This is a genomic window from Allobranchiibius huperziae (genome assembly GCF_013410455.1).
In the GTDB taxonomy this organism is placed as follows: Bacteria; Actinomycetota; Actinomycetes; order Actinomycetales; family Dermatophilaceae; genus Allobranchiibius; species Allobranchiibius huperziae.
Window position 1 is genome coordinate 1,590,610 of sequence record NZ_JACCFW010000001.1, and the last position, 115,343, is coordinate 1,705,952.

Here is a 115,343-nt window from a genome sequence, read left to right on the forward strand (position 1 = left end):
GAAGGTGGCCGAGGGCCGCAGCCTGGGCGACCCCGAGACGATCCACTTCGGGCTCATCCCGCGCAGCCACCGCGGCATCGTCGCCATCAACGAGCTGCCCGACCTCGCCGAGCGCATCCAGGTCTCGATGCTCAATGTGATGGAGGAACGCGACATCCAGGTGCGTGGCTACGTGCTGCGACTGCCGCTCGACGTCCTCGTCGTCGCGAGCGCGAACCCCGAGGACTACACCAACCGCGGGCGCATCATCACCCCGCTCAAGGACCGCTTCGGTGCTCAGGTGCGCACCCACTACCCGCTCACCGTCGAGGGCGAGGTGGCGGTCATCTCCCAGGAGGCGCAGCTCGTCGCGACGGTGCCGGACTTCATCGTGGAGATCCTGGCCCGCTTCACGCGCGGCCTGCGCGAGTCCAACGCGATCGACCAGCGATCGGGCGTCTCGGCCCGGTTCGCGATCGCAGCGGCCGAGACGGTGGCCGCGGCGGCCCTGCGCCGCGCGAGCATCCGGCACGAGGACGAGGCCGTCGCCCGGGTCGTCGACCTGGACACGGCGTCCGACGTGCTCACCGGCAAGGTCGAGTTCGAGAGCGGTCACGAGGGGCGTGAGGAGCCGGTGCTGGAGCACCTGCTGCGGATGGCGGTCGCCGACACCGCACGCTCCCGGTTGCGCGGCATCGATCTCGGCCTGCTGGTACGCAGCATCGAGGAGGGCGCCGAGATCAGCACCGGCGACGATGTAACGAGCGCCGATCTGCTCGCCGCGCTGCCCGTGCTCGGCGAGTCCGACCTCTACGACCAGATCGCCGAGCGGCTCGGCGCGCACACCCCGGGTGAGCGCGCCAGCGCCGTCGAGCTGGCCCTGGAGGGTCTCTACCTGGCCCGCAAGGTCAGCAAGGACGTCGACGACGACGGACGCGCGACGTACCGCTGAGCGTGCGGGGTCCACGCTGACGGCTTTTGCGACCGTTGACGGCGTTCGAACACCGTCAACCGTCGCGAACGCCGTCACCGTGGGCATCGGCGGGGCGTCGTCGCACCACGCGGGGACCATCCGGTGCCCGCCGTATGATCGAGGTGTCCGGTCCGGGCACCGTCGCATCCCGTTTCGAGGAGGCGCATTTCTTTGGCCAGTAAGCGAACTCACCGCTCCCGCTACGGCCGGTACGTCGGCGGGCCGGACCCGCTCGCGCCGCCGGTCGACCTGGCCGAAGCGCTGGACGCGATCGGCGAGGACGTCATGTCCGGCTACTCACCCGAGCACGCGATGCGGGAGTTCCTGCGCCGCGGGACCCGTGACCAGCAGGGCCTGGACGAGTTGGCCCGTCAGGTCGCGCAGAAGCGCCGCGAGATGCTCGCCAAGCACAACCTGGACGGCACCTTCCAGGAGGTGAAGGAGCTGCTCGACAAAGCGGTGCTCACCGAACGCAAGCGGCTGGCCCGCGACCTGGACGACGACGCGCGGTTCGCCGAGATGCGCATCGAGAACCTTCCGCCCTCCACCGCCGCCGCGGTCAACGAGCTCAGCGACTACCCGTGGCGCGACCCCGAGGCGCGCGAGGACTACGAGCGGATCAAGGATCTGCTCGGCCGCGAGATGCTCGACCAACGGTTCGCCGGTATGAAGCAGGCGCTCGAGGGCGCCACCGACGAGGACCGCGCACAGATCAGCGAGATGCTGAAGGACCTCAACGACCTGCTCACCAAGCACCGCAACGGTGAGGACACCGACGCGGCGTTCGAGCAGTTCATGGACAAGCACGGCGACCTCTTCCCCGAGCAGCCCGAGACCATCGAGGAGCTGCTGGACTCGCTGGCGCAGCGCGCCGCGGCGGCGCAGCGGATGCGCAACTCGATGACCCAGGAGCAGCGCGACGAGCTGGACGCCCTGGCCACCCAGGCTTTCGGATCGCCCGAGTTGATGGATCAGCTCGGCGCCCTCGACGACAACCTGCGCGCCCTGCGTCCCGGCGAGGACTGGAGCGGCGGGGAGGAGTTCGGCGGTGAGCAGGGGATGGGCCTCGGCGACGGCACCGGGATGCTGCAGGACCTCGCCGACCTCGACGCACTGAGCGAGCAGTTGTCCCAGCAGTACGCCGGGGCACGGATGGACGACCTCGACCTGGACGCGCTGCGGCGCCAGCTGGGCGATGAGGCGGCAGTGGACGCGCAACGGCTCGCGGAGCTGGAGCGACAGCTGCGCAACCGCGACTACCTGCAGTCCGACGCCCAGGGAGACCTGCGCCTGTCGCCGCGCGCCATGCGCGAGCTCGGCAAGTCGTTGCTGCGCGACGTCAGCCAGACGCTGTCCGGTCGGCAGGGGCAGCGCGACGCGCGCAAGGCGGGTACGGCGGGCGAGCCCTCCGGTGCCTCGCGCCCCTGGGAGTTCGGCGACACCGAGTCGTGGGACGTCACGCGCACGCTGACCAACGCGACGCTGCGCCGAGTGGGCGAGGACAAGGACCACCCCGGTCCTGTCATCTCCTTCGAGGACGTGGAGGTGCAGGAGACCGAGGCACGCACCCAGGCGGCTGTCGCGCTGCTGGTCGACACGTCGTTCTCGATGGCGATGGACGGTCGCTGGCTGCCCATGAAACGTACGGCGCTCGCGCTGCACCAGCTCATCTCGACCAGGTTCCGCGGTGACCATCTGGAGCTGGTGGCCTTCGGCCGGCACGCGCAGACCATGGAGATCGCGGAGCTGACCGGGCTCGCGCCGGAGTGGGACAAGGGCACCAACCTGCACCACGCGCTGATCCTGGCCAACCAGCACTTCCGCAGGTATCCCAACGCCCAGCCGGTGCTCCTCGTGGTCACCGACGGCGAGCCGACGGCGCACCTGGAGTCCGACGGCGAGGTCTTCTTCGACTATCCGCCGCACCCGTTGACCGTGGCGTACGCCGTCCGCGAGCTGGACCAGTCGACCCGCCTCGGCGCGCAGACGACGATCTTCCGGCTCGGCGAGGACCCCGGTCTGGCGCGCTTCCTGGACCAGCTGGCCAAGCGAGCCGGCGGACGCGTGCTGGCACCGGAGCTGGAGGGCCTGGGCGCCGCGGTCGTCGACAGCTATCTGTCGGGGCGCACGTACGGCGGCAGCAGCTGGTTCGGCGCGTCCGGCTGACGTAGGCCGAACATGTGGGGTCGTCGCGCGCTCGATGGAGCGCGCAACGACTCCCAACGTCCCGCGCAACCGGCGCTCCGTACGATCGGCGCGTGACGAAACCGCGCATCGGAGTGCTCGCCGTACAAGGGGACGTGCGCGAGCACCTGCGGGCGCTCGCCAGCGCCGACGTCGAGGCGGTCCCGGTACGCCGCCCCCAGGAGGTCGCGCGCATCGACGGCCTGGTGCTGCCCGGCGGGGAGTCGACCACCATCGACAAGCTGCTGCGCATCTTCGAGCTGCAGGAGCCGATCCGCGCGCGCATCGCAGCGGGCATGCCGGTCTACGGATCCTGCGCCGGGATGATCCTGCTCGCCGACGAGGTGCTGGACGGCCAGCCGGGGCAGCAGACGCTGGGCGGGATGGACATCACGGTCCGGCGCAACGCGTTCGGGCGGCAGATGGACTCCTTCGAGACCGACCTGGTGATGCCGTCGCTCGCGGACGGTGCACACACCCCGGTGCACGCGGTCTTCATCCGCGCGCCCTGGGTCGAGCGTGCCGGCGACGGGGTGCAGGTGCTCGCCACGGTGCCGACCGGGCCGGCGCAGGGTCGCGTCGTGGCATGCCGTGAGGGGGCGCTGCTCGCGACGTCCTTCCACCCCGAGGTCACCGACGATTATCGGGTGCACCACTACTTCGCCGCCATGGTGCGCGACGCCGTTCGCGTGTCGTGAGGGGTGCGGCGTACGCCGTCGCGATCCGGGCCTCCGCGCGAATCGTTACGATGACGGGCGGATCAGCCGTCCACGACGGCCTCACAGCACCGAGCACGAAGCAGGGAGAACATGAGCGGGCACTCCAAGTGGGCCACCACCAAGCACAAGAAGGCGGTGGTCGATGCCAAGCGCGCCAAGCTGTTCGCGAAGCTGATCAAGAACATCGAGGTGGCGGCGCGTTCCGGCGGCGGCGACGTGGTGGGCAACCCCACGCTGTACGACGCGGTGCAGAAGGCCAAGAAGTCCTCGGTCCCGAACGACAACATCGACCGCGCGGTCAAGCGCGGGTCGGGTGCGGAGGCCGGTGCCGCGGAGTATCTGGCGCTGACGTACGAGGGCTACGCGCCCGGCGGCGTGGCGCTGCTCATCGAGTGCCTCACCGACAACAAGAACCGTGCGGTGGCCGAGGTGCGCACGGCCCTGCAGCGCAACGGCGGCACGATGGCCGAGAGCGGTTCGGTCGCCTTCCAGTTCCACCGCAAGGGCCTGGTGACGGTGCCCAAGGCGGACAAGACGGAGGAGGACATCCTCGAGGTCGTGATGGACGCCGGCGCCGAGGAGATCAACGACCTGGGTGAGTCCTTCGAGATCGTCTCCGAGGCCCATGACTTCGTCGCCGTGCGCGAGGCCGTGCAGGCCGCGGGCATCGACTACGACTCGGCCGAGTCGTCGTGGCTGCCCACGGTCGAGGTGCCGCTGGACGCCGACGGCGCCCGCAAGATGTTCCGCATCATCGACGCGCTCGAGGACAGCGACGACGTACAGAACGTCTACGCCAACGGCGAGGTGTCCGACGAGGTCCTGGCCGAGCTCGACGAGGAGTAGGCGACTCGCCGGGTCGCCTGCCCGCGGCCGATCGTCGCACCGGGTAGCGTCGCCGTGTGCCGAACAGGTGTTCGGCACACGGCGATTCAATCTGCAGGAGGCTTGCGTGCGTGTCCTCGGCGTCGACCCCGGACTGACCCGGTGCGGCCTGGGCGTGGTGGAGGGCGGCATCGGCGAACCGGTCCGGATGATCGCCGTCGGTGTCGTGCGTACGCCGCCCGGTGACGACCCCGCCGAGCGGCTGCTCACCCTGCAGACCGAGATCGATGAGTGGCTGCAGCGCTACGCGCCGGACGCCGTCGCCGTCGAACGCGTCTTCGCCAAGGCCAACATCAAGGGGATCATGGGCACCGCGCAGGCCTCCGCCGTCCCGATGCTCGCTGCGGCCCGTCTGGGGCTGCCGCTCGCGATGCACACCCCGTCCGAGGTCAAGGCCGCGGTCACCGGCAACGGCCGCGCCGACAAGGCGCAGGTAACGGCCATGGTGACCCGCATCCTCAAGCTGAAGGTCGCCCCCACGCCCGCCGATGCGGCCGACGCCCTGGCGCTGGCGATCTGCCACGTATGGCGCGGCGGCGCACAAGATCGGATCGCCCAGGCTCTCGCTCGACAGAAGGCGGCGTACGCAGCCCAGGCAGCAGCACAGTCACAGCGGGTGGCCCGGTGATCGCAAGTCTGCGGGGCTCGGTGCTCGCGACCGGCCTCGGCACCCTCGTGGTCGAGGTCGGCGGTGTCGGACTGTCGGTGCTCACGACCCCGTCCACCGCGGCGTCGGTGCGCGTCGGCGAGACAGCCACCCTGGCGACCACGCTCGTCGTGCGCGAGGACTCGCTCACCCTCTTCGGCTTCGCCACCACCAGCGAGCGGGACCTCTTCGAGCTGGTGCAGACCGTCAGCGGCGTCGGTCCGCGGCTCGCGCTGGCGATGCTGGCCATCCACGCCCCGGAGGTGCTGCGCGCCGCGATCGCCGGCGGCGACCTCGCGACACTCGTGAAGGTGCCGGGCATCGGCAAGAAGGGCGCCGAACGGATCGTCCTGGAGCTGAAGGACAAGGTCGGCCCGGTGTCGGCCGCCGGTCTCGAGGACGCGGCGCAGCAGGCGTCCAGCATCGTCGACGGCGAGCACGGCCAGGTGATTGAGGCGCTCGTCGGCCTGGGCTGGTCGACCAAGCAGGCCCAGGACGCCGTCGAGCGGGTCGTCGATGCGGCCCCCGGTGACGGCCACGTGAGCGACGTGTCGGGTCTGCTGCGCGCAGCGCTGCGGGAGCTCGGCCGGTGAGCGAGAGCGACGACCCGTCGTACGACGACGAGTCGTACGACGCGACGGCGCGGATCGTGGATCCGGGGGGTCACCCGGCCGACGAGGACCGCCGCTTCGAGGCGGCCCTGCGGCCGCGCAGGCTCGCCGATTTCCCCGGCCAGCCGCGGGTCCGCGATCAGTTGGGTCTGCTGCTGGAGGCGGCGCGACGCCGCGGCGCACCTCCGGACCATGTGCTGCTGTCCGGCCCGCCCGGCCTGGGCAAGACCTCGCTGGCGATGATCATCGCCGCCGAGCTGGAGCAGCCGATCCGCATCACCAGCGGGCCCGCCATCCAGCACGCGGGCGACCTGGCCGCCGTGCTCTCCTCGCTCGCCGAGGGCGAGGTGCTCTTCCTCGACGAGATCCACCGGATGGCGCGCCCGGCCGAGGAGATGCTCTACCTGGCGATGGAGGACTTCCGGGTCGACATCATCGTCGGCAAGGGCCCGGGCGCCACGGCCATCCCGCTGGAGCTGCCGGCGTTCACCGTGGTCGGCGCGACGACGAGAGCGGGCCTGCTGCCCGCGCCGCTGCGCGACCGTTTCGGCTTCACCGGCCACCTCGACTTCTACGCGACGGCCGACCTCGCGCAGATCCTCACCCGCAACGCCACGCTGCTCGGTGTCGAGAGCACCCCGCAGGGGATCGACGAGATGGCGGGACGGTCCCGTGGCACCCCACGGATCGCCAACCGGCTGCTACGACGCGTCCGTGACTACGCGCAGGTGCAGGGCAACGGCATCGTCGATCTGAGTGCCGCCCGCGCCGCCCTGCGGCTCTTCGATGTCGACGACCGCGGCCTGGACCGACTCGACCGGGCGGTGCTCGACGCCCTCTGCCGACGCTTCGGCGGCGGGCCGGTGGGATTGTCGACCCTGGCCGTCGCGGTGGGGGAGGAGGCCGACACGGTCGAGACCGTCGCCGAGCCCTATCTGGTGCGGGAGGGATACCTGGTGCGCACGCCGCGTGGCCGCGCCGCGTCGCCGATGGCGTGGGCGCACCTGGGCCTGACACCGCCGACGCCGAGCGCTGCGGGCACCCAACTCGGCTTCGGCGACATCGAGGGCCGCTTCGGTGACAGCAGGTCCGACACGGATTGACGGCGTGGCCTGCGGTTGGGGAAGCCCCCAAGCTGACCTAGACTCTGCCGCTGGCAATCCAACGACGGGCCGGCGTGGCTCCGTCGCACCGTGAGACCCGAAGGACGTTCCGTTCCATGCCCGCTCTTGCAGCAGCCAGTTCCGGTAACTCCGGGTCGAGCAATGGCACGTTCATCCTCATCGGGGTGGTCATCCTCCTCGGTGTCCTGCTCTTCGTGTCCAACCGGCGCAAGCGCCGGCAGGCACAGCAACAGCAGGAGAGCCTGAAGATCGGCACCCCCGTGAGCACCACCTCCGGCCTGCTCGGCACGCTGTCCGCGCTGGACGAGCGCACCGCGACCGTCGAGGTGAGCCCCGGCGTGCACCTGCAGTTCGTACGCCGAGCGGTCGTGCCGCGCTCCGCGCTGCTGCCCGACGCCCCCGCAACCGACGCTGCTGCAGCCGATGCAGCCGATGCAGCCGACGCCGACTCGACCTTCGAGACGGGAGTCTCGAAGGGTGCCGGGGAACCCGCCGCAGCGGACCAGGCGTTGCCTACGAAGGACGATCGCCCGACGGGTGCATCACCCGACCGATCGCCCGATGACCACAACGACACCCGCGCGGAGGCCTGAGCACCGGTGGCAACACGCACACGACGTACGACGCCGGGCGGACGACCCGTCCGTACTCTCGTCCTCCTCGCCGCCTTGGTGATCGCGCTCTTCGCGGCGATCGGCGCGAGTGCGGCATTGGGCAACCCCGCCGGGCAATGGAGCCCGAAGCTCGGACTGGACCTCGAGGGCGGGCGCCAGATCGTCCTGCAGCCCTCGGTCGGAAAGGGCCAGACCGTCACCACCGGCCAGGTCGACCAGGCCGTCGACATCATCCGCGAGCGGGTCAACGGCAACGGCGTCTCCGAGGCCCAGGTCAGCAGGCTGGGCGCGAAGAACATCCAGGTCTCGCTGCCGGGCAACCCCAGCCAGGAGACCCTGAATTCGCTGGCGCAGTCCTCGCAGCTGTTCTTCCGCGCGGTCATCAACAGCACCCAGGACACCCCGCCGACCTTCACGTTGCCCACGCCGTACACCGCCCCGACCACCAAGGGCTCCACGACGCCGAAGTCGTCGACCAGCCCCTCGGGCACGGCGACGCCGTCCGGCACGAGCTCGAGCAGCTCCAGCAGCTCTACGGCCAATGACGTTCTGCCGCAGGCGTTCCGGGCGGCAACGACCACCCCGACCCCGAGCACGTCCTCCACTCCGGCCGCATCGAGCACGTCGCCGAGCGCGACCGCCAGTAGCACCCCGCAGGCCAGTGCCTCGTCGACCACCCCCGCGCGCAACCTGCCGACGCCGTACGACTCGAGTGGCAACGTCACGACGAACGGTCTGGGCGCCAGCGACACCGGGTGGGAGAGCCGGACCGTCAGCAACGACTGGATCACCTCCGGACTGGCCACCAAGGGTGAGACCTACAGCCAGTTGCTGACCGCGTACTCCTGCTCCAACAACGACAGCCGGCTCGGCCCGACCGCCGCGCAGTGGCAGCAGGTCGCCCGGCAGATCCCGGCCTCCCAGCCGACCGTCGGGTGCGACACCGGAAGGGCCATCTCCGGTGCTCAGGCCCCGGCGACGAAGTACCTGATGGGCCCCTCGGAGGTGACCGGCAGCCAGATCACCGACGCGAGCTTCGGCCAGGCCACCACCCAGCAGGGGGTGACCACCGGCCAGTACGAGGTCAACTTGACGTTCAACAGCAAGGGCTCCTCGGAGTTCGCGAAGGTGACCGGGCGGTTGAACGGTCTGCAGGCGCCGCGCAACCAGTTCGGAATCGTGGTCGACGGCCTGGTCATCTCCGCGCCGTCGAACACCAACGGCGCCATCACCGGCGGCAAGGCGCAGATCACCGGCAACTTCACCGAGAACAGTGCCAAGACCCTGGCCAACCAGCTGAAGTTCGGTGCGTTGCCGTTCTCCTTCAACGAGCTGACCTCCAGTCAGGTCAGCCCGCAGCTCGGCTCCCAGCAGCTGCGTGACGGCATCATCGCCGGCATCATCGGCCTGATCCTGGTGGTGCTCTACTCCCTGGCGCAGTACCGGCTGCTCGGCCTGGTCACCATCGCCTCGCTGGTCACCTCCGCAGTGATCACGTACGGCGCGGTCACGCTGCTCGGTTACACCTCCAACCTGCGCCTCACCATGGCCGGGGTGACCGGTCTGATCGTCGCGATCGGTATCACGGCCGACAGCTTCATCGTCTACTTCGAACGCGTGCGTGACGAAGTCAGATCAGGAAGGCCGCTGCGCGCGGCCGTGCAGACCGGCTGGTCCCGCGCCCGTCGTACCGTCCTGGTCTCCGACGCGGTCAACTTCCTGGCCGCCGCCGTGCTCTACATCCTCTCCGAGGACAACGTGAAGGCCTTCGCCTTCACGTTGGGCCTCACCACCCTCATCGACATCCTGGTGGTCTTCCTGTTCACCCACCCCGTGCTCACGCTGCTGTCGCGTACGTCGTTCTTCGGCAACGGGCACAAGTGGTCCGGTTTCGACCCGGAGCGGCTGGGTGCGCGCGGCGTGACGTACGCCGGTCGCGGACGGGTCACGATCGCCGAGCGCAAGGCCGCAGCCGCGGCTGGAAAGCAGGCCTGATATGGCGAGCTTCTCCCAGTTCGGCAACGACCTCTACACCGGTCGCCGGCAGCTGAACATCGTCGGCCGCCGACGCACCTGGTACGCGATCAGCGCGGTCTTCCTCGTACTCGCCCTCGTCGGCCTCTTCGGCCGCGGCCTCAACCTCAGCCTGGAGTTCAAGGGCGGTTCGGAGGTGCGGGTCACCGGCATCTCCAACCTGTCCAACTACGACGCCCGCGCCCAGAAGGCGGTGGCGTCGGTCACGGGGTCCTCGGCCAACCTGGAGATCAGCAAGGTCGGCGCCAAGTCGATCACCATCGACTCCAAGAAGGTCGGCAACAACACGGCGAACTCGACCGAGAAGGTCGCCACGGCGGTCGCCAAGGAGTTCAAGGTGCCGACCACCTCGGTCGACAGCCAGTTCATCGGACCGTCCTGGGGATCGCAGGTCACCCACAAGGCCGTCCAGGCGCTGGTCGTCTTCCTGGTGCTGGTGTCACTGCTGCTCGGGGTCTACTTCCGCACCTGGAAGATGGCGGTCTCCGCACTCGTGGCGCTGGTGCACGACCTGGTGCTGACGGTCGGTATCTACGCCCTGGTCGGCATCGAGGTGTCACCGGCGACGGTCATCGGCTTCCTCACGATCCTCGGGTACTCCATCTACGACACCGTGGTGGTCTTCGACAAGGTCCGGGAGAACACCGACGAGGCGCTGGCGGCCGGGTCGCGCACCTACACCCAGGCCGCCAACTACGCGGTCAACCAGACCCTGGTGCGCTCGATCAACACCTCGGTCGTCGCCCTGCTGCCGATCGCGGCCCTGCTGGTGGTCGGTTTCACGGTGCTCGGCCCGGGCACGCTGCTCGACCTGGCGCTGGCGTTGTTCATCGGTATCGCGGTCGGCACCTACTCCTCGATCTTCATCGCCACCCCGCTGCTCGCGTCGCTGCGCTCCCGGGAGCCGCAGATGCACGACCTGGAGCGCAGGGCGCACAGCTTCCAGAGCTCCCAGCAGGCCGTCCTCGCCGAGGCCGGCGGTGCCGGGGCCGGCGAGCACCTGCAGGGCGAGGACATCTCGGGCGTGGTCGAGCCGGAGCGCGCCGAAGCGGCCGCCGCCGCACGCCGTACGCGGGTGCGCAAGCGCGAGGTCCACCCGCTCGCCGTACGCGACAGCGAAAGGGACTGATGCCGGTCGATATCGGCCAGGTGCTCCGGGAGCACACCCGGGAGATCCCCGACTTCCCGAAGCCGGGCATCGCGTTCAAGGATCTGACGCCCCTCTTCGCGGACGCCCCGGCGTTCCAGCAGGTCGTCGACGACATCGCGGAGCGGTTCAGAGGTCGGGTCGACGCGGTGGCCGGGGTCGAGGCGCGCGGTTTCATCATCGGGCCGCCGGTCGCCCTCGCGCTGGGACTGCCCTTCGTGGCGGTGCGCAAGGCGGGCAAGCTGCCCGGAGAGACCCTGAGCCAGGAGTACGACCTGGAGTACGGCAGCGCCACCATCGAGATCAGCACCGACGCCGTCGATGCGGGTGACCGGGTCCTGGTGATCGACGACGTCCTCGCCACCGGTGGGACCGCGGCCGCGGCGTGCGCGCTGCTGGAGCGAACGGGCGCCAAGGTCACCGGGATCCAGATGCTGATGGAGCTGGCGTTCCTGCACGGGCGCGACGCTCTGGGCGAGCGCGACGTCCACGTCCTGGTGTCGGTGGACGACGACTAGGATCTGTCCATGAGTGCTGAGGACGGCGGGGCCACAGCGGCGCCCTCGTCCGCAGCCGCATCCGCTGCTGCCTCGCGGGTGCGCGCCCGTCTCGTGCGGTTCAGCGGACCGCGCTCCGGGAGCAACCGTGCGTTGGAGCCGCTGCTGCGGACCGTGCGCACCACCCACCCGAAGGCCGACGTGTCGGTCATCGAGCGCGCGTACGCCGTGGCCGAGCGGTGCCACGAGGGTCAGCTGCGCAAGAGCGGCGACCCCTACATCACCCACCCGCTCGCGGTCGCGACCATCCTCGCCGAGCTCGGCATGACGCCCCCGACCCTGGCGGCGGCGCTGCTGCACGACACGGTCGAGGACACGGAGTACTCGCTGGACCAGCTGAAGACCGAGTTCGGCGCCGAGATCGCGATGCTCGTCGACGGGGTCACCAAGCTGGACAAGGTCAAGTACGGCGACGCCGCGCAGGCCGAGACCGTGCGCAAGATGGTCGTGGCGATGGCCCGCGACATCCGGGTGCTGGTCATCAAGCTCGCCGACCGGCTGCACAACGCGCGCACGTGGCGCTACGTGTCCGTGGAATCGGCACAGCGCAAGGCCACCGAGACGCTGGAGATCTTCGCGCCGCTCGCCCACCGGCTGGGCATGAACACCATCAAGTGGGAGCTGGAGGACCTGTCCTTCGCGACGCTCTATCCCAAGGTGTACGACGAGATCGCCCGCCTGGTGGCCGACCGGGCGCCCGCGCGCGAGGAGTACCTCAAGGGCGTGGGAGAGCAGGTCAGCGCCGATCTGCGCTCGGCCAAGATCAAGGCCACGGTCACCGGCCGACCGAAGCACTACTACTCCGTCTACCAGAAGATGATCGTGCGCGGCCGCGACTTCGAGGAGATCTACGACCTCGTCGCGGTCCGCGTCCTGGTGGAGTCGGTGCGCGACTGCTACGCGGTGCTGGGCACGCTGCACACGCGATGGAGCCCCGTCCCCGGGCGCTTCAAGGACTACATCGCGATGCCAAAGTTCAACATGTACCAGTCGCTGCACACGACGGTCATCGGTCCCGAGGGCAAGCCGGTCGAGATCCAGATCCGCACCTACCAGATGCACCGCCGGGCGGAGTACGGCGTCGCGGCGCACTGGAAGTACAAGGAGGACGCGCGAGCGGGGGCGGGCGGGGCGACCCTCGACACCCGCGACGGGCCGGTCAACGACATGGCGTGGCTGCGCCAGTTGCTGGAGTGGCAGCGGGAGACCAGCGACCCGGGGGAGTTCCTGGAGTCGCTGCGCTTCGAGGTCGGCAGCCGCGAGGTCTATGTCTTCACGCCCAAGGGCGAGGTGATGGGGCTGCCGGCCGGCTCCACGCCCGTGGACTTCGCGTACGCCGTGCACACCGAGGTCGGTCACCACACCATCGGCGGGCGGGTCAACGGCCGGCTCGTGCCGCTGGAGTCGCCGCTGGAGAACGGCGACGTCGTCGAGGTGCTCACCTCCAAGGCCGACGGCGCCGGCCCCAGCCGCGACTGGCTCAACTTCGTCAAGAGCCCGCGCGCCCGCAACAAGATCCGGCAGTGGTTCTCCCGCGAACGCCGCGAGGAGGCCATCGAGTCCGGCAAGGAGGCCCTCGCCAAGAACGTGCGCAAGCAGGGCGTCGGACTGCAGCGCCTGATGTCGCACGACTCGCTGACCGAGGTCGCCGCGGGGCTGCACTATCACGACATCGACACGCTCTACGCCGCCATCGGCGACGGTCATGTGTCCGCGGATCACGTGGTGAGTCAACTGCTTTCGTCGCTCGGTGGCGAGGAGGCGACGACGGAGGACCTCGCCGAGGCGACCACCCCGCACGGCACGGCACGCCGTCGGCAGACCGACCCCGGTGTCACCGTCGTCGGGACGGACGACGTGTGGGTCAAGCTCGCGCGGTGCTGCACACCGGTGCCGGGCGACGACATCATGGGTTTCGTCACCACCGGCAACGGGGTCTCCGTGCACCGCACCGACTGCAAGAACGTCGAGCAGCTGCGCAACCAGCCCGAGCGCATCCTGGCGGTCGCCTGGTCTCCCTCGGCAGCGAGCGTCTTCCTGGTGCAGCTGCAGGTCGAGGCGCTGGATCGCAACGCGTTGCTCTCCGATGTGACGCGCGTCCTGTCCGAACAGCACGTCAACATCCTGTCGGCAAGTGTCGCGACCAGTCGCAACCGGGTGGCGCTGTCGAAGTTCACCTTCGAGATGGGCGACCCCAGCCACCTCAACCACGTGATCCAGGCCGTGCGCAGGATCGACGGCGTCTTCGACGTCTACCGGATCACCGGGTCGGGGCATCGGCGTACTGACGAGACCTCGCACGCGGCGGCCGACGAGGGGCCGCAGGACACGCCCGACACTCAGGGCGCTCAGGTCACCGACGACACGGAAGCCGCACGTGCCGCCACCTGACACCGCCCTGTCGGTGCGGTCCCTGTCCGACGGCGGACTCGATGAAACCCTGATCGATCAGAGCACGCGACTGCTGGGGGATCTGATCACCCGCGGAGCCGCCCTCGGTTGGCTGACTCCGCCTCCGCGCGCCGAGGTCGCGGCGCTGCTGTCCCGGATCGCGACGGCGGACGAGGGTGACGCTGCGCTTCTCGTGGCCCGCCATGAGGGGCACCTCGCGGGTTTCGGTTACTGGGAGCGTTACGCGCGCCCGACCATCGCCCGGCACGCGGACCTGACGCTGCTGGCCGTCGGCGACACCTGGCAGGGCGCCGGCGTCGGACGCCGGCTGTGCGGGGAACTGGTCGCGACCGCCCGCCGAGCCGGTGTCGAGAAGCTCACCGTCGACTTCCGCGACGACAACGTGCGCGCCCAGTCCCTCTACGAGTCGGTCGGCTTCCGCCGGTACGGCGTGCTGGGCGACTTCATCGTCGCCGGGGGTCGGCGCTTCGACAAGATGATGTACGTGCTCGACCTGCGCTGAGCATCCCGCCGCGGTTGTCCGCACTTCCGTGCACCCGTCCGCACAAATCTGCGGACACTCGCCGTGGATCAGGCGGGGGAGAGGAACGCTGCGAGCGCGTCGGCGTACATCTGCTGGTCTTCAGCACCCACCAGTTCGCGCACCGAGTGCATCGAGATGGTCGCGGCGCCGAAGTCCACGGTGCTGACACCGGTGCCGGCCGAGGTGACCGGCCCGACCGTCGAGCCGCAGGGCAGGTCCGAGCGGGTCACGAACTCCTGGACGGGCACGCCGGCCTGCTCGCACGCGAGCCGGAACGCCGCCGCGCCCATCGAGTCGGTGGCGTAGCGCAGATTGGCGTTGATCTTGAGCACCGGGCCGCCGTTGACCGCGATCTGGTGCTGCGGTTCGTGACGATCGGCGTAGTGGGGGTGGGTGCCGTGGGCCATGTCTCCTGAGGCGACGACGCTGCCGGCGAGGGCCCGCAGGTGGTCCTGGCGGTCGCCGCCGAGCGAGGCGGTGATCCGCTCCAGCACGACGGGCAGGAAGACACTGGCTGCGCCGCGCTCGGAGACGCTGCCGACCTCTTCGTGATCGAACATCGCGAAGACGGGCACGAGAGCGTCCGTCGGCTGCTCCAGCGCCGTTACCAGCGCCGAGGTGCCTGCATGGCAGGTGGCCAGGTTGTCCATCCGGGCGCCGACGACCAGGTCGCGCTCCCGCTCGAAGACCCGGGCGGGCTGCAGGTCGTGCGTCATCGCGTCCCAACCCAGCACGTCGGCGGTATCGACTCCGACCTGGTGCGCCAGGTAGGCCTGGAAGTCGCCGGGGGTCTCCCCGAGGCCCCAGTGCGGTGCCAGATGCTGTTGGGCGTTCAGCTGTTCGCCCTCACGCACGCTGCGGTCGAGGTGGATCGCGAGGCGCGAGACCCGCAGCACCGGATCGTCGTCGCGGAAGAGCTCGGCGCGCACGCCGGACCCGTCGCGCACCGCGACCCGGCCCGAGAGCCCGAGGTCACGGTCGAGCCAGCTGGAGACCAGCGGGCCGCCGTACACCTCGACCCCGAGCAGCTGCCAGCCAGCGCGGGCGAGGTCGGGGCGCGGTTTGATGCGCAGGTTGGGGGAGTCGGTGTGGGCTCCCACGACCCGGTACGCCGTCGCAGCTCCTGCCGTGTGCTCCGTCGACCACGCGACCAGGGAGCCGCCGCGCACGACGAGGTAGCGACCGGGCTCGGTGGGCCACGTATCGGATTCGTGCAGCTGCACGAAGCCTGCCGTCGTCAGCCGGGCCGCCGTGGTGGCGCAGGCGTGGAACGGCGACGGACTCGCGTTCAGGTAATCGACCAGGCCGTCCGCGGCCGTGAGCGCGGGCACTATTCGCCGAACTCCGCCGCGCCGCCACGGGCCTGGTCGAGCCAGGCCTGACGCGCGGTGAGAGACTCCCGGACCTCGGCGGCCTTGCGCTCGTCGCCGGCGGCCGTCGCCTTGTCCAGATCGGCCTGCAGGTCGGCGACCGCGCGCTCCAGCTGGGTGACCATCGAGTTGGCGCGGGCCGCGATCTCCGGGTCGGTCTTCTTCCAGCGGGTGTTCTCGGCGTCCCGCACGGTGGTCTCGACCCGGCGCATCGCCTTTTCGACCCGTTCCATGTCCTTGCGGGGCACCTTGCCGGCGGCGTCCCAGCGGTGCTGGATGCCGCGCAGCGAGGCCTTCGCAGCGGCCAGATCCTTGACCGGCAGGATCGCCTCGGCCTCCTTCAGCAGGCCCTCCTTGACCACCAGGTTGGCCTCGAACTCCACGTTCTCGGCCGCCACCACCTCGTCCTTGGCGTGGAAGAAGGTGTCCTGGGCGGCCTTGAAGCGCTCCCAGAGCTTGTCGTCGTCGGAGCGGGCAGCGCGGCCCGCACGCTTCCACTCGCTCATCAGCCGCTTGAAAGCGCCTGCCGTCGGACCCCACTCGGTGGAGGTCGAGAGCTTCTCCGCTTCGGCGACCAGCTCACGCTTGCGCGCCTTGGCCTGCGTGTGTTCGTCGTCCAGGGCGGCGAAGTGCGCACGCCGGGCCTTGTCGAAGCCGTTGCGCGCCGCGCTGAACCGGGTCCAGAGGGCGTTCTCGGCGGCCTTCTCCAGGCGAGCCCCGGTGCGCTGCGCGACCTTCCACTCATCGAGCAGCTCGCGCATGCGCGCGGTGCTGGTCTTCCACTGGATGCTGCGCTCGGGCACCGCGGCGATCTTCTCGGCCTCGGCGACGAGCGCCTCACGTGCCGTCATCGCGACTTCGCGCGCAGCGGCGCGAAGCTCGCCCTCCACTTGACCCTTAGCCTTCAACGCCGTGGCGATCTGCTCGAGGGTGGCGTCGAGGGCGGCCAGGTCGCCGACGACCCTGGCTTCGCGCACGCTGGTGCGCAGGTGCTTCAGCTGCTCGCCACCCGCCCCCGCCGTCAGGTCGGTCTGGACCACACGCTGCAGGAGCAGTGCCGCCGAGGCGGCGAGTTCGTCGTACTTGCGGGCGAAGTAGGCCAGGGCCTCGTCGTGCGTGGCATCCGGGTAGCTGCCCACCTCGCGCTCACCGTCGGGGGTCCGCACGAAGACGGTGCCGTCCTCGGCGACCCTGCCGAACGACGCGGCGTTGCTCGCCGGGGTGGCGACCGCGACGGGCTGCACCGCGGCAGGTCCCGCCGCGGGGGCGCCCGGCCTGGGGCCGGGGCGCGGGCCGGGAGTGGGATGGGGCTTGGGGATGTCCGTTGACACGGCTCTCATGCCTTCTGTTCGGTGACGGTGATCTTCAGAATGCCGATGTGCTGGAGCGGGGGACCGTCCCCCACACCGTTGACGCCCTTCTTCGCCAGAGCCTGCAGGATCGGCAGGCCCGAGGTGATCCGCCCGAAGATGCTGTATCCACCGGTCGACGGATCGATCGTGCTCTCCCGGTAGACCATGAAGAACTGGCTGCCGTTGCTGTTCGGATCCTCCGTGCGGGCCATCGCCAGCGTGCCGGCCGGGTAGATCGCGTCCGCCGGGGCGTTCTCGATGCCGTACGCGTAACCGGGACCACCGCTGCCCGTCCCGGTCGCATCGCCGCACTGCAGCACGTAGATGCCGGACGTCGTGAGTCGGTGACACGGGGTCTTCGTGTAGTACGACTTCGCCAGCGTCACGAAGGAAGCAACGGTCTGCGGCGCCTTCGCACCGAACAACGACGCGGTGATGGTGCCGCAGTTCGTCTGGATGGTCGCGGTGAAGGTCCGGCCGGCGGCGATCCTCTTGTCCGGCAGCTTCAGAGCGGGGGAGCCGCTACGCCCGGTCGGAGCGGCTCCGCAGTGCAGCGACACGGACGTGCCCTGGCTGGTCGTCGCAAGAGACGTCGCGGAGGCGGACGACGTGGTCGTGCCGCCGGCCGAGGCGGCCTGCGAGGCGCATGCGCTCGTCGTACCGGCGGCTGCGAGGACAGCGCAGATCACCGCGCCACGTGACCGTCGCACACACCCCTCCTCGCCTCGACACGAACCGGCACCGATGGTGGTGCCTTCCGGCAGTGTAGGCAACGGATTAGAAGGGGCCGACCGCCCGTCGGTAGGCTCGCGCGGTGCTCGCTCTCGCCTTCCCCGCCGCCGTGTTCGGCACCAACTGCTACGTGCTGGCGACCGGCCCGGGGCAGGAGTGCATCGTGGTCGACCCGGGGATCGGTGTCACGGACACCCTGGCGGAGGTGCTGCGCGAGCATCGGCTGCGGCCCAGCGCCGTGCTCCTGACCCACGGGCACGTCGACCATGTCTACTCCGTGACCCCCGTGTGCGGCGGGGAACTCGGGGCCTACATCCACCGCGAGGACCGCTACCGGCTCAAGGATCCCCTCGGATCCCTCGACGGGGGCGTGCTGGCGATGTTCGAGCAGCAGTTCGGCAAGGCGGCGACCTGGAGCGAACCGTCGCGCATCGTCGAGGTCGACGGCGGCGCCCGGCTCGACCTGGCCGGGCTTATGCTCGACGTGCTCCACGCCCCGGGACACACCGAGGGCTCGGTGATGTTCGGGGTGGACGGGATCCCGGACGGCGTACCGGACGAAGCCGCCTGCACGACGACGATGCTCACCGGCGACGTGCTCTTCGCCGGGTCGATCGGGCGCACCGACCTGCCCGGCGGGTCCTCCGAGGCGATGACGACGTCGCTGCGGGAGGTCGTGCTCCCGTTGTCGGACCAGACGCTGGTGCTGCCCGGGCACGGACCCGGCAGCACGATGGCGCGGGAGCGCACCACCAACCCCTACTTGCAGAACCTCTAGACGAGAAGGACGTTCACGCACCTCATGGCGAGCAGAGTCACCCCCATCAGCGGCTTCCAGGAGTGGTTGCCGACGCAGCGGATCGTCGAGCAGCACTTCCTCGACACCATCCGCGAGGTCTTCGAGTTGCACGGGTTCGCCTCGGTCAACACCCGCGCGCTGGAACCCGTCGAGCGCCTGTCCGATCAGGGGGAGGACGCCGACAAGGAGATCTACGGCGTACGCCGGCTCGCGGGCGACGACGGCAGCACGCCCGCGCTCGGTCTGCACTTCGACCTCACGGTGCCGTTCGCGCGGTACGTGCTGGAGAACGGCGGCAAGCTGACCTTCCCGTTCCGCCGGTACCAGATCCAGCCCGCGTGGCGCGGCGAGCGGCCCCAGCGCGGCCGCTACCGCGAGTTCATCCAGGCCGACATCGACATCGTCGAGGCCGACACGCTGCCCGGGCACTACGAGGTCGAGCTGCCGCTGGTGATCGCGGACGCGTTCTCCCGGCTGCCGATCGGGCCGTACAAGATCCAGGTCAACAACCGCAAGATCTGCGAGGGGTTCTACCTCGGGCTGGGCATCGAGGACGTCGCGGGCACGCTACGGACGGTGGACAAGCTGGACAAGATCGGCGCGGACGGCGTGCGCAAGGTCCTGCTGGCAGCCGGCCTCAGCGAGGAGCAGGCGGGCAAGTGCCTGGACCTCGCGGCGATCGCGACACCGGACAGCAGCTTCGTGGGTCAGGTGCGTGCGCTCGGTGTGGAGCACCCCTTGCTCGACGAGGGCCTGGCCCAGCTCGCGGCGGTCATGGACGCCGGCAACGAGCACGCACCGGGGGTGCTGTCCGCCGAGCTGAAGATCGCCCGCGGTCTGGACTACTACACCGGCACCGTCTACGAGACGGTCATCGAGGGCCACGAGGACTTCGGCTCCATCTGCTCCGGCGGCCGGTACGACGCCCTGGCCAGCGACGGCAAGCGCACCTACCCCGGTGTCGGCATCTCGATCGGGGTGTCCCGGCTGCTCGGTCTGCTGATCTCCGAGGGCGGGCTGACCGCGTCGCGCGAGACCCCCGCCGCAGTCCTCGTCGCGGTGACCGACGAGGAGTCCCGCTCGGACTCCATGCGGGTCGCCGCGGCGCTACGGGCCCGGGGGATCGCGACGCTGGTGGCTCCGAAGGCCGCCCGGTTCGGCAAGCAGATCCAGTTCGCCGACCGGCGGGGCATCCCGTTCGTGTGGTTCCCGTCGGAGGACGGCGACGAGGTGAAGGACATCCGCAGCGGGGACCAGGTGCCCGCCGACCGCGACACCTGGTCGCCGCCGGAGGCGGACCTTCGTCCGTCGCTCGTGCTTCCCTGAGCCTTCGCTTTTGGACATGCACACCGGGTCATCTGTGACCCGCTGCGCATGTCCAAAGTGCTGCTAGGGCAGTTCTTCCAGCTGCAGGCCGAGGGCGCGCAGCCGCAGCCGCGCGAGCGCCTCGATGGTCTCCGGGTCGCGGCGGCGCCACCCGTCGACGGGTTCGTCGCCGACGGTTGCGAGCTCGCGCGGCGTGGCCGACCGCAGGGCGTCGAACGCCAGCAGGTCCATCCCGCCGGGAGTGCGTGTCAGCGACCGGGCACGGGAGGCGCGGCGTACGTAGGGCAGGCGGACGAGCGCCCAGACCAACAGCGCGATCGCGATCGGGATGCCCGCCGTGAGAGAACCCAGCACCCGGCCGAGCGTCTCGATCGTGTCGCCCAACTGGTGACCGGCGTTCGTCATCGAGCTGCCCGCGCCTTGCGCCTGCACGAACGGCTCCTTGAGCTTGCCGCCGACCAGCGGCACCCCGTCGACGGCGCGTGCGGCGTTGCCCATCTGGGTCCGTAGCCGTTCCCCGCCGGCCGACAGGTCCCGCGCGCCGCTCTTGGCGGCGACGGTGTGCCGGTAGACCGCCCACCCGGCGCGCGCCCAGGCGATCACCCAGATCGCCACCAGCGCGTCGAAGACGATCTGGCGGATCAACCGGTCCTGGCGGTCGGCGTACAGCTTCATGGGTTCCGTCGCAGTCTCGATGGTCGCGGTCGCCTCCGCCCTCGTCGATCGCGGGCTCAGCGTGCTGACGAACCTAGTGCGGGAACCGCTCAGGTTGCGGTGCCACCATCGCGGGCGTGGGGCGGTTGAAGACGGTGGCGGCATCGGTTGCCGCGGTGGTGTGCCTGGCGGCATGCTCCGCGCAGGCATCGGGTGCGGGCCACAGCCAGGCGTCCGATTCCCCGGCATCGAGCGCCATGGACCGGATCGGGACGCCGCTCGACAGCGCGCTCCCGGCGTCGATCCGCGACCTGCGGTTCACCGCAAGCGACGGTCGCACGGTGCGGTTGGCGGACTTCGCGGGCAAGACGGTCGCGATCTCCGACGTCATGACGCTGTGCCAGGAGACCTGCCCGGCCGACACCGCCACGCTGGTGCAGACCGTCCGAGCCGAGGACGACGCCGGCCGCGGATCGGGGGAGGTGTTCCTCTCCATCACCGTCGACCCGGCGCGCGACACGGCTGCGCAACTCGCGGCCTACCGCAACCTGTTCGTCACACCCCCGGGGAACTGGCTGGCCCTGACCGGCACCGCATCGACGGTGAACGCCCTGTGGAACTACCTCGGCGTATGGCGCCAGAAGGTCGGCGAGGGCTCCGGCCCGGCTCCCCGCAACTGGCGCACGAACGCACCCCTGACCTACGACGTCCAGCACTCCGACGAGGTGTTCTTCCTCGACGGTCGCGGGCACGAGCGCTTCGTCCTGGAAGGCGCGCCCTACGCCGCGAAGGGCACCGTCCCGCGGACCCTCTACGACTTCATGGACGCCGACGGGCGGCGCGGCCTGGGGGCCGCATCGACCACGGCGTGGACGCAGGCCCAGGCGCAGAAGGTGCTGGCCTGGGTGAGCGGTCGTTCCTCGGCCTGAGCGTCACCAGCCGAGACGGTGGGCGTGGTCGGGTCCGGCGGTGGGCTCGTCCGCAGCGGTCGCGAACGCCTCGAGCGCTGCGATGAGGGCCCCGCGGTCGGTGTCGGGCATGTCCCGCACGATTCGGGCGATGGCCGCGCGGCGGCGGCTCGTGACCGCGTCCACCAACCGGGATCCGTGCGACGTCAGTGCGATCGAGACCTCGCGGCGGTCCTGCGGATTCTCCCGCCGGTCCACCAGGCCGTCTCGGACCAGCCGCTCGACCTGACGCTGCGCCGTGGATGCGTTGACACCGAGACGTGCGGCCAGCCGACTCAGGGTGCCGTCGCCGTCCGCCGCGAGTACGACGAGCGCACGGAACTGGGTGGGGGTCACCGTGTCCTCGACGTCGGCGAGCGACCGTGCGGACACGCCGACCAGTGCCCTGGAGGCCGTCAGAAGCGCACTGACGAAGTCCTCGGTGTCCCGGTCGCTCTGCTCGTCCGACGAGGGCTGATTTCGTTGCACACTGCAATCATTGCAGAATGCAGGGGTGATGGCGACGATCCGGAAGGCGACGGCGGAGGGGCAGCCGACCTTCGTGGCGGCAGCGGCGGTGGTCGGGCTGCTCACCGGTCTGGTCGCGGGCAGCTTCGGGCTGCTGCTGGACGCGGCGGGACGCGGTCGGGTGGACCTGGTCCGATGGGCCCACGGCTGGCAGGTGCCCGGGTTCCTCCTGGTCGTCGCGATCTGCGCCGCGGCCACCGGGGCCGCGGCCTGGCTGGTGCACCGGGTCGAACCGCACGCCGAAGGCAGTGGCATCCCGCGTGTCGAGGCGGTGGTGGAGGGCAGGGCGGAGCCGGGGCGGTTCCGGATCCTGCCGGTGAAGTACGTGGGAGGCCTGCTCTCCATCGGCTCGGGTCTGGCGCTCGGTCGGGAGGGCCCCTCCGTGCAGATGGGCGGCAACATCGCGGTGATCGTCGCCGCCGTCCTCCGCCGAAGCCGCAGCGACGTGCGCGTGCTCGTCGCGGCCGGCGCGGCGGCGGGTCTGGCGACGGCGTTCAACGCGCCCATCGCGGGCGGCGTCTTCGTCCTGGAGGAACTGGTCAAGCGGTTCGACCCGCGGACGACCCTGGCCACGCTGGTCGCATCCGCCGCCGGTTTCGCCGGCGCCCACCTGGTGCTGCACGCCACCACGACCACCGACTTCCGGGTGCCTGCGCTCGGCGAGCCCACCCTCGCCCAGGCACCGTCGGTGGTCACACTCGGGGTGGCCGCCGGCTTGCTGGGCGTGGCCTACAACGGCGCCGTCATGGCAGGGCTGCGCATCGCGGACCGCAGCCGCGTCCCCGTCGTCGCGAGAGCCCTCGCCGTCGGTGCGGCAGTGGGGGCGATCGGCTGGTGGGCCACCCCGCTGGTGGGCGGTGGCGACAACCTGACCCAGCGAGCGCTGCTCGGCCACGGAGCCGTCCTCGCGGTGCTCGGCCTGATCACCGTGCGATTCGCGCTGGGTGTCGTCTCGTACGCCGCGGCGACTCCGGGTGGTCTGTTCGCGCCCATGCTGGTGCTCGGTTCGCAGCTCGGCCTGCTCGTGGGGCTCCTCGGCCACGCGGTCGCGCCGCACGCGACGCTCGCGCCCGCCGGGCTCGCGCTGATCGGCATGGCGGCGTTCTTCACGTCCACGGTGCGCGCGCCGGTCACCGGGATCGTGCTCGCCACGGAGATGACCGGGTCCACCTCGCAGCTCGCCCCGATGCTGGGCGCGTGCGCCATCGCGATGCTGGTGGCCATGGCGCTGCGGTGCGCACCCATCTACGACCAGCTGACCCGGCGGTCGGCGTCCGCCGCCCGGGAGAACGCGGCGGAGGCCGCGAGCAGCTCGCACGCCCGACCGGCGTCCATCGCCGGGTGACATCGGCGCCGCGATCGCGGCGCGGCCTGCCGTGAGCCGTGGTCGGGATGACCTTGAATGGTGCACCGTGACGGGTGCGGTCGAGCGGGCGGTGCGCGGGTGGCTGGACCACCTGCGGGTCGAGCGCGGGGTCTCCCAGCACACACTGAGCGCGTACGAACGGGATCTGCGCCGGTACGTCGCCTACCTCACCGCCCGAGGCATCACCGATCCCGCCGCGATCGCCGAGGCGGATGTGGCGGAATACTCCGCCACCCTGCGCGAGGGCACCGCCGAGCATCCGGCGCTGGCCGCGTCGTCCGCGGCACGCAATCTGGTGGCCGTGCGCGGATTCCACCGGTTCCTGACCCTGGAAGGGGACACCGTCGCCGACGCGGCCGCCGCGGTGGCTCCGCCGCGTCCGCCGCGGCGGCTTCCCAAGGCCATCCCGCTGGACCAGGTCGAACGCCTGCTCGCGGCGGCCTCGGTGGGCGACACCCCCGCCTCGCTGCGCGACCGCGCACTGCTGGAGCTGCTGTACGGCGTCGGCGCCAGGGTGAGCGAGGCCACCGGACTGGACGTGGACGACCTGGAGTTGGACACCGACGCGGTGCGGGTCTTCGGCAAGGGCAGCAAGGAACGGATCATCCCGCTGGGCGGCTACGCCAAGGACGCGCTCACGGCGTACCTGGTGCGCGGACGTCCCGCGCTGGTCGCGACGGGAAAGGGCACCCCCGCGCTCTTCGTGGGGCAGCGCGGCACCCGACTCTCGCGCCAGTCGGTGTGGAACATCGTGCAGGCCAGCGCCGAACGCGCCGATCTGAGCGGGCACATCAGCCCCCACACGCTGCGGCACTCCTTCGCCACGCACCTGCTCGAGGGCGGCGCCGACGTGCGGGTGGTGCAGGAGCTGCTCGGCCACGCCTCGGTGACCACGACGCAGATCTACACGATGGTCTCGGTGCAGCAGCTGCGGGAGGTGTTCGCCGCTGCCCACCCCCGCGCACGGTGACGACCGGCGACGGGCGGCACCAGTGGGTGCGGCATGCGTTAGGTTGAACCGCGATCGGCGCGAGCCGTACGACGCCCTACCCGGAAGAGCACAGATCAGCCGTGAGTTCGACAGACAAGGTGGGCCCGACCGGCCGCCCCCTTCCGACCTTCCCGGCCCCGCGCCCGTTGTCCGCGCATGGGCCGGCCCGCATCATCGCCATGTGCAACCAGAAGGGCGGGGTCGGCAAGACCACCTCGACCATCAACCTGGGCGCCGCCCTGGCCGAATACGGCCGCAAGGTGCTCCTGGTCGATTTCGACCCGCAGGGCGCCCTCAGCGTGGGCCTCGGGGTGCGTGCAAACGAGTTGGACGTCACCGTCTACAACCTGCTGGTCGAGCGTGGTCACGACGTGCACGACGTCATCCAGCAGACGACCACCCCCGGCCTGGACGTCCTGCCGGCCAACATCGACCTGTCCGCCGCCGAGGTGCAGCTGGTCGGTGAGGTGGCCCGCGAGATGGTGCTCTCCCGCGTGCTGCGGCCCGTCGCCGACGAGTACGACGTCATCCTGATCGACTGCCAGCCCTCACTCGGTCTGCTGACCGTCAACGCGCTGACCGCGTCGCACGGCGTCCTCATCCCGCTGGAGTGCGAGTTCTTCGCGATGCGCGGGGTGGCGCTGCTGATCGAGACCATCGACAAGGTCACCGACCGGCTCAACCCCAGCCTGCGCCTGGACGGCATCCTCGCCACGATGTACGACGGTCGGACCCTGCACAGCCGCGACGTGGTGCGCTCCGTGGTCGACCACTTCGGCGAGGACGTGCTGCACACGGCGATCAACCGCACCGTGAAGTTCCCCGACGCGAGCCTCGCCGCCGAGCCCATCACCAGGTACGCCTCCGGTCATGGTGCCGCGGAGGCCTACCGGCAGTTGGCCCGCGAGCTCATCTCTCGCGGCGCCGCTGCCTGACGTGACCGGCGCAGACGCGACCGGACCTGCTGGGCCCACTGGGCCCGTTGCGCCTCCCGAGCCCCCTCGGTCCGTCGCTCCCGAGCGGAACGGGCAGCCGCAGGCCCCGGGCGGGGTCCTCACCCGGCGGACCGCGAGCACACCGTTCGAGGTGCACCTCGACGTGTTCTCAGGCCCGTTCGACCTGCTGCTGGGGCTGATCTCCAAGCACCAGCTGGACGTCACCGAGATCGCGCTGGCCCAGGTCACCGACGAGTTCGTGGCCCACATCCGGGCCGTGCGCGAGGACGGCGCGGCCGAGTGGGATCTGGACCAGGCCTCGGAGTTCCTGCTCATCGCGGCGACCCTGCTGGACCTCAAGGCCTCGCGGCTGCTGCCCGGCGGCACGGCCGAGGACGAGGAGGACCTCGCGCTCATCGAGGCGCGCGACCTGCTCTTCGCGCGGTTGCTGCAGTACCGCGCGTTCAAGGATGTCGCTGCGTTCTTCGCCGACCGGATGGCCACCGCCGGGCGGATCACGGCCCGCCAGGCGGGTCTGGAGGAGCGGTTCGCCGCGCTGCTGCCGGAGCTGGTGATGGGCGTGGGCCCCGAGCAGCTGGCACGTATCGCGGCGCGCGCGATGACGCCGCGTCCGGAGCCCACCGTCGGCCTCACGCACCTGCACGCGCCCACCGTCAACGTGCGCGAGCAGGCCGTCATCGTGTCGGCGATGCTGCGCGAACGGCATACGCTCGGGTTTGCGGAACTGGTCGCCGACGCGGACTCGACCCTCGTGATCGTGGCGCGGTTCCTGGCCCTGCTGGAGCTGTTCAAGGAAGCGGCCGTCGCGTTCGACCAGCCCGAGTCGCTGGGCGAGCTGCGGGTGCGTTGGACGGGCACCGGCGAGGTGGACGTGAGTGACGAATTCGACGAACCGACCGGAGAGGGCGACGAGCACGATGAGTGAGCAGGAGCCCGAGATGGCCACACCCGACGTCCAGGAGCCCGACGTCCCGGACGCCGAGGCGCAGCTGAAACTGGACCTGGGCGAGCTGCCGGGCGGGGTCGCCGGCGCCGTCGAGGCGGTGCTGATGGTCGTGGACCAGCCTTTGACCGAGGACGAGCTGGCCGACGGACTGCATCTTCCCGTGGAGGAGATCCGCGAGGTGCTGGAGCGGTTGGAGTCCGGGTACGCCGCGCAGAGCCGGGGTTTCACCCTCCGTTGCATCAACGGGGGCTGGCGCGTCTACAGCCGCGCCGACTACGCGCCGGTGGTCGAGCGCTTCCTCATGGGCGGCCAGCAGGCCAAGCTCACGCAGGCGTCATTGGAGACCCTGGCCGTGATCGCCTATCGTCAGCCGATCTCCCGTTCGCGCGTCAGCGCCGTACGCGGGGTCAACGTCGACGGAGTCGTCCGCACCCTGCTCACCCGCGGGCTCATCGCCCAGATCGGCGAGTCGGAGGAGGGCGGTGCCGGTCTCTACGGCACCACGCCGTACTTCCTGCAGCGCCTCGGTCTCACCTCCCTGGAGGAGTTGCCCGCCCTCGCGCCCTACCTCCCCGACGCCGACGTCATCGAAGAACTGATCCAAGAAGGACATGCATGAGCACCCCACGAAGTTTCTCCCCCGCTGCGCTCCGCCGAATACTTCGCGAGGACCCCGCATGAGCACCCCACGAAGTTCCTCCTCCGACGCCGGCAAGAGCGGCGGATCGTCGCATCGCAAGGGCCGTCCCTCACCCGGCCGCACCGCCAAGCGACCCGCCCGGCAGGTCACGCCGCCGCGCGAGAAGCCGAAGACCCCCGTCGATCAACACGTTCCGAGCGGTGAACGCCTGCAGAAGGTGCTGGCCACCGCGGGCGTCGGCAGCCGCCGGGTCTGCGAGGAGTTGATCGCCGCCGGCCGGGTAGAGGTCGACGGACACCGGGTCACCGAGCTGGGCATCCGGGTCGATCCGGACCGCCAGATCATCCACGTGGACGGCGAGCGGGTGCAGCTGGACTCCAGCAAGGTCTACCTGGCGTTCAACAAGCCCACCGGCGTCATCTCCACGATGAACGACGAGCTCGGTCGACCCTCGGTCGGGGAGTACCTCGAGGGGCGCAAGGAGCGGCTCTTCCACGTCGGGCGCCTCGACGTCGACACCGAGGGGCTGCTGCTGCTGACCAACGACGGTGAGCTCGCCAACCGACTGCAGCACCCGTCGTACGGCGTGACCAAGACCTACGTCGCGGTCGTGCCCGGCCCCGTGCCGCGCGCGCTCGGCCGCCAGCTGCGCGAGGGCGTGGAGCTGGAGGACGGCATGGTCAAGGTGGACTCCTTCAGGGTCGTGGACTCCCGGCCGGGCTGGGCGATGGTCGAGGTCGTGCTGCACGAGGGCCGCAACCACATCGTGCGTCGCTTACTGGAGGAGGCCGGGCACCCGGTCGAGTCCCTGGTGCGCACCGACGTCGGTCCGGTGCAGCTCGGCGAGCTGCGCCCGGGCAAGCTGCGTCCCCTCTCGAGCCGAGAGATCGCCGGGCTCTACAAGGCAGCCGGGTTGTGAGCTCGCCCGTCCACGTCGTGGGCGCGGGGCTGATCGGGACGTCGCTCGGCCTCGCGTTGTCGCGCGAGGGGGTCGAGGTGACCCTGTACGACCCGTCCCCGACGGCGGTCGCGTTGGCCGCCGATCTCGGCGCCGGCGCGGCGCGCGAGCCCGACGACCCCGCCGTCGTCGTGGTGGCGGCGCCGCCGGACGTCGCGGCAACCGTCGTCCTCGACGCACTCATCCGATGGCCGCGCGCCATCGTGACCGACGTCGCGTCGGTGAAGTCGACGGTGCTGGCGCAGGTGCGCGCGTCGGCCGCCGCGTCCGACCTGGGCCGCTACGTCGGCTCGCACCCGATGGCGGGGCGCGAGCGCTCCGGCGCGGTCGCCGCGCAGGCCGATCTCTTCGAGGGCCGCACCTGGGTGGTGTGCCCCCACGAGGGCAGCGAGGCCGGGGCGGCGGACCGGGTGAGCGAACTCGCCCGGTCGACCGGGGCCGCGGTCGTGACGATGGGCGCGGACGCTCACGACCGGGCCGTCGCGTACGTCTCGCACCTGCCGCAGGTCGCGGCGAGCCTGGTCGCCGGCCGGCTGCGCGAGCTGCCGGACGAGGCAGTCGCCCTGGCAGGGCAGGGAATTCGCGACGTCACACGGATCGCCGCGAGCGACCCGCTGCTGTGGACCCAGATTCTCGCGGGCAACGCCGAGGTGCTCGCACCCGTCCTGCGCGATGTCGCGCAGGATCTCGACGCGGTCGCCGGCGCCTTGGCGTCGATCGCCGCGCAGGACGGCGACGGCGCGCGCGGCGTGGTCGCCCGGGCCATCGGGGACGGCCAGCTGGGGCACGCCCGGATCCCGGGCAAGCACGGTGCCGCGCCGACGGCGTACGCCACCGTCGTCGTCCTCGTGCCGGACGAGCCGGGCGCGCTCGGCCGGCTGTTCCAGGACGTGGGGGACGCGGGCGTCAACCTGGAGGACCTGCGCCTCGAACACGGTGTCGGCGCCCCGCTCGGCATCGCGGAACTGTCGGTGCTGCCGTCGGCCGTGGATCGGTTGATGACGCAGCTGGGAAACAAAGGCTGGAAGGTCCACGAATGAGCTTGGCTGAAGACGGTCTGTTGATCGTCGCGATCGACGGTCCGTCCGGGACGGGCAAGTCGAGCGTCTCCAAGGCGGTCGCCACGGCTCTGGGGATCGGTTACCTGGACACGGGGGCGATGTACCGGGCGCTGACCTGGTGGTGTGTGGATCGTGGCATCGACCTGCACGACCGCTCGGCGGTTGCGCGTGAGGCGCAGACGTTCCCGCTCGCGATGGGCACCGATCCTGCCGCGCCGACCGTGCAGGTGGGCGACCGCGATATCGCGGCCGCGATCCGTACGCCGTCCGTGTCCGCCGCCGTCTCCGACGTCGCCACCAACCTGGGCGTGCGCGAGCAGCTGATCCGGCGGCAGCGCGAGCTGATGGCGCGAGTAGCCGCTGAGACCGGCGGCGTGGTCGCCGAGGGGCGTGACATCACGACCGTCGTGGCGCCGGACGCCACGGTGCGGATCCTGATGACCGCGAGCGAGGAGGCCCGGATCGCGCGGCGCGCGGGCGAGCTGGCCTCGACCGCGGCAGCGACGAGGGCCCAGGTGGTCGATCGCGATCGGCGGGACTCGGCGGTGGCCTCGTTCATGACGGCCGCGGACGGCGTCGTGACCGTCGACACCTCGCACCTGGACTTCGACGGCTCGGTCAAGGCGGTGCTGGCCGTGGTGGATGAAGGACGGGGCCGTGACTGAGCTACGGGCAGCGCCCCTGGCGAACGCCGGCCGCCTCTTCGGCGCCGCGCTGGTGCGGGTCGTCTACAGCGCGAGCGCCGTGCATCCGGGGCGGATGCCCCGGACCGGCTCGGTGATCGTGGTCTCCAACCACACCGGCTTCCTGGACGGACCGGTCATCTTCTGCCTGTCGCCCCGGACCGTGCGGTTCCTGGTCAAGCACACCTACTTCACCTCCGCGTGGGGAGCGGTGCTGAGCCGCACCGGTCAGATCCCGATCCGGCAGAACACCGGTGACCGGGTGGCGCTGGCCGCCGCGAAGGATCTACTCGGCCAGGGCGGCGCGCTCGGGGTCTTCCCCGAGGGCACCCGCGGCTCGGGGTCCGTGCGCGACGCGCAGCAGGGCGCGGCATGGTTGGCGCTGCAGTCGGGAGCACCCGTCATACCGGTGGCGACCCTCGGCACCTGGCGTGCGGGAGGCACGAAGGACTCCTGGCCGCTGCCGCGGGCCCGGGTGCGGGTGGTCTTCGGGGAGCCGTTCCATGTCGAGACAGATCCGGACGTCACCGGCCGCGAACGACTGCGGCTCGCCACCGCGCTGATCCGCGAGCGGCTCGCGACCCATGTGCTGGAGTCGCTGGCCGAGACGGGGATGACTCTGCCGGTGGGGGAGCGGGACGCCGCCTGATCACGTGTGCGCCGGGCATCCCTTTCCGGCTGAGACAATGGTGTCCATGACCGACGACGCACGTGCCCTGCCCGACAGCGACCTCCCCGACGACGACACGTCGGTGGAGCGTGCGCTGCGTGTCGGGTTGGACGATTTCGACCTCAGCGACGAGGACCGTGCGCTGCTCAGTGGAGCAGGGGCTGGACGCGACGGTGACGAGGCCGCCGAGGCGCGTCCGGTGGTCGCCGTCGTCGGGCGTCCCAACGTCGGCAAGTCCACGCTGGTCAACCGGATCCTGGGGCGCCGTGAGGCCGTCGTCGAGGACGTCCCCGGGGTGACCCGGGACCGCGTCGCGTACGACGCCGAGTGGACCGGTCGTGATTTCACCCTCGTCGACACCGGCGGCTGGGAGGTCGACGCCACCGGTATCCACCTGCGGGTCGCCGAGCAGGCCGAGGTGGCCGTGGAGCTCGCCGACGCCGTGCTCTTCGTGGTCGACGCGACCGTGGGCGCCACCGACACCGACGAGGCCGTGGTGAAGCTGCTGCGCAAGTCCGGCAAGCCGGTCGTCCTCATCGCCAACAAGGTCGACGACAACCGCACCGAGGCGGACGCGGCGATGCTGTGGTCGCTCGGGCTGGGTCAGCCCTACCCCGTCTCGGCGATGCACGGCCGCGGCACCGGTGACGCTCTCGATGCCGTCCTCGCGGTGCTGCCGGACGAGAGCAACGTCAACGGCGCCTACCCGCGCGGCGGGCCTCGGCGCATCGCGCTCGTCGGCCGACCGAACGTGGGCAAGTCCTCGCTGCTCAACAAGCTCGCGGGGGAGGAGCGCGTCGTCGTCGACAACGTCGCGGGCACGACGCGCGACCCCGTCGACGAGATGATCGAACTCGGCGGCAAGGTATGGCGATTCGTCGACACCGCGGGTATCCGCCGGCGGGTGCACCAGACCCGCGGGGCCGACTTCTACTCGTCGCTGCGCACACAGACGGCCATCGAGAAGGCCGAGGTGGCGGTCGTCCTGATCGACGCAGAGGAGTCCATCGCCGAGCAGGACATCCGCGTCGTGCAGCAGATCGTCGACGCCGGCCGCGCGCTGGTCGTCGCGTACAACAAGTGGGACCTGCTGGACGAGGAGCGCCGCTACTACCTGGAGCGCGAGATCGAGCGCGAGCTGGTGCAGATCACCTGGGCGCCGCGGGTCAACATCTCGGCGATGACCGGCCGGCACACCGACCGGCTGGTCCCCGCCCTGGAGACCGCTCTGGCGTCCTGGGACTACCGCGTGCCGACCGGCCGCCTCAACGCCTTCCTCGGCGAGGTGGCCTCGAGCCATCCGCACCCGGTCCGCAGCGGCAAGCAGCCGCGAATCCTCTTCGCGACGCAGGCTTCCACGCGTCCGCCGCGGTTCGTGGTCTTCGCCAGCGGCTTCATCGAGGCCGGCTACCGACGCTTCCTCGAACGCCGCCTGCGCGAGGAGTTCGGCTTCGAGGGCACCCCGATCGAGCTGTCGGTGCGGGTACGGGAGAAGCGCAAGCGCTGAACCTGGCTCCCGCTGCGGTCGATTGGGCCGCAGCGAGGCCGGTGGGATATCGTTTCGCTCGCCCTCCGGGGCAACGGTTCGACAATTTCACAACGGGATGTGGCGCAGCTTGGTAGCGCACTTGACTGGGGGTCAAGGGGTCGCAGGTTCAAATCCTGTCATCCCGACAGATCGGCTCTGGCCTGCTCGCGCGGGCCAGAGCCGTTGTCATGTCGCGTCGCGTCGCGTCGGGAGCGGCGGGGCGGGTCGATGGAGAAATTCAGGCTCAGCCGGGGTCCGGCGGCCGGCTTCTGCTGGGGGACGCTGTGCCGGTAGTCCCGCTGCGTGCGTCCGCCCATCACGACCAGATCGCCACCGTGGGTGAGGATGGTCCTCGACTTCCCGCCGACCTCCGGTCGGATGAGGAACCGGCGACTCGCGCCCAGGCTGAGCACCGGGATCACGGCTTCGGCCTGCCGATCGGCGGGCCGGTCGGCGTGCCAGCCGGTGCCGTCGTTGTGGTCGCGGTACCAGTTCATCCACAAGTGCGTGAAGGATCGCCCGTAGTGGGCGGTCAGTGCCGCCGCGAGGTAGTGCAGCACCGGATGCGGTGCCTGCGCGATGACCGGGTACTCGGCCGTGAGGCGGGGCTCCGTGACCTCACGGGTGTACATCCACCGCGAGCGCTGCTCCCATTCGGCTTCGGCCATCAGCATGTCCATCAGGGCCTGATCGCCCGCGAGCCAGCCGTGCACGTGGTCGACCCAGGATGTGTCGTCGAGCGGGATGCGTTCGGCGGTGCCGAAGGTGTGGTCGACGGCCACCCGTAGGCCGCCGGTGAGGTGCAGGTCGGTGGTCACGTCCAGGTCGGCACCCGCGGGCGTCGGGAGATCGAACAGCGCGTCGTCGGCCACGTCGTGCTCCCTTCACCGGGGCGGTCCACCTGTCCTGATGATGGTCCCTACCACCGACAGGAGAGTTCGATGGATGCCCGCATGAGCTGCTAGTCGACCAGGGCCTGGGTGCCCAGCACGATCGCGAGCTGGAGCAACTCGGCGTCCTGTGTGCCGGGCTCGGCCGTGTAGACCATCACCCGTAGGTCGTCGCCCGCGACGACGAGGGTGTCGCAGGTGAGCGCGATGCGGCCGACGGCGGGGTGCTCGATGACCTTGTCGCGCGACTGTGCCGGGGCTGCCGGCGCGGGGGCGGCATCCCACAGCTCGACGAACCGGGGGCTGGCGGCACGCAGCCGACTGACGAGCCGTCGTACCCCGGCGTCGGCCGGGTATCGCGTCGCCGTCATCCGTAGATCGGCGACCAACCGCGCGACCTGTGCCTCGTGCTGCACGGCCGTCTGCACGGTGCGCGATCCGCTGCCCATGACGTTGCGCCACACCCCGTTGCGTTCGTCGCCGCGCAGGACGGAGGTCTCACCCATCAGGGCGTCGTACGCCGCGTTGGCGACCAGCAGGTTCCATGCTGCGTCGTACACGACCAGCGGCACGCCTTCGAGCCGGTCCAGGAGGCGTTGCACGCTGGCGGTGATGCGGGTCGGAACGAGGCCCGGGCCCGGCGCGGAGAGCCCCGTGAGGTGGAAGAGCAGCTCCCGCTCGGCGTCGGCCAGCCGCAGGCTGCGGGCGAGCGCCTCGACGACCTGCGGGGACGGCGAGGTGGCTCGACCCTGTTCCAGACGGGTGAGGTAGTCGACCGAGATGCCGGCGAGCCCGGCCAACTCCTCGCGACGCAGGCCCGCCGCCCGTCGGTGACCACCCCGTCGCAGGCCGACGTCCTCGGGACCGACCCGCTCGCGCCACCCTCGCACCGCACGGCCGAACTGCGACTGCTGCACGTTCCCCATGGTGACCCATCGGCATACAGGTGTCCTGGCCCTGTCAGTCCTACGAAGACCGGACGACTGCCTGGCGCACTCGTCGCAGGCAAGCATGGGCGCATGACCACCACATTGATCACCGGGGCCAACAAGGGCCTCGGCAAGGAGACCGCTCGTCTGCTCGTCGAGGCGGGGCACACCGTCTGGCTGGGCTCGCGCGACGAGACCCGGGGAGCCGCCGCGGCAGAGGAGGTGGGCGGCCGGTTCGTGCAGCTCGACGTCACCGACGACCGATCCGTCTCAGCCGCGATGGCGACCATCGCCGGTTCGGGGACCGGACTCGATGTGGTCGTCAACAATGCGGGCATCGCCAAGCGCACCGGGGGTGCGAGTCAGACCGAGGCACTCGACGGACCCAGCGTCCTGGAGGTCTTCGACACCAACGCCGTCGGCGTCGTCCGGGTCACCGAGGCCGCCCTCCCTCTGCTCGCGACGTCGAGGAACCCCGTCATCGTGAACGTCTCCAGCGCGTTGGGGTCGTTCTGGGCCACGCACGAGCCGTCCCGGCCGGCCTCCCACTTCGTCTCCGTCGTGTACGGCGCGAGCAAGGCCGCGGTCTCGATGCTCACCGTGCAGTACGCCCGCGCGCACCCCGGCATCAAGGTCAATGCCGTGGAGCCCGGCATCACCGCCACCGAGCTCGGCGGGGGTGACCCGGGCAGTCACCCCGGACGACCTGCCGCCCAGAGCGCGCGCGTGGTGGCCGAACTGGCGAGCGTGGGGTCCGACGGCCCGACCGGAGCCTTCTTCGAGGACGCGGGCGAACTCCGGTGGTGACGTGGCGGTCGTAGCGAGTCGCAGCGCCAGCACGGGTGCGCTCGGCCGTCACGCGCGGATCGGCGGCCACCGACGACGGCGCCACTCCTCCCACGTCGTGCATCCCTGCGGTGGGGGTCCGACGGGTTCAGTGCCGTCCAGCTCGCCCTGCGTCGGGGTCTCGAAGGCGTCGGCCCACCGGGTGAGCTCCTGTCTCGATATCGGCCAGGTCGTGTGGGGCGCGTCCGACTGCCGCCGGTCGAGTCGCCTGAACTGCTCGTCCTGCGGCAGTGCGAGGTAGATCAGCTCGACGGTCGCGCCCCGGTCCGCCCCGGCGCGCCGCAGCGCGGAGCGCTCGTCCCGACTCCAGAGGCCGAAGTCGATCACGACGTCGATGCCCAGTTCGAGCGCACGCAGCCCGACCTCGATGAGCCGTCCCTCGATCACGTCCTGCGCCGACGGCGGATTGTCCTGGCCGTAAAGGGCTTTGACCCATTCGTCCTTGGTGAGGCGCAGGGCCCCGCGTTCCACCTCGATGCGCCGCGCGGCGGTGGTCTTCCCGGTGCCCGGAAGCCCCACGGTCAGGAACAGGGTCGGCGGCTGTCTCATCGCCACCTCGGTCCATGCTGACGACTGCGGCCGCCCGCACCGGCAACGAGACTGCCGTCGTCCTGCACCCGCTGGGTCAATGCAGGTGTGGGCGGTAGATGAGCTCCTGGGTGCGGCCGTCGAACGTCCTGCTCTGCACCAGCTCGAGGTCGAAGTCGGCCGCGCCGCCGAAGATGGGATCGGTGCCGGTCTTCCCGGTAATCACCGGGAAGACCGAGACGTGCACGAAGTCGACCAGGCCGGCTGCCATCAACGCCTTGTTGAGCGACAGGCTGCCGTGCGACCGCAGGGGGATGTCCGACTGCTCCTTGAGCTCGGTGATGGAGGCGACCGCATCCCCGGACAGGACGGTGGCGTCCGGCCAGTCGAAGGGTCCCTTCAGCGTGGAGGACACGACGGTCGTGGGCAGATCGCGCATCCGGGCGACCCATGGATCGAGGATCCCCGACTCCTCGGTCGGTGCGCTGAGCATCTGCATGAACTGCTGGAAAGTATTGGCTCCGAACACCATTCGCTGATTCTCGCCGTACAGGGCGAGGCGACGGTCCAGAAACTCAGGGCCCTGCTTGCCCCAGTAGCCTCCCCAGTCGCCGGGCGGGCCGTAGGAGCCGTAGCCGTCCAGGCTCATGTAGATGTCGAAGGTGTAGGTCGCGGTCATGAGCTGCTCCCTCGTACTGGGTCGACGGGTGCGAGTCGGTGCCGCTTCGGAACTTATCGCCGGGGAGACCCGTCCGGTACCCAGATCGCGGCATCGTGGGCGAAGGCCACCCGGCGCGGGTCGAAAGCGAGCAGGGTGTCGACCCAGTCGGGTGCGACGGGCAGCGGCGGCGCATGACCGAGGTCGGCGCCGCTTCTGGCCAACGCGTCCTCGCTCCACAGCGACGCCGTCTCGTGCGACTGGCCGGCCAGCACGATCGAGCCGTCGTCGCACTCGACGATCACGGACTGATGGCCGGCGACGTGACCCGGCGTCGGGACGACGTGCACGCCGGGCAGGATCTCGGCGCGCCCGTCGAGCACCTCGTAACGCACGCCGGGATGGTCGATGAGTTCGCCGACCGTGTAGTCGCCGCCGCGCGCCGTGGCCAGCTCGGTGCGTTGGGTGAAGACGGGGAGACCGGCCAGCCCCGGGTTGCCGCCACAGTGGTCGAAGTGCAGGTGGCAGTTCACGACGAACTGCACATCGTCGATGTCGACCCCGGCATCACGCATCGCCTGGGGGAGCGGCACGCGCTGCGGGCGGTACCACGCCTCCGTCTCCTCGTCGGCGGCACCGATCCCCGTGTCGAGCAGGAGCAGCCCGTCGGCGTGCGGCACTGCATACCCGTAGACGGCTTCGATCTTCGGCGACCCGGTCCCGGTCTCTTCGGGCGGCCGCACGAAGCTGCCGAGGAAGACCCGTCGTACGTCGTCGATCCTCATCGCGCGATGTCTCCCACCCACCGCTGCGCGTACGACAGGTAGGTGCGACCGATCCGTGCGGAGGCCTCGGCGTCGTCGACGCTGCCGCGGGTCCAGTCGCGGATGGTGTCCTCCCAGATGCTGCGCCCGATCGCGAACCCCACGAACGCATCGACCTGCGCCGCGACGTCCAGCCAGTGCTCGAGCCGCTCGGGCGGCGCATCCCGGCCGAGCACGATGAGGTCGGCGTCGTGACCTCCGGCGCGAGCCTGCGCAGCCACCGCACGGGCCGCGTCGACGGTCTCCAGGCCCTCGACCTTCCACAGCGTCGGCGCGACACCTGCCTGCTGGTTGTCGGCGATGACCCGCGTCACGAGTTCGGGTCGCATGTCACGGTCGTAGCGGTCCGCATCACCGTCGACCGATGCCTTCTGCTCGTCCGTGGCGGGCACGAGCAGCTCGTAGAGGAACGCCACGCGCGCGTCCGCGAGCGCTCCACTGACCTCGGCCAGCGCGTCGAGCTGGCGTGAGCGGTCGGAGGCGTCGAACGACGGGTTGTCCCGCACGAGCACCTTGGCGTACGCCGGGCCGACCTCGCGGACGTGGTCCAGCCACTTGTCGCCGTACTCGAGCGTGAACCAGTCGTGCCCGCTCGCCTCGATCGGGATCGCCAGGACCACTCCGTCGGCCGGCGCGGCACCGACCACCGCCGCGCCGTACTGCTCGTCGACGAGCACCCCGACTCGCCCGGCCGTCACCTGCGAACGCACATCGCGCAGCCCGGCGTAGATGATCTGCTTCGCCCGCCGCATCCCCTGCGCCTGCTCGTCGGTCGGCGATTCGTGCTCGACGCCGAAGAGACTGGACCCGAACGAGCCGCGATGGTCCATGGCCAGGATGAGGAGCGGGTCGTCATGGGTCGGAGCCGGGGTTACGGGGACGGTCACGGTGTTCTCCCTTGTCGGTGGACGGGGTGTGACCATCCTGCTCCCCGCATCGCTCTCCTAGTCCCGAATCGGGGTGGAGGTGCGCCGGGCGTCGACCAGGTACGACGCGAGCGGCGCGATGACGAACGCGATCGCCAGCAGCGTGATCGCCAGGACGTTGGGGCTCCCGCCCGACGACGTGAGGAGACCCTTGAAATCGAAGGAGACCAGCAGGAAGAGGGAGAACACGATCGCCACGACGGGCACGACCGTGCCGAGCAGCCGGCCCGTGCGGATCGAGGCCCACCGCTCCTTCCGGCTCCGCGCGAACCGGATGACCACCACCGGGACGATGAGGAACTGCACGAAGCGGGCGATCACGGCGAGCCCGGTCAGATTGGCGGTGTCGTAGCCCAGCGACAGCGGGAAGGCGATCGCCAGGACCGCGGTGATGCCGAAGGCGAGCAGTGGCACGCCGTAGCCGCGCTTGCGGGCGACCGCCGCCGGCAGGAGGCCGTCCTCGGCCAGTGCCGTGAAGAGCCGCGGCGAGCTGAACGACGAGGCGATGTTGATCCCGAACAACGACACGAGGGCGCCGATCACGACGAGGGTGTGCACCGTGTCGTTGGAGATCGCGGCGGCGAGCTTCACGGTGTCGGAGGAGTTCGCGATTTTGTCCGGCGCCAGGAGCATCCCCGAGGTGATCGCGAGCAGATAGGCCACCGCGACGATCACCATGGCCGTCGGTACGGCGCGGGGCAGCGTCCGATCCGGCTGTTCCATCTCCTCGGCGGCGTTCGCGATCGACTCGAAACCGGTGAAGGCGTACAGCGCGGCGATGACCGCGAGCACGACGCTGGCGAACTCACCGGTGCCCACGTCGACGAAGCCGAAGATGGAGTAGGTGCTCGGTCCGCCGTACACCTTGCTGCTGCCCGCCAGGTGGTAGTGGTTGCGGCCCGTCGCGAGCACCGTGACGACGGCGGCGACGATGAAGACGACGAGGGCCAGGACCTTGCCGACGGTCGAGATGCCGTTGGCCCACGCGATGACCCGGTTGCCGAAGTAGTTGATGGCCAGCAGTAGCAGGATGAAGAGCACGAAGGTGAGCGTCTTCACACTGAGGAAGCCGGTCTCCTTCGACCATCCCTTGTCCGGGAAGACCACCTGCAGGAAGGTCGTCACCGCGAACGACGCGAGCGTCCCCCACGCGATGGCCGCGGTGAACGCGTGGGTGACGCCGACGTAGATGGCGGACCGGCGACCGATGCCGACCATCGTGTACGCGTACGCCGCGCCGTTGGTGCGGACGTAGCGCGCCGCCGTCGCGAACACGAGGGCCAGGACGAGCGCGAACACCGCTGCGATCACATACGCCAGAGGCGCCAGGGTGCCCGCGTCGGCGATCACGGCTCCGGGGGTCAGGAAGATCCCGGCGCCGATCACGGCGTTCACTCCGAGGAGTACGACGCTCCAATAGCCGAGCGGTCGGCGGAGAAGGTCGGCTCGTTGCTCGCTCAATGCCCGCACATCCCTTATCGATTCGGAAAGCAATACTTATATCCGGACCGATGGCGGGCACTGGGAGGTGCCCGCGTACCGAGATGACGGGCTCGGCTGCCGCCGAGCGTCGCTCGGGCGTCGGCCGGGACCACCCCGGCCTCGCCCGCTCAGTGCTGTGGCGCGACGGCGCGGTCAGGCGACCAGCTTGTGCAACGCGAAGCGCGCGATCGGCAGGTAGGCCGCGAGCACCGGCCAGGCACTGCGCGCCTCGAGCCAGGTGCTGCAACCGGTCGGCGCGGCGTCGACGCCGTGCGCCAGATGCATCCGGATGGGCCCGACGCGCGCGGTCCACACCCACCGCATGCCCGCTTCGTCGAAGGAATCCACGACGAACGCGACGCGCACTCCCAGCGGACCGAGGACCGTCCCCGTCGCCCCCGTGCTCAACCGTTCGACGTCCGTCTCGACGCCGCGGATCTGCGGCGACCAGGTCGACCAGAGTTCGGGTCGGGCATACCGCTCCCAGGCCTGCGCCGCCGTCGCCGGTCCGGTCGCACTCAGACGGGCCGTGCCCATCGCGGGGTTTCGCATGGCCTCACCATCGCACCCGGCTGCGACACCGGTCCCGGCGCGCGTCGTCAAGGCCCGCTCGGTGCCCTCCCGACCAGCGGATCAGGCAACTGAACACCGTAAGGGCCCGCTCGGTGCCCTCCCGGCCGGCGGATCAGGCAACTGAACACCGTAAGGGCCCGCTCGGTCCCGAACGTGCACCATGCGGAGGGTCAGGAGATGCCGGCTGCCCGTTCCAGGTTGCCCAGTTCGTCGTCCAGGTGGCGCAGCAGCCATTGCAGGTGTGGCACGGCGCGGCGGCATCCGGTCAGTCCGAACTCCATGCTGCCCGCGTAGCTGGCGCAGGTGATGTTGAGCGCCATGCCCTGCATCGGGATGGACAACGGGTAGCTGCCGACCAGCTTGGCGCCGCCCAGGTAGTGGGTCTCCCTGGCACCCGGGACGTTGCTGATGATGAGGTTGAACGGCGGGCGCACCACACCCTGCAGTCCGAACCAGGGCAGCAGCATCGCCGGCGTCATCCCGACCGCGCTCATCGCGACGATCTGATTGGCGGTCATCTGCGACAGCGCCTGCTTGCCGTCCTGCATGCCGGCGTGGATCTGCGCCAGACGCTGCGCCGGCTCGGCGACATCGGTCGCCAGTCGGGCCATCATGGTCCCGATGGCGTTGCCGCCCTCGGAGGAGGCCGACTGGGAGTCCTTGGCGTTCAGACCGACCGGCACCATCGCCACCAGCGACGTGTCCGGGAGTTCCCCCAGGTCCTCCAGGTAGCCGCGCACGGCGCCGCCGCACATGGCGAGCACCACATCGTTCACCGTCGTCCCCGATGCCTTGGAGATCGCCACCAACCGCTCCAACGGCCAGCTCTGCGCGGCGAACCGGCGCGACCCGGTGATGGTGGTGTTGAAGATCGTCTTGGGTGCACGCATCGACACCGGGGACGTCTCGTCGCGTGCGCCGCGGGTGAGGGTCCTCGCCAGCGCGCCGGGCATCCCGGCAGCGTCACCCGCCAGACCCCGTACGGTGCGCAGCAGCTGCGTGGCGACGTCGCCGCTCTCCTCCTGCTTCGCGGGGCGTTCGCGACGCGGGCGGCCGGCCCACATGGGCACGATCTCGGGGTCGTTCGGATCGGTGCTGAGGGTGTTCATGAGCAGCCGGCTCGCGGCGATGCCGTCGACGAGCGAGTGGTGCAGCTTGACATAGATCGCGAAGCGGCCGTCCCGCAACCCCTCGATGACGTGGGCCTCCCAGAGGGGACGGTCGCGCGCCAGTGGAGTCCCGTGCAGTCGCGAGCACAGTTCGAGCAGCTCGCGCACCCGCCCGGGCTTGGGCAGAGCGCTGTGTCGCACGTGGTGCTCGACGTCGAACTGCGCGTCCGGCTCCCACATCCACTGACCCGCCGTGCGCCACGAGCGGGTCGGCCGCTTCAGGAAGAGCGGGTTGATGTCCTCGACGGCGATCAACTGCTCATAGACCCGGCGGGCGTGGTCGCGCGGCGCCCCCGGCGGCTTCTCGAACAGCTGCAGGCTTCCGACGTGCATCGGCATCGCGCGGCTCTCCGACAGGAGGAACGCCAACGACGTGGGATCGATGAGACTGGGCGTCATCGGCGACCTTTCAAGGAGTGTGACGCAGATCATTGCGCACGCGATGTCGGCGGGCACCGGCAGGATGGGTCCATGACCTCTTCCATCCTGTGGTTCCGCCGCGACCTGCGACTGCACGACCACCCGGCACTCAACGCCGCCGTCGAGCAGGCCGGTGCGTCGGGGGTGGTTCCCCTGTTCGTGATCGAGCCCGCGCTGTGGGACGGAGCCGGCGATTCCCGTCGCCGATGGCTCGCCGCGACGTTGCGATCGCTGGACGCCGAGTGCAACGGCCGGCTGACCGTACGCCGCGGTGACCCGGCGAAGGTGGTGGCGCAGGTCGCCCGCGAGCAGCACGCCGACACCGTGCACGTCTCCCGTGAGACCACCCCGTACGGGCGGCGGCGCGACGAACGGGTCACTGCCGCCCTCGGCGACGACATCTCCCTCGCCGAGACCGGCACGCCGTACGCCGTCGGGCCCGGCGTCATCACCAACGGCAGCGGCTCTCCGTACAAGGTCTTCACGGCCTTCTCGCGTGCCTGGCAGGACCACGGCTGGCCGGCTCCGGCGGAGCGCCCGTCCCGGATCCACTGGGTCGACGGCGGCTCCGGCGACGACGCGCACGAACTGATCGCCGACGCCGCCGAGGGAGAGCTCGACTTCGCGGTGGGGGAGGACGCGGCGCACCAGCGGTGGGAGGACTTCCTCGACGGCCCGGTCGACCACTACGGCACCGACCGCGACCGCCCCGCCAAGGACGGCACCTCGCGCCTGTCGCCCTACCTCAAGCTGGGCGTGCTGCACCCGCGCACGCTGCTCGCCGACCTGGCCCACAAACGCTCCGACGGTGCGCAGACCTACCGCACCGAGATCGCCTGGCGCGAGTTCTACGCCGACGTGCTCTGGCACCAGCCGCGCTCCTCCTGGCACGACCTGCGCGACCAGCTGTCCGGGATGACGTACGACGAGCCCAAGGAGGCGATCGAGGCCTGGAAGGCGGGGAAGACCGGCTATCCGATCGTCGACGCGGGGATGCGCCAGCTGCTGCAGACCGGGTGGATGCACAACCGGTTGCGGATGATCACGGCCAGCTTCCTCACCAAGGATCTGCACGTGTGGTGGCCGGTGGGCGCACGGCACTTCCTGGATCACCTGGTCGACGGCGACGTCGCGTCCAACAACCACGGCTGGCAGTGGGTGGCGGGCACCGGCACCGACGCCTCGCCGTACTTCCGGGTCTTCAACCCGGTCACCCAGGGGCAGAAGTTCGACCCGGACGGCGCCTACGTGCGCCGCTGGGTGCCGGAGTTGCGCCACCTGCAGGGCAAGGCGACCCACGAGCCGTGGACCGTCGACGACGGGTACGCCGAGGGCTACCCGGAGCGCATCGTCGACCACGCCGACGAGCGCAAGGAGGCCCTGCGCCGCTACGAGTCCGCACGCTGACCGCGATCGATCGCCGCCCGGTGCCGCATGTCCGGCGGACGAGGTCGCGTCGGGCAGGATGACCCCCATGAATCGCAGAATCGTGGTCGTCGGCATGGGATATGTCGGCCTGTCCAACGCCGTGCTGCTCGCGCAGCACAACGACGTCCTGGGCGTCGACCTGGACGTGTCCAAGATCGAGCGCCTGCAGGCCGGTGTCAGCCCGATCAGCGACCCCGAGCTGGAGGACTTCCTGGCGCACGCCGACCTGCGGCTCACCTTCGCCACCGATCCGACAGCGGCGTACGCCGACGCCGATTTCGTGGTCGTGGCGACCCCCACCGACTACGACCCGCAGACCAACTACTTCAACACCTCCAGCGTGGAGGGCGTCATCCGCGACGTGCTCGACGCCGGGAGCAGCGCGACGATCGTCATCAAGTCGACGATCCCGGTGGGCTGCGTGCACGCGCTGCGTGAGCAGTTCGGCACGGAGGCGATCCTGCACTCCCCGGAGTTCCTGCGGGAGGGTCGCGCTCTCTACGACAACCTGCATCCGTCGCGGATCATCGTGGGCGCCCAGACGCAGGAGGCCAAGGAGTTCGGCGAGCTGCTTCTGGAGGGCGCGGACGCCGGCGGGTCCGGCGGCGAGATCGCGGTGCTGCTGACCTCCAGCAAGGAGGCCGAGTCGATCAAGCTCTTCTCCAACACCTTCCTGGCGATGCGGGTCGCCTACTTCAACGAGTTGGACACCTTCGCGATCACCCACGGCGTCGACAGCCGCCAGATCATCGAGGGCGTCAGCCTCGACCCGCGCATCGGCAGCCACTACAACAATCCGTCCTTCGGATACGGCGGCTACTGCCTGCCCAAGGACACCAAGCAGCTGCTCGCCAACTACCGGGACGTCCCCCAGAAGCTGGTGGAGGCCATCGTCGGGGCCAACACGACCCGCAAGGACTTCATCGCCACCGACATTCTGCGCCGTAACCCCTCCGTGGTCGGCATCCACCGGCTCATCATGAAGGCCGGTTCGGACAACTTCCGGGCCAGCAGCGTGCAGGGAATCATGAAGCGCATCAAGGCCACGGGCGTCGAGGTGATCGTCTACGAGCCGGAGCTGGAGGGCGACACCTTCTTCGGCTCCCGCATCGTGCGTGACCTGCAGGAGTTCATCGACACCGCAGACGTCGTCGTGGCCAACCGGCGCACCCCCGAACTGCAGTCGGCGGGGGCGAAGGTCTACACGCGCGACCTGTTCGGCGAGGACTGAGCAAGCTCCTCCTGCGCCGACACTTCGCGGCGTACCGTGAGGTGGTGGCACGAGAGCTGAAGGTGCAGGACAGCGACGATCACCTCGAGGTGAGCCCCCCGCTGCATTCCGCGGCCGGCGTACCCGCGGTCACCCGCGCGATGCGGATGGCGATGAAACAGATGGGTCCGGCCCGCTCCGGCCGCACGCTGCTTCGCCTCAACCAGCCGGGCGGCTTCGACTGTCCCGGGTGCGCCTGGCCCGATCCCGGGCACACGCACGCCGCGGAGTTCTGCGAGAACGGCGTCAAGGCCGTCGCCGAGGAGGCCACCACCCGCCGGGTCACGCCGGAGTTCTTCGCGAAGCACAGCATCGAGGAGCTGCGCGGCCGCACGGACTACTGGCTGGGCCAGCAGGGGCGTCTCACCACCCCGATGCACAAGGCGCCCGGCGACACCCACTATCGGCCGGTCAGTTGGGATGCCGCGCTGGACATCGTCGCGGGCCACCTGCGGGGGCTCTCGGATCCCGACGAGGCGGTCTTCTACACCTCCGGCCGCACGAGCAACGAGGCGGCGTTCTGCTATCAGCTGTTCGCGCGGGCGTACGGCACGAACAACATGCCCGACTGCTCCAACATGTGCCACGAGTCGAGCGGCACGGCCCTCACCGAGTCGATCGGGATCGGCAAGGGCACCGTGACCCTCACAGACGTGGAGAACGCCGAGCTGCTCGTCGTGGCCGGGCAGAACCCCGGCACCAATCACCCGAGGATGCTCTCGGCCCTGGAGGCGGCGAAGAAGTGCGGTGCGCGCATCGTGGCGATCAACCCGCTGCCGGAGGCGGGCCTGATCAAGTTCCGCAACCCGCAGACCCCCCGTGGCGTGATCGGACCCGGCACCCCGTTGGCCGACCTCTACCTGCAGGTCCGCCTCGGCGGTGATCAGGCGCTCTTCCAGGCGCTCGGACACCTTCTGCTGCAGCGCCCGGATGTGCTCGACAAGGACTTCATCGCGCAGCACACCAGCGGATTCGAGGAGTACGCCGCGTCGTTGGCGACACTCGACTGGGACGCCACCGAGCGCGCCACCGGCTTGCAGCACAGTGAGATCGAAGCGCTGGCAGACGAATTCGCCCGCTCCCGCGCCACGACGATCTGCTGGGCGATGGGGCTGACCCAGCACCGGCACGCCGTCGCGACGATCCAGGACGTCGTCGACGTCCTCCTCCTGCAGGGCAACATCGGCAAACCCGGCGCCGGTGTGTGCCCGGTCCGCGGGCACTCCAACGTGCAGGGCGACCGCACCATGGGCGTCTGGGAGAAGCCGGGCGAGAAGTTCCTGCAGGCCCTCGACGACGAGTTCGCGATCACCGCACCACGCGAGCACGGGTACGACGTCGTCGACGCGGTCCGTGCGTTCCGCGACGGGCACGCGAAGGTCTTCATGGCTGTCGGCGGCAACTTCGTGCGGGCCACCTCCGACACCGACGTGACCGCCGCCTCGCTGGAGAAGGCCGCGCTCACGGTGCACGTCTCCACAAAGCTCAACGGCTCGCACGCGGTCACCGGGGACGAGGCGCTGATCCTGCCGACCATCGGACGCACCGAGGAGGATTTGCAGGTCTCCGGCGCGCAGCGGGTGAGTGTCGAGGACTCGATGAGCATGGTGCACGCCTCGCAGGGTCGGTTGCGACCGGCCGACCCGACGCTGCTCAGCGAGGTCGCGATCATCTGCGAGCTGGCTCGAAAGACGCTGCCCGACAGCACGATCGACTGGCCGGCGATGCGCGGGGACTACCGGGTGATCCGCTCGCACATCGCGGCGGTCGTGCCCGGGTTCGAGCACTTCGAGACGCGGCTGGAGCACCCAGGTGGCTTTCTGCTGCCGAGTCCGCCGCGTGACGAACGCCGCTTCGAGACGCAGTCGGGGAAGGCCACCTTCACCACGCACGAGATGTGGGCGCCGGACTGCCCGCCCGGCCACCTGCTGCTGCAGACGGTGCGCAGCCACGATCAGTACAACACCACCATCTACGGCATGGACGATCACTACCGCGGCATCAAGGACGGTCGTCGGGTGGTCTTCGTCAACCCCGACGACCTGGCCGAGTTGGGGCTGCACGACGAGCAGATCGTCGACATCGTCTCGGTATGGCGCGGCACAGCCGGCGCCGACGAGGTGGAGGAACGCCGCGCCGACCGCTTCCGGATCGTCTCCTATCCGACGGCCCGCAGCTGCGCCGCCGCGTACTTCCCCGAGACCAACGTGCTGGTGCCGCTGGACTCCACGGCCAAACGCAGCAACACGCCGACGTCCAAGACCGTGGTCGTGCGTCTGGAGCCGTCGACCTGATGGGCCGGATCACTACGCGTCACAAGGCTGTTCGGTTCGACCTGGCGGGGGAGTCACGCGCGAGGATCGACACGGTCGCCGTCGAAGAGCCCCTGGAGATCCGGGTCGGCGGTGAGCAGCTGACCGTCACGATGCGCACGCCCGGCCACGACATGGAGCTCATCCACGGCTTCCTGCTGGCGGAGGGCGTCATTCGGCATCGGGACGACATCCTGCTGGCGAGGTACTGCAGCGACACGGAGACCCTGAACGTCGTCGACGTCACGCTGCGCGACGCCACCGCCTCGCTGCCCGTGAGCGCGCAACGCAACCTGGTCATGCACGGTGGGTGCGGGTTGTGCGGCAAGACCACGATCGATGCCGTGCTGGCCGCGAGGCCGACCGCGGCGGGCGGCGCGACCGAGTACGCCGGGCCGGCCTGGACCCCGCAGATCCTGGCGCGCTGCGCCACTGCGCTGCGCGACGGCCAGGCGGTCTTCGAACGCACTGGCGGAGTGCACGCTGCCGGCCTGTTCGACGGGTCCGCGCACCCGCTGGTCGTGCGGGAGGACATCGGCCGCCACAACGCGGTGGACAAGGCGATCGGCTGGTCGGTCATGCACGGGGAGCCCGCCGTGGGCAGTTCTGACCGCGCCGACCGTTCCGGACTCGCCCTGATCGTGACCTCGCGGGCGTCGTTCGAGATCGTCCAGAAAGCGGCGATGGCCGGCATCCGGCTCATGGCCTGCGTCTCGGCGCCGTCCAGCCTGGCGATCGAGGCGGCGCAGGAGCTGGGGCTGACGTTGGTCGGATTCCTGCGCGAGGACCGGATGACGGCGTTCACTCACCCGCAGCGGCTGCAGCACGAGACGTCACAGGAGCAGGCTCAGGCACGCGTCGCCGAGGGGCGGATGGTCACCAACTAGGCTGCGCGCTGTGCAGGACAAGGGTGCGGCAGGTCAAGCGGAGCAGACGCCGCAGCCCGTCAGCCACCGCATCGTGACGGTGCCCAACATGCTGTCGACCGCCCGTCTGGTCGGCGTGCCCATCTTCCTGGTGCTCATCCTGCAGCGACACGACCTCTGGGCGCTGCTGGTGCTGGTGCTCTCCGGTGTCACCGACTACCTCGACGGCAAGATCGCCCGCGCGTACGGGTTGGTCTCCCGCCTGGGTCAGCTGCTCGACCCCACGGCGGACCGGCTCTACATCCTGTCCACCCTGCTCGGCCTCGCCTGGCGGCACATCATCCCTTGGTGGCTGGTGGCGCTGCTCGTCCTGCGCGAGGTCTTCGTGCTCGCCCTAGGGCCCATCCTGCAGATCCACCACCTGCCGATCCCGCCGGTGCACTTCATCGGCAAGGCGGCGACGTTCAACCTCATCTACGCGTTCCCGCTGGTGCTGCTCGGCCAGCAGCACGGGGTGGTCGGCACCGTCGCGCTGCCCATCGGGTGGGCGTTCGTGTGGTGGGGGACCGGCCTGTACTGGGTCGCGGGCGTGATGTACGCCGAGCACGTGCGCCAGATGGTGCGCGACCGGCCGGGCCGGACCCGTGCGCCGGTGGACGCGCGATGAGCGGTGCCACCGACCGGGCGCAGGCACCGCCTCGCGACCCGGCCGCTTCGATGTCGCTCATCACCGAGCTGATGAAGAACCCCCTGGACCCGGCGTACCGCCAGGAGGCCGACCGCCGCGCGGCTGCGGGGGGCTCTCGGGAGGCTGCATCGAGCGGGCACCGTTCGCCGATCCTCATCGCCGTGGTGATCCTGCTCGGATTCGCTCTGGCCACCGCGGTGTCCGCGCTGCGGGTCCCCCGCACGCACCAGGACCGGCAACGCGCCTCGCTGATCTCGCGCATCCACCAGGAGCAGGGCGACATCGCCGCGAGTTCCCGGCAGATCACCGGTCTGCGGGGCGAGATCTCGACCCTGCAGAACAAGGCGCTCGCGAGGAACAACGGAGCGAGCACGGCTGCACAGCTGAACGCGCTCGGCGCGAGCACCGGCCTGGTCGCCGTGCACGGCTCGGGAGTCGTCCTCAGCGTCGACAACGCACCGAGCGGCAGTGCGGGCGCGGGCGTCGATCCGCGCCACCAGCAGGGCAGTGACACCACCTCGGCCGAGGGCCAGGTGGCGTCGGCGGACCTGCAGCTGGTCGTCGACGGCATGTGGCAGGGTGGCGCCGAAGCAATCGCGATCAACGGTCAGCGCCTCACCGCCCAGAGCGCCATTCGATCCGCCGGGGAGGCGATTCTCGTCAACTTCCAGCCTCTGCAGCCGCCGTACGTCGTCTCGGCGATCGGACCGCCGTCGTTGCGCACCGCCTTCGACGACTCCGAGGGTGGGGTCTACCTGCACGGTCTGGCGACCGGGTACGGCATCCGCACCAGCCTGCGCTCGGACAGCTCGCTCAAGCTGCCCGCCGCCGTCGTGGCCGACCTGCGTTACGCGAAGGCGGCGCAGTGATCCCGGCACTAGGGCTCCTGGGCGGTCTGCTCCTCGGCCTCTTCCTGCACCCGGACGTGCCGCTCTGGCTGCAGCCGTATCTCCCGGTGGCGGTCATCGCGGCGCTGGACGCCGTCTTCGGGGCGGTGCGCGCCATGCTGGACGGCATCTTCAGCGACAAGGTCTTCGTGGTGTCGTTCCTGTCGAACGTCGTGGTGGCGGGCCTGATCGTCTTCATGGGTGACCAGCTCGGCGTCGGGTCGCAGCTCTCGACCGCCGTCGTGGTCGTGCTGGGTCTGCGGATCTTCTCCAACGTCGCCGCCATCCGCCGGCACCTCTTCCACGCATGAGCGAGCCGGCGCGCGAGTCCGGCTGGCGCACCCTGGCCAGGATGGGCCGCCCGCGCGCGACGAAGGCCAACGCCCTGGCCGCCGTGCTCGCCGCCGCCCTCGGCTTCGCGATGGTGACCCAGGTGCACCAGAACCGCTCCTCGGGCCTGGACAACCTGTCCCAGGACGACCTGGTCGCTCTCCTCGACGGCGAGGCGCAGCAGGCCGTGCGCCTCGGCCACGAGAGCGACACCCTCACCTACACCCGGGACCAGCTGCGCGGCAGCACCGGGGACCAGGCCGCCCTGAAGGCGGCGCAGCAGCGGTTGACCCAGCTCGGCATCCTGGCCGGCACCCTGCCCGCCAAGGGGCCGGGCATCCGGATCACCGTCGCGGACCCCAAGGCCGGGGTGCAGTCGGCCAACCTCCTGGACGCGGTCGAGGAGCTGCGGGACGCCGGCGCCGAGGCCATCCAGGTCAACTCGGTGCGCGTCGTGGCCAGCTCCTACTTCTCCACCGGCAGCGACAACCGGCTGCAGGTCGACGGGACCTCCATCAGCGCGCCGTACGTGCTGCTCGCCATCGGCGACCCGCACACCATGTCCACCGCGATGGCCATCCCCGGCGGCGTCGTGAGCACCCTGCGACAGCTGGGCGCCACCGCCTCGGTGACCAGTTCCACCACAGTCTCGGTGAGCGCGTTGCGGGCCGGAAGCGGCGATCAGTACGCTCACCCCGACACCACCACGTCGACCGGCTGACCGGCCGCGCCGACGCACCGCACGCCTTTACCCGAGGAGCCCCATGTCCCAGCTGGAGTACCCCGCCGACCTGCGCTACACCGAGGATCACGAGTGGGTGCGAGAGCAGGACGACGTGGTGCGGATCGGCATCACGGCCTTCGCGCAGGACGCGCTCGGCGATGTGGTGTACGTCAGCCTCCCGGCGGTCGGCGACCAGCTCACCTCCGGTGATTCGTGCGGCGAGGTCGAGTCGACCAAGTCCGTCAGCGACCTCTACGCCCCGCTGGACGGCGAAGTCACCGCGGTCAACGAAAGCCTCGACAGCACACCGGAGTTGATCAACTCCGACCCGTACGGCGAGGGTTGGATGTTCGAGTTGCGCGTCGCCGACGCATCGGCGGTCGCCGCCCTGAAGGACGCCGACGCGTACACCGCGTCGCTGGGCTGAACCGAGCACTTCCACCGGGCCTGCTTCGGCACGGCCCGCCTCACCGACCCCGTTACAACGATCACATAGGGTGACGCAATGACCGAGCAGCCGGCGTCCGGTGACACCACCGCACGCATCCCCGCAGCAGGAGTCCAGCCGGCGGACGCCGTACCCCCGAGCGAGGTCGGCCTCTCCAGTGCCGACCAGGCGACCGTCGACGCGCTGCGTCCCGGGACGGCGCTGCTGATCTCCCAGCGTGGGCCGGGCTCGGGCGCCCGATTCCTGCTCGATGCCGACGAGGTCAGCTCGGGGCGTCACCCCGACAGCGACATCTTCCTGGACGACGTCACCGTCTCGCGCCGGCACGCCATCTTCCGGCGCACCGGCCAGGGCTACACCGTGCAGGACGTCGGCTCGCTCAACGGCACCTACGTCAACGGCCAGATCACCGACTCGGCACCGCTGAAGACCGGCACCGAGGTCCAGATCGGCAAGTTCCGCCTGGTCTACTACGGTGCCGCCGGCTCCTGAGGGCGGCAGCCACACGGTCGGTGCGGTCCTCGCGCTGCTGCGCGAGGACTTCCCCGACCTGACGATCTCCAAGGTCCGCTTCCTGGATGCTGAAGGTCTCGTCAGCCCGGGCCGTTCACCGTCGGGCTACCGTCGGTACAGCAACGCCGACCTGGACCGTCTGCGATTCGTCCTCACCGCGCAGCGCGATCGCTTCTGGCCGCTGAAGGTCATCCGGGAGGCGTTGGACGCCTACGACCGCGGCCTGCAGCCACCGCAGGACCTGGACGCGCGGCCCGTCCCGCCGCCACCGGCCGGCGACCCCGCGCTCAGCCCGCCGCCGTCACCGCCGGAGGAGGAGCGCGCCGAGCCGCCGTTGCGACTGACCCTCGCGGAGGTGGCGCGCGGATCGGGGTTGAACGAGGCGCAGGTGCGCGACCTGGCGGGCTTCGGTCTGATCACCCCGGACGCCGGATACTTCGACCGGCAGGCCCTGGTCGTCGCCCGCAGCGCCGCCGCACTGATGGCGCGCGGACTCGGCGCCCGGCACCTGCGTACCTTCCGGCTGGCCGCGGAACGAGAGGCCGCGATGGTCGCGCAACTGCGCGGCCGCGGCGGTCGGGGCACCGAGAGCGAGCAGGTCGTGGGCGAGTGCCTGGCACTGCATCTCGCGTTGCTGCGCGCGCAGGTAGCGTTGCACCCATGAGACGGGTCGATGTCATGGGTGTGCGAGTCGAGATGCCGACCAACAAGCCGATCGTCCTGTTGCGCGAGAGGGACGGCGAGCTCTATGTGCCGATCTGGATCGGCGCGCCAGAGGCGACCGCGATCGCGTACGCACAGCAAGGGGTGGCGCCGCCGCGTCCGTTGACGCACGATCTGCTGGTCAACGTCCTATCCGACCTCGGTCACACCCTGGAGCACGTCGTGGTGACCCGGATGGAGGACAGCATCTTCTACGCCGAGCTGGTCGTCGACGGTGACACCACCATCAGCGCCCGCTCCTCCGACGCGATCGCCATCGCCTTGCGTGCCGGGGTGTCGATCTACGTCGCGGACGAGATCTTCGACGAGGTCGGCGTGTCCGTGCCGGTCGAAGAGGACGACGAGGTCGAGAAATTCCGCGAGTTCCTCGACAACGTGTCGGCCGAGGATTTCGAGACGTCCGAGGGCGAAGGACCCGGTGAAGCCCCGGAAGACGGGCCCGAGGACAGACCCTCATCCTCGACTTGAGGGTTACTGTTGCGCGAAGTGCCGCGACACGCCGAAATTAGACCCCGCCGGTCGTTGACCCTGCCCGCAGCGCGCCTTACGTTGCGAGCACGGTTGCAGTGGTTCGCGGGCCCTCCGCAACGCCTCTCCGGCCGTAGAATGCAGGAACAGCGGCTCGTTCGACGGGTTGCTCACGCGGGTCGGTAGGACCCCGGAAACTGGAGGTCGACCGTGGCTGCGACAGGCACGACAGGCGATGCTGCGTCGGTACTGCAGGACGGGACCCGCGCCGCTCAGCCGCTGCAGGGCGCGCTGTTCGCGCACCCGGGTGACGCGTCCGACACCGAGACGGTCGGTTACCGCGGTCCGGCGGCATGCAACGCGGCCGGCGTCACCTACCGGCAGTTGGACTACTGGGCGCGCACGGGGCTGCTCGAGCCGTCGGTGCGCAATCCCTCGGGTTCGGGCCACCAGCGGCTCTACAGCTTCCGCGACATCCTCGTGCTCAAGGTCGTCAAGCGACTCCTGGACACCGGTGTCTCCCTGCAGCAGATCCGGATCGCGGTCAGCACTCTTCGGGCCCGGGGCGTGTCCGACCTCGCCGGGATCACCTTGATGTCCGATGGCGCGAGCGTCTACGAATGCACCTCCGATGAAGAGGTCATCGACCTGATGCGCGGCGGGCAGGGCGTGTTCGGTATCGCGCTCGGCTCGGTGTGGCGCGAGGTCGAGGGCACGCTCAGCGAGCTGCCGAGCGAGCGACCGGAGGAGCCGGAGCCCGCCGTACACCCCGGCGACGAGTTGCGTCAGCGTCGCCAGGCCCGCCACGCCGGTTGATCCGGCCGCGGTAGGAGTCCACCCGCCCGCGTAGTAATCTTGAGCACGCTCGCGACGCCGGCGGGAGAGAACTCGCACGATCCTGTGCGAGGACGCCGAAGGGGCAATTCTCCCCAGAACCTCTCAGGCTCCCGGACCGCCCGGTCGAGGCATCTCTGAAGGCATGTCCCCGCACGGTCGAAGTCCGGCCGGGACCAGCTGACAGAAGGGGAGGCGACCGACCGCCGCCTGCCCTCTGCGAGGAACGCCATGAGCACCCCCACCCAGCACGACGCGCCCGCCCCCGACTTCGTCCGCCGCCACGTCGCGCCCACCGAGGACGACGTCGCGGTGATGCTGAAGGCCGTCCACCAGCCCAGCCTCGAGGCCCTTCTGGACGCCGCCGTCCCGGGCCGGATCCGCGCGGACCACCCGCTCGAGCTCCAGGCCGCACCGTCCGAACCCGCGGTCATCGAGGAGCTGCGCGCGATTGCGGCGCGCAACTCGGTGCGCACCAGCATGATCGGCCTCGGCTACTACGGCACCCACACTCCTGCGGTGATCCGCCGCAACATCCTGGAGAACCCGGCCTGGTACACGGCATACACGCCCTACCAGCCGGAGATCTCCCAGGGCCGGCTCGAGGCACTGCTCAACTTCCAGACCGTCGTACGCGACCTGACCGGCCTGCAGACGGCCGGTGCGTCGCTGCTCGACGAGGCCACCGCCGTCGCAGAGGCCATGACGCTGATGCGCCGCGGCAGCAAGGCGTCCGCCGACGCGGTCCTGCTGGTCGACCAGCACGTCATGCCGCAGTCCATCGCCGTCACCCGCACGCGTGCCGTGCCTCTCGGCATCGAGCTCGTCGTGGCGGATCTGCGTGGTGTCGACGACGCGGCCTCCCTGCGCCAGGCCGCGGGAGACCGCGACGTCTTCGGTGTCGTCGTGCAGTACCCGGACGCGTCGGGTCGCATCGTGGACTGGACCGCGCTGACGCAGGCTGCCCACGAGGCCGGCGCCCTGGTCACGGCCGCTGCCGACCTGCTCGCGTTGACGCTGCTGACCGCGCCCGGCAGCTGGGGGGCCGATGTGGCCGTCGGCACGACCCAGCGCTTCGGCGTGCCGATGGGCTTCGGCGGACCGCACGCGGGCTACATGAGCGTGCGCGCCGGACTGGAGCGCACGATGCCGGGCCGCCTGGTCGGCGTGAGCGTCGACGCGGCCGGCAACCCGGCGTACCGGCTGGCTCTGCAGACCCGTGAGCAGCACATCCGCCGTGAGAAGGCGACCTCGAACATCTGCACCGCCCAGGTGCTCCTCGCGGTGATGGCCGCGATGTACGCCGTCTGGCACGGCCCGCAGGGTCTGACCCGGATCGCGCGGGAGGTGCATGCGAAGGCCACCGCCCTCGCGGCGTCGCTGCGCGATGCGGGTGCCCAGGTCGCTGAGGGCGACTTCTTCGATACTCTCACCGTCACCGTCGCCGGGCGCGCCGACGACATTCGCTCCGGAGCGCTGGAGCAGGGCGTGAACCTCTGGCGGGTCGACGCCGACACCGTGTGCTTGAGCGTCGATGAGACCACCACATCGCAGGATCTTGCAGCGGTGGCAACGGCGTTCGGCGCGCGGGCACCGCAGTACGACGCTGCAGCCCTTGGCGAGCCGGACTGGGCCGACGCCCTGCGGCGCACCGACGACATTCTGACCCACCCCGTTTTCCACAGTCACCAGAGCGAGACCGCGATGCTGCGCTACCTGCGCACGCTGGCCGACCGCGACTACGCGCTGGACCGCGGGATGATCCCGCTCGGTTCCTGCACCATGAAGCTCAACGCCACCACCGAGATGGAGGCGATCACCTGGCCGGAGTTCGCGAACCTGCACCCCTTCGCGCCGGCCGACCAGACCGAGGGCATCCGCTCGATCGTTGCCGACCTCGAAGGCTGGCTCGCCGCGATCACCGGCTACGACTCGGTGTCCCTGCAGCCGAACGCAGGGGCGCAGGGCGAGTTCGCAGGACTGCTCGCGATCGCCGCCTACCACCGGGCGAACGGTGACCACGACCGGCGGGTGTGCCTCATCCCGGCGTCCGCGCACGGCACCAACGCCGCCAGTGCGGTCATGGCGGGCCTCAAGGTCGTGGTGGTCAAGACCGCTCCGACCGGCGAGGTCGACCTGGAGGACCTGCGGGTCAAGATCGCCCAGCACGGCGACACGCTGGCCGCGGTGATGGTCACCTACCCCTCGACGCACGGTGTCTACGAGGACACCATCACGGAGCTGTGCGAGCTCGTGCACGAGGCCGGCGGCCAGGTCTACGTCGACGGTGCGAACCTCAACGCGCTCATCGGGATCGCCGAGCCGGGCAGCTTCGGAGGCGACGTGTCGCACCTGAACCTGCACAAGACCTTCTGCATCCCGCACGGCGGTGGCGGCCCCGGCGTGGGGCCGGTCGCCGTCCGCTCCCACCTGGCGCCGTACCTGCCCAACCACCCGTTCGCCGAGGAGGCCGGTCCGAAGACGGGTGTGGGCCCGATCTCGGCCGCGCCGTACGGCTCGGCGTCGATCCTGCCGATCTCGTGGGCCTACGTCCGCCTGATGGGCGGGCAGGGTCTGACCGACGCGACGCGCACCGCGATCCTGTCGGCCAACTACGTCGCGGCGCGGTTGCGCGACTCCTACCCGGTGCTCTACTCCGGCGAGGACGGCCTGGTCGCCCACGAGTGCATCCTCGATCTGCGCGGCCTCACCAAGTCGTCGGGGATCACGGTGGACGATGTCGCGAAGCGCCTGGTGGACTACGGCTTCCACTCGCCGACCATGTCCTTCCCGGTGGCGGGCACGCTGATGGTCGAGCCGACCGAGAGCGAGAGCCTGGATGAACTCGACCGGTTCTGCGAGGCGATGATCGCCATCCGTGCCGAGATCCAGCAGGTCGAGGACGGCGCCGTACCCGCCGCGGACAGCGCGCTGCGGCACGCGCCGCACACCGCACAGTCGCTGACCCAGGACTGGGAGCACCCGTACTCCCGCGCCGAGGCGGTGTACCCCGCGGGCGTGGACCCGATGCGCAAGTACTGGGCACCCGTGCGGCGCATCGACGGCGCGTACGGCGACCGGCACCTCATCTGCTCGTGCCCCTCGCCGGAGGCGTTCGAGGACTGAGCGCGAATGTCAGCGGATTCCTGGCGTATCCGCCAGGAATCCGCTGACAACCGTGTGCCGGAAGCGCGAGTTATACGCGAATCGTGCTGAGGTATCTGCTGATCCGGCCGATCGCCTCGGTGAGCGTGTCGACGTCCGGCAGCGTGACCAGGCGGAAGTGATCCGGCGCGATCCAGTTGAAGCCCGTCCCATGGGTGACCAGGATCTTCTCGGCTCGTAGCAGGTCGATGACGAACGCCTGGTCGTCCTGTATCGGGTAGATCTGCGGGTCCAGCCGCGGGAAGCAGTAGAGCGCGCCCTCGGGCTTGACGCAGCTGACGCCCGGGATCTCGTTGAGCAGCCGCCACGCGAGCATCGACTGCTCGTAGAACCGCCCGCCGGGCACGATGAGCTCGTCGATGGACTGGTATCCGCCGAGGGCGGTCTGAATGGCGTGCTGGGCAGGCACGTTGGCGCACATCCGCATGTTGGCCAGCAGCGTGAGGCCTTCGAGGAAGTCGGCCGCCAGGTGTCGTGGTCCGGTGATCGCCAGCCACCCGGATCGGTAGCCGCACACCCGGTAGGCCTTCGAGAGCCCGCTGAAGGTCAGGCAGAGCACGTCGTCGCCGGCGAACGTCGCGGCGTGGTGGTGGACCGCGCCGTCGAAGAGGATCTTTTCGTAGATCTCGTCGCACATCAGGACCAGTTCGTGGCGCCGGGCGATGTCCACGAACCCTCGGACGATCTCCTCGCTGTAGACCGCACCGGTGGGGTTGTTGGGGTTGATGAGCACGAGGGCGTGCGTGTTCGGGGTGATCCGCGACTCGATGTCGTCCAGGTCGGGATTCCAGCCGTTGGCCTCGTCGCAGCGATAGTGCACCGGGGTGCCCCCCGCCAGCGTGACCGCCCCGGTCCACAGGGGATAGTCCGGCGCCGGGATGAGGATCTCGTTGCCGTCGTCGACGAACGCTTGAAGCACCAGGGAGATCAGCTCACTGACGCCGTTTCCGATGAAGACGTCGTCGACCTCGACACCCGTCAGGCCCTTGCCCTGGTAGTAGTTCGCCACCGCCGTACGCGCGGAGAAGATGCCTCGGGAGTCGCTGTAGCCCTGGCTCTTGTGCAGGTGGTGCACGACGTCCCGCTGGATCGCGTCGGGCGCCTCGAAGCCGAACGGGGCGGGGTTGCCGATGTTCAGCTTGAGGATCGAGTGCCCCTCGGCCTCGAGGCGTTCGGCCTCGACGAGGATCGGTCCGCGCACGTCGTACCGGACATGTTGGAGCTTCGCCGACTGCTTGATCTCACGCACGGCGGACAGCCTCGCACAGCGTGAACGCCCGGCAGGGGCACCGCCGCGCGTGGCGCGTGTGTCGTTACGCGACCGCGTCCTGCGCGGCGGGGATGACCTCGATGTGGGACCCGCTCTCGGTCTTGCGGACCTGTACGCGGCTGTGGATCCTCGCTCGCAGCTCGCCGACGTGACTGACGATGCCGACACTGCGTCCGCCGGCGCGCAGCCCGTCGAGCACTTCCATGACCTGGTCGAGGGTCTCCTCGTCGAGGGATCCGAAGCCCTCGTCGACGAACAGCGTGCCGAGCGGGCGGCCGCCGGAGTCGTGGAGCACGGCGTCGCCGAGCCCGAGGGCCAGGGCGAGGGAAGCGGTGAACGCCTCACCGCCGGACAGGCTCGCGGTGTCGCGGGCGCGACCGGTCCAGGCGTCGAGCACCCGCAGGCCGAGGCCGCTGCGGGCACCGCCTCGCGCCAGCTCGTCGCTGTGTTCCAGGGTGAAGCGGCCGTCGGACATCACCTTCAGGTGATCGTTGGCGAGGGCTGTCACCAGCTCCAGGCGGGCGGCCAGCACGTAGGACGTCAGGCGCATCCGCAGCAGGTTGTCGCCGTGGCCGGCGGCCGTGTCGGCCAACGGGCCGAGGACCGCGAGCTCCTCGAGCGCGGGCCGGGATCGTTGCGCCAGCTCGCGGACCGCCGCCACGATGCTGTCCAGGTCGCGCACGGCACGGTCGGCGGTGGACACGGCCTGCGCGGTCGTCGTACGCCGATGCTCGGCCGACTGTGCCGCATCCTCCAGGGCGGGCAGATCCGGAGCGGGCGCCGTCTCGGCGTCGGCGACGTTCGGCTGGTCCAGCACCCCGACCGCCCGGTCGTAGGCCGCGCGCTCCGTCGCCACCGTCTGCTCGAGGTGCTCCATCCGATCGGCGGTCAGGAGCGCATCCACGGCGTGCGGCAGATCGGGGAAGTCCTGCGCCGTGAGGATCTCGGACAGGTCACCGGCCGCCTTGCGGTCGTCGTCCTGCGCGACTCGCCAGGTCTGGTCGGCGGCCTGCAACGTCTCGCCCGCCCGCTCCAGCCCCTGATGGCGCTCCAGCGGGTCGCCCTGGTCGACGAGGTCGCACCAGCACTCCTGCGCATGCCGGCCGCGGCGGTCGGCCATGCGCCGCTCGATGTCGGAGAGTCGCTCGCGGGTCTCGGCCAGGCGCGACACCGCTGCCGCGTGACCGGCCTGTGCCCGGGCGTGTGCCTCCTGCGCCTCGGACGTCGCGGCGGCGGACTCCGCGAGCAGCTTCGTGAGCGTCTGCCGGTGATCCCGTGCCGAGATCGCAGCGGCGACCGCGCGCCGGGCGACGGACAGGAGCTCACGGAGGGCGTCGGCGTCGGGGGCCGCCTCCTCTGCAGCCCGCCCGGGGATGGCCGCCAGGGCGAGGCGGTGGGCCGTGACGCAGTCCTCGTGGCGGCCCTGGGCGATGGCCAGCGCGGTCTGTGCGTCCGCGTAGATCGTCCGTGCTGCTTCGGCGTCAGCCTCCGCGCGCTCGACGTCGGCTGCGGTCACCGCGTCGTCGACGGGCATCGCCGGTGCCGGGTGCTGCTCGGATCCACAGACAGGACAGGGGCATCCGGGTCGCAGCTCGCCGCCGATCTCGCCGACCATGCCCGCCAGCCGTCGGCGTCGCAGCTCGAGCACCTGCTCCTCCGCGGCGACATAGACCGGCGTGACCTTCGCGGTGTGCTCGCGGGCCGCCCCGACGACATGGAGTGAACGCTCCAAGGACTCGTGGGCGGACTGCGCCGTCCTGATCGATTCGACGACCCGCTCGGCGGCGCTGACGGCGTCCGGACCTGGATCCGCGGCGCCGGCCAGTTCGGCCTCGATCCGCTCGACCCGATCACGCAACTGATCGAGGTGGGCCACCACCGCCGCCAACTGCTCGGCGGTCGCGGACGCCTCATCGCCCTGACGACCCACGCTCTTCGCCTCGGCGGCCGCTCGAGACTCCAGATCGCGTAGACCCGTGAGTGCTCGACCGCCGTCGGCGATCGCACAGGCCAGCGCGGACCGGTCCCGCGCCGAGTCGAGCGAGTGAGCGGGGCCCACGAGCGCACGCGCCTGCGCGACGGAGGCTTCGAGGCGCGATGACGCCGCATCGAGGGTCGCGGCTGCTTCCCGGCGCCGCGCGGCGACCGGCCGGACGACAGATGCGCGGCGGGACGCCCGCACCGCCTCCCGCTGTGCGCAGCGCTCGTCCTCCCGCGCGGCGTACGCCTGCAACACCGCGCGGGCCGCGCGGGCCTGCTGCTGCAGTCCCACGAGCCGACCGGCCTGCTGCAGTGCATCTCGGGCGATGTCGCGCTGCCGGTCCGCGTCGTCGGCGTCGACGAGGGCGCGGGTCGCGTGGTCGGCGGCCAGCCGGCGGCAGTCCACGACCGTTGCGAGGAGTGCGGTGACATCGGGCGCATCAGCGGTCTGCGGCGGGTCCTGCGGTGCCGGCAGGTCCAGCTCCGCGAGCAGGTCGACGAGTCGGTCGGCCTGATGGGCGATGGCCGTGCTGGTCTCGCGGACCTGCGTGCTCAGCTCCCGCCGGCGCTCGGCGAGCCAGTCCTGCGCCGCGGTGAAGCGCTCGATGTCGAAGAGCCGGCCGAGCAGCGCCGCACGGTCCTCGGGCTTCGCGCGCAGGAAGGTCGCGAACTCGCCTTGGGGGAGCAGCACCACCTGGGCGAACTGCTCCAGCCCCAGGCCGAGGTGGTCGGTGACGATCTCGGCCGCCTCGTCCATCCGGGTGCTCTGCGCGACCCACTCACTGCCGTGCAGCACTTCGAGCAGGACGGTGGCGGGGCGTTTGGTGGTGCCGGTGCCGCGCTTCTTGGGAGCGTCCCATTCCGGACTGCGTCGGATCCTCAGTCGCTCACCGGCGGCGGTGAATTCGATCCGTACGTGCGACGGGACGCTCGGGTCGGCGTGGTCGCTGCGGATGGTCTCGCGATGACCGGTGCGGCTGCCGGGAAGGGCGCCGTAGACGGCGTAGCAGACCGCGTCGAGGATCGAGGTCTTGCCGGCTCCGGTGGCGCCGTGGATGAGGTAGAGCCCTGCCGCGTCCAGCGCGTCGAAGTCGACCCGCTCGAGGCCGGCGAAGGGTCCGAACGCCTGCAGCTCCAACAGGTGAAGCCTCACGCGACGCCCCGGTCGCCCGAGGTGGCCCGGGCAGCGCCCTCGTCGGCCCCGGCGTCGCGGGCGGTGCGGCCGCGCTCGAACGCCGCGGCCCAGACGGCGCGCTCGGCGTCGGTGGCGGCTACCCCGCCGCGTACGTGCTCGGTGAAGTCGCAGCAGAGGTCCAGGTCGTCGCGGCCGTCGACCCGCTCCGCGTAGCTGCGGCGGTCGATGGGGGTCGCGGCCTGGGCGAACCCGAGCGTGAGGGTGTGCGGGAACCGGCGGCGTACCTGCTCCATCGCCGCGGGCGGTCGCGTCGGGTCCGTGAGGATGACCTCGCACCAGGCGTCTTCGTGCTGGGTGAGGGCCGGGTCGGCGAGCAGATCGGCCAGCACGCCGCGCAACCGGGCGATCGGTCGGTGTACCGGAGCCTCGATCAGCTCGGTGCGCACCTGCCCGTCCTGCAGGTCGAGCAGCACCGAGGACTTCACCTGACCCGCCTCGGAGAAGGACATCGCCACCGGCGACCCGCTGTAACGCACGCCGTCGGCCAGCTCCATCGGCCGGTGGATGTGGCCCAGCGCGGCATACGTCATGCCCGCGAAGACAGCGCGCGGCACCGCGGCGACCCCGCCGACGGCGATGTCGCGCTCGGAGTCACTGGTGGTGGCTCCGGTGACGAAGGCGTGCGCCATGACGATCGTCGGGGTCGGTCGGCTTGCCGCGTCCGCGCGCACTCGGGCCATCGCGGCGCGCAGCACGTCGGCGTGCGTGGGCGCGGCGTCCAACGCGGGTGCCACCACGGACGGCTCCAGGTAGGGGAGCGGGTAGACCGCCGCGCCGCCGAAGTCGACCGGCCTGCCGATCCCGTCCAGGGAGGTGCGGATGTGCAGGCCCGCGCGCTCCAGCACCCGCGACCCGAAACCGAGTCGCGTCGCGGAGTCGTGGTTTCCGCTGGAGAGCACGACCTGCGCACCGGCGTCGAGCAGCCGCACCACGGCCTCGTCCAGCGCGGCCACGGTCGCTGGGGCGGGCAGGGCGCGGTCGTAGATGTCACCGGACACCAGCACCGCGCCGACCTTCTCCTGGCGCACCACGTCGACCAGGTGGTCGAGGTAGGCCACCTGCGCGTCGAGCAGCCCGGCACCGTGGAAGGAGCGGCCCAGGTGCCAGTCGGAGGTGTGGATGATGCGCACGTTCCGAAGGCTAGGAGCCACCTCCGACAGGCCTGCGCATTTGCCCCGGCGTGTGGCGGCGTTGCCATGGGCGACGGTCTGCCAGGGTGAGTCCGTGATGCATTGGTCAACCGAGCGCGACATGCGTCTGCGGCATGAAGCAATGGCCTGGCTCAGTGCTCGAACGCACGACGGATCCATGCCCTTGTCGGGTGAAGACCTCGCAGATTTCCGGTTCGATGGAGAGCGGCTCGCCCTGATCGACCGTCAACGGGGCATCCGAAAGCCTGCTGTGCTCGACGCGGCCCTCTCGATCCGAACCGTTTACACCCCGCCCGGTCGACCGAAACCGTACGACGACCTGACTGGACTGGATGAGCGGCTGCGTTACAAGTGGCGCGGGACCGAGTCGCAGCACCCAGAGAACGTCGCGCTACGGCGTGCAATGGACCAACGACTCCCTCTGATCTGGTTTTTCGGGGTAGGCCGAGGTCAACACCAACCGATGTACCCGGTGTACCTCGTGGCGGAAGAAGCCGCGCAACATCAATTCGTCGTGGGATACGAGCCGGAACTAGCATCCGCCGATCCAGACTCTCCCGTCGAGGCTGCGCTGCGCCGGTACGTCCTGCAGGAGACGAAAGTGCGGCTGCACCAGCCTGTCTTCCGGGCAACGGTGATGCGCGCCTATGGAACGCGATGTGCCGTGTGCTCGCTACGACACGGCGAGTTGCTGGACGCCGCCCACATTGTTCCGGACTCGACGGAGGGCGGGATCGCATCGGTGACTAACGGGCTTGCTTTGTGTCGGATCCATCATGCCGCGTACGACCGTCGCATCCTCGGCATCCGGCCGGACTACGTCGTGCAGATCCGCCACGACCTCTTGGATGAGATCGACGGGCCGATGCTCGAGCACGGCTTGAAGGGCCGGCACGATCAGCCTCTGATGGTGCTTCCCGAGATTGGTCGCGAACGTCCCGATCGTGACCTGCTCGCGCAGACATGGGAGCACTTCACCTCGGGCGGCACCGGCTAGCGGCAGGAACCGACCAGGCGCGGCGCAGGAAAGTGACCGCAGGGCCGACAACCCACCGTCCGAGAGCCGGCCGGCGCAGGAAAATGGTCGCCGGGCCGACAACCCGCGACCCGGGGAAGGGTGTCCGGCGGATCGGGTGCGACCGCGATTCGTGGTCGGTGCTACGAACAGGTCGCCGACACCCCGTAGGTTGGGCCCGATCCTCGAGGAGGCCTGATGGGCGCGGAAGTTTCTGGCACGACGTACACCCGCGAGCAGCGGCAGCGCTACCGCGAGAAGGTGCGCCAGGACCTGGACGTCTTCGAGCGGATGCTGGCGACGCACCGCTTCGAGTACGAGCAGCAGCTGACCGGCATGGAGATCGAACTCAACCTGGTCGGCAAGGACGCCATGCCGTTGATGTCGAACGCCGCCGTACTGGAGAGCATCGCCGACACCGACTATCAAACAGAACTCGGCCGCTACAACATCGAGCTCAACGTCAGCCCGCGTCCCATGCCCGGCGACTCGGCGATCCAGCTGGAGCGCGAGCTGCGCGAGAGCCTCAACCGCGCCGAGGCAAAGGCCAACGAGGCCGGCGCGCGCATCGTGCAGGTGGGCATCCTGCCCACCCTGATGCCCGAGCACTTCTCGCCGGACTGGATGAGCGCCAACGCCCGGTACGCCGCACTGAACGAGTCGATCTTCGCCGCGCGTGGTGAGGACCTCTTCATCGACATCGAGGGCACCAGCGGCGAACGCCTTGCCATGTATGCCGATTCGATCTACCCCGAGTCCGCGTGCACGTCCGTGCAGTTGCATCTGCAGGTGCAGCCCCACCAGTTCGCGGCCTACTGGAACGCCGCCCAGGCGCTGTCCGGCGTACAGCTCGCGGTCGGTGCCAACTCGCCGTACCTCTTCGGCAAGCAGTTGTGGCAGGAGACCCGCGTCGAGCTCTTCCTACAGGCGACCGACACCCGGTCGGTGGAGCTGAAGTACCAGGGTGTGCGGCCGCGGGTGTGGTTCGGGGAGCGGTGGATCACCTCGATCTTCGACCTCTTCGAGGAGAACGTGCGCTACTTCCCGGCGCTGCTGCCCGAGACCAGCGAGGAGGACCCGATCGCTGTGCTCGACGAGGGGCGCGCGCCCGAGCTGGCCGAGCTGAAGCTGCACAACGGCACCGTCTACCGCTGGAACAGGCCGATCTACGACACCGTCGACGGCGCACCGCACCTGCGGGTGGAGAACAGGGTGCTGCCGGCCGGTCCCACGATCGCCGACACCCTGGCCAATTCGGCGTTCTACTACGGCGTCGTGCGGATGCTGGCCGAGCACGACCGGCCGGTGTGGTCCCGGATGAGCTTCGCCGCTGCCGAGCACAACTTCACCGAAGGCGCCCGACGGGGGATGGACGCGACGATCTACTGGCCGGGGTTCGGCGAGGTCGCGTCCGAGGAGCTGGTGCTGCGCCACCTGCTCCCGCTCGCGCACGAGGGACTGCGCAAGTGGGGCGTCGCGACGGCGGTCCGCGAGCGCTACCTCGGCATCATCGAGCAGCGCTGCCGGGTGGGGCGCAACGGCGCGAGCTGGCAGGTCGAGTGCGTCCAGGCGTTGGAAGCCAAGGGCCTCAGCCGGCTGGACGCCCTCGCGCAGATGGTGGAGCGCTACCTCGACGGCATGCACAGCAACGAGCCCGTGCACACCTGGGAGCTGCCCGGCTGACGCCTACACGCCCTCGCGGGTCGACCGGTTCCACACCTGGATGCACGGATTGCCGTGGTAGTAGCCGAGCATCGAGATCGCGCCGGCGTCCAGCATGAGGCGGGCGCCGAGACGCGGCACGTTCTGCAGGAACACCGTGGCGAGGATGCGCAGGGAGTGGCCGTGCGCGACCACGACGACGTTGCCGTCGTCGAGCATCGGGATCGAGCGTTCGATGATGTGGCTGACCCGGGCGGCGACGTCCTCGACCGTCTCGCCGGGCGTCTTGCCGGGCACCACACCGTCCTTGAAGATCTCCCAGCGCGGGTCGCCGGACCGCTCACGGATCTGGGGAGTGGTGAGACCCTCGTAACCGCCGTAGTCCCACTCGCGCAGGTCGGCGTCGATCGTGTAGTCGGTGATGCCCGCGAGCTCCGCCGTACGTCGTGCGCGCTGCATGGGCGACACGAACGCCGCCACCCGCGGCATGTCCCGGATGACCTCGCCCGCCCGGCGCGCGCAGTCCTCACCCTCGGGCAGAAGCGGCAGATCCGTCGTCCCGGTGTGCTGGCCGGTGCGCGACCACTCCGTCTCGCCGTGCCGGATGAGGATCAGGCTGTATGTCGGACTGTCGGCGCTCATCTGGGCAATCTAGTGGCAGCCTGTGAGGCGTGCCGACGTACATCGTGTTCCTGCGCGCGGTCAATGTGCGGCCGCGGTGGGTGAAGATGGCCCTCCTGCGCGAGCTGCTGTCGGACAACGCGTTCAGCGACGTCGAGACCTACATCCAGAGCGGCAACCTGCGCCTGCAGACACCGATGCGGTCGGCGGTGAAGGTACGCGCCGAGCTGGAGCGGCTGATCGAGGCCGAGTTCGGGTTCCAGGTGCCCTGTGTCGTGCGCACTCCCGCGGCGCTGGCCGAGGTCGCGGCGTGCGCCGAGGGCCTGGCGTCGCCGTTCCCGGACGACGAGGCGCGTCGTTACGTCACGTTCTGCGCCGAGCCGGTGAAGGCGGACGCCTCCGACCTGCTGCACGACTGGGAGGAGCCGGGCGAACGGCTGCGGGTCCACGGGTCGGAGGTCTACTGGTGGCTGACCAAACCGGCGCACGAGGCGAAGATGACCAACGCCCGACTGGAGAAGACCGTCGGTGATGCGACCACCCGGGACATCAAGGTCGTGCGCACGCTGGCCGAGCGCTGGGGGAGCTGAGCCGATCCGCTGCGAGGGCGCCGCATGGTCCCTCGTGGCGTGCCCTTACGTGAGCAGGGTTCTGGGGCGGCGCCGCGCGGTCCCAAATGCACGCCGTACGACGCTTCCTGGCCGCGTTTCGGCACCGAGCGGGCCTAAACGCACGTCGTACGACGCTTCGTGACCGCGTTTCGGCACCGAGCGGGCCCACACACACGCCGTACGACGCACGTCAGTCGGGTCAGCCGTCGTAGAGCTCGAAGTCGGCGAAGTCGAAGCCCGGGGTCACCACGCAGCTGACCAGCACCGGTTCGACGCGGCCGTTCAGCCCGAACGGCGATGCGCGCTGCCAGTGCCCGGCGGGCACGAGCGCCTGGGGCACCGCGAAGTCGCGGTCGAGGGCTGGACCCATGCCGAGATATTCGGTGGTCCTGCCATCGGGCACCTGTCCGTCGCCGCCGAGCTCCAGCGCGAGCAGACCGCCGTGTTGGTGGATCCACAGCTCGTCCGAGGTGACTCGATGCCATTCGCTCTGCTCACCCGGCATCAGCAGGTAGAGGATGGCCGTCGCCAGCGATCGGTGCCCACCGGACCCACCGGAGAGGAAGTCCGGGATCTGCAGGTCGCTGCGGTAGGTCTCGCGGAACCAGCCGCCCTCCGGATGCTCCTGCAGGTCGAGCCGCTCCGCCCAGTCCGGCAGTTTCTTCCGACCGCTCATCGTCGTCCCCTAACGTGTGCCGAATGGCGAGGTACTTCGACGTGCACCCTAGGGATCCCCAGCCGCGCAGCATCGGCCAGGCGGTGGCGATCGTGCGCGACGGCGGGCTGCTCGCCTACCCGACGGAGTCCGGCTACGCGCTCGGCTGCTCGCTCGACAACCCGGACGGCAAGGAGCGGATCACCCGGATCCGGCAGCTGGACAGCCACCACCACTTCACCCTGGTCTGCCACGACTTCGCCCAGGTGGGACAACTGGTGCACTTCGACAACCGCGTCTTCCGCTCGGTCAAGGCTGCGGCGCCCGGCTCGTACACGTTCATCCTCCCGGCGACAGGTGCCGTGCCACGCCGGCTGCTGCACCCGAAGAAACGCACCGTCGGCGTCCGCATCGCCGCCCACCCGGTCGCCTGCGCGCTGCTGGAGGAGCTCGGCGACCCGATCCTCTCGAGCACGCTGATCCTGCCGGACCACGAAGAGCCGATGACCGACGGCTGGCAGGTCAAGGAGGAGCTGGACCACCAGGTGGACGCCGTCATCGATTCCGGCGAGTGCGGCGACGAACCCACCACGGTCGTCGACTGGTCGGGCGAGACGCCCGAGGTCGTGCGGGTCGGGTCCGGCGATCCCGCACCGTTCGAATGACGCTGCCGGACGACGGGTTCGACAGTTGGGGTCTGCCCCCACACCTGGTGACTTCCCTGCAGACCATGCATTCGCACCCACTGGGATCTGCGATCCACGCTGCCTGGATGCGATTCCCGTCGCCGGTCGACGATCGCTGGACGCGGATGCCGAGCTGAGCGCCCGGGGTGTTCGGCGTCGTCGCCTTCACCGGTCATGCCATCGTCTGCGCGCCGGACGACCTCAGCAACGAGGAGCTGGCCACGTCGGGCGCGGACGGGACCGGAGGAGCCCACCATCCCGCCATTTGCGATGGCTCTGCTCGGAGGTCATGGAGTCGTGCACTCGCTGGACCTCCTGATGGTCGCGTCGGGCACCGGCCGCGACCTCGAGGCGACCGACGGCCTGCTCATGCGGCGTCCGGATCTCGATGACCATCCCCGGGTGCGGTACGCGGCGGCATTCCGCACGGCCGCGCGGGCGTTCGGTCTGCCGGACGGCGACGACGTCGTGGTCTCCCTGAGCACCGGCATCGGCCTTCTGCAGGAGATCGGGGTCGAGGTGGCACCGGGCGCACGGGGTCAGTGCCTCGGTGCAGAAGTCCTGCGTGCGGCCTCGGCGCTCATCCCGGAGGGGCACCCGCTGATCGCTTCCGCGGCTCCCGGCAACGTGGTCGCCGTGCAGGCCCTGCTGGCCAGCGACTACGAGGCCGTGGGCTCCCGCCAGGTGGTGGTGCGCGACCTGCGGTGATCCAGATAGAGCAGGTGCGGATATAGGCAAAGCTGCTGCTCAGGCGCGGAGCGACTGTCCGGGAGCTCTGCACGCACCGCAATAGGGTGAGGGTCATGACGCGCGCTCTCTTCGTGACCGAGCATGGTGACCGTTCGGTGCTGGCGGTCCGTGACCACGACGTGCCCGCGCCCGCACCCGACGAGGTGCAGGTGCGGGTCGTGGCGACGGGGGTGAACTTCATCGACGTCTACAAACGGGAGGGCGTCTATCCCGGTCCGACCCCGTTCGTGGCGGGTGAGGAGGGTGCCGGCACCGTCGAGGCGGTCGGAGCCAAGGTGTCCGACATCCGCCCGGGCGCTCGCGTCGCGTGGGCCTCCGGGGCCGGGTCGGCTTCCGAGCTCGTCAACGTGCCGGCCGCCGCTCTCGTCCCCGTGCCCGACGGCGTCGACCTGCCGCAGGCCGCCGCAGCCATGCTCCAAGGCATGACCGCGCACTATCTGGTCGAGTCGACCTACCCGGTGCGCGAGGGGGACATCGCCCTGGTGCACGCGGCGGCCGGGGGAGTCGGACAGCTGCTCGTCCAGCTCATCGTGGCCAAGGGCGCTCAGGTGGTCGCGACGGCGGGCACCGCGGACAAGCTGGCCATCGCCTCACGACTGGGTGCGCAGCACACCATCGGCTACCACGACTTCGACGGCAAGCCGGAGGAGCTGGCCGCCGCGGTGCGCGACGCAGCCGGCCGCGGGGTCGACGTCGTGTATGACGGTGTCGGTCAGGCCACCTTCGATGCGTCGTTGCGCTCGCTGCGACCGCGTGGGCTGATGGCGCTCTTCGGCGCGGCCAGCGGACAGGTGCCGCCGTTCGATCTGCAGCGGCTCAACCGACTCGGCTCCCTCTTCGTCACGCGCCCGACCCTGGCCTCCTACATCGCGACCCGCGAGGAGCTGCTGTGGCGTGCGGGGGCCGTGCTCAGTGCAGTGGAGCGCGGGTCGTTGCACGTCGACGTCAGCGCGAGCTACCCGCTCGACGAGGCCGTTGCGGCGTACGAGGCCCTCGAGGGTCGCGCCACCACCGGCAAGCTGCTGCTCACCCCGTAACCGGTCACGCCGCTCACCGCGAGGTGACCGTGCACCCGGGCTGAGGTGCGCCGCTCGCGGGGAAGGCGTTGGCCAGTGCTCGGGCGATGCCGAGCGACCGGGCGCGGTAGCCCGGTGTCGTGTAGTGGATGTCGTCGGTGTGGGTGTACCAGTCCGGTCGCACCTCGCTGGCCCAGTCGTAGACCCGCAGCTCGGGATAGCGCCCGCACGCCCCCAGCAGCGCGGAGTCCCAGGCGGCCATCTTCGGCTCGGCGTTCGGGCCGGTGCTCACGAGCGTGCGGGTGTCGACCCAGAGCACTTTCTGTCCACCGATCCTGCGCATCACCATGTCGATCCGGCCGGCCGCGTCGGGCGTGCCTCCGACGGACATGTTCGCCGCGTCGTTGTTTCCCAGCGCGATGATCCAGCAACCCCGATACCCCTGCGCGACATAGCGGTTCACCACGTCTGCGCCGCTGGCCTGGCCCTGGTAGTGCTCCACGATCGCCCGCGCACCGGAGATCTCCGGGATGAACGTGCGGACACCCACCGCCCGCAACCGCGCGTCCTCGCGGTCGGAGGGCTCGGGCAGGTAGTCGACCGAGACAACCCCCTCCGAGGTGGAGTCACCGATGTAGAGCACCGAGCTGCAGCTGGTCCTGAGCGGACCCGGGTGGGTGGCCGGCGGAGTGCTGGATCCCGGCGCGTGAGGCTGTGTGGAGGCGGGGGAGGAGACGGGCGGGGAGACCGGCGGGAAGGCCGTCGGTCCGAATGCCGTCACCGGGTCGGGGCGGCCGGCGTGCAACGCCGCCGGCAGGATGAGCGCGATCACGGCGACCGCCAGAAAGGTCGCGACCCCGAGGAGAGTGCGTCGACCACCGGCGCTCATCACGAGCGCACCATGTCCCGCTCGACCGCGGTCAGTGCCGGCGCCGGGCGGGTCGCCGCGCGCGTGGCGAACGCGCCTCGGAAGCCCAGTCGGCGGATCGGATCCTCCACCAGCGTCCACGAGAGGGCTGCGAGGGCGACCGTGACCGCGACGTTCGCGAGCGACAGCGCCCACCCGTGTCGGTCCGTGAGCCCCTGGGAAAAGACGATCACCGGGGTCTGCCACAGGTAGATGCCGTACGACCGCTCGCCCACCCAGCGCATCGGCGCACTCCCGAGGACGGCGCCGAGCATTCCGCCGTCCTGCACCGCGGCCATCAGCACGACGACTGTGGCGAGGGAGAGCAGCAGGAGTCCCCACGGGTAGAGGAAGGCGCTGAACTGATCGGTGCGCCAGACCAGTACGCCGATCGCTGACAGTGCCCCGACTGCACTCACGTCGAGCGCCACCCGTCGGCTTCGTCGCCGGTCGCCGCGCCGGAGCGAGGGCAGCCAGAGCATCGCGGCCAGCGCGCCCACGAGCAATGCCCCGGCGCGGGTGTCGGTGCCCTCGTAGGCACGGGTCGCGCCTTCGACGCCCGGTGCGAACAACGTCCAGGAGAGCGCGAACGACCCTGCCGCGAGGAGGGCGGTGACGGCCGCGACCACCCGCACCCGTCCACGACATACGAAGAGCAGCAGGCCGAGCACCGGTGGCCACACCAGGTAGAACTGCTCCTCGACACTGAGCGACCACAAGTGCTCGAGCGGATCGACCGCCTGGGTGTTCGCCGCGACGTACGCCTGGCCGATCGTGTTCCAGTTGGCGACGTAGAACACCGCGGCCAGCGCGTCTCGTATGCGGGTCGCGAAGGCCGCCGGGTCGAGGATCGCCGTGCACGCGAGCACCACGACGAGCAGCACCACGACCGCGGGCAGCAGCCGGCGTGCACGACGGATCCAGAACGTGCGCAACCGCAGGCTGCCCAGCCGCTCGAGCGAGCCGAGCAGGATCGAGGTGATGAGGAATCCGCTGAGTGTGAAGAAGATCCCGACGCCGAGGATCCCTCCACGAGCCCAGGGAAACCCCAGGTGGGCGCAGATCACGAGGGCGACGGCGACGGTGCGGACACCGTCGAGCCCCGGTAGATAGGTCGCGTTGCGGTCAAGCGGTCGTGGCACGGTCCAAACCCCCGAGTCGGTTCCGGCAGCTGCACCCCCGAGGTGCAGCTGCCCCTCGTACGACGCCGCTCCGGAGGACCTCGTTGGGTCACGTTCCACCGACCCGGACCCGACGGCGCAGCTCGGCGCGGCCAGCGGACGGCGCCGTCCTTCGACGACCACACCCGCAGGTGGAGCTAAGGGGGGTCGTGATGGTGCGGCCTTCTGGCGCCGACGCAATGGGCCGGCGGAGGCGTGTGGACAACCATGACAATTGCGCCGCTACGTGAGGGGGATGCGGATGACCTTTCCTCGAATCATCAGCAGGGCCAGGAATATTCGCCCAATTCCCCCTTGTGCGATGTATCGAACAGACGTATGATACACAGTAGATGGCAAGGGGTGCCGTCACCAGCCAGGAGGGGCCATGGCGCAGTCGACGACCGACACGCATGGCCGCGCGACGCCTGGGACCGGTGCCCGGTTGGTGGCTTCGCTGCGGGAGTTCACCGCTGCGTTGGAGGAGTGGCCGGGTGCGCTGTGGCAGCTGGACGAAGCGGCGCTGGGCGACGTGGTCGGGGGCATGCTGCGTGTCTCCTCCCGGGCGGAGAACATTGCGGCGTTGGCCACGGCCGACGCGCTGAGCCGCGGGACCGTGGCGAACTCCACCGCCACGGGTGCCCCGGCATGGGTCGCCCGTCAGGCGACCGGTGTCGAGCCGGCGGTGGTCCGCCGGGTCGGAATGGTGGGCGTCGAGTGCGCCGACCTCCGCAACCAGGTCGTCGCCGATGCCCTGGCTGACGGGTCGGCGAGTGTGCCGGTCGCGGCTGCCGCCTTGCGGGAGGTGCCGCGGATACTTCCTCAGTTGCCGACCGCGGACCGTGATGACCTTCTCGGGCGGTACCTGTCGTTGTCCGATCATGGGTGGCGGACGTTGCGGGAGTTGAGTACTCGCATCCTGGGGGGAGTACGCCCCGGAGCGCCTGGTGCGGGATGAGGAGCGTCAGCAGGCGTGTGAGTCGGTGTTCTGGGCCGATCTGCCCAGTGGGTTGACCCGCTTCGTCGCCGAACTGTCGAGCGGGCACGCCGCGGTGGTCAAACATGCCCTTCGCGCCCTGTCCGCGCCCGCACCAACGGTGACCGATAACGACGCGCAGGAGCGCGATCTTCGTAGTCCGGCCAAGCGCCGGGCGTATGCCTTGGTTCGACTGGTCGAGACCTCAGCAGGTGTCCTGGACGGCACCGCCCCGCGGCCGGTCGGGGAGTTCGGCGGCACCGCCAAGATCCTGGTCACGATGGACTACAACACCCTGTACGAGGGGCTCTGGGACGCGGGCCGGCTCGGCCAACACGGCTCGGGCGAAGACGGATTCGCGCCGACCTACCTTCCGGGGATCGGACGCACCACCGACGGGGACCATCTCGACGCGGGCACCCTCCGCCGACTCGCGTGCGACGCCGACCTCGTCCCCATCGTCTTGGGTGGGGAATCCGAACCGTTGGATGTCGGGCGAGCGAAACGCCTCTTCACCGGCGGGTTGCGCACCGCGATCATCCACCGCGACCAGCGCTGCACCTTCCCCGGATGCGACCGACCGCCCGACTGGTGCGATGCCCACCACGTGATCCCGTGGTGGGCCGGCGGACAGACAAACCTGAGCAACGCAGCACTGCTGTGCGCACGCCACCACACCATCGTGCACCGCGACCTACTGACCGCCACCGTCACCACGACCGGCGTCACCTGGGACCTCACCCCCGGCCTGATGCCCACCCGACCCGGCCACCAGGGACCCGCCGCATGAGCCTGACGGCGTATACCGCCATTGACGGCGTTCGAACGCCGTCAACGAAGGCGAACACCGTCAGCGTCGCCTGCGGCCTCACACTCGGGCCGGCCGCGAACCAGCGGCGTGAGCGCATGGACGAGCACCCACCACGTCGCTGCCCGGGACCTCGTTCGATCACGTCCCGGTGACCGCTAGGGTGAGCTGGCACACAGTAAGCAAGCGCTTAGTCAGCCGCCGGGGTCATCACACCGCCGTCGGCCCGAATGCGGGGAGCACCCATGCCCGAAGCTGTCATCGTCGCCACCGCCAGGTCGCCCATCGGCCGGGCGCGCAAGGGATCCCTGGTCGATATGCGCCCGGACGACCTCACCGTCCAGATGATCCAGGCGGCCCTCGACAAAGTGCCCGAGCTGGACCGTGGCGACATCGAGGACCTGATGCTCGGCTGCGGGCAGCCCGCCGGTGAGTCCGGATTCAACATGGCCCGCGTCGTGGCCACCCAACTCGGCCTGGACCACGTCGGCGGCACCACGGTGCAGCGCTACTGCTCCTCGAGCCTGCAGACGTCCCGGATGGCGATGCACGCGATCAAGGCGGGGGAGGGCGAGGTCTTCATCTCCGCCGGCGTGGAGACGGTGAGCCGCTACGACCGCGGCTCGGCGGACGGCTACCCCGACACCAGGAACCCCCAGTTCGACGACGCCCGCCGACGCACCGAGGTCGCCGCCGCCGGACAGATGCCACCGTGGCACGACCCGCGCGAGGACGGCGAGCTGCCCGACATCTACATCCAGATGGGCCAGACCGCCGAGAACGTCGCGTCGTACAAGAACGTGACCCGCGCGGACCAGGACGAGTTCGGCGTACGCAGCCAGAACCTCGCCGAGGAGGCGCAGAAGAACGGCTTCTGGGCGCAGGACATCACCCCCGTGACGCTGCCCGACGGCAGCACCGTGGAGAAGGACGACGGTCCGCGCGCGGGCGTCACCCTGGAGAAGGTCTCGCAGCTGCAGCCGGTCTTCCGCCCCGACGGCACCGTGACCGCCGGCAACTGCTGTCCGTTGAACGACGGCGCTGCCGCAGTGATCATCATGAGCGACGCCAAGGCCAAGCAGCTGGGGCTGACCCCGCTGGCCCGGATCGTCTCCACCGGCCTGACCGCGCTGTCGCCCGAGATCATGGGCCTCGGCCCGGTCGAGGCGTCCCGCAGGGCGCTCGTCCACGCCGGCATGAGCATCGGTGACATCGACCTGGTCGAGATCAACGAGGCGTTCGCGGCGCAGGTCATCCCGTCCGCCCGCGACCTCGACATCCCGTGGGACAAGCTCAACGTCAACGGCGGCGCCATCGCCGTGGGTCACCCGTTCGGGATGACCGGTGCGCGCATCACCAGCACCCTGATCAACTCCCTGCGCTTCCACGACAAGCAGTTCGGTCTGGAGACCATGTGCGTCGGCGGTGGCCAGGGCATGGCCATGGTGCTCGAGCGTCTCAGCTGACCTCGTCCCGCTCGACCCGATAGAAGCCCACATACATTGCGCGACAAGGAGATGCGAGTGAGCAGACTGTCCGGTAAGACCGCCCTGGTGACGGGTGCGAGCCGAGGTATCGGCCTCGGCATCGCCCGTCAGATCGTCGCCGAGGGTGGCCGCGTGGTCATCACGGCGCGCAAGCAGGAAGCCCTGGACGAGGCTGCCGCCGAGCTCGGCGGCCCCGACGTGGTCGTCGCGGTCGCCGGCAAGGCTGACGACGCGGCGCACCAGCAGGAGGCGATCGACACCGCCATCAACACCTTCGGTTCCCTGGACCTGCTGGTCAACAACGCCGGCATCAATCCGTCGTTCGGCCCGTTGGTCGAGGTCGACCTCGCGGCCGCCCGCAAGACCACCGAGGTCAACGCGATCGCGGTGCTCTCCTGGGTGCAGCTCGCCTACCGCTCCTGGATGCGCGAGCACGGCGGCTCGATCGTCAACGTCGCGTCGGTGGCCGGCGTGCGCCCGGCGCCGGGCATCTCGTTGTACGGCGCCACCAAGGCCATGCTCATCTCCCTCACTGAGAGCCTCGCGGTGGAGCTCGGCCCGACCATCCGGGTCAACGCCGTCGCACCGGCCGTGGTGAAGACCCAGTTCGCGCAGGCGCTCTACGCCGAGGGTGAGGAGAAGGCCTCGGCCGACTACCCCCTGAAGCGACTCGGCGAGCCCGAGGACATCGCCAGCGCCGTCACCTACTTCCTGTCCGCCGACAGCTCGTGGGTGACCGGCCAGACCCTCGTCCTGGACGGTGGCATCACCCTGCGCGGGGGAGTCTGAGATGTCGGCTCCGGCAGCCGGTGCACAGACCGTCGTCGTCACCGGCGCGGCTCGCGGCATCGGAGCGGCCATCGCCACCCGGATGGCCGCCGACGGCGCACGAGTGGTGGTCAGCGACCGCGACGGTGACGAGCTGCGCGAGCTCGCGGCACGGATCGGCGCCCACCCGGTGGTCGCCGACATCGCCTCGGACGGCGGCGTGCAGCAACTCGTCGATGCCGCGCTGGAGACCCTTGGCCGCATCGACGTCTTCTTCGCGAACGCCGGAATCGCCCTGGGCACAGGCCTGTCCGACACCGACGACGGTCACTGGGCGACGATCCTGGACATCAACGTGCTGGCGCACGTGCGCGCGGCGCGGGCTCTGGAGTCGGTCTGGGAGAAGCAGGGGGGTGGCCGGTTCGTGGTTACCGCATCCGCAGCGGGGCTGCTCACGATCCTGGACGATCCGTCGTACGCCGTGACCAAGCACGCCGCGGTCGCGTTCGCGGAATGGTTGAGCGTCACCTACCGCCACCGCGGCGTGGTGGTGCAGGCGATCTGCCCGCAGGGCGTGCAGACGCGGATGCTCGAGGCGTCCGGCGAGCTGGAGGAGCTGCTCAGCCACGACCAGGCGCTGCCGCCCGAGCGGGTGGCGGACGCCGTCGCGACGGCGCTCACGACCGAGGACTTCTACATCCTTCCCCACCCCGAGGTGGCCGGGTACGCGGCGCTGCGTAGCGCCGAGCCGGACCGCTGGCTGGCGGGCATGAACAAACTGCAACGCAAACTCGAGGACGCGCGGGCGACGCGCGATGGAGGCTGAGACGACGTGGCGACGATGAGAGCACTGCGGATCGAGGAGCTGGGCCAGCCGAACAAGGTGCTCGAGGTGGTCGATGTCCCGGTGCCCGAGCCCGGCGCCGGTCAGATCGCCGTGCGGGTGCTGGGTGCTGCACTCAACTTCCCGGACGTGCTGATGTGCCGGGGGGAGTACCAGGTACGCCCGCCACTGCCCTTCACGCCGGGCGTCGAGGTGTGCGGCGAGGTCACCGCACTCGGCCAGGGCGTGGACCATCTCGCCGTCGGGGCGCGGGTCCTGGGCTCGCCGGCTCTGCCGTCGGGCGGCTTCGCGCAGTTCGCGCTGATGGAAGCCACCGACGCGCACCCCGCGTCCGCAGCCCTGGACGACGCGCAGGCGGCGTCGTTCTGGATCGGCTATCAGACCAGCTGGTTCGCCCTGCACCGTCGCGCCGCCCTGCAGCCGGGCGAGACGCTGCTGGTGCACGCCGCGGCCGGTGGGGTGGGAAGCTCAGCCGTGCAGCTCGGCAAGGCGGCCGGCGCCCGGGTGATCGGTGTGGTCGGCGGCGCCGAGAAGGCCGTGTTCGCGCGCGAACTCGGCGCGGACATCGTGGTCGACCGGCACACCGAGGACTTCGTCCAGGTGGTCAAGGACGCGACCGGCGGGCGCGGCGCCGACGTGATCTACGACCCGGTCGGCGGCGACACCTACGACCGCTCCACCAAGTGCATCGCCTTCGAGGGACGCATCGTGGTCATCGGTTTCGCGGGCGGCCGCATCCAGTCGGCCGCGCTCAACCACGCCCTGATCAAGAACTACTCGATCCTCGGGCTGCACTGGGGTCTCTACAAGTCCAGGATCCCGGGGCTGATGGGGGAGTGCCACGAGGTGCTCTCCCAGATGGCGCAGGACGGCGTCGCCGTCCCGCTGGTGAGCGAGCGGGTCGGTCTGGAACAGGTGCCGGACGCCCTGCAGCGACTCGGCGACGGCTCCACCGTCGGTCGCGTGGTGATGGTGCCGTGAACCAACCCCACGAAGACCCCTCCAGCACTGCATCAGCGAAGGCGGTCCTCTTCGACTACGGCGGCGTCATCACGACGCCGATCCGCGGCAGCATCGCGTCGTGGACGAGCGAAGCCGACATCGACCCGCAGTCCTTCTCACGGGTGCTCAAGCGGTGGCTCGGCCGGGACGCGTCGCCCGACAGCCCGATCCACCGCCTCGAGCGCGGTGAACTGTCCGCGTCCGAGTTCAACACCCTCCTCACTCGCGAACTGCGTTCTCCCAGCGGTGATCCCGTGCCGCCGGGCGACTACCTGCGGGGCATGTTCAAGGCCAGCAAGGTCGACGAAGGCACGGTGGCGCTCGTGCGCGACCTGCGCGCGGCCGGCGTCCGCACCGGGCTGCTGTCGAACAGCTGGGGTTTCTCCTACGACCGCACGCTGCTGGACGAATTGTTCGATCCGGTCGTGATCTCCGGCGAGGTCGGCATGCGCAAGCCGGAGAAGCGCATCTTCGATCTGGCCGTCGAACGACTCGGCCTGGCGCCCGGCGACGTCGTCTTCGTCGACGACGCCGAGCCCAACCTCGTCGGTGCGCGCGCTGCGGGTCTGCGCACCGTTCTGCACAAGGACGCAGCCACCACTCGTGCGGCGTTCGAGAAGTTGTTGCAGCACGCCCCGACATCCGCATCCCTCTGAAGCACCCCGAAGACAAGGAGCACCACATGCGCACGTTCGATGGACTGGACGACCTCGAGACCGCCGTCGGGGACGAGCTGGGAGTGAGCGACTGGCACACCGTGACCCAGGAGCAGGTCGACACCTTCGCCGAGGCGACCGGGGATCACCAGTGGATCCACGTCGATGTCGAGCGGGCGAGGAAGGGGCCGTTCGGTGGGACCATCGCGCACGGTTACCTGACGCTGTCGCTGCTGCCCACGCTCGTCTCCGAGATCTACACCGTGCAGGGACTGTCGATGGGGATCAACTACGGCTCCAACAAGGTCCGTTTCCCCACGCCGGTGCCCGTCGGCTCCCGCGTGCGGGCCCGAGCGGTCCTGAAGGAGCTCAACCGCGGACCGAACGGCGCCCAGAGCGTCGCCACCGTGACCGTCGAGCTCGAGGGCAACGAGAAGCCCGCCTGCGTCGCCGAGACCGTCTCGCTGCTGGTTCCGTGACCGACAGCCCGCGGGGTCTCGACCTGGAGGCGCTGTCCGCGTACCTGCAGCGGGAGGCACCGGGCCTGCTGAAGGCCGAGCTCACCGGACGGATCCTCGCCGGCGGCAAGTCCAACCTCACCTACGAGGTGGGTGACGGCGCCACCAGCGTCGTCGTACGCCGCCCGCCGCTCGGTCACGTGCTGTCCACCGCCCACGACATGGTCCGTGAACACACGGTCATCACGGCACTGGCGCCCACCGACGTCCCGGTGCCCACGACGTACGCGGTGTGCCCGGACGACAGCGTCATTGGCGCGCCGTTCTACGTGATGGAACTGGTGGCGGGCACGCCGTACCGACACGCGGCGCAGATCGCGCCGCTCGGCCCCGAACGCACCCGTGACATCGCCCACCGGCTGGTCGACACCCTCGTGGCATTGCACGCCGTCGACCCCGAAGAGGTCGGCCTGGGCGAGTTCGGTCGCCCGCACGGATTCCTCGAGCGGCAGGTACGCCGCTGGCGACGTCAGATGGACGCGTCCGCCAGTCGGGAGCTTCCGCGCGCCGAGGAGCTTTCCGACGCCCTCGCCGCCGGTGTGCCCGGGGACGGAGACGTGTCGGTGCTGCACGGCGACTACCGGCTGGACAATCTGCTGGTGGGGGAGTCCGACGAGGTCACCGCGGTGCTCGACTGGGAGATGGCGACCCTGGGAGATCCACTGTCCGACGTCGCGCTCTTCGTGGTCTACCAACGGCTCTCGCAGGTCACACCCGGCGCCGGCGTCTCCGACGTCGCCGCCGCGCCCGGCTATCCGGACACCGACGCGATGCTGGCCCGCTACACGAAGGCGAGCGGCCGCGACGTGTCGCACATCGGCTGGCACCTAGGGCTCGCCTACTACAAGCTGGCGACCATCCTGGAGGGCATCCACTACCGCTACATCCAGGGCCAGACCGTCGGCTCCGGTTTCGACAACGTAGGGACCGCAGTCGGTCCCCTCCTGGACGCCGGGCTCGCAGCCCTGCGGGAAGGCTGACATGGACTTCGAGTACGACGAGCGCACCACCGCGCTCATGAAACAGCTGCGATCGTTCGTCGACGAGCGCGTCATCCCCTCGGTGAGCACCTTCCACGAGGAACTGGACGCCTCCGACGACCGGTGGGCGTGGTCGCGCACCCCGGTGCTGCAGACGCTGCGGCAGGAGGCTCGCGACGCGGGCCTTTGGAACCTCTTCCTGCCGGGTGAGGGCGGCGCAGGGCTCACCAACCTGCAGTACGCGCCGCTCGCGGAGATCACCGGCCGCGCGATGGAGCTGGCCCCCTCCACCGTCAACTGCTCGGCCCCGGACACCGGAAACATGGAGGTGCTGGAGCAGTTCGGCACTCCCGAGCAGAAGGAGCAGTGGCTGAAGCCGTTGCTGGAAGGGCGCATCCGCTCCTCCTTCGCGATGACGGAGCCGGCCGTCGCGTCCTCGGACGCGACCAACATCGAGACCCGCATCGAGCGTGACGGCGACGAGTACGTCATCACCGGTCGCAAGTGGTGGATCACCGGCGCGATGAACCCGGACGCCGCGATCTTCATCGTGATGGGCAAGACCGACCCGAGTGCCGAGCGGCACCGCCAGCAGAGTCAGATCCTGGTGCCCCGCGACACCCCGGGCGTGCAGATCGTGCGCGGCATGCACGTCTACGGGTACGACGACCACGACCACGGCGGGCACGCGGAGATCGTCTTCGACCAGGTCCGGGTGCCGGCGAGCAACCTCATCAGTGGGGAGGGCGAGGGTTTCGCGATCGCCCAGGCCCGGCTCGGCCCCGGCCGGATCCACCACTGCATGCGATCCATCGGCGTCGCCGAACGCGCGATCGAGCTCATGTGCGAGCGGGTCAGCGACCGGGTGGCCTTCGGCCGTCCGCTGTCGGAGCAGGGCGTCATCCGCGACTGGATCGCCGAGTCGCGCGTGCGCGTCGAGCAGCTGCGGCTGCTGGTGCTCAAGACCGCCTGGCTCATGGACACCGTCGGCAACCGCGGTGCGCACGGCGAGATCCAGGCCATCAAGATCGCCACGCCGAGCACGGTGGAGTGGATCCTCGACAAGGCGATCCAGGCGCACGGCGCCGGTGGCCTCAGCCAGGACTTCCCGCTTGCCCGCGCGGCGGCCGGCATCCGGACCCTGCGGTTCGCCGACGGTCCGGACGAGGTGCACAAGAACTCGCTGGCCAAGCGCGAACTGCGTCGGCACACCTCGGGCCGCTGAGATGGACCTGTCGCTGAACGAGGACCAGCGCGACCTGCGCGACCTGGTGCGGGAGTTCCTGGAGAAGGAGGTCGTGCCGCACCGGGCGCAGTGGGATCGCGACGAGAGCGTCGACACCTCGATCGTGCCCCGGCTCGGTGAGCTCGGCGTCTTCGGCTTCGGCATCCCCGAGGAGTACGGCGGCGTCCAGGCCGACTTCTTCACCTACGTGCTGGTGATGGAGGAGCTCGGTCGGGCGGACTCGGCGATCCGCGGCATCGTGTCGGTCAGCAACGGCCTGGTGGCGAAGACGATCGCGGCGCACGGCACCACCGAGCAGAAGGAGCAGTGGCTCCCGGGGCTCGCCACCGGCCAGCAGCTCGGCTGCTTCGGACTGACCGAGCCCGGCAACGGGTCGGACGCGGGCAACCTCGCGACGAAGGCGCGGCGCGACGGCAGCGACTACGTCCTGCAAGGCGAGAAGATCTTCATCACCAACGGCACCTGGGCCGACGTGGCCCTCGTCTTCGCGCGGACCAGTGACGAGGGACCGCGCGGTGTCACAGCGTTCCTGGTGCCCACCGACGCACCCGGCCTGACGCGTACCGAGATCAAGGGCAAGCTCGGCCTGCGCGGCCAGGCCACGGCATCGCTGGCCTTCGACGACGTACGCGTGCCGGAGTCGGCCGTCCTGGGTGAGCCGGGCACCGGCTTCAAGATCGCCATGACCGCGCTCGACAAGGGCCGGGTCGGCGTGGCCGCGGGCTGCGTCGGGATCGTGCAGGCATGCCTCGACGCTGTCGTCGAATACACCGGCGAGCGCACGCAGTTCGGGAAACCCATTGCCGGCTACCAGCTGGTGCAGGAGATGATCGCCGACATCTCCCTGGACGCCGACGCCGCCCGACTGATGGTCTGGCGGGCCGCCGACCTCATCGACCGGGGCGAGCCGTTCCGGGTGGCGGCGTCGAAGGCCAAGCTGTTCGCGAGCGAGGCGGCGGTGCGCTCCTCGAACCTCGCCATCCAGGCGTTCGGCGGCTACGGCTACGTCGATGAGTACCCCGTGCAGAAGCTCATGCGCGACGCGCGGGTGATGACGCTCTACGAAGGCACCAGCCAGATCCAGAAGCTCCTGATCGGCAGGGCCGAGACGGGTATCAACGCGTTCTAGCGAGGCGGTGCCCGTCACGGGACCGCCCCTCACACCAGTCGTCAGATCGAGGATGGGAAGTCATGCCTACGCTGTCGCTCGCCAGCATCCTGTCGGACTCGGCCAAACGCCGTCCGAGCAAAACCGCCGTCGTCCAAGGTGAGCGTCGGGTCAGCTACGCCGACCTGTGGGACGCCTCTCTGCGGGTGGCCGGTGCGCTCACGGAACGACAGGTCGGGCCCGGTGTCCGGGTCGCGGTGCTGCTCCCGAACGTCGTGGAGTTCATCACGGCGTACTACGGCGTGATCGCCGCCGGCGGCACCGTGGTGATGATCTCTCCACTGCTGACCCCCGAGGAGGGCAGCGACATGGTGCGCCGCTCGGGCGCGGACATCGTGCTCTACCACGAGTCGTTCGGCGATCTGGCGCGCAGCATCGCGGAGGGGAGCACCGCGCAGGCGCTGCAGGTGAGCGACCTGATGGACCACCCGCGGCCGCTGCCGACCTACGTGACGCGGGCCCCGAACGACATCGCCGTGATCATCTTCACCAGCGGCACCACCGGCCGCCCGAAGGGTGTGATGCTCTCCCACCTCAACTTGCTGCTGTCGATGCACAACATGGCCTACGACTCCGACACCCCGGCGAATTCGACCGACGTGGTGATGGGCTGTCTGCCGCTGTTCCACATCTTCGGCCAGCAGGCGGTGATGAACACCCCGCTGCGGATCGGCGGCACGATCGTCCTGCTGCCCCGCTTCGACGCGGCCACCTGCCTGCGACTGCTCAACGACGAGCACGTGACGATCTTCTCCGGCGTTCCCACGATGTTCGTGCAGCTGCTGCAGGCCGCGAAGGAACCGGGCGCACCGGGCATCCCGCAGATGAAGAGGGTCGCCTCCGGAGGCGCCGCCCTTCCGGTGTCGGTGCTGGAACAGGTGGAGAGCACCTTCGGCGCCCAGATCACCGAGGGATACGGACTGTCCGAGACCTCGCCCGGTGTCAGCTCCAACCAGCAGGTGTACGGCGTGCGGCCGGGCACCGTCGGGCACCCGGTCTGGGGCGTGGAGGCCGAGATCGCCGACAGCGACATCGAGGATCGCGTCGAGCTGCTCGCCACCGGCGAGCGCGGCGAGGTCGTCGTGCGGGGGCACTGCGTCTTCGAGGGCTACCTCGACGACCCCGAGGCCACCGCCGCCGCCATCCAGGACGGCTGGTTCCGCACCGGCGACATCGGCGTGAAGGACGAGGACGGCTTCCTGTCGATCGTGGACCGTAAGAAGGATCTGATCATCCGCGGCGGTTACAACGTCTATCCGCGCGAGGTCGAGGAGGTGCTCGTCCGGCACCCCGGCGTGCAGATGGCCGCGGTGGTCGGCGTCCCCGACGACGAGCACGGCGAGGAGATCATGGCGTTCGTGACCCTGACACCCGGCGCCGAGGTCACCGCGGAGGACGTGCGCGCGTACGGCAAGGAGCACCTGGCGCGCTACAAGTACCCGCGACACGTGCAGGTCCGCGACGCGTTGCCGATGGGACCGTCGATGAAGATCCTGCGCCGCGAGCTGCGCGACGAGGCCGCAAGACAGCAGGGATAATCGCCTGGTGAGCAGGAGACAGCAGGCGAAACAGCTGAGTTCGTCACTGCTCGTGCGATGGCGCCGCACCCTTCCCGGGCACACGCTGAGCCGCTCGCAGGCCCTGGACCTGGGCCACTACACCCTGGCGCTGTCGGCGCAGCAGCTCTTCTGCGTGGTGCCGCTGCTCGTCGCGACCTCGTCGGTGCTGCACCGGATGCACGAGGGGTCGGCGGCCGGGCTCATCAGCGACGCGCTCGGGCTGAACGCCGGCGGCAGACATGATCTGCACGTGCTGTTGCAGCCCGCGGCGACACCGGGGTGGGGCGAGCTGGTGGTCGGTCTGCTGCTCGCGGTGGCGTTCACGTTCGGTGTCGCCGGCACCACGCAACGCATCCTGGAGATCGCCTGGGACCGCCCGCGCGCTCCCTGGCAGCGGTGGTGGTGGATGCGCCTCGTGTGGGTCGCGTCCCTGGTGCCGTTCCTCGCGAGCGCCATCTGGCTGAGCGGGCGCACACGCAACTGGCCGATCGGTGGCGTGCTGGAGATAGCGGTCGAGTCGGTCACCGTCGGGTTGTCGATGGGTGGGTACTACTGGTGGACCCAGTGGTGCCTGCTGCTGCGACGGGTGCCGTGGGTCAAGCTGCTGCCCGGTTCGCTGCTGATCGCCCTCGGCGCCACCGTCGTGTCCGTGGGTTCGGAGATCTGGCTGCCCGGCCAGGTGACCGAGCAGGTCGACGACTACGGCCTGGTCGGCACCACTTTCGTGCTCTCGGTCTGGGTGCTGTTCGTCAGCGGGGTCGTGGTCGCGGGGATCCTGTTCAACGCGGTGCTCGACGAACGGCGTGCCGAGCGCGTGCGGGAGGGATCGGTGCGCCTGGCCGACTGGCGGACCCGCAGCGACGTCTGAGCACCCTCAGACGATCTCCTGCGGCGGGTCCGGAGCGAGGAGCAGCGGCCGCTGCAACCGTGCGACGTCGTGCCATCGCCCGTGCTTCCACCCGACCGCCCGGAACACCCCGACGGGCTCGAAGCCCATCGCCTCGTGCAGGCGCAGGCTGGCCGGGTTGGGCAGGGTGACCCCGGCGACGGCCTGGCGGAAGCCCCGCTCGACGAGACGGTCCAGCAGGGCGGCGTAGAGCGTGCGGCCAACTCCGCGACCGCGCGCATCCGGGGCCAGGTAGACGCTCGGCTCGCAGGTCCACCGGTACGCCGGCCGCGCGGCGTACGGGTGGGCGTAGGCGTACCCCAGCAGCACCCCCTGCTCGTCCTGCGCCACCAGCCACGCATGCCGGCGCTGAGCGTCCTCGATGCGCTGTGCCATCTGCAGTGCCGACGGCGCGGTGACCTCGAAGGAGATGGCCGTATCGCGCACGTACGGCGCGTACACCTGCGCGCACGCCCCAGCGTCGGCGGCGTCGGCATCACGCACGTGCACGATCATGCTCCGACGCTATGGCACGTCCGACCACACACCGGCGCCGCCTCGTCGGACCCAGAACGAACGAAGACGGGCGCGGCGTAGTTCCCCGAGATGCCTGCGTACCCCTCCTGGGGGGTGGCACGATGCGAAAGACATCGCAGGGAAGACGGGACGCGCAATGAGACTTCGACGGTCCGTGCCCCAGAACGGCGCCGACTCCCACTACGACACGGTCGTCGTGGGCGCGGGCTCGGCGGGCTGCGTGCTCGCGGACCGGCTGAGCGAGGATCCGGACCATCGGGTGCTCGTCCTGGAGAGCGGCCGGATGGACTGGAAGTTCGACATTCTCATCCACATGCCCAACGCGCCGATCCCGCTCGGGAGCGACTCCTACGCCTGGCGTTATCTGTCCGAGCCGGAGCCAGGCCTGGACAACCGCCGGTTGATGCACACCCGGGGCAAGATCGTAGGCGGCTCCAGCTCCATCAACGCGATGATCTTCCTGCGGGGCAACCCCATGGACTACGACCACTGGGGCACCCTGCCCGGTCTGCAGAACTGGGACTGGGCGCACTGTCTCCCGTACTTCATGCGCATGGAGAACGCCACCGCGACGGGGTCCGACGACCCGCGACGCGGGCTGGCCGGGCGCACCCTGCTGCAGCGAGGTGATCCACACAGCACGCTCAACGCCGCGTTCCTTCGGGCAGCCGCGGAGGCGGGCCACGAACTGATCGACGACGTCAACGGTTACCGCCAGGAGGGATTCGGCCCGCTGGACCGCAACACCTTCGGCGGCACCCGGTGGTCGGCCGCCGACGCGTATCTGCGGCCCGCGCTGCGCCGCCCCAACCTGCACCTGATCACCCGTGCGTTCGTCACGCGCGTCCTCTTCGAGGGCACCCGGGCGGTCGGTGTGGAGTACCGCGAGGACGATCGGACCCACACGGTGCGCGCCGATGAGGTCATCCTGTCCGGCGGGGTCTTCAACTCCCCGCAGGTGCTTCAGTTGTCCGGGGTCGGCAACGCCGACGAGCTCGGCGCACTCGGGATCCCGATCGTGGCGCACCTGCCCGGCGTCGGTGAGAATCTGCAGGACCACCTCGAGGCCTGGGTCCAGTTCCACTGCGAGGCAGCGGTTTCCGAACAACCTCACCACCGCCACCGGGCCCGGCATGCTCCCAAGATGGTGTCCCACTGGCTCTACAACCGGGGCGGCCCGGGCGGCTCCAACCACCACGAGGTGGGCGGCTTCAGCCGATCGCGCACCGACACGCCGTACCCCGACCTCATGTGCCACCTGCTGCCGTCGCTGCGGGAGGTCGACGGGATTCCGCAGGGCGGCCACGGCTTCGAGATGCACGTGGGCCCGATGCTGTCCAAGGCCACCGGTCACGTCAAGACGGTGTCGCGCAACCCGGCGACCCGGCCCTCCATCACCTTCAACTACCTGAGCGCCCCCGAGGACGAGCGGGAGTGGCTTGCCGCCATGCGGGTCGCCCGGGAGATCGGCGCGTCTCCGGCGCTGAAGGCACTCGGCGCCTACGAGCTGGCGCCGGGGGAGTTCCTCACCTCGGACCGCGACGTGCTCGCCTGGGTACGCCGCAACGTGGGGTCGGCGCTGCACCCCTCCTGCAGCTGCCCGATGGGCTCGGACGAGATGTCGGTCGTCGACCCCGACACGCTGCGCGTGCACGGCCTGGACGGCCTGCGCGTCGTGGACGCCTCGATCATGCCGACCATCCCCAACTGCAACATCTACGCACCCGTGATGATGGTCGCCGAACGGGCGGCCGACATCATCTCCGGCGCCGAACTGCTCCAGGCGTCCGAGCTGAACTACTACCAGGCCGAGGTGGTGCCGGAAGTGGTGGTCGACACCGTGCAGGACCCGGTCGGCTGACAAGGCGCCAAGCCGACCCCGCCCGCCGGTCAGTCCTCTTCGTCGTCGCGGCGGCGCAGGTAGCGCTCGAACTCCCGGGCGATCGCATCACCGCTCGCCTCGGGCAGTTCCGTCGTGTCCTGCGCCTCCTCGAGGGAGTGCACGTACTCGGCCACCTCGTCGTCGGACGCCGCGAGCTCGTCGACGCCGTGCTCCCACGCCCGCGCCTGGTCGGGAAGGTCGGCGTGCCCGATCAGGGTGTCGAGCAGCTCCTCCAGCCGGGTGAGGAGCGCGAGCGTCGCCTTGGGGGAGGGACTGCCGCCGGCGTAGTGCGGCACGGCGGCCCAGCACGACAGGTTCGGCACCCGCGCCGTACGGGCCGCGTCGCTCAGCACGCCCACGATCCCGGACGGGCCCTCGTACTTGCTGGCCTCCACGTCGTAACGAAGCTGCGACTGCTCGTCGTCGGAGGTGACGGTGACCGGGATGGGCCGGGTGTGCGGCACGTCCGCGAGCAGCCCTCCGAGGGTGATGATCATCGACACGTCGACCTCGGCGGCCAGGCTCATCAGCTCGCGGGTGTAGCCGAGCCATCGCATCGAGGGCTCGATGCCCTGCACGAGCAGGACGTCGCGCTCCAGCGGCGTGTTGCGCGCCAGGAAGACCTTGGTGGTCGGCCAGGTGATCTTGCGATCGCGTCCCTCGCCGGAGACCTGCGGGCGGTTGACCTGGAAGTCGTAGTAGAGCTCGGGGTCCATCGCGCACAGCGGTTCGGCGTCCCACATCGCGATCAGGTGGGCGAGGGTCGAGCTGGCCGTCTCGCCTGCGTCGTTCCAGCCCTCGAACGCGGCGATCATGATCGGGTCGCGCAGCAGTGGCACGTCCTCGAACTCGATCAAGGTGTCCTCCTCCGAGCCGGCGGAGCGCCGGAGGGAATACCCGGCGCTGCGTGCAGCCTATTGAGTACGTCGCCAGTGGCGAACGACCGACATCCACCGCGACGCCGGTGCCTCATAGAATCGGGCGCATCACTCGATGAAGGGACACCACCTGTGAGCAGCCGCTCCGAGGGCTCCCGCCCCACGCCCACCCTCCAACCGGACCGCACCGCAGAGCTGCAGGAGCTGCTCGCCGCGCGGATCATGATGCTGGACGGCGCGATGGGCACGATGATCCAGAGGCAGCGCCTGGGGGAGGCGGACTACCGCGGGGAGCGGTTCGCCGACTGGGACAGCGACCTCAAGGGCAACAACGACCTGCTGTCGCTCACCCAGCCCGATCTGATCCGGTCGATCCACACCGAGTACCTCGACGGCGGAGCCGATCTGGTCGAGACCAACACCTTCAACGCGCAGCGCATCTCGCTCGCGGACTACGGCATGCAGGACCTCGCGTACGAGTTCAACCTCGCCTCCGCGCGCCTGGCCCGCGAGGCGTGCGACGCGGTCACGGCACGCGACCCGCAGCGACCGCGCTTCGTCGTCGGAGCGCTCGGCCCCACCAACCGGACCGCGTCGATCTCACCGGACGTCAACGACCCGAGCAAGCGCAACGTGCTCTTCGACGAGCTCGTGGGCGCCTACCTCGAGCAGGCCGACGGGCTGGTCGACGGCGGCGCCGACATCCTGATCGTCGAGACCATCTTCGACACCCTCAACTCCAAGGCCGCGATCTTCGCGCTCGAGACCCTCTTCGAGCAGCGCGGCCGCCGCTGGCCGGTCATCATCTCCGGCACCATCACCGACGCGTCCGGCCGCACGCTGACCGGGCAGGTCACCGAGGCGTTCTGGAACAGCGTCCGGCACGCCCGGCCGCTCGCAGTCGGCCTCAACTGCGCCCTCGGCGCGGCCGAGATGCGCCAGTACATCTCCGAGCTGTCCTCCATCGCGGACTGCTTCGTCTCCTGCTATCCGAACGCCGGCCTGCCGAACGCGTTCGGGGAGTACGACGAGGAGCCCGACCCGATGGGCGAGATTGTCTCGTCGTTCGCCGCGGACGGCCTGGTCAACATCCTCGGGGGCTGCTGCGGCACCACGCCCGAGCACATCGCCGCCATCGCGCAGCGGGCAGCGGGTCACGCGCCGCGCAAGCCCCCCACCATCGCGCCGGCGCTGCGGCTGTCCGGCCTCGAACCCCTCACCGTGCTGCCCGACTCTCTCTTCGTCAACGTCGGTGAGCGCACCAACATCACCGGCTCCGCCCGCTTCCGCAATCTCATCAAGGAGGGCGACTACACCACCGCCCTCAACGTGGCGCGCCAGCAGGTCGAGGCCGGCGCGCAGGTCATCGACATCAACATGGACGAGGGGATGATCGACGGCATCGAGGCGATGGACCACTTCTGCAAGTTGATCGCCTCCGAGCCGGACATCTGCCGCGTGCCGGTGATGGTCGACTCCTCCAAATGGGACGTCATCGAGGCCGGGCTGCGCTGCATCCAGGGCAAGTCGATCGTCAACTCGATCTCCATGAAGGAGGGCGTGCAGCCCTTCATCGAGCACGCCCGGATGTGCCGTAAGTACGGCGCCGCCGTCGTCGTGATGGCGTTCGACGAGGAGGGGCAGGCCGACACCCTGGAGCGCCGCAAGGAGATCTGCGGGACGGCGTACCGGATCCTCACCGAGGAGGTGGGCTTCCCGGCCGAGGACATCATCTTCGACCCGAACATCTTCGCGCTGGCCACGGGCATCGAGGAGCACGCCAACTACGGCGTGGACTTCATCGAGGCCACCCGCTGGATCAAGGAGAACCTGCCGCACGCGCTGGTCTCCGGTGGCGTGTCGAACGTGTCGTTCTCCTTCCGCGGCAACAACCCGGTCCGTGAGGCCATCCACGCGGTCTTCCTCTTCCACGCCATCAAGGCCGGCATGGACATGGGCATCGTCAACGCAGGCGCGCTCGTGGTCTACGACCAGATCGACACCGAGCTGCGCGACCGCATCGAGGACGTGGTGCTCAACCGCCGCGAGGACGCCGCCGAGCGACTCCTCGAGGTCGCCGAACGGCACAACGCCAGCGGACCCGCGTCCCCCGCCGAGCAGCAGGAGTGGCGTTCGCTGCCGCTGCGCGAGCGCATCACGCACGCCCTGGTGAAGGGCATCGACGAGCACGTGGTCGAGGACACCGAGGCGCTGCGACTGGAGCTGGTCGACAGCGGGGGACGGCCGTTGGACGTCATCGAGGGCCCGCTGATGGACGGCATGGACGTCGTGGGCGACCTCTTCGGCTCGGGCAAGATGTTCCTGCCGCAGGTCGTGAAGTCCGCGCGGGTGATGAAGAAGGCCGTGGCCCACCTCATCCCCTACATCGAGGCGGAGCGCAAGCCCGGCGACGTGAGCCGGGCCAAGGGCAAGATCGTGATGGCCACCGTCAAGGGCGACGTGCACGACATCGGCAAGAACATCGTCGGCGTGGTGCTGCAGTGCAACAACTACGAGGTCGTCGACCTCGGGGTGATGGTGCCGGGCCAGAAGATCCTGGACGCCGCGAAGGCCGAGGACGCCGACATCATCGGACTGTCCGGCCTGATCACCCCGTCCCTGGACGAGATGGTGAGCTTCGCCGAGGAGATGGAGCGCCTCGGCATGACCATCCCGCTGCTGCTCGGCGGCGCGACGACCTCGCGGGCCCACACGGCCGTCAAGGTGACCCCGAAGTACTCCGGCCCGGTCGTCTGGGTCAAGGACGCCTCGCGTTCTGTCGGCACCGCGGCCGCCCTGCTGTCCGACGAACGGCGCGACGGATTCCTCGCCGAGGTCGAGAAGGACTACGACTCGATCCGGGCGCGGCACGCCGCCAAGAGCACCGACCGGAAGCTGGTGGGTTACGACAAGGCACAGCAGCGGCGTACGCCGATCGACTGGACGGGCTATCACCCGCCGCGGCCGCGTCTCCTGGCCTCTCAGGAGAAGGACTTCCACGAGGGTGAGAGCACCCACGAGGGCACCCAGTGGACCAAGGTCTTCCGGGACTACCCGCTGGACGTGCTGCGCGAGTACATCGACTGGCAGCCGTTCTTCAACGCCTGGGAGATGAAGGGGCGCTTCCCCGACATCCTCAACAACCCCGCGTCCGGCGATACCGCGCGCAAGCTGTGGGACGACGCCCAGACGATGCTCGACACGATCATCGAGGAGGGCTGGCTACGTGCGAACGGCGTCGCCGGATTCTTCCCGGCCGCGGCCCGCGGTGACGACATCGTGGTCTACGCCGACGAGGAACGCACAGAGGAGCGCACCGTCCTGCACCAGCTGCGTCAGCAGGGCGACCACCGCGAGGGGGTGCCCAACCGGTCGCTGGCCGACTACGTGGCGCCGACGGACAGCGGGCTGCGCGACTACGTGGGCGGGTTCGCCGTCACCGCGGGGCTGGGGTCGCAGGAGCGCGCCCAGAAGTTCAAGGACGACCTCGACGACTACAGCGCCATCCTGCTGGAGTCGCTGGCCGACCGGCTGGCCGAGGCGTTCGCCGAGCGCCTGCACGCCGTCGTACGCCACGACCTGTGGGGCTACGCCGGCGACGAACACCTCACCAACACCGAGATGATCGAGGAGAAGTACGTCGGGATCCGGCCCGCGCCGGGCTACCCGGCCTGCCCCGACCACACCGAGAAGGGGACGATCTGGGAGCTGCTCGACGTCGAGCGCACCACCGGCATCGAGCTGACCGAGTCGATGGCCATGTGGCCGGGCGCCGCGGTCAGCGGGCTGTACTTCTCCCACCCGGACAGCCAGTACTTCGTCGTCGGGCGGCTCGGGCGCGACCAGGTCGAGGACTACGCCGGCCGCAAGGGCTGGCCGCTGCGCACCGCCGAGAAGTGGCTCTCGCCCAACCTCGGCTACGAACCGGAGGACTGAGTGACTCTGCCCGACGCCGTCCTGTGGGACATGGACGGCACGATCGTCGACACCGAGCCGTACTGGATCAGTGCCGAACACGACCTCGTCGAGTCGTACGGCGGCACGTGGACCGAGGAGCTCGCCCACGAGTGCGTGGGCAACCAGTTGCTGGTCTCAGCGGAGATCATCCGCGCGAACTCGCCGGTCACCATGTCGGCGCCGGCGATCGTGGACGTGCTGCTCTCGGGGGTGGTCGCTCAGATGCGGGAGCACGTGCCGTGGCGGCCCGGTGCCCGAGAGCTGCTCGTCGCGCTGGGCGAGCAGGGGGTGCCCAACGCGCTGGTGACGATGTCCTACCTGTCGTTCGCCCAGGTGCTGGTGGACGCGCTGCCCGACGGCACCTTCGCGGCGGTCATCACCGGTGACGCGGTCAGCGAGGGCAAACCGTCGCCGGAGCCCTATCTGGCCGCGTGCCGGGCGCTGCGTCTGCCGCCGTCGCGCTGCGTGGCGATCGAGGACTCGCTGCCGGGGGTGACCTCCGCGGTCGCCGCCGGAGTGCCGACCATCGCGGTGCCGCACGTGGTGACCCTGCCCGCCACCCTCGGTGCCGTGCAGCTGCAGACCCTCGCCGGCGTGCACCCGGCGGATCTGCTGGGGATCTTCGACCCCGTCCACTGACGGACGGCTCAGTCGAGGCGCACGCCGCCGATGCGCAACAGCTCCTGGAGTCGCTCGGCGTCGGTCGAAGACTCCGGGAGGTGCACGATCATCCGCAGCTCGGCGGCCCCGTCGATCGCGTAGCTGAGGGTGTTCAACCGGATCGTCCCGACCGGCGGGCAACGGAACTGCTTGTGCTGCGGTCCCGGCGGCCGGATCTCCTGCCGGGCCCACGCCTCCCGGAAGAGGGCGCTGGACCCTGACAGCCTCTCGATCAAGGCCTCCCACGTGGCATCGCCGATGTGGTCGGCGTACCGCTGGCGCAGGTTCGCGACCATCCGACCGAACAGGTCGGGGTTGATGGGACGCACGTCCTCTCCGGCGACGGCGACGCGCCACAGCACGTTGCGCTCCATGCCGCTGGCGGTTACCACCCAGGGGAAGATCGCAGCGTACGAGGAGTTGTTGGCGATCAGGTCGTACCGCCCGTTGTAGATGCACGCCGGGCTCGGGTCGAGCCGGTCGAGCACGTGCACGGCGTCGGGCGGCAACGTCTCCGGCATCGCCGGCGGCATGGGCACCCCGGGTACCCGCGCCAGCCGGTAGAGGTGCCACCGCTCGGCCGAGCCCAGCTGCAGCACCCTCGCGACCGCGTCCAGGACCTGGATGCTCGCGTTGATCGGCCGGCCCTGTTCGAGCCACGTGTACCAGGTGACGCCGACCCCGGCGAGCTGGGCGACCTCCTCACGGCGCAGCCCCGGGGTGCGACGGCGGACGCCGTGCGGCAGCCCCACCGCGTCCGGTCCGACCTGCTCGCGGTGGGCACGCAGGAACCGCGCCAGCTCGCGCCGCCGCGCCGACTTCGTGTCGGTGCCCGCGCTCGCGGTGCTGAGGCCGGTCTCACTCACCGTGCCATTCTGTGACACTTTCGCCCGCCGCGCGCCGCGGATCCTGGTGGTGCTGGTACCAGCATGAGCGGGCTCCTCGTCCAGGTCGACCGGTGCCGGCAAGGTCGGATCATGACCACCACCGCTTCGCCCGCCGGCATCCGATCGGCCCCGGCCGCAGCACCGTCCGGGATCCTGCTCACGATCCTGCTCGGCGGCCTTTTCATGAACCTGCTCGACGTGTCGATCGTCAACGTCGCCATCGGTCCACTGCAGCGCGACCTGCACGCCGGGGGAGCACAACTGCAGCTGATCGTGTCCGCGTACGTCATGGCGTACGCGGCGCTCCTGATCACCGGCGCCCGACTCGGGGGACGCTTCGGACATCGACGGATGTTCCGTGCCGGGCTGCTGGGTTTCAGTCTCACCTCCCTGGCCTGCGGGCTCGCCACCAGCGCCGATGCGCTGATCGCCTTGCGGGTCTCGCAGGGGGTCGCGGCGGCCTCGATGCTCCCTCAGGTGATGAGCCTGATCCAGGTGTGCTTCCCCGCCGGTCCGGCACGGGCTCGTGCTCTGGGCTGGTACGGCCTCGTGCTCGCGCTCGGCACGGTCGCCGGTCAGTTGGCGGGCGGCGTCCTGCTGCAGGCGGACATCGCCGGGTCGGGGTGGCGCAGCGTGTTCCTCATCAACGTGCCGATCGGGGTGCTGCTGTGGTGGCTCGCAGGATCACAGCTGCCGACACGGACGTCGGTCCCGGTCGACGGTCTCGACCTGCCGGGCGTCGTCTGCTTCGGCGCTGTCATCAGTCTGGTCGTCGTGCCCCTGGTGCTCGGTCGGAGCCAGGGCTGGCCGGCCTGGGGGTGGGTCGCCTGGGGCTGCGCGGCGTTCGGAACCATCCTCATGGTCCTCATCGAACGGCGCTCCGTGGCACCCGTCCTGCCCGCGGACGTGCTGCGGACCAGCGGCCTGCTGCCCGGGATCGCGCTGTGCATGCTGACGGTCGGCGGATACGCCGGCTATCTCTTCACCCTCTCCCTGCACCTGCAGACAGCGCTTCGGATGGGCCCGCTGGCCACCGGCATCGCGTTCCTGCCCCTGGCTGCCGGCTTCGCGGCGGCATCACTCAGCAGTCCGCGCCTGCCGAGGCGGCTGACCCGGTGGTTGATCCCGGTGGGACTGCTGGGGTGCGTCGCCACCTACCCCGTGCTCGGTGCCGTGGTGGGCGACGGCGCGCGGCCGTCCACCGGCTTCTACCTGCTCCTGGTCGTCCTGGGCGCCGGCCAGGGGTACGCGGTGACGCCGGTGATCGGGCTGTCGCTGGCCGCCGTGCCGGTGCGGCGGGCAGCAGAGGCGAGCGGGCTGCTGTCCTCCGCCTTCCAGCTCGCCCAGGTGGCAGGGGTGACGGGGGTCGGCTCGCTCTACCTCGACCGAGCCGGCAGTGCGGGCTCGGCGGGCGCCGTGCGGACGGTCTGCGAGGTGCTGGCCTTCGCCGCTGCGGCCGCCCTTGTCTGCAGCGTGCGACTGCTGCGGGTGTCGCCCGGCTGATCGAGCGGCTCAGTCGTCGTCTTCGACGCTGCCGGACCGGGCCGGGTCGAGCGCGAGCTCCTGGGCCCGCTCGGGCAGCGGGGGTGCGATGCCGCCGTGCGCAGGGCACAGATCGCGGAAGCTGCACCAGTCGCACAAGCGGGAAGGGCTGGGTCGCCAGTCACCGTCGCTGGCGGCGCGTTCGATGGCCGCCCAGAGGGCACGCACCTTGCGCTCGGTGGCGAGCAGGTCGTGCTCCTCCGGCTCGTAGCGCACCAGCTCGGAGTTGCCCAGGTAGACCAGCTGCAGCATCCGCGGCACGACGCCGCGCGTGCGCCAGAGCACCAGCGCGTAGAACTTCATCTGGAAGAGCGCCTTGGCCTCGAACAGCTGCGAGGGCGAACGCCCGGTCTTGTAGTCGACGACCCGCAACTCGCCGCCGGGGGCGACATCCAGCCTGTCGACGTACCCCCGCAGCGTCAGTCCGTCGACCTCGACCTCGACATAGAGCTCGCGCTCGGCCGGCTCCAGGCGGGTCGGGTCCTCCAGCTCGAACCAGCGCTCGACCAGCACGGCGGCGTCGGCGACCCACTGCCGCATCGCATCGGGGCCCTCGGCCACCAGGGCGGCCAGCTCGGGCTCGGCCTCGACGAGTGCGTCCCACTGCGGGCCGATCAGGGTGCGCGCGTGCTCGACCGTGCGCTGCGGCGCCGGGACGTCGAAGAGCCGCTCCAGCACCGCATGCACCAGCGTGCCGCGCGCGGCGGCGGGGCTCGGCGGCTCCGGGAGCCTGTCGATGGTGCGGAAGCGGTAGAGCAACGGGCACTGCATGAAGTCCGATGCGCGGCTCGGTGAGAGCGCCGCGGTGCGGGGGAGTGCCGTGTGCTGAGCCATGCAGGTGACTGTAGGACCGCGCGCCGACAACGCCCCGCACAACCTGCCGCGCGGCGCATGCGTGGTGCAGGAGAACGACGTACGCGTCGCGATCCCTTCATGCGAGCCACGACCCCGGCACGACGTCACCGCGCGGTCCCTCATCAGGCCGGCGGGGTGGGTCGGGTCGGTGGGAGCGCACCGCCCGGTCGGTCTTGGAGGAGAGAAACCGAATCGCCGACAACCCACCCGGTCAGGTCTTCCCGACGCAGCAGAATGGCCACGGTGCCTACAACCGACGCGACGTGGTCCGGCAGCGGCACGTAATCGACACCGGCGTCCTCCCGGCCGCCCGTGAACGGGCTCGACAGCGAGCAGTTGCAGCGGGCCACCACGCACCCGACAGTCGGCTCTGAAGTGCTGGACAGGGCCTGCGACTAGCCTGAGGACATGCCGCGAACCCCCGAAGCTCCCGGCCCCGGGTGGCAGATCGGCCAGGTCCGCGGCGTGCCCGTCTATCTGGGCCGCAGCTGGCCCATCATCGCGATCTTCATCGTGGTCACCTTCGGGCCGCAGGTGCACGGAGTCCTGCCCGAGCTCGGCTCCGGAGGCGCCTACCTCGTCGCGATCGGCTACGTCCTGCTGCTCCTGCTGTCCGTGCTCGTGCACGAGGGCTCGCACGCGCTGGTGGGGCAGTGGCGGGGATACCGGGTGCGCCAGATCGTCGCGGACCTGTGGGGCGGGCACACGTCGTACGACACGGCCGACACCACACCGCTCTCCAGCGCCATGGTCGCCGTCGCCGGACCGCTGAGCAACGGGGTGCTCGCGGGCCTCGGTTACCTGGTGCTGCAGGGCACCGACGGCGGCGTGCCCCGGCTTCTGGTGCAGGTCTTCGTATGGACCAACGGGTTCGTCGCGGTGTTCAACCTGCTGCCGGGCCTGCCGCTCGACGGCGGATTCCTCGTCGACTCGCTCGTATGGCGGATCACCGGTTCGCGCGCCACCGGTCTGCTGGTCGCCGGATGGTGCGGCAGGGTCGTCGCCGTCCTCGTCGTGGTCGCCGCCTTCGGGCGCTCGATGCTGGACGGCGGTCAGGTCGACCTCTACACGGTTGTCTGGGCCGTCCTGATCGCGGGCTTCCTATGGGTGGGCGCGACGAGCGCCATCGCGAGATCCTCCGCGAGTCGGGTCATCTCACGGGTGACCGTGCGGCAGCTGCTGACCCGGGTGACCCTGGTCCCGTCCGGCACGCCGCTCTCCCGGCTGCGCGGTGACGGTGACCTCGTGGTCACCGACCCGGCGGGGGTGCCCTGGGGATTCGCGACCGCCGCCGACCGGGCCCGCGTTCCCGCGGGCATCGGCAGCGCGCCCGTGGACGCGGTCGCGCGGCGCCAGCCGCAGGGCTGGGTGGCCCAGGTGGACTCGGTGGACGACGACTGCACGGAGCTCATCACGGCGGTGCAGTCGGCCGACCCCGCACCGGAACAACTGCTGGTGACGCTCCGAGACGGCCGGCCTGTCGGCATCATCCGGACGGCTGACCTCGGACAGGCTCTGCAGGCCGCCTCCCGGGCTCACTAGGCTGCGCCCGATGACCACACCGACCGCACACGCCACGGGCGCCGACACACGACGCGGTCCGTTCACCGCAGGCGAACGCGTCCAGCTCACCGACGCCAAGGGCCGGATGCACACCATCACCCTGGGCGAGGGCAAGCAGTTCCACACCCACCGTGGCCACCTGCTGCACGACGACCTGATCGGTGCACCGGACGGCAGCACCATCACCAACACCGCCAACGTGCAGTACCTGGCACTGCGGCCGCTGCTGTCGGACTACGTCATGTCGATGCCGCGCGGCGCGGCCGTCGTCTACCCCAAGGACGCCGGCCAGATCGTCACGATGGCCGACATCTTCCCCGGTGCCCGGGTCGTGGAGGCCGGGGTCGGCTCGGGTGCGCTCAGCATGTCGCTGCTGCGGGCCGTGGGCGACACCGGGCACGTGCACTCCTTCGAACGCCGCGAGGACTTCGCCGACATCGCCCGCGGCAACGCCCGCGCCTTCTTCGGCGCGGACCACCCGGCATGGACGGTCACCGTGGGCGACCTGGTCGAATCGCTTCCCCAGCACGAGGCGCCGGGCTCCGTCGACCGAGTCGTGCTCGACATGCTGGCGCCCTGGGAGTGTCTGGAGGTGGTCGCCGAGGCGCTCGCGCCGGGTGGCGTGCTCATCGCGTACGTCGCGACCGCGACACAACTGTCCCGGGTCGCCGAAGCAGCCCGTGACCACGGCGGCTTCACCGAGCCGCAGGCGTGGGAGTCGATGGTGCGAGGCTGGCACCTGGAGGGTCTGGCGGTGCGCCCCGAACACCGCATGCACGGGCACACCGGCTTCCTCATCACGACGCGCCGGCTGGCGCCGGGCGTCACGCCGCCGCTGCGCAAACGCCGCCCCGCGAAGGGCGCCTACGGCGAAGAGAACGACGCGTCGAGCTCGACCTGGGATGCCGAGGATCTGGGCGAGCGGCCCGTCTCGGACAAGAAGGTGCGCAAAGTTCGTCGTTCCTTAAGTGAGCCGCCCGCGAGTTGATCAGTCCGTCGGGTTAAGGTCGAGTGACATCACTCGCGAAGCGCGCCGCTCCATGCAGGAGGCCTGATGTCCGACCAGCAGCCCCACGAGTCCACGCCCTACGACGCCGTCGAGAGCCTCCAGCAGGAGGTCAAGGCGCTGCGCACCCGCCTGAACGCCGCGAGTGCGGGCCGTAACCCGCAGCTCACTCAGCAGGTCAACCAACTGCAGTCCTCCGTGGGCACCCTCTCGGCACAGAACGAGCGGCTCGTGCGCACCTTGGGCGAGGCCCGCGAACAGATCGTCACGCTCAAGGGGGAGGTCGACCGACTCGCACAGCCGCCCGCGGCGTACGGCGTGGTCCTCGCCGTGCGGGACGACGCGACGGCCGACATCCTCAACAGCGGGCGCAAGATGCGCGTCGCGGTCAGCCCGACCGTCGAGCCGGAGGTGCTGCAGCCGGGCCGCGAGGTGCTGCTCAACGAGGCGATGAACATCGTCGCGGTGACCGGGTACGAGTCCATCGGCGAGCTCGTCACGGTCAAGGACCTGCTCGACGACACTCGGATCCTCGTCGTCGCGCACACCGACGAGGAGCGGGTCTGCCGCCGCGCCGCGAGCCTGGACGGGCAGACCGTACGCGCCGGCGACTCGCTGCTGCTCGACAGCCGCAGCGGCTTCGTCTACGAGCGCATCCCCAAGGCCGAGGTCGCGGACCTCGTGCTCGAAGAGGTGCCCGACATCCAGTACGAGGACATCGGCGGCCTGGCCGGGCAGATCGAGCAGATCCGCGACGCGGTCGAGTTGCCCTACCTGCACAAGGAACTCTTCCGCGAGCACGCGCTGCGGCCGCCGAAGGGCGTGCTGCTCTACGGTCCTCCCGGGTGCGGCAAGACGCTCATCGCCAAGGCGGTCGCGGCGTCGCTGGCCCGCAAGGTCGCCGAGAAGACCGGGCGCACCGAGACGCGCAGCTACTTCCTCAACATCAAGGGTCCGGAGCTGCTCAACAAGTACGTCGGCGAGACCGAGCGGCACATCCGGCTGATCTTCCAGCGCGCTCGCGAGAAGTCCTCCGACGGCACGCCCGTGGTGGTCTTCTTCGATGAGATGGAGAGCCTCTTCCGCACCCGCGGGTCTGGCGTCTCCTCCGACGTGGAGACGACGATCGTCCCGCAGCTGTTGTCGGAGATCGACGGTGTGGAGCGCCTGGAGAACGTCATCGTGATCGGTGCCTCCAACCGCGAGGACATGATCGACCCGGCGATCCTGCGGCCCGGTCGGCTCGACGTGAAGATCAAGATCGAGCGGCCGGACGCCGAGAGCGCCCGGGACATCTTCGAGAAGTACCTCACCGTCACGCTGCCGCTGCACGCGGACGACCTGGCGGAGCACGGCGGTTCGGCGCAGGAGACGGTGACCGACATGATCCAGGCGACCGTCGAGCGGATGTACACCGAGATCGACGAGAACAAATTCCTGGAGGTCACCTACGCCAGTGGCGACAAGGAGGTCCTCTACTTCAAGGACTTCAACTCCGGCGCGATGATCCAGAACATCGTCGACCGCGCGAAGAAGATGGCGATCAAGGACCAGATCACCCTGGGCGCCAAGGGCATTCGCATCGATCACCTGCTGCGCGCGTGCGTCGATGAGTTCAAGGAGAACGAGGACCTGCCCAACACCACGAACCCCGACGACTGGGCGCGGATCTCCGGCAAGAAGGGCGAGCGGATCGTCTACATCCGCACGCTCATCGACGGCAAGGACGGTTCGGAGCCCGGGCGCGCGATCGACTCGATCGCCAACACGGGTCAGTACCTGTAGTCCTCGGGCCAAGACCTATCGGCGGTTGTCCGCAGTTTCGGGACCCCGTCCGCACGAAACTGCGGACAACCGCCGGCAGCGTCCGACAGCGTCGGACCGGGACAGCCGATACCTCCGCCGCGTAACGGCCACTCGCCACCTACGGCGCAGTAGTTTGAGGCCGCGGCCTCTGCTCTGCCGTGTCCTGCTCCGTCGGAAGTGGTCCCCCCATGCGTTCGTACGCCGCGCTGCGCAGTCTGCTCCTCGCCATGCTCCTCGGGTGCGCGCTCGCCGCACCCGCCTCGGCGTACGCCGCCGTGCCGACCGGTGGGACGCACCCGGCAGGTGCCGCTCGACCGGCTGCCGTCGCCGGACCGGCACCGACGACCCGACTCACGTCCGTCGCCCCGACCCGCGTGATCGACACCCGTACCGGTCTGGGTGGTCCGAAGGGCGCTGTGGCAGCAGGCAGTACGACGACCGTGCAAGTGGGCGGGAAAGGTGGCGTGCCGACCTCCGGCGTCGCCGCCGTCGTCCTCAACATCACGGTCGCGGGGCCGGCGAGCTCGGGATACCTGATCGCCTACGCGACCGGCTCCACCCGACCGGGCACCTCGAACATCACTTTCGCCGCCGGGCAGGCCGTGGCGAACCAGTCCGTCACACCGGTGGACGCGAGTGGCCGGGTCAGCGTCTACCTGTCCACCTCGACACAGTTCTTCGCCGACGTGTCCGGCTACTACGCCACCGGCGGCTCCTACCACCCGGTCACACCCACCCGTCTGCTGGACACCCGCAAAACGCACACGGTCGCTGCCGGATCCACCACGACCGTGCCGGTGACGGGCGTCGCAGGTGTCCCGTCGAGCGGCGTCGGGGCCGTGGTCCTCAACATCACGGTGGTCGCGCCGGCCACCTCCGGTTACCTCATCGCCTACCCGGCCGGAGCGGCCCGCCCGTCGTCCTCGAACGTCAACTTCGCCGCCGGGCGCGCAGCGGTCGGTGCGACGTTCGCGCGGGTGGGCAGCGGGGGAGCGGTGTCCATCTACACCTCCGCGACGACCCACCTGCTGGTGGATATCGCCGGGTGGCTGCCGACGACCGCCGACTACACCGGTGTGACCCCTGTCCGCCTGGTCGACACCCGTAGCGGCACCGGCGCCCCGAAGGCGCGCGTGCCGGCCGGCGGCAGCCTCACCGTGCAGATCACGGGAGCGGGCGGCGTACCCACCTCGGGCATCAACGCCGTCGAGTTGGGCGTCACGGCGGTCGGGCCGTCGGCTGGCGGCTATCTCACGACCTACCCCGCGGGCGGCAGCCGCCCCGGATCCTCCACCCTCAACTACGTGCAGGGACAGGCCGTCGCCAACTCGGTGACCGCCAAGGTCGGCGCGGGCGGCAGGGTCACCATCTTCAGTTCGGCCGAAACCGACCTGCTCGTCGACGTGCAGGGGTACTTCCGCTACCCGCTCACCGGCGTGGTCTCGTCGTGGGGCGCGGGATCGAGCGGCCAGCTCGGCAACGGCACCAGCCCCGATTCCTCGAGCACGCCCGTGCGGGTCAGTGCCCTGTCGGGCGTGACCGGGATCGCGGCCGGCGAGGCCACCGGGTACGCGCTGCGGGCCGACGGCACTGTGTGGGCCTGGGGTGACGGCGCGGCCGGCGAGCTCGGCGACGGCGGCAGCCTGGACGGTTCGAACCTCACCAGCGTGCCGCGCCAGGTCGTCGGTCTGACCGGCGTCACCGCAGTGGCGGCGGGGTACTTCTCCGGGTACGCGCTGCGTGGCGACGGCACGGTCTGGGCGTGGGGCAACGGCTTCCACGGCGAACTCGGCAACGGATCCGGCAATTCCAGCAGTACGCCGACGCAGGTCACCGGGCTGACGCGGATCGTCGAGATCTCGGCGGGATGGGACACGGCGTACGCGCTCGCTTCGGACGGCAGCGTGTGGGCCTGGGGCGACGGGTACTACGGGCAGATCCCGGGGACGACCGAAGGGTCGGCCACCCCGGTCAAGATCTCCGGCATCAGCAACGTCACCTCGATCGTCGGCGGCGGCCGCTCGGTGCTCGCGCTGACCTCCGACACCGGAGTCTGGGTCTGGGGGGACAACTCGGTGGGCCAGCTCGCCCTCAATTCACCCGACCCGTACGTGACCGTGCCGACGCGCATCCCGGGTTACACGGCGAACGCGGTCGCGGCGAGCGGCGTCGACGGGTACGCGATCCGCGGTGGCGGCGTCTCCGCCCAGGGGCAGGGCACAGGCGGTGGCATCGGCTACGGCAGCACCGCGGACTCCCGCGTGCCCCAGAGCGTGCTCAATGTGTCGGGCGTCCTCTCCATCGCGGCTTCGGACAACTCGGCCTATGCCCGGATGTCCAACGGCACCGTCGCCGCATGGGGCGACAACAGCTACGGCCAGCTGGGCAGCGCCGGCCCTGCCGACTCGGCGAGCACACCGGTCGTGGTCACCGGCATCAGCGGCGCGACCGCGATCGCAGCCGGCGGCAGTTCGGCGTACGCGATCACACCCTGAGCTTCACGCCGGCACGACGTGACGGCGCAGGAAGTCGTTGAGGAAGCGGCCGGCCGGGTCGAGCTCACGGCGTACGGCGTCGAAGTCGTCCAGGCGCGGATACGCCGCGTCGAGCCGCCCCGGGTAGGTGAAGAGCTTGCCCCAGTGCGGGCGCGGGTCGAACGGTGCGAGGGCCTGCTGTACGAGGTCGACGGCGGCCGACGCGGCGGCCGTGTCCGGCCGCCAGGTGAAGTGGAAGACGACACTGTCGCGGTCGTACGTCGGGGCGAGCCATTGCGCGTCGGCCGCGACCGCGCGGATCTCCGACACGATGGTCACCGGGGCGATGCGCTCGCCGATCTGCAGCAGCGCGTCGGCGGCTGCCGCTCCCTGTGCCGCTGGCACGAAGAACTCGGACTGGATCTCGGCCCCCGAGCTCGGCGTGAAGCCCATCCGGAAGTGCGGCAGCCGATCCGACCAGAGGCCCGGGACGCCGCCTTGCTCGGTCACCTTCTCGTTGGTCTCTCCCGAGCCCCACGAGGGATGACGGGTGTCCTTGATCCATTCGGCGCCGGGCACGGCGGGAGTCCCCGTCACCTCGTCGAGGCGGCTCTTCAGGACGATGTGGTCGGGGCCCGCCCCGATCCACCGCCCGAAGACGCTGACGCTGTAGGCCGATTCCAGGATGGCGCCCAGCCCGGCCGTCAGCTGCGACCAGGTCAGTCCGACGAAGGTGTCCTGCCGCACCTGGTACGCCGGCTCGACCGACAGCCGAAGCCGGGTGACGACCCCGAGCGCGCCGAGCGACACCACGAGGGCGGCGAAGCGCGGGTCGGAGCGGTCGAACCACCGCACCTCGCCGTCAGCACTCAGCAGCTGCACCGCCTGCACGGCGCTCGCCAACCCGGGCCGGCGGACCCCCGAGCCGTGCGTGCCGGTCGCGACACTCCCGGCGATCGTGATGTGGGGCAGGGACGCGAGGTTCGCGAGGGCCAGCCCGGCCTGCGCGAGGTAGGGCACCAACGCGCCGTACGTCATCCCCCCGCTGACCTCGACGGTGCTCCGGTCGTCACTGACGACGGGCGGCTCCACGAGCCCCGACAGATCCAGCTGCCAGCCCTGCTCGCTGTCCGCGACGTGGTTGAAGCTGTGACCGGAGCCGGTGACCTTCGCAGCCGGCGCCTCGCGCAGAACCCGCCGCAGCTCCTCGATGGAGGCGGGTCGAATCCGCCGACCTGAGCGGTAGTCGATCGTCCCGGACCAGTTGGTAGCTCTCAGCTGCGCATCCGTCGTTGCCATCCGGCAACCATGACACGCCAGCCCATGAGAAACACTCCCAACACGATCGTCGCGACGATCACGAAGCTGACCGCCACCCCGCGGCCTGTCAATGCCCGCAGCACCATTCCGATCACGACGGCCCCCACCCAGATCGGCACGCCTGCTCGCAGCGACGCCGGCGCCCACCGCCGTACACCCACCGCGACCGCCCACCCGGCGGCCGCACCCACCAGGAACGGCCACGCCACGACCGCGGACTCGAGCACGGGGTGGCTCTCGGAGTGCGACGCCCGCCCGATCGCGGCGAACGCCACGATGAGCACCACGTCGAGGACAGCGGCTACCACGGTCGAACGCCGCGTATCAGCCTGTTCGGCCCTAGGAGGCGTCTGGGTGGTCGTCATTCATCGAGCCTAAGACGCCGGCCGCCGATGACCTCATCACCCCAGATCCAGGGTCTCGGAGCCGCTATCTGCAGCCTCTGAAACGAGGTGCAGGCGCATCGCCTGCAGCGGCACCCCGGCGCCGAAGCACCGCCGCTGCACATCCTCCCCGCATCTCGGTGCAGTCACGCAAGGAGCGTTACGCCGACAAGACCGAGCAAGGTGACGTGCGAGCGAAACTGCACCGGGGCATCCCAGCGGGCCCATCGGTAGCGCAGCTGATTGGCCCTCGATGAAACCCCCGGCGCACGCCCATCCCATATCTGTTCGTGTCGGCACCAGAAGCGCTTCTTATGTGTGGACAACTGCTGAAATAGCAACACCGACGCCGGGGGATGTGGATATTTTTAGCTCGAATCATAACTACTGGCAGGGACATTCGTTGGATTTACCCTTGCGCCAGGAGTCGAACACATGTATGATTCAAGATAGACGGCAAGGGGCGCCGTCATCAGCGCAGGAGGGGCCATGGCGCAGTCGAAAACTGAGCACCGGCGCCCTGCTGCGCCGGGTACCGGTGACCGATTGATGGCTCTGCTGGGCAAGTTCGCTGCCGGGCTGGACGAATGGCCGGACGCTCTGTGGCAACTGGACGAAGCGGCCCTGGGTGAGGTCGTCGGGGGCATGCTGCGGATCACAGCTCGCGCGGAGAACGTCGCCGCGCTGGCGACCGCGGATGCGCTGAGTCGGGGGACCGTGGCGAACTCCACGGCGACGGGTGCTCCGGCGTGGGTCGCCCGTCAGGCAGCTGGTGTCGAACCCGCGGTGGTGCGCCGGGTGGGTTCGGTGGGCGTGGACTGTGCGGATCCGGCCAATCAGGTGGTTGTTGAGGCGTTGGCGACCGGGTCGGCGAGTGTGCCGGTGGCTGCTGCCGCGTTACGGCAGGTGCCAATGATCCTGCCGCAGCTGCCGACCGTGGATCGGGATGACCTGCTGGGCCGGTACCTGTCGTTGTCGGACTACGGCGCAAAGACGTTGCGGGAGTTGACCACCCGCATCCTGGGGGAGTACGCGCCGCAGCAGCTGGTGCGGGATGAGGAGCGTCAGCAGGAGTGTGAGTCGGTGTTCTGGGCCGACCTACCGTCCGGGTTGACCCGGTTCGTCGCCGAACTCTCGAGCGGGCACGCCGCCATGGTCAAGCACGCCCTGCGCGCCTTATCCGCTCCCGCGCCGGTGGCAGCTGGCGGCGAAGGGCCAGAGCGGGATACTCGCACCCCCGCTAAGCGGCGTGCGGACGCCCTGGTGCGACTGGTCGACACCGCCGCCGGGGTGTTGGACGGCACCAGCTCGCGGCCGGTCGGAGAGTTCGGCGGGACCGCCAAGATCCTCGTCACCCTGGACTACAACACTCTGTACGAGGGGCTCCGGGACGCGGGCCGGCTCGGCCAACACGGCTCAGACGAAAACGGATTCGCGCCGACCTATCTACCGGGAATCGGGCACAGCACCGACGGCGACCACCTCGACGCCGGCACCCTGCGCAGACTCGCGTGCGATGCCGACCTGATCCCCGCAGTCCTCGGCAGCGAGTCCGAACCGTTGGATCTCGGGCGCGCCAAACGCCTCTTCACCGGCGGACTCAGAACTGCGATCATCCACCGAGACCAGCACTGCACCTTCCCCGGCTGCGACCGACCACCCGACTGGTGCGACGCCCACCACATCACCCCATGGTGGGCCGGCGGCGGAACGAACCTGTCGAATGCAGCGCTGCTGTGTGCAAGGCACCACACGATCGTGCACCGCGACCTGCTCACCGCCACCGTCACTACGACCGGTGTCACCTGGGACCTCACCCCAGGCCTCATGCCCGCCCGACCCGGCCAACGACCCGCCGCATGACGCTGACGGCGTTAACCGCCGTTGACGGCGTTCGAACACCGTCAACGAACGCGAACACCGTCAGCGTGCAGCGCGACCGAAGTGCGGCGGAAACCTCAGGACGGGCTGACGACCGCGTCCATCTCCGGCTGTGCGTCGCCCGCAACCCGGCTCTCCGCGAGGACGGCGTCAGCAGCCTTCTTGGCCTCGGCGACCTTGTCGGAAGCGTCGGCGCTCGGCTTCAAGCCGCTGAGCACACCCTGGATCAGGTCGATCGGCAGGGGGATGACGACCGAGTTGTTGTTGTTGCTACCGATCTCCAGCAGGGTCTGCAGGTAGCGCAGCTGCAGGGTGGCGGGGTTGGTCGACATGACATCGGCCGCTTCGGCGAGCTTGGCCGACGCCTGGAACTCACCTTCGGCGTTGATGACCTTGGCGCGACGTTCGCGCTCGGCCTCCGCCTGCCGCGCGATGGCGCGCTGCATGCTGCCGGGGATCTCCACGTCCTTGATCTCGACGATGAGGACCTTGATGCCCCACGGCTCGGTCTGCTGGTCGATGACCTTCTGCAGGTCGGCGTTGAGCCGCTCCCGTTCGGACAGCAGGGTGTCCAGCTCCGCCTTACCCAGTACGGCGCGCAACGAGGTCTGGGCGATCTGACTGGTCGCCGCCAGGAAGTTCTCGACCTCGACGATCGAACGGTTGGCGTCCACGACACGGAAGTAGGTCACCGCGTTCACCCGCACGGGGACGTTGTCCCGGGTGATGACGTCCTGCGCGGGCACGTTGAGGGTCACCGTGCGCATCCCGACGCGGACCATCCGGTCGATCACCGGGATCAGCAGGACGAGGCCGGGGTCCTTCAGCGTGACCAGGCGTCCCAACCGGAAGACGACCCCGCGTTCGTACTCGCGCAGCACCCGGACGGAGGATCCCAGCAGGGCGACGAGTACGACGACGACGATTACAACGACAATTCCGAGGGCTTCCATACCGGATCCTTTTCCCACGAGTGCGGTCGACGAATCATCAAGGTCAATCCGTCGAGTCGTTCGATCACGATGGTTTCGCCCGCCGTAGGGGCGGGATCCTGCCATCCGAAACTGGTACGTGCGCTCCAGAGCGAGCCGTCCGCGGCCACTTGGCCCTCGTCCCCTGCCCACGTCTGTACGACACCGGCCACACCGGGTAAACGTTCCGGCCCGGACTGCGGTTCCAAGCGGTGCGACAGCAACACCTTCTGGCCCACGACGAACAGGAGGACCGCACCGATCACGGCGAGGATCAGGGCCACCGGAAGGGCGACGGCCAGTGGGGCGCCCGCGGCATCGACGATCAACCCGACGCCGCCGGCGAGCGCGAGGACGCCCGCCGAGCCGAAGATTCCGAAGCCGGGCACATGGGCCTCGAGAACCAGCAGCCCCAGTCCGCACAGGGCCACCAACACACCGATCGCAGCCATCGGGATCACCTGATCCGGGCGAACGGGCCGTCGCATGGAACGGAGCCCCAACCGACTCGACGCGCCTGTTCTGCCGATCTCAGAATACCCCGTGCCCGCAGCGCGGCCCCCGCCGTCTTCGCATCGGAAGCACCGTTCGAAACGCGCCCGCTCTTCGCCGACGAAGTTCTCCCGACGACCTGCAGGACGCCGTCCTCCGGGCGTAATCTCGTGGGTCGAAATCGCCGCTGTCGAGGGGTGTTTGTCATGTCGGATCAGGCAGTGCACTCGGCGCCGCCCCCGGCTGGGACCAAGACGATCGTGATGTGCCTGGACGGCACCAACGACCAGATCGGTGTCTCCGAGCCATCGAACGTCGCCAAGATCTTCCGGATGCTGAGCCTGGTCGATCGATCCCGGCAGATCGCGTACTACGACCCCGGTATCGGCACGCTGCCCGCGCCACACGCGCGGGGGATCATCGAACGACACCTGTCCACGGGGGAGGAGCTCGCCTTCGGGATCGGCATGAAGCACAAGCTGACCGAGGCCTACAGCTGGCTGATGCGGCACTACGCGTTCGGCGACCAGATCTACATCTTCGGATTCAGCCGCGGCGCCTACACCGCGCGCGCACTCGTTGGGATGCTGCACTGCCCCGGCCTGCTGCGCACGGGTTCGGACAATCTCATCCCGTACGCGATCGAGAAGTACGCGACGAACGACTGGCCCGACACCACCGCGGAGTGCGAAGGCCTCGCCGAGTTCGCCGACGCCTTCTGTTGGGGGACCGAGCAGACTCCGGTCGACCCCGCACTCCACGACCAGGTCACCGACGACGGGTGGAGGCACCCGGCGCTGGACGGCACCTTCTTCGTGCCGCACCACTCGGTGCCGGTCTCCTTCCTCGGCATCTGGGACACGGTGGAGGCCTCTGGCCTCGCCCACTTCCACGAACACCACTGGCGGTTCACCGATTCGGTCCCGAACGCGCAACAGGTGCGGCACGCCGTCTCCATCCACGAATGGCGCAACCCCTACCGCGCGATGCTGCTGCAGGACCGTCCCGACCGTCCGGGGCGTCTCGAACCCGAGGAGGTCTGGTTCGCCGGGGTCCATTCCGACGTGGGCGGGACCTACGAGGACGACCACCGTCTCGCGCTCATCGCGCTGAAGTGGGTCGTCGACGGAGTGGTCGAGAAACTGGTCCTGCGCGAACGGGACTCCTACTCGCTGCTGTTCCGTGCGCTCACCGAGACCGCGTACGAGGGCGTCGTCCATCCGCTGCCCAAGTCCTGGCTGGTGACCGGACCCCCCTACCACCGGCGCATCCCGGAGGGCGCCTGGATCCACCAGTCCGTCGCGTCCAGAGTCGCCGCTGACCACCTCGGGCCGTCGTGCGAACTCCCGTCGACCCACAACGTGACGGATCGTGCGTGGTATCAGCCGATTCCGCCGGATCGCCTGCAGGTCAGCCCCACCGCAGCGAAGTGACCGATCAGTTGACCGTGTAGGACGCCGAACCGTTGGCGTCCGTGGCGTTGGTGGCGCTCGCGGTCGCTGTGAGCGTGCGCTGACCTGAGTTGGTGTTGCTCATCGCGACGGTGAACTCGAGCGACGACGTCTGCTGGCCGGGGTCCATGGCGCCGGTCCACGTGAAGGTGAAGACCCGGTTGCCGCCCGAGGTCGCCACACTGGTGAAGGCCCAGCCGGTACCGGACACGGCGGTGGGAGCAGCCGTCGACACCTGCCCGCTGGGGAAGCGGACGACGACGGTCAGCTTCTGCACGCTGGCGGACACCGAGGGGTAGGACGCGTAGTAGACGTTCTGCACCTGCACCTGGGTCTGCAGACCGGTGGGCTTGCCCGACCCGTTGTACGCCGTGCCCGTGGTGTTCAGCGTGTTGAACGCGAGCTGCGCCGGCTGGACGCTGGTCGAGGCCGCTTCGGCAGGCGCGGGTGCTCCGATGAGGATCACCGGGGCGGTCCAGAGAGCGCCCGCGATGACGGCCCGTCGCCTGACGTGCGACCGCTCGTCCACGGCCACACCCCCTCGTTCACGGTTGTCCCCCAGCACGGCATCTCCCCGGTCAGTGTTTGGTAAAGAGAGAGTAAACCGTTGAAGGATCAAGAAGTGGCGAAACGCGCCGATCTCTCAAGAAAACTTCTTGTGATCGACTCTGGACCATCCATACGCACTGTCGGACGACCGTTCCGCGACGGAATCCGCACGTTGAGCATTCGGACGAAATGTCAGCTGTCTCAGGTGTGGCCAGTGCTGTCCCACCCTGCGCAGCGGGGGAGCGACATGGCGACATCGACCGCAGCGCCGGGGGCGCTCAGGCGGGTACGCGGGGTGCGCCCAAGGGCGCGGAAAGATCGGCGTGAGCGACCACAGGGACGTGTGCACGTACGCCGGAGCGCAGGAGAGCGCCTGCGAGCATCGTCAGCCCGAGTGAGGGCGCGGCTCAGCGCAGCGGGGGAGCGGCTCAGCGCAGCGGGAGAGCGTGGCTCTCACGCGATGCTCACCCGGCGGTAGGGAGAGGGGGCGCGAGCGTGCTCAGGCCCACCAGCGACGCAGCGTGTCGCTGATCTCCCACCAGGCCTGGTAGCCGACGTGGGTGCCGCCGGGCATGTTCAGGAAGCCGTGGGGCACGCCGCGGTAGCAGGTGTAGCGGGTCGGGACGCCGGCGGACTCGAGCGTCTGCGCGTACCGCTCGCCCTCGGGGTGCAAGGGGTCCAGCTCGGCGGTCTGCACCAGCGCCGGAGCGAGATCGGCGTGGCTGGCGGCGTGGGCCGGGGAGACGACCGGGTCGGTGCCGGTCAGGCCGGAGCCGGTGAGGTAGAAGGCCTCGAACGCGTCCATGTCCTCACCCGACAGGATCGGCGCGTTCCGGTAGGGCCGGTCGGTCGCCAGGTCGGTGGCCGGGTAGACGAGCACCTGACCGGACAGCTGCAGCCCCCGGTCCCTGGCGTGCAGCGCTGCGAGAGCGGCGAGGTTGCCGCCGGCACTGTCGCCGCCGACCGCGATCCGCGGCGCCGGGCTGGTGATGCTCCCGGCGCCCGTCGCGGCCCAGTCGAGGACGTCGAGGCAGTCGTGGACGCCCGCCGGGGCCTTGTCCTCCGGCGCCAGCCGGTAGTCGGGCGCGAGGACGACGCAGCCGGTCTGCTCGACCAGGAAACTCAGCAGCGGATCGAAGTCCTTCGGACGCCCGAGCGCCCAGCCTCCGCCGTGGTACCAGATGAGCACCGTGTCCGACGGTCCGGACGCCGGCCGCAGCACCCGGGTCGACACGGTGCGACCGTCGCGGACCGGCACCTGCACGGTCTCGATGACGGCACCGGGCGTCACCCGGCCGACCACCCAGGACACCGGGCCTCGCGGTGGCGGCGACAGCGCGCGTCGCTTCTGCAACTCCCCGGCGCTGAGCTCGCTGAGCGGCTTGCCCTGACTCATCGCCAGGCCCGTGCTGATCACCCTGGTGCGCAACGGCATACCCGCCGATGCCGTCCAGAGCGACCTCAGTCGCGCGCCACCGGCCACCAGTGCAGATCGCTCGTCCATGGCGCCAGTCTGCCGTCCGGGGATCGCTGGTTACTGTCGGGGGATGACTGCGCGCCGCGTGATGGGCATCGAGACCGAGTACGGCATCTCCGTCCCGGGCGACCCGACGGCGAACCCGATGAACCTGTCCGGAGCCGTCGTCACCGCGTACGCGACCCGCCAGGGCATCCGCTCCACCCGTGCCGGCTGGGACTACGAGGACGAGGCACCGCTGCGCGACGCCCGCGGTTACGACCTGTCGCGGGCGGCCGCCGACCCCTCCCAACTCACCGACGAGGCCGACCCCACGCTCGCGAACGTCGTCCTCACCAACGGCGCTCGCCTGTACGTCGATCACGCACACCCCGAGTACTCCTCGCCGGAGGTGACGAGCCCCCGCGCCGCCGTGGTCTGGGACCGGGCCGGCGAGCTGGTCATGCGGGAGGCGTCGCGGCTGCTGTCGCCCCCTGGCGCACCCGGCGTGAACCTCTACAAGAACAACACCGACGGCAAGGGCGCCTCCTACGGCACCCATGAGAACTATCTGATGCGCCGGTCCACGCCGTTCGCCGACATCGTCAAGCACCTCATCCCGTTCTTCGTGGTGCGCCAGGTGATGAGCGGTTCGGGCCGGGTCGGGATCGGTGCGGAGTCCACTCGCCCCGGTTTCCAGTTGTCCCAGCGCGCCGACTTCTTCGAGGTCGAGGTCGGGCTGGAGACCACGCTCAAACGGCCGATCATCAACACCCGCGACGAGCCGCACGCCGTCACCGACCGCTACCGGCGGCTGCACGTGATCCTGGGCGACGCCAACCACTGCGACGTCGCGAACGTGCTGAAACTGGGCAGCACCAGTCTCGTGCTCGCGCTGATCGAGGCGGGCGCGGTGACCCGTGACCTGACGCTGGATCAACCCGTGACGACCCTGCGCGAGATATCCCACGACCCGACGCTGCGCACCCGGGTGAAACTGGCCGACGGCACCAGCATGACGAGCCTGGAGCTGCTGCGCAGCTACCAGGAGATGGCCGACACGTGGCTGACCAAGACGTACGGCGACGGCCCCGGTGACTGGGACGAGGACACCGTGCAGGTCATGGCGCTGTGGGAGCAGGTGCTCACCGGCCTCGAACGCGACCCGATGAGTTGTGCGCGCCAGGTCGACTGGGTCGCGAAACTCACTGCGCTCGAAGGATTCCGGGCCAGGGACAACCTCGACTGGTCCGACCCGCGACTGCGCGCCATCGACATCCAGTGGTCCGACGTGCGTCTCGACAAGGGGCTGTTCCACCGGATGGCGGCTGCCGGGCGGTTCGACACGCTGGTCGATGAGGATGAGGTGCGCCGGGCGGTCACCGCACCGCCGGAGGACACGCGCGCCTACTTCCGGGGCCAGTGCCTGGCCCGGTTCCCCGACCAGGTGGCGGCCGCGTCGTGGGACTCGGTCATCTTCGACGTCCCGGGGCGCCCCAGCCTGCAGCGGGTGCCGATGCTCGAACCCGAGCGCGGCACCAAAGCGCATGTGGGGGAGCTGATGGAGCGCGCCCACAGCGCCGATGAGCTGCTCCGAGCGCTGGCCGTCGCCGACTGACCCGTCGCCGCTACCGCCCTGACGGGCCGGGCCCGACCCGGGCGCGCCCTGCGGTCGTGACGGATGCGCGCATTAGGGTGGACGAAGAGACCTCCTCAGCGAAAGCGAGCGACCATGGCCGGCCAGGAGCACAAGAGTCCCCAGCGTCGAGACGCCGATCCCGAGGGTGACGCGCCCGAGCCCGCCGCCCCCGCAGCCCAGGCCGGCAAGCAGGAGCTGGACGAGGACACCGACAGCATGCTGGCCGAGATCGACGGCGTGCTGGAGAGCAATGCCGAGGAGTTCGTCCGGGGCTTCGTCCAGAAGGGCGGCCAGTGACCTCACCCGAGGCGTCGAACGGCCGTCTTCCGGCGGCGTTCCTGCAGACCGGATCGGCGTCCTTCACGGAATTCATCGGCGCCCACGCCCCGCACCTCATCCCGGGCATGCGAGCCGTGCCCGGCGGCGCGCCGGTCGATGCGCCGCACGGCACCACGATCCTGGCGATCCAGTACTCCGGCGGCGTGCTGCTCGCCGGTGACCGCCGGGCCACGATGGGCAACCTGATCGCCAACCACACGATGCAGAAGGTGTTCACCACCGACGAGTACTCCGCGGCCGGCATCGCCGGCGCGGCCGGTATCGCCATCGAGTTGGTGCGACTCTTCCAGGTCGAGTTGGAGCACTACGAGAAGATCGAGGGCACGCTGCTATCGCTGGAGGGCAAGGCCAACCGCCTCGCCAGCATGATCCGCGGCAACCTCGGCATGGCGATGCAGGGACTGTCGGCCGTGCCGCTCTTCGCGGGCTATGACCTGGCCACCGATCGCGGACGGATCTTCTCCTACGACGTGACCGGCGGCTGTTACGAGGAGGCCGACCACCACAGCGTCGGCTCCGGTTCGCTCTTCGCCCGTGGCGCCCTGAAGAAGCTGTGGCGCGCCGGCCTCACCCGGGAGGACGCCGTCCGGGTCGCGGTCGAGGCGCTCTACGACGCCGCCGACGACGACTCCGCTACCGGCGGTCCGGACCTCGGCCGCAGGATCTGGCCCACCGTCGCCCTGCTGGACGCCGAAGGGTCGCGTTTCGTCAGCGCCGAACAACTCGAGCAGGTGGTGACCGCCGTGGTGGCGCAGCGCCGGGAGGAGGCCGATCCGCGATGAGCATGCCGTTCTACGTCTCGCCCGAGCAGCTGATGAAGGACCGGGCCGACTTCGCGCGCAAGGGCATCGCCCGCGGCCGTTCGGTCATCGTGCTCGGCTACGACGGGGGCATCGCCTTCGTCGGTGAGAACACCAGTCGCGCCCTGCACAAGGTCTCGGAGATCTACGACCGGATCGCGTTCGCCGCGGTCGGTAAGTACAACGAGTTCGAGAACCTGCGGGTGGCCGGCGTCCGGTACGCCGACTTCCGGGGCTACTCCTACGACCGGATGGACGTCACGGCGCGGGGCCTGGCCAACGCGTACGCACAGACCCTGGGCACCGTCTTCACCCAGGAGTCCAAGCCGTACGAGGTCGAGATCGTCGTCGCCCAGGTCGGCGCGTCGACCGACGAGGACCAGATCTACCGGCTCACCTACGACGGGTCCGTCGGCGACGAGCACGGGTTCGTGGCGATGGGCGGCGCGGCCGACGCGATCACCGAGCTGCTGCAGGACCGCTGGCACAGCGGGCTCGATCTGGGGCAGGCGCTGCGGCTGGCGGTGGAGGCTCTGGCACCCGATCCGCAGGGCGTCTCCCGTGAGCTCGGAGCCGCGCAGCTGGAGGTCGCGGTCCTGGACCGGCATCGGGAACGACGCGCGTTCCGGCGGCTGGCCGGGCCGTTGCTCGAGGCGCTGCTCAGCCCGGACGACCCCACCCACGACGTCCCGCAGACCGACGATCCAGGGGTCGGTTCACACGAGACGCTGACCGGTGAGGGCTGAGGTCGACCGCAACGAGCGGTAGTGAGTGCGTTCGCTCGGCTCGAGGTGCTCGACCGCGTAGGTCAGCATGGTGCGGGGCATCCGAGCGGCATTCCCGTCCAGGAACGTGCGCAGCAGCTCCACGTCGACCCGCTTGCCGACCTCGCGCAACATCCATCCGACAGCCTTCTGCAGCAGCGGCTCGGGGTCGCCGAGCAGCTGTTCGGCCAGTTGCAGCGTCGTGCTGGCGTCGCCTTGCTTGATGAACGCGAAGGACGCCAGCACCGCGACCCGCCGCTCCCACAGCACCGGTGATCCGGCGAGGTCCAGCAGCAGCCGGCGGTCCCGGTCCACGAGGTACTCCCCGAGGATGAACTCGGCCGAGGCGTCCACCAGATCCCAGTTGTCGATCCGGCCGCGACGGACTGCGGCCAGGTAGAACGCGACGTACGCTGCGCGCGCCCGCTCGTCGTACCCGCGAGCGGTCGACGCCGTTGCGAACGCCCGACCCAGGACGATGACCGCGAGCTGGCGGTGTTCGTGCACGGGGGAGTCGAGCAGCACGTCGAGCTGCACCAGTCCCATGCCACTGGCCTGACGGGCGACCTCGCGCACCGCCGGCATGCGCACGCCGATGAAGACGTCGCCCTCGCCGTACTCACCAGGTCCGGTCTTGAAGTAGCGCTGCAGAGCGGGCACGTCGCCGGGGTCGGCGACCTCGCCGAGAGCCCGCATCGCGGAGCGGGCATCGGTGAGGGCGGAACCGTTCGGCATCCGCTCAGTCTCGCATCGAGCCACGGTCGGATGGTGATTCGCGGCGGCCCGAACCCGTGCACGGGCGAAACCGGTGGCGGCTGTCGGTGGCCGATGACAGAGTCGGTCCCGGGCGCCCGATCGGTCATCAGGCATGGACGGCGGCGGATGCGCGAACTGACACATAGATCGGCAATAGACTGGTGCGGCCGGAGCGGGTCGCACCGGCGGGACAGGGGGAGTGGATGACCTCGGACGACCGGAGGGACGCGCTAGGGCGCCGCCCTCCTCTCGGCCCACCACCCGCCAAGCCTTCGCGTTACGCCGCGATGCGTCGGTTGCTGCCCTACCTGCAGCCCTACCGCACCCGCTGGCTGGCCATGGTGTTCGTCGCGGTGCTGAGCACCGTGGCGACGATCGTCATCCCGCTGATGACCAAGGTGGTGATCGACGGCCCGGTGCGCCACCACGATCGCACCGGCCTGTGGTGGTGGGGGACGGCCGCGCTGGCCATCGGGATGTCCGAGGTGCTCCTGTGGATCGTGCGCCGGTGGCTCGTGGCGCGCGCGACGATGGGCGTCGAGGCCGACATCCGCAAGGACCTCTACGCCCGGATGCAGTTGCTGCCGATGTCCTTCCACAGCAAGTGGCAGTCGGGGCAGCTGCTGTCGCGGATCATGAACGACCTCGGCACGGTGCGCCGCTTCCTGTCGTTCGGCGCCCTCTTCCTGCTGCTCAACACGATCCAGATCGTGGTCACCACACTGATCCTGCTCGCGATGTACTGGCCGCTGGGCCTGGTCGTGGTGGTCTCGGTGGTGCCGATCTGCGTGACCGTGCTGCGCAACGAGCGCAAGTTCACCGCCCTGTCCCGCAAGGCGCAGGACCAGTCCGGCCGTGTCGCCACGCACGTGGAGGAGTCCGCGCTCGGGCTGCGGGCGATCAAGTCCTTCGGCCGCGAGGACTACGTCTACGACCGGTTCGACACGCAGGTCAAGGAGCTCTACGACATCCAGGTCGGCAAGGTCTCCCTGCAGGCCACCTTCTGGACCATCCTGGAGGTCATCCCCAACGTCACCCTGATCCTCGTGCTGGGGCTCGGCGCCACCGCCGCGGGCCAGGGCCGGATCACGCTCGGCACGCT

The 115,343-nt window shown here is 70.1% G+C and carries 107 protein-coding genes, 1 tRNA gene and 1 riboswitch (2 of these 109 only partly in view); of the genes, 76 read left to right on the forward strand and 32 right to left on the reverse strand.

Features of this window, described 5'->3' with window-relative positions; translation table 11 throughout:
* From HNR15_RS07570 to HNR15_RS07630, 13 genes are all read left to right on the forward strand, one after another.
* Positions 1–931, forward strand: partial view of a sigma 54-interacting transcriptional regulator gene (locus tag HNR15_RS07570; protein ID WP_179480488.1) — the 3' portion only. It extends 470 nt beyond the left edge of the window; only the last 931 of its 1,401 coding nucleotides appear in the window; its start codon lies off the left edge, out of view; its stop codon occupies positions 929–931.
* A gap of 192 nt (positions 932–1,123) precedes the next feature.
* The gene (locus HNR15_RS07575; protein WP_179480490.1) at positions 1,124–3,118 is read left to right on the forward strand and encodes a vWA domain-containing protein; all 1,995 of its coding nucleotides are present in this window, start codon (positions 1,124–1,126) and stop codon (positions 3,116–3,118) included.
* A 92-nt stretch (positions 3,119–3,210) separates the two neighbouring features.
* Positions 3,211–3,834: a pyridoxal 5'-phosphate synthase glutaminase subunit PdxT gene (pdxT, locus tag HNR15_RS07580; protein ID WP_179480492.1), complete on the forward strand. Its 624-nt coding sequence runs from the start codon at positions 3,211–3,213 to the stop codon at positions 3,832–3,834.
* 111 nt (positions 3,835–3,945) lie between these two features.
* The gene (locus HNR15_RS07585) at positions 3,946–4,701 is read left to right on the forward strand and encodes a YebC/PmpR family DNA-binding transcriptional regulator (RefSeq protein ID WP_179480494.1); all 756 of its coding nucleotides are present in this window, start codon (positions 3,946–3,948) and stop codon (positions 4,699–4,701) included.
* A 106-nt stretch (positions 4,702–4,807) separates the two neighbouring features.
* Positions 4,808–5,368, forward strand: a complete 561-nt coding sequence (ruvC, locus tag HNR15_RS07590; RefSeq protein WP_179480496.1) for a crossover junction endodeoxyribonuclease RuvC — start codon at positions 4,808–4,810, stop codon at positions 5,366–5,368.
* Positions 5,365–5,979: a Holliday junction branch migration protein RuvA gene (ruvA, locus tag HNR15_RS07595; RefSeq protein WP_179480498.1), complete on the forward strand. Its 615-nt coding sequence runs from the start codon at positions 5,365–5,367 to the stop codon at positions 5,977–5,979. Before ruvC ends, ruvA begins: the two co-directional genes overlap by 4 nt.
* Entirely contained in the window at positions 5,976–7,100 is a 1,125-nt protein-coding gene (ruvB, locus tag HNR15_RS07600; RefSeq protein ID WP_179480500.1) for a Holliday junction branch migration DNA helicase RuvB, read from the forward strand. Before ruvA ends, ruvB begins: the two co-directional genes overlap by 4 nt.
* A 116-nt stretch (positions 7,101–7,216) precedes the next feature.
* Complete coding sequence (locus tag HNR15_RS07605; RefSeq protein WP_179480502.1) at positions 7,217–7,714, forward strand: preprotein translocase subunit YajC; 498 nt, start codon at positions 7,217–7,219, stop codon at positions 7,712–7,714.
* A 6-nt stretch (positions 7,715–7,720) separates the two neighbouring features.
* Complete coding sequence (gene secD, locus HNR15_RS07610; protein WP_343048463.1) at positions 7,721–9,730, forward strand: protein translocase subunit SecD; 2,010 nt, start codon at positions 7,721–7,723, stop codon at positions 9,728–9,730.
* Position 9,731: 1 nt separating this feature from the next.
* Positions 9,732–10,898 carry a protein translocase subunit SecF gene (secF, locus tag HNR15_RS07615; RefSeq protein WP_179480504.1) on the forward strand — a complete coding sequence of 389 codons (1,167 nt, stop codon included), beginning with the start codon at positions 9,732–9,734 and terminating at the stop codon, positions 10,896–10,898.
* Entirely contained in the window at positions 10,898–11,434 is a 537-nt protein-coding gene (locus HNR15_RS07620) for an adenine phosphoribosyltransferase (protein ID WP_179480506.1), read from the forward strand. The genes secF and HNR15_RS07620 overlap by 1 nt, the downstream gene beginning before the upstream one ends.
* A gap of 9 nt (positions 11,435–11,443) precedes the next feature.
* On the forward strand, positions 11,444–13,864 hold the full coding sequence (locus HNR15_RS07625) for a RelA/SpoT family protein (protein WP_179480508.1): 2,421 nt from the start codon (positions 11,444–11,446) through the stop codon (positions 13,862–13,864).
* Positions 13,851–14,387, forward strand: a complete 537-nt coding sequence (locus tag HNR15_RS07630; protein WP_218883593.1) for a GNAT family N-acetyltransferase — start codon at positions 13,851–13,853, stop codon at positions 14,385–14,387. Before HNR15_RS07625 ends, HNR15_RS07630 begins: the two co-directional genes overlap by 14 nt.
* A gap of 68 nt (positions 14,388–14,455) precedes the next feature.
* On the opposite strand, the gene HNR15_RS07635 is transcribed toward HNR15_RS07630, so the two are convergent.
* Genes HNR15_RS07635 through HNR15_RS07645 form a run of 3 tightly spaced genes read right to left on the reverse strand, consistent with a single transcriptional unit; the run spans position 14,456 to position 17,840 of the window.
* Entirely contained in the window at positions 14,456–15,739 is a 1,284-nt protein-coding gene (locus tag HNR15_RS07635; protein WP_343048464.1) for a M18 family aminopeptidase, read from the reverse strand.
* Entirely contained in the window at positions 15,739–17,118 is a 1,380-nt protein-coding gene (locus HNR15_RS07640) for a DUF349 domain-containing protein (RefSeq protein ID WP_179480510.1), read from the reverse strand. The genes HNR15_RS07635 and HNR15_RS07640 overlap by 1 nt, the downstream gene beginning before the upstream one ends.
* Entirely contained in the window at positions 17,115–17,840 is a 726-nt protein-coding gene (locus HNR15_RS07645) for a peptidylprolyl isomerase (RefSeq protein ID WP_179480512.1), read from the reverse strand. The genes HNR15_RS07640 and HNR15_RS07645 overlap by 4 nt, the downstream gene beginning before the upstream one ends.
* A 104-nt stretch (positions 17,841–17,944) precedes the next feature.
* On the opposite strand from HNR15_RS07645, the gene HNR15_RS07650 reads away from it, so the two are divergent.
* Both HNR15_RS07650 and hisS read left to right on the forward strand, forming a co-directional pair.
* Positions 17,945–18,640, forward strand: a complete 696-nt coding sequence (locus HNR15_RS07650; RefSeq protein WP_179480514.1) for an MBL fold metallo-hydrolase — start codon at positions 17,945–17,947, stop codon at positions 18,638–18,640.
* 24 nt (positions 18,641–18,664) lie between these two features.
* Entirely contained in the window at positions 18,665–19,987 is a 1,323-nt protein-coding gene (gene hisS / locus HNR15_RS07655) for a histidine--tRNA ligase (RefSeq protein ID WP_179480516.1), read from the forward strand.
* A 63-nt stretch (positions 19,988–20,050) separates the two neighbouring features.
* Here hisS and HNR15_RS07660 read toward each other — a convergent pair whose 3' ends face one another.
* Positions 20,051–20,662 (reverse strand): hypothetical protein, encoded by a 612-nt coding sequence (locus HNR15_RS07660; RefSeq protein ID WP_179480518.1) that lies wholly within the window; start codon positions 20,660–20,662, stop codon positions 20,051–20,053.
* A gap of 116 nt (positions 20,663–20,778) precedes the next feature.
* Here HNR15_RS07660 and HNR15_RS07665 point away from each other — a divergent pair, with 116 nt between their 5' ends.
* A complete protein-coding gene (locus tag HNR15_RS07665; protein ID WP_179480520.1) occupies positions 20,779–21,570 on the forward strand; it encodes an SCO family protein in 792 nt (263 codons plus the stop codon).
* 3 nt (positions 21,571–21,573) lie between these two features.
* Here the strand turns inward: HNR15_RS07665 and HNR15_RS07670 are convergent, their stop codons facing one another.
* Positions 21,574–22,077 (reverse strand): MarR family transcriptional regulator, encoded by a 504-nt coding sequence (locus HNR15_RS07670; protein ID WP_179480522.1) that lies wholly within the window; start codon positions 22,075–22,077, stop codon positions 21,574–21,576.
* 28 nt (positions 22,078–22,105) lie between these two features.
* Between HNR15_RS07670 and HNR15_RS07675 the strand changes: the two genes are divergently transcribed.
* The 11 genes from HNR15_RS07675 to HNR15_RS07725 all read left to right on the forward strand — a co-directional run bounded on the left by HNR15_RS07675 (position 22,106) and on the right by HNR15_RS07725 (position 32,061).
* Positions 22,106–23,461, forward strand: a complete 1,356-nt coding sequence (locus HNR15_RS07675; protein ID WP_179480524.1) for a ClC family H(+)/Cl(-) exchange transporter — start codon at positions 22,106–22,108, stop codon at positions 23,459–23,461.
* Positions 23,462–23,528: 67 nt separating this feature from the next.
* Positions 23,529–24,452, forward strand: coding sequence for a site-specific tyrosine recombinase XerD (xerD, locus tag HNR15_RS07680; RefSeq protein WP_343048465.1), 924 nt, complete (start codon positions 23,529–23,531; stop codon positions 24,450–24,452).
* A 101-nt stretch (positions 24,453–24,553) separates the two neighbouring features.
* Complete coding sequence (locus HNR15_RS07685) at positions 24,554–25,408, forward strand: ParA family protein (protein ID WP_233762203.1); 855 nt, start codon at positions 24,554–24,556, stop codon at positions 25,406–25,408.
* 163 nt (positions 25,409–25,571) lie between these two features.
* Complete coding sequence (locus tag HNR15_RS07690; protein WP_343048466.1) at positions 25,572–26,354, forward strand: segregation and condensation protein A; 783 nt, start codon at positions 25,572–25,574, stop codon at positions 26,352–26,354.
* The gene (gene scpB, locus HNR15_RS07695; protein ID WP_179480528.1) at positions 26,347–26,994 is read left to right on the forward strand and encodes an SMC-Scp complex subunit ScpB; all 648 of its coding nucleotides are present in this window, start codon (positions 26,347–26,349) and stop codon (positions 26,992–26,994) included. The genes HNR15_RS07690 and scpB overlap by 8 nt, the downstream gene beginning before the upstream one ends.
* A gap of 58 nt (positions 26,995–27,052) precedes the next feature.
* Positions 27,053–27,934, forward strand: coding sequence for a pseudouridine synthase (locus HNR15_RS18205; protein WP_179480530.1), 882 nt, complete (start codon positions 27,053–27,055; stop codon positions 27,932–27,934).
* Positions 27,931–29,013: a prephenate dehydrogenase gene (locus tag HNR15_RS07705; protein ID WP_179480532.1), complete on the forward strand. Its 1,083-nt coding sequence runs from the start codon at positions 27,931–27,933 to the stop codon at positions 29,011–29,013. The genes HNR15_RS18205 and HNR15_RS07705 overlap by 4 nt, the downstream gene beginning before the upstream one ends.
* On the forward strand, positions 29,010–29,699 hold the full coding sequence (cmk, locus tag HNR15_RS07710) for a (d)CMP kinase (protein ID WP_179480534.1): 690 nt from the start codon (positions 29,010–29,012) through the stop codon (positions 29,697–29,699). Before HNR15_RS07705 ends, cmk begins: the two co-directional genes overlap by 4 nt.
* On the forward strand, positions 29,692–30,366 hold the full coding sequence (locus HNR15_RS07715) for a 1-acyl-sn-glycerol-3-phosphate acyltransferase (protein ID WP_179480536.1): 675 nt from the start codon (positions 29,692–29,694) through the stop codon (positions 30,364–30,366). The genes cmk and HNR15_RS07715 overlap by 8 nt, the downstream gene beginning before the upstream one ends.
* A gap of 46 nt (positions 30,367–30,412) precedes the next feature.
* The gene (gene der, locus HNR15_RS07720) at positions 30,413–31,894 is read left to right on the forward strand and encodes a ribosome biogenesis GTPase Der (protein ID WP_179480538.1); all 1,482 of its coding nucleotides are present in this window, start codon (positions 30,413–30,415) and stop codon (positions 31,892–31,894) included.
* Between the two features lie 93 nt (positions 31,895–31,987).
* Positions 31,988–32,061: transfer RNA gene (locus HNR15_RS07725), tRNA-Pro, on the forward strand.
* Here the strand turns inward: HNR15_RS07725 and HNR15_RS07730 are convergent.
* Together HNR15_RS07730 and HNR15_RS07735 are read right to left on the reverse strand one after the other, a co-directional pair.
* On the reverse strand, positions 32,053–32,787 hold the full coding sequence (locus HNR15_RS07730) for an alpha-ketoglutarate-dependent dioxygenase AlkB (RefSeq protein WP_179480540.1): 735 nt from the start codon (positions 32,785–32,787) through the stop codon (positions 32,053–32,055). The genes HNR15_RS07725 and HNR15_RS07730 overlap by 9 nt on opposite strands.
* Before the next feature lie 89 nt (positions 32,788–32,876).
* Positions 32,877–33,722 carry an MmyB family transcriptional regulator gene (locus HNR15_RS07735; RefSeq protein ID WP_179480542.1) on the reverse strand — a complete coding sequence of 282 codons (846 nt, stop codon included), beginning with the start codon at positions 33,720–33,722 and terminating at the stop codon, positions 32,877–32,879.
* Between the two features lie 102 nt (positions 33,723–33,824).
* Between HNR15_RS07735 and HNR15_RS07740 the strand changes: the two genes are divergently transcribed.
* Positions 33,825–34,541 (forward strand): SDR family NAD(P)-dependent oxidoreductase, encoded by a 717-nt coding sequence (locus HNR15_RS07740; protein ID WP_179480544.1) that lies wholly within the window; start codon positions 33,825–33,827, stop codon positions 34,539–34,541.
* A gap of 48 nt (positions 34,542–34,589) precedes the next feature.
* Here the strand turns inward: HNR15_RS07740 and HNR15_RS07745 are convergent, their stop codons facing one another.
* From HNR15_RS07745 to HNR15_RS07775, 7 genes are all read right to left on the reverse strand, one after another.
* The gene (locus HNR15_RS07745; protein WP_179480546.1) at positions 34,590–35,129 is read right to left on the reverse strand and encodes a P-loop nucleotide/nucleoside kinase family protein; all 540 of its coding nucleotides are present in this window, start codon (positions 35,127–35,129) and stop codon (positions 34,590–34,592) included.
* A 76-nt stretch (positions 35,130–35,205) separates the two neighbouring features.
* Positions 35,206–35,787 (reverse strand): dihydrofolate reductase family protein, encoded by a 582-nt coding sequence (locus HNR15_RS07750; RefSeq protein WP_179480548.1) that lies wholly within the window; start codon positions 35,785–35,787, stop codon positions 35,206–35,208.
* Positions 35,788–35,840: 53 nt separating this feature from the next.
* Entirely contained in the window at positions 35,841–36,551 is a 711-nt protein-coding gene (locus HNR15_RS07755) for an MBL fold metallo-hydrolase (RefSeq protein WP_179480550.1), read from the reverse strand.
* Positions 36,548–37,477: a 2-deoxy-5-keto-D-gluconate 6-phosphate aldolase domain-containing protein gene (locus HNR15_RS07760; protein WP_179480552.1), complete on the reverse strand. Its 930-nt coding sequence runs from the start codon at positions 37,475–37,477 to the stop codon at positions 36,548–36,550. Before HNR15_RS07760 ends, HNR15_RS07755 begins: the two co-directional genes overlap by 4 nt.
* Positions 37,478–37,534: 57 nt before the next feature.
* Positions 37,535–38,977: an APC family permease gene (locus tag HNR15_RS07765; RefSeq protein WP_179480554.1), complete on the reverse strand. Its 1,443-nt coding sequence runs from the start codon at positions 38,975–38,977 to the stop codon at positions 37,535–37,537.
* A 174-nt stretch (positions 38,978–39,151) separates the two neighbouring features.
* Positions 39,152–39,550: an SRPBCC family protein gene (locus HNR15_RS07770; protein ID WP_218883596.1), complete on the reverse strand. Its 399-nt coding sequence runs from the start codon at positions 39,548–39,550 to the stop codon at positions 39,152–39,154.
* A gap of 191 nt (positions 39,551–39,741) precedes the next feature.
* Complete coding sequence (locus tag HNR15_RS07775) at positions 39,742–41,139, reverse strand: WS/DGAT/MGAT family O-acyltransferase (RefSeq protein WP_179480556.1); 1,398 nt, start codon at positions 41,137–41,139, stop codon at positions 39,742–39,744.
* Between the two features lie 72 nt (positions 41,140–41,211).
* On the opposite strand from HNR15_RS07775, the gene HNR15_RS07780 reads away from it, so the two are divergent.
* The 14 genes from HNR15_RS07780 (at position 41,212) to gcvP (ending at position 55,777) form a co-directional block, all read left to right on the forward strand.
* Positions 41,212–42,567 carry a cryptochrome/photolyase family protein gene (locus tag HNR15_RS07780; RefSeq protein ID WP_179480558.1) on the forward strand — a complete coding sequence of 452 codons (1,356 nt, stop codon included), beginning with the start codon at positions 41,212–41,214 and terminating at the stop codon, positions 42,565–42,567.
* 67 nt (positions 42,568–42,634) lie between these two features.
* Positions 42,635–43,819 carry a nucleotide sugar dehydrogenase gene (locus HNR15_RS07785; RefSeq protein WP_179480560.1) on the forward strand — a complete coding sequence of 395 codons (1,185 nt, stop codon included), beginning with the start codon at positions 42,635–42,637 and terminating at the stop codon, positions 43,817–43,819.
* A gap of 41 nt (positions 43,820–43,860) precedes the next feature.
* Entirely contained in the window at positions 43,861–46,152 is a 2,292-nt protein-coding gene (locus HNR15_RS07790) for an FdhF/YdeP family oxidoreductase (RefSeq protein ID WP_425484524.1), read from the forward strand.
* Positions 46,152–47,057: a formate dehydrogenase accessory sulfurtransferase FdhD gene (gene fdhD, locus HNR15_RS07795; RefSeq protein WP_179480562.1), complete on the forward strand. Its 906-nt coding sequence runs from the start codon at positions 46,152–46,154 to the stop codon at positions 47,055–47,057. The genes HNR15_RS07790 and fdhD overlap by 1 nt, the downstream gene beginning before the upstream one ends.
* 10 nt (positions 47,058–47,067) lie before the next feature.
* Positions 47,068–47,703: a cardiolipin synthase ClsA gene (clsA, locus tag HNR15_RS07800; protein ID WP_343048467.1), complete on the forward strand. Its 636-nt coding sequence runs from the start codon at positions 47,068–47,070 to the stop codon at positions 47,701–47,703.
* Complete coding sequence (locus tag HNR15_RS07805) at positions 47,700–48,593, forward strand: DUF881 domain-containing protein (protein ID WP_179480564.1); 894 nt, start codon at positions 47,700–47,702, stop codon at positions 48,591–48,593. The genes clsA and HNR15_RS07805 overlap by 4 nt, the downstream gene beginning before the upstream one ends.
* Positions 48,590–48,922: a DUF1290 domain-containing protein gene (locus HNR15_RS07810; protein ID WP_179480567.1), complete on the forward strand. Its 333-nt coding sequence runs from the start codon at positions 48,590–48,592 to the stop codon at positions 48,920–48,922. Before HNR15_RS07805 ends, HNR15_RS07810 begins: the two co-directional genes overlap by 4 nt.
* Positions 48,919–49,662, forward strand: a complete 744-nt coding sequence (locus HNR15_RS07815; protein ID WP_179480569.1) for a DUF881 domain-containing protein — start codon at positions 48,919–48,921, stop codon at positions 49,660–49,662. The genes HNR15_RS07810 and HNR15_RS07815 overlap by 4 nt, the downstream gene beginning before the upstream one ends.
* A gap of 43 nt (positions 49,663–49,705) precedes the next feature.
* Complete coding sequence (gene gcvH / locus HNR15_RS07820) at positions 49,706–50,092, forward strand: glycine cleavage system protein GcvH (RefSeq protein ID WP_179480571.1); 387 nt, start codon at positions 49,706–49,708, stop codon at positions 50,090–50,092.
* Positions 50,093–50,170: 78 nt separating this feature from the next.
* A complete protein-coding gene (locus tag HNR15_RS07825; RefSeq protein ID WP_179480573.1) occupies positions 50,171–50,605 on the forward strand; it encodes an FHA domain-containing protein in 435 nt (144 codons plus the stop codon).
* The gene (gene ftsR, locus HNR15_RS07830) at positions 50,589–51,290 is read left to right on the forward strand and encodes a transcriptional regulator FtsR (RefSeq protein WP_179480575.1); all 702 of its coding nucleotides are present in this window, start codon (positions 50,589–50,591) and stop codon (positions 51,288–51,290) included. The genes HNR15_RS07825 and ftsR overlap by 17 nt, the downstream gene beginning before the upstream one ends.
* On the forward strand, positions 51,287–51,817 hold the full coding sequence (locus HNR15_RS07835; RefSeq protein ID WP_179480577.1) for a bifunctional nuclease family protein: 531 nt from the start codon (positions 51,287–51,289) through the stop codon (positions 51,815–51,817). Before ftsR ends, HNR15_RS07835 begins: the two co-directional genes overlap by 4 nt.
* 249 nt (positions 51,818–52,066) lie before the next feature.
* Positions 52,067–52,633, forward strand: a complete 567-nt coding sequence (locus tag HNR15_RS07840; RefSeq protein ID WP_179483656.1) for a MerR family transcriptional regulator — start codon at positions 52,067–52,069, stop codon at positions 52,631–52,633.
* 51 nt (positions 52,634–52,684) lie between these two features.
* A riboswitch (glycine riboswitch) is annotated at positions 52,685–52,782 on the forward strand.
* 100 nt (positions 52,783–52,882) lie between these two features.
* Positions 52,883–55,777, forward strand: a complete 2,895-nt coding sequence (gcvP, locus tag HNR15_RS07845; RefSeq protein ID WP_179480579.1) for an aminomethyl-transferring glycine dehydrogenase — start codon at positions 52,883–52,885, stop codon at positions 55,775–55,777.
* A gap of 70 nt (positions 55,778–55,847) precedes the next feature.
* On the opposite strand, the gene HNR15_RS07850 is transcribed toward gcvP, so the two are convergent.
* From HNR15_RS07850 to HNR15_RS07860, 3 genes are all read right to left on the reverse strand, one after another.
* On the reverse strand, positions 55,848–57,065 hold the full coding sequence (locus HNR15_RS07850; RefSeq protein ID WP_179480581.1) for an aminotransferase class I/II-fold pyridoxal phosphate-dependent enzyme: 1,218 nt from the start codon (positions 57,063–57,065) through the stop codon (positions 55,848–55,850).
* Positions 57,066–57,129: 64 nt separating this feature from the next.
* A complete protein-coding gene (locus HNR15_RS07855; protein ID WP_179480583.1) occupies positions 57,130–60,219 on the reverse strand; it encodes an AAA family ATPase in 3,090 nt (1,029 codons plus the stop codon).
* Positions 60,216–61,391: an exonuclease SbcCD subunit D C-terminal domain-containing protein gene (locus HNR15_RS07860; protein ID WP_179480585.1), complete on the reverse strand. Its 1,176-nt coding sequence runs from the start codon at positions 61,389–61,391 to the stop codon at positions 60,216–60,218. The genes HNR15_RS07855 and HNR15_RS07860 overlap by 4 nt, the downstream gene beginning before the upstream one ends.
* A gap of 97 nt (positions 61,392–61,488) precedes the next feature.
* Between HNR15_RS07860 and HNR15_RS07865 the strand changes: the two genes are divergently transcribed.
* Together HNR15_RS07865 and HNR15_RS07870 are read left to right on the forward strand one after the other, a co-directional pair.
* The gene (locus HNR15_RS07865) at positions 61,489–62,409 is read left to right on the forward strand and encodes an HNH endonuclease (RefSeq protein WP_218884138.1); all 921 of its coding nucleotides are present in this window, start codon (positions 61,489–61,491) and stop codon (positions 62,407–62,409) included.
* A 216-nt stretch (positions 62,410–62,625) separates the two neighbouring features.
* Positions 62,626–64,110 carry a glutamate-cysteine ligase family protein gene (locus HNR15_RS07870; protein WP_179480587.1) on the forward strand — a complete coding sequence of 495 codons (1,485 nt, stop codon included), beginning with the start codon at positions 62,626–62,628 and terminating at the stop codon, positions 64,108–64,110.
* A 3-nt stretch (positions 64,111–64,113) separates the two neighbouring features.
* Here the strand turns inward: HNR15_RS07870 and HNR15_RS07875 are convergent, their stop codons facing one another.
* Complete coding sequence (locus tag HNR15_RS07875; protein ID WP_179480589.1) at positions 64,114–64,731, reverse strand: histidine phosphatase family protein; 618 nt, start codon at positions 64,729–64,731, stop codon at positions 64,114–64,116.
* 29 nt (positions 64,732–64,760) lie between these two features.
* On the opposite strand from HNR15_RS07875, the gene HNR15_RS07880 reads away from it, so the two are divergent.
* Complete coding sequence (locus HNR15_RS07880) at positions 64,761–65,300, forward strand: DUF1697 domain-containing protein (protein ID WP_179480591.1); 540 nt, start codon at positions 64,761–64,763, stop codon at positions 65,298–65,300.
* A 220-nt stretch (positions 65,301–65,520) separates the two neighbouring features.
* Here the strand turns inward: HNR15_RS07880 and HNR15_RS07885 are convergent, their stop codons facing one another.
* The gene (locus HNR15_RS07885; RefSeq protein ID WP_179480593.1) at positions 65,521–65,997 is read right to left on the reverse strand and encodes a cupin domain-containing protein; all 477 of its coding nucleotides are present in this window, start codon (positions 65,995–65,997) and stop codon (positions 65,521–65,523) included.
* Between the two features lie 23 nt (positions 65,998–66,020).
* Here HNR15_RS07885 and HNR15_RS07890 point away from each other — a divergent pair, with 23 nt between their 5' ends.
* The 3 genes from HNR15_RS07890 to HNR15_RS07900 all read left to right on the forward strand — a co-directional run bounded on the left by HNR15_RS07890 (position 66,021) and on the right by HNR15_RS07900 (position 68,449).
* Positions 66,021–66,641, forward strand: coding sequence for an L-threonylcarbamoyladenylate synthase (locus HNR15_RS07890; protein WP_179480595.1), 621 nt, complete (start codon positions 66,021–66,023; stop codon positions 66,639–66,641).
* Positions 66,642–66,932: 291 nt separating this feature from the next.
* Entirely contained in the window at positions 66,933–67,370 is a 438-nt protein-coding gene (locus HNR15_RS07895; RefSeq protein ID WP_179480597.1) for a hypothetical protein, read from the forward strand.
* 95 nt (positions 67,371–67,465) lie between these two features.
* Positions 67,466–68,449, forward strand: a complete 984-nt coding sequence (locus HNR15_RS07900; protein ID WP_179480599.1) for a quinone oxidoreductase family protein — start codon at positions 67,466–67,468, stop codon at positions 68,447–68,449.
* A gap of 13 nt (positions 68,450–68,462) precedes the next feature.
* Here the strand turns inward: HNR15_RS07900 and HNR15_RS07905 are convergent, their stop codons facing one another.
* The gene (locus tag HNR15_RS07905) at positions 68,463–69,317 is read right to left on the reverse strand and encodes an SGNH/GDSL hydrolase family protein (RefSeq protein WP_179480601.1); all 855 of its coding nucleotides are present in this window, start codon (positions 69,315–69,317) and stop codon (positions 68,463–68,465) included.
* Positions 69,317–70,477 carry an acyltransferase family protein gene (locus tag HNR15_RS07910; RefSeq protein ID WP_179480603.1) on the reverse strand — a complete coding sequence of 387 codons (1,161 nt, stop codon included), beginning with the start codon at positions 70,475–70,477 and terminating at the stop codon, positions 69,317–69,319. The genes HNR15_RS07905 and HNR15_RS07910 overlap by 1 nt, the downstream gene beginning before the upstream one ends.
* Positions 70,478–70,883: 406 nt before the next feature.
* Here HNR15_RS07910 and HNR15_RS07915 point away from each other — a divergent pair, with 406 nt between their 5' ends.
* The 13 genes from HNR15_RS07915 (at position 70,884) to HNR15_RS07975 (ending at position 83,375) form a co-directional block, all read left to right on the forward strand.
* Positions 70,884–71,453, forward strand: a complete 570-nt coding sequence (locus HNR15_RS07915) for a hypothetical protein (protein WP_179480606.1) — start codon at positions 70,884–70,886, stop codon at positions 71,451–71,453.
* Complete coding sequence (locus HNR15_RS07920; RefSeq protein ID WP_179480608.1) at positions 71,443–72,261, forward strand: DUF222 domain-containing protein; 819 nt, start codon at positions 71,443–71,445, stop codon at positions 72,259–72,261. The genes HNR15_RS07915 and HNR15_RS07920 overlap by 11 nt, the downstream gene beginning before the upstream one ends.
* Before the next feature lie 263 nt (positions 72,262–72,524).
* A complete protein-coding gene (locus HNR15_RS07925; protein ID WP_179480610.1) occupies positions 72,525–73,745 on the forward strand; it encodes an acetyl-CoA C-acetyltransferase in 1,221 nt (406 codons plus the stop codon).
* Between the two features lie 51 nt (positions 73,746–73,796).
* The gene (locus HNR15_RS07930; protein WP_179480612.1) at positions 73,797–74,555 is read left to right on the forward strand and encodes an SDR family oxidoreductase; all 759 of its coding nucleotides are present in this window, start codon (positions 73,797–73,799) and stop codon (positions 74,553–74,555) included.
* A gap of 1 nt (position 74,556) precedes the next feature.
* Positions 74,557–75,360, forward strand: a complete 804-nt coding sequence (locus HNR15_RS07935) for an SDR family oxidoreductase (protein WP_179480614.1) — start codon at positions 74,557–74,559, stop codon at positions 75,358–75,360.
* 15 nt (positions 75,361–75,375) lie between these two features.
* Complete coding sequence (locus HNR15_RS07940; protein WP_179483658.1) at positions 75,376–76,359, forward strand: NADPH:quinone oxidoreductase family protein; 984 nt, start codon at positions 75,376–75,378, stop codon at positions 76,357–76,359.
* Positions 76,356–77,036, forward strand: a complete 681-nt coding sequence (locus HNR15_RS18800) for an HAD-IA family hydrolase (protein ID WP_179480616.1) — start codon at positions 76,356–76,358, stop codon at positions 77,034–77,036. Before HNR15_RS07940 ends, HNR15_RS18800 begins: the two co-directional genes overlap by 4 nt.
* Before the next feature lie 26 nt (positions 77,037–77,062).
* Positions 77,063–77,515, forward strand: a complete 453-nt coding sequence (locus HNR15_RS07950) for a MaoC family dehydratase (RefSeq protein ID WP_179480618.1) — start codon at positions 77,063–77,065, stop codon at positions 77,513–77,515.
* Positions 77,512–78,534: a phosphotransferase gene (locus tag HNR15_RS07955; RefSeq protein ID WP_179480620.1), complete on the forward strand. Its 1,023-nt coding sequence runs from the start codon at positions 77,512–77,514 to the stop codon at positions 78,532–78,534. Before HNR15_RS07950 ends, HNR15_RS07955 begins: the two co-directional genes overlap by 4 nt.
* A gap of 1 nt (position 78,535) precedes the next feature.
* Positions 78,536–79,759 (forward strand): acyl-CoA dehydrogenase family protein, encoded by a 1,224-nt coding sequence (locus HNR15_RS07960; protein WP_179480622.1) that lies wholly within the window; start codon positions 78,536–78,538, stop codon positions 79,757–79,759.
* Position 79,760: 1 nt separating this feature from the next.
* Positions 79,761–80,909 (forward strand): acyl-CoA dehydrogenase family protein, encoded by a 1,149-nt coding sequence (locus tag HNR15_RS07965; RefSeq protein ID WP_179480624.1) that lies wholly within the window; start codon positions 79,761–79,763, stop codon positions 80,907–80,909.
* 62 nt (positions 80,910–80,971) lie between these two features.
* Positions 80,972–82,486: a long-chain-fatty-acid--CoA ligase gene (locus HNR15_RS07970; RefSeq protein WP_179480626.1), complete on the forward strand. Its 1,515-nt coding sequence runs from the start codon at positions 80,972–80,974 to the stop codon at positions 82,484–82,486.
* A 7-nt stretch (positions 82,487–82,493) separates the two neighbouring features.
* Positions 82,494–83,375: a YihY/virulence factor BrkB family protein gene (locus tag HNR15_RS07975; protein WP_179480628.1), complete on the forward strand. Its 882-nt coding sequence runs from the start codon at positions 82,494–82,496 to the stop codon at positions 83,373–83,375.
* 6 nt (positions 83,376–83,381) lie between these two features.
* On the opposite strand, the gene HNR15_RS07980 is transcribed toward HNR15_RS07975, so the two are convergent.
* On the reverse strand, positions 83,382–83,909 hold the full coding sequence (locus tag HNR15_RS07980) for a GNAT family N-acetyltransferase (protein WP_179480630.1): 528 nt from the start codon (positions 83,907–83,909) through the stop codon (positions 83,382–83,384).
* 175 nt (positions 83,910–84,084) lie between these two features.
* Between HNR15_RS07980 and HNR15_RS07985 the strand changes: the two genes are divergently transcribed.
* Positions 84,085–85,791 carry a choline dehydrogenase gene (locus HNR15_RS07985; protein WP_218883599.1) on the forward strand — a complete coding sequence of 569 codons (1,707 nt, stop codon included), beginning with the start codon at positions 84,085–84,087 and terminating at the stop codon, positions 85,789–85,791.
* 29 nt (positions 85,792–85,820) lie between these two features.
* Here the strand turns inward: HNR15_RS07985 and HNR15_RS07990 are convergent, their stop codons facing one another.
* Positions 85,821–86,669 (reverse strand): PAC2 family protein, encoded by an 849-nt coding sequence (locus tag HNR15_RS07990; protein ID WP_179480634.1) that lies wholly within the window; start codon positions 86,667–86,669, stop codon positions 85,821–85,823.
* Between the two features lie 153 nt (positions 86,670–86,822).
* Here HNR15_RS07990 and metH point away from each other — a divergent pair, with 153 nt between their 5' ends.
* Together metH and HNR15_RS08000 are read left to right on the forward strand one after the other, a co-directional pair.
* Entirely contained in the window at positions 86,823–90,626 is a 3,804-nt protein-coding gene (metH, locus tag HNR15_RS07995) for a methionine synthase (RefSeq protein WP_425484525.1), read from the forward strand.
* Positions 90,627–91,286 (forward strand): HAD-IA family hydrolase, encoded by a 660-nt coding sequence (locus HNR15_RS08000; protein WP_179480636.1) that lies wholly within the window; start codon positions 90,627–90,629, stop codon positions 91,284–91,286. It begins immediately after the preceding gene.
* Between the two features lie 8 nt (positions 91,287–91,294).
* Here the strand turns inward: HNR15_RS08000 and HNR15_RS08005 are convergent, their stop codons facing one another.
* Positions 91,295–92,173, reverse strand: coding sequence for an MmyB family transcriptional regulator (locus HNR15_RS08005; protein ID WP_179480638.1), 879 nt, complete (start codon positions 92,171–92,173; stop codon positions 91,295–91,297).
* A gap of 111 nt (positions 92,174–92,284) precedes the next feature.
* Here HNR15_RS08005 and HNR15_RS08010 point away from each other — a divergent pair, with 111 nt between their 5' ends.
* Positions 92,285–93,697 (forward strand): MFS transporter, encoded by a 1,413-nt coding sequence (locus HNR15_RS08010; RefSeq protein ID WP_179480640.1) that lies wholly within the window; start codon positions 92,285–92,287, stop codon positions 93,695–93,697.
* A 9-nt stretch (positions 93,698–93,706) separates the two neighbouring features.
* Here HNR15_RS08010 and HNR15_RS08015 read toward each other — a convergent pair whose 3' ends face one another.
* Positions 93,707–94,570 carry a RecB family exonuclease gene (locus HNR15_RS08015; protein WP_179480642.1) on the reverse strand — a complete coding sequence of 288 codons (864 nt, stop codon included), beginning with the start codon at positions 94,568–94,570 and terminating at the stop codon, positions 93,707–93,709.
* A 429-nt stretch (positions 94,571–94,999) separates the two neighbouring features.
* Between HNR15_RS08015 and HNR15_RS08020 the strand changes: the two genes are divergently transcribed.
* The 4 genes from HNR15_RS08020 to HNR15_RS08035 all read left to right on the forward strand — a co-directional run bounded on the left by HNR15_RS08020 (position 95,000) and on the right by HNR15_RS08035 (position 101,461).
* Positions 95,000–96,133, forward strand: coding sequence for a site-2 protease family protein (locus tag HNR15_RS08020; protein WP_179480644.1), 1,134 nt, complete (start codon positions 95,000–95,002; stop codon positions 96,131–96,133).
* 10 nt (positions 96,134–96,143) lie between these two features.
* The gene (locus HNR15_RS08025; protein WP_179480646.1) at positions 96,144–97,142 is read left to right on the forward strand and encodes a tRNA (adenine-N1)-methyltransferase; all 999 of its coding nucleotides are present in this window, start codon (positions 96,144–96,146) and stop codon (positions 97,140–97,142) included.
* Positions 97,143–97,208: 66 nt separating this feature from the next.
* Positions 97,209–98,945, forward strand: coding sequence for a proteasome ATPase (gene arc, locus HNR15_RS08030; RefSeq protein WP_179480648.1), 1,737 nt, complete (start codon positions 97,209–97,211; stop codon positions 98,943–98,945).
* A gap of 209 nt (positions 98,946–99,154) precedes the next feature.
* A complete protein-coding gene (locus HNR15_RS08035; protein ID WP_179480650.1) occupies positions 99,155–101,461 on the forward strand; it encodes a hypothetical protein in 2,307 nt (768 codons plus the stop codon).
* Positions 101,462–101,464: 3 nt separating this feature from the next.
* Here HNR15_RS08035 and HNR15_RS08040 read toward each other — a convergent pair whose 3' ends face one another.
* Together HNR15_RS08040 and HNR15_RS08045 are read right to left on the reverse strand one after the other, a co-directional pair.
* Positions 101,465–102,739, reverse strand: coding sequence for an FAD-binding protein (locus HNR15_RS08040; RefSeq protein WP_179480652.1), 1,275 nt, complete (start codon positions 102,737–102,739; stop codon positions 101,465–101,467).
* The gene (locus HNR15_RS08045) at positions 102,715–103,068 is read right to left on the reverse strand and encodes a DUF3054 domain-containing protein (RefSeq protein WP_343048468.1); all 354 of its coding nucleotides are present in this window, start codon (positions 103,066–103,068) and stop codon (positions 102,715–102,717) included. The genes HNR15_RS08040 and HNR15_RS08045 overlap by 25 nt, the downstream gene beginning before the upstream one ends.
* Positions 103,069–103,632: 564 nt before the next feature.
* Here HNR15_RS08045 and HNR15_RS08050 point away from each other — a divergent pair.
* A complete protein-coding gene (locus tag HNR15_RS08050; protein ID WP_179480656.1) occupies positions 103,633–105,006 on the forward strand; it encodes an HNH endonuclease signature motif containing protein in 1,374 nt (457 codons plus the stop codon).
* 95 nt (positions 105,007–105,101) lie between these two features.
* Here HNR15_RS08050 and HNR15_RS08055 read toward each other — a convergent pair whose 3' ends face one another.
* The gene (locus HNR15_RS08055; protein ID WP_179480658.1) at positions 105,102–105,977 is read right to left on the reverse strand and encodes a slipin family protein; all 876 of its coding nucleotides are present in this window, start codon (positions 105,975–105,977) and stop codon (positions 105,102–105,104) included.
* On the reverse strand, positions 105,950–106,447 hold the full coding sequence (locus HNR15_RS08060) for an NfeD family protein (RefSeq protein WP_179480660.1): 498 nt from the start codon (positions 106,445–106,447) through the stop codon (positions 105,950–105,952). Before HNR15_RS08060 ends, HNR15_RS08055 begins: the two co-directional genes overlap by 28 nt.
* A gap of 246 nt (positions 106,448–106,693) precedes the next feature.
* Here HNR15_RS08060 and HNR15_RS08065 point away from each other — a divergent pair, with 246 nt between their 5' ends.
* The gene (locus HNR15_RS08065; protein ID WP_179480662.1) at positions 106,694–107,920 is read left to right on the forward strand and encodes a T6SS phospholipase effector Tle1-like catalytic domain-containing protein; all 1,227 of its coding nucleotides are present in this window, start codon (positions 106,694–106,696) and stop codon (positions 107,918–107,920) included.
* 4 nt (positions 107,921–107,924) lie between these two features.
* Here the strand turns inward: HNR15_RS08065 and HNR15_RS08070 are convergent, their stop codons facing one another.
* Both HNR15_RS08070 and HNR15_RS08075 read right to left on the reverse strand, forming a co-directional pair.
* Positions 107,925–108,473: a hypothetical protein gene (locus HNR15_RS08070; RefSeq protein ID WP_179480665.1), complete on the reverse strand. Its 549-nt coding sequence runs from the start codon at positions 108,471–108,473 to the stop codon at positions 107,925–107,927.
* 513 nt (positions 108,474–108,986) lie between these two features.
* Positions 108,987–109,991, reverse strand: coding sequence for an alpha/beta hydrolase (locus HNR15_RS08075; protein ID WP_179480667.1), 1,005 nt, complete (start codon positions 109,989–109,991; stop codon positions 108,987–108,989).
* Positions 109,992–110,034: 43 nt separating this feature from the next.
* On the opposite strand from HNR15_RS08075, the gene dop reads away from it, so the two are divergent.
* The 4 genes from dop (at position 110,035) to prcA (ending at position 113,467) form a co-directional block, all read left to right on the forward strand.
* Positions 110,035–111,561 carry a depupylase/deamidase Dop gene (dop, locus tag HNR15_RS08080; protein WP_179480669.1) on the forward strand — a complete coding sequence of 509 codons (1,527 nt, stop codon included), beginning with the start codon at positions 110,035–110,037 and terminating at the stop codon, positions 111,559–111,561.
* A 114-nt stretch (positions 111,562–111,675) separates the two neighbouring features.
* Positions 111,676–111,879, forward strand: coding sequence for a ubiquitin-like protein Pup (locus tag HNR15_RS08085; RefSeq protein ID WP_179480671.1), 204 nt, complete (start codon positions 111,676–111,678; stop codon positions 111,877–111,879).
* On the forward strand, positions 111,876–112,703 hold the full coding sequence (prcB, locus tag HNR15_RS08090; RefSeq protein ID WP_343048469.1) for a proteasome subunit beta: 828 nt from the start codon (positions 111,876–111,878) through the stop codon (positions 112,701–112,703). The genes HNR15_RS08085 and prcB overlap by 4 nt, the downstream gene beginning before the upstream one ends.
* Entirely contained in the window at positions 112,700–113,467 is a 768-nt protein-coding gene (gene prcA / locus HNR15_RS08095; RefSeq protein ID WP_179480673.1) for a proteasome subunit alpha, read from the forward strand. The genes prcB and prcA overlap by 4 nt, the downstream gene beginning before the upstream one ends.
* Here the strand turns inward: prcA and HNR15_RS08100 are convergent.
* The gene (locus HNR15_RS08100) at positions 113,438–114,220 is read right to left on the reverse strand and encodes a DNA alkylation repair protein (RefSeq protein ID WP_218883601.1); all 783 of its coding nucleotides are present in this window, start codon (positions 114,218–114,220) and stop codon (positions 113,438–113,440) included. The two genes, prcA and HNR15_RS08100, sit on opposite strands and share 30 nt — an antisense overlap.
* Before the next feature lie 308 nt (positions 114,221–114,528).
* On the opposite strand from HNR15_RS08100, the gene HNR15_RS08105 reads away from it, so the two are divergent.
* Positions 114,529–115,343, forward strand: partial view of an ABC transporter ATP-binding protein gene (locus HNR15_RS08105; protein WP_246305903.1) — the start only. Its footprint extends 916 nt past the window's final position; 815 of the gene's 1,731 nt are visible here — the first part of the coding sequence; the start codon lies at positions 114,529–114,531; the stop codon falls past the right edge of the window.

Coding starts and splice junctions, on each gene's coding strand:
- HNR15_RS07585 (WP_179480494.1), top strand. CDS start 3,946: ATGAGCGGGCACTCCAAGTGGGCCACCACCAAGCACAAGAAGGCGGTG.
- HNR15_RS07605 (WP_179480502.1), top strand. CDS start 7,217: ATGCCCGCTCTTGCAGCAGCCAGTTCCGGTAACTCCGGGTCGAGCAAT.
- secF (WP_179480504.1), top strand. CDS start 9,732: ATGGCGAGCTTCTCCCAGTTCGGCAACGACCTCTACACCGGTCGCCGG.
- HNR15_RS07620 (WP_179480506.1), top strand. CDS start 10,898: ATGCCGGTCGATATCGGCCAGGTGCTCCGGGAGCACACCCGGGAGATC.
- HNR15_RS07625 (WP_179480508.1), top strand. CDS start 11,444: ATGAGTGCTGAGGACGGCGGGGCCACAGCGGCGCCCTCGTCCGCAGCC.
- HNR15_RS07640 (WP_179480510.1), bottom strand. CDS start 17,118: ATGAGAGCCGTGTCAACGGACATCCCCAAGCCCCATCCCACTCCCGGC.
- hisS (WP_179480516.1), top strand. CDS start 18,665: ATGGCGAGCAGAGTCACCCCCATCAGCGGCTTCCAGGAGTGGTTGCCG.
- HNR15_RS07660 (WP_179480518.1), bottom strand. CDS start 20,662: ATGAAGCTGTACGCCGACCGCCAGGACCGGTTGATCCGCCAGATCGTC.
- HNR15_RS07675 (WP_179480524.1), top strand. CDS start 22,106: ATGGCGACGATCCGGAAGGCGACGGCGGAGGGGCAGCCGACCTTCGTG.
- scpB (WP_179480528.1), top strand. CDS start 26,347: ATGAGTGAGCAGGAGCCCGAGATGGCCACACCCGACGTCCAGGAGCCC.
- HNR15_RS18205 (WP_179480530.1), top strand. CDS start 27,053: ATGAGCACCCCACGAAGTTCCTCCTCCGACGCCGGCAAGAGCGGCGGA.
- cmk (WP_179480534.1), top strand. CDS start 29,010: ATGAGCTTGGCTGAAGACGGTCTGTTGATCGTCGCGATCGACGGTCCG.
- der (WP_179480538.1), top strand. CDS start 30,413: ATGACCGACGACGCACGTGCCCTGCCCGACAGCGACCTCCCCGACGAC.
- HNR15_RS07740 (WP_179480544.1), top strand. CDS start 33,825: ATGACCACCACATTGATCACCGGGGCCAACAAGGGCCTCGGCAAGGAG.
- HNR15_RS07745 (WP_179480546.1), bottom strand. CDS start 35,129: ATGAGACAGCCGCCGACCCTGTTCCTGACCGTGGGGCTTCCGGGCACC.
- HNR15_RS07750 (WP_179480548.1), bottom strand. CDS start 35,787: ATGACCGCGACCTACACCTTCGACATCTACATGAGCCTGGACGGCTAC.
- HNR15_RS07755 (WP_179480550.1), bottom strand. CDS start 36,551: ATGAGGATCGACGACGTACGACGGGTCTTCCTCGGCAGCTTCGTGCGG.
- HNR15_RS07770 (WP_218883596.1), bottom strand. CDS start 39,550: ATGCGAAACCCCGCGATGGGCACGGCCCGTCTGAGTGCGACCGGACCG.
- HNR15_RS07775 (WP_179480556.1), bottom strand. CDS start 41,139: ATGACGCCCAGTCTCATCGATCCCACGTCGTTGGCGTTCCTCCTGTCG.
- HNR15_RS07780 (WP_179480558.1), top strand. CDS start 41,212: ATGACCTCTTCCATCCTGTGGTTCCGCCGCGACCTGCGACTGCACGAC.
- HNR15_RS07785 (WP_179480560.1), top strand. CDS start 42,635: ATGAATCGCAGAATCGTGGTCGTCGGCATGGGATATGTCGGCCTGTCC.
- fdhD (WP_179480562.1), top strand. CDS start 46,152: ATGGGCCGGATCACTACGCGTCACAAGGCTGTTCGGTTCGACCTGGCG.
- HNR15_RS07805 (WP_179480564.1), top strand. CDS start 47,700: ATGAGCGGTGCCACCGACCGGGCGCAGGCACCGCCTCGCGACCCGGCC.
- HNR15_RS07815 (WP_179480569.1), top strand. CDS start 48,919: ATGAGCGAGCCGGCGCGCGAGTCCGGCTGGCGCACCCTGGCCAGGATG.
- gcvH (WP_179480571.1), top strand. CDS start 49,706: ATGTCCCAGCTGGAGTACCCCGCCGACCTGCGCTACACCGAGGATCAC.
- HNR15_RS07825 (WP_179480573.1), top strand. CDS start 50,171: ATGACCGAGCAGCCGGCGTCCGGTGACACCACCGCACGCATCCCCGCA.
- HNR15_RS07835 (WP_179480577.1), top strand. CDS start 51,287: ATGAGACGGGTCGATGTCATGGGTGTGCGAGTCGAGATGCCGACCAAC.
- gcvP (WP_179480579.1), top strand. CDS start 52,883: ATGAGCACCCCCACCCAGCACGACGCGCCCGCCCCCGACTTCGTCCGC.
- HNR15_RS07865 (WP_218884138.1), top strand. CDS start 61,489: ATGCATTGGTCAACCGAGCGCGACATGCGTCTGCGGCATGAAGCAATG.
- HNR15_RS07870 (WP_179480587.1), top strand. CDS start 62,626: ATGGGCGCGGAAGTTTCTGGCACGACGTACACCCGCGAGCAGCGGCAG.
- HNR15_RS07875 (WP_179480589.1), bottom strand. CDS start 64,731: ATGAGCGCCGACAGTCCGACATACAGCCTGATCCTCATCCGGCACGGC.
- HNR15_RS07885 (WP_179480593.1), bottom strand. CDS start 65,997: ATGAGCGGTCGGAAGAAACTGCCGGACTGGGCGGAGCGGCTCGACCTG.
- HNR15_RS07890 (WP_179480595.1), top strand. CDS start 66,021: ATGGCGAGGTACTTCGACGTGCACCCTAGGGATCCCCAGCCGCGCAGC.
- HNR15_RS07895 (WP_179480597.1), top strand. CDS start 66,933: ATGGCTCTGCTCGGAGGTCATGGAGTCGTGCACTCGCTGGACCTCCTG.
- HNR15_RS07900 (WP_179480599.1), top strand. CDS start 67,466: ATGACGCGCGCTCTCTTCGTGACCGAGCATGGTGACCGTTCGGTGCTG.
- HNR15_RS07905 (WP_179480601.1), bottom strand. CDS start 69,317: ATGAGCGCCGGTGGTCGACGCACTCTCCTCGGGGTCGCGACCTTTCTG.
- HNR15_RS07915 (WP_179480606.1), top strand. CDS start 70,884: ATGGCGCAGTCGACGACCGACACGCATGGCCGCGCGACGCCTGGGACC.
- HNR15_RS07925 (WP_179480610.1), top strand. CDS start 72,525: ATGCCCGAAGCTGTCATCGTCGCCACCGCCAGGTCGCCCATCGGCCGG.
- HNR15_RS07930 (WP_179480612.1), top strand. CDS start 73,797: ATGCGAGTGAGCAGACTGTCCGGTAAGACCGCCCTGGTGACGGGTGCG.
- HNR15_RS07935 (WP_179480614.1), top strand. CDS start 74,557: ATGTCGGCTCCGGCAGCCGGTGCACAGACCGTCGTCGTCACCGGCGCG.
- HNR15_RS07940 (WP_179483658.1), top strand. CDS start 75,376: ATGAGAGCACTGCGGATCGAGGAGCTGGGCCAGCCGAACAAGGTGCTC.
- HNR15_RS07950 (WP_179480618.1), top strand. CDS start 77,063: ATGCGCACGTTCGATGGACTGGACGACCTCGAGACCGCCGTCGGGGAC.
- HNR15_RS07960 (WP_179480622.1), top strand. CDS start 78,536: ATGGACTTCGAGTACGACGAGCGCACCACCGCGCTCATGAAACAGCTG.
- HNR15_RS07965 (WP_179480624.1), top strand. CDS start 79,761: ATGGACCTGTCGCTGAACGAGGACCAGCGCGACCTGCGCGACCTGGTG.
- HNR15_RS07970 (WP_179480626.1), top strand. CDS start 80,972: ATGCCTACGCTGTCGCTCGCCAGCATCCTGTCGGACTCGGCCAAACGC.
- HNR15_RS07980 (WP_179480630.1), bottom strand. CDS start 83,909: ATGATCGTGCACGTGCGTGATGCCGACGCCGCCGACGCTGGGGCGTGC.
- HNR15_RS08010 (WP_179480640.1), top strand. CDS start 92,285: ATGACCACCACCGCTTCGCCCGCCGGCATCCGATCGGCCCCGGCCGCA.
- HNR15_RS08015 (WP_179480642.1), bottom strand. CDS start 94,570: ATGGCTCAGCACACGGCACTCCCCCGCACCGCGGCGCTCTCACCGAGC.
- HNR15_RS08020 (WP_179480644.1), top strand. CDS start 95,000: ATGCCGCGAACCCCCGAAGCTCCCGGCCCCGGGTGGCAGATCGGCCAG.
- HNR15_RS08025 (WP_179480646.1), top strand. CDS start 96,144: ATGACCACACCGACCGCACACGCCACGGGCGCCGACACACGACGCGGT.
- arc (WP_179480648.1), top strand. CDS start 97,209: ATGTCCGACCAGCAGCCCCACGAGTCCACGCCCTACGACGCCGTCGAG.
- HNR15_RS08035 (WP_179480650.1), top strand. CDS start 99,155: ATGCGTTCGTACGCCGCGCTGCGCAGTCTGCTCCTCGCCATGCTCCTC.
- HNR15_RS08040 (WP_179480652.1), bottom strand. CDS start 102,739: ATGGCAACGACGGATGCGCAGCTGAGAGCTACCAACTGGTCCGGGACG.
- HNR15_RS08050 (WP_179480656.1), top strand. CDS start 103,633: ATGGCGCAGTCGAAAACTGAGCACCGGCGCCCTGCTGCGCCGGGTACC.
- HNR15_RS08055 (WP_179480658.1), bottom strand. CDS start 105,977: ATGGAAGCCCTCGGAATTGTCGTTGTAATCGTCGTCGTCGTACTCGTC.
- HNR15_RS08060 (WP_179480660.1), bottom strand. CDS start 106,447: ATGGCTGCGATCGGTGTGTTGGTGGCCCTGTGCGGACTGGGGCTGCTG.
- HNR15_RS08065 (WP_179480662.1), top strand. CDS start 106,694: ATGTCGGATCAGGCAGTGCACTCGGCGCCGCCCCCGGCTGGGACCAAG.
- HNR15_RS08075 (WP_179480667.1), bottom strand. CDS start 109,991: ATGGACGAGCGATCTGCACTGGTGGCCGGTGGCGCGCGACTGAGGTCG.
- dop (WP_179480669.1), top strand. CDS start 110,035: ATGACTGCGCGCCGCGTGATGGGCATCGAGACCGAGTACGGCATCTCC.
- HNR15_RS08085 (WP_179480671.1), top strand. CDS start 111,676: ATGGCCGGCCAGGAGCACAAGAGTCCCCAGCGTCGAGACGCCGATCCC.
- prcA (WP_179480673.1), top strand. CDS start 112,700: ATGAGCATGCCGTTCTACGTCTCGCCCGAGCAGCTGATGAAGGACCGG.
- HNR15_RS08100 (WP_218883601.1), bottom strand. CDS start 114,220: ATGCCGAACGGTTCCGCCCTCACCGATGCCCGCTCCGCGATGCGGGCT.